The following is a 115,070-nucleotide window of genomic DNA, read 5'->3' as shown; positions in this document are numbered from 1 at the left end:
ATACCAGCCGCGAACGGTCGCGCCATAAAAACAATATGGCTCCAATCTTGTATCTATGAATTTTATGGATCTTAAAATTAGACTTTTTGTCGACAAAACAGGCTGAATGGTGCTTCCATGTCGGCAGCAAGGATGATGCACCGCTGAAAGCCGGCTGGTTGGTCTGTCGCCCGCCGCGCAAGGGCCCCGCCAAGCCGATCGGCCGACCGGAAGAGGATGAGATGCACATATGGGATACCGCCAGCCGCAACCGCGATGCCCGCCTGGCGCGGGCAGCACCGCTGGTCCGCGGCAAGGGCGTGGAAGCCGCCGATGCCGCGGCGCTGCTGGAGGCGGTGCTGGAGCCGGGTGATCGCGTCTGCCTGGAGGGCAACAACCAGAAACAGGCGGATTTCCTGGCCCGGGTGCTGGCCGGCCTTGACCCAGCCAGGGTCCACGATCTGCATATGGTTCAGTCGGTGCTGGCCCTGCCGCAGCATCTGGACGTGTTCGAACGTGGTGTTGCGTCCAGGCTCGACTTTTCCTTCTCCGGTCCGCAGGCCGGGCGGCTGGCGGCATTGCTGGCCGGCGGGCGTTTATCGATCGGTGCCATCCACACCTATCTGGAACTGTTCGGCCGCTATTTCACGGACCTGACGCCGCGCGTCTGCCTGGTGGCTGCGCAGGCGGCTGATGGTGACGGCAACCTCTATACCGGCCCCAATACGGAGGACACGCCCGTCATCGTTGAGGCGACCGCCTTCAAGCGCGGCATTGTCATCGCCCAGGTGAACGAACGGGTGGACAAGGTGGCCCGTGTCGACATTCCGGGCGATTGGGTCGATTTCGTCATCCAAAGCCCGACCCCGCATTATATCGAGCCGCTTTTCACCCGTGATCCCGCCCAGATATCGGAAATCCAGGTGCTGATGGCCATGATGGTCATCAAAGGCATCTATGCGGAATATGAGGTGAACAGCCTGAACCACGGCATCGGTTTCGACACCGCCGCCATCGAGCTGCTGCTGCCGACCTATGCAGAGCGTCTGGGCCTGAAAGGGAAGATTTGCCGGCACTGGGCCTTGAACCCCCATCCGGCCCTGATCCCGGCCATCGAGGCGGGCTTTGTCCGGTCGGTCCACAGTTTCGGGTCGGAACTGGGGATGGAGGAATATATCCGTGCCCGGCCGGATGTGTTCTTCACAGGCCCCGACGGGTCGATGCGGTCCAACCGCGCACTGTGCCAGGCGGCGGGCCATTATGCCTGCGACCTGTTCATCGGCTCCACCTTGCAGATCGATCTGGCCGGCAACAGTTCGACGGCCACGCTGGGCCGCATCGCGGGCTTCGGCGGTGCCCCCAACATGGGGGCCGACGCGCGCGGCCGTCGCCATGCCAGCCCGGCCTGGCTGAAGGCCGGGCGCCAGGCGCGCGCGGGTTCCGGCCGGATGCCGCGCGGCCAGAAGCTGGTCGTGCAGATGGTGGAGACCTTCCGCGAACATATGCAGCCGGCCTTCGTGGATACGCTGGACGCCTGGGAACTGGCCGAAACCGCCGGCATGGACCTGCCGCCGGTGATGATCTATGGCGAGGATGTCAGCCATATCGTGACGGAGGAAGGCATCGCGAACCTGCTGCTCTGCCGGGGGGAGGAGGAGCGGGAGCAGGCGATCCGCGGCGTGGCTGGCTATACCCCCGTGGGGCTGGCGCGGGACCGCCGCGCGGTGGAGAATTTGCGCGACCGCGGCATCATCCGCCGGCCGGAGGATATTGGCATCGACAAGCGCGAGGCGACGCGCGACCTGCTGGCGGCGCGCACCGTCAAGGATCTGGTCCGCGCGTCCGGTGGGCTCTACGACCCGCCCAAGCGTTTCCGCAACTGGTAAGGGGGAGCCGTATCATGGAAACCCTGGTTTTCGACTATCGCGACGGCGGGCCCGTCCCTGCCGGCAACCGCCCGCCGGCCCTCGTCGGCGTTGTCGGCTCCGGCAATCTGGAAATCCTGGTTGAAGCCGCAGACCTGTCCGGTGGTGCCCGGATCGAGGTGGTCACGGCCGCCGTCGGCTTCCGCCCCATCTGGCAGGCGGTGATGGATGATTTCTTCGCCCGCCATAAACCGGCCGATCTGCACATCTCGATCAATGATGTCGGTGCCACGCCGGCGGTGGTCAGCCTGCGGCTGGACCAGGCGATGGACGCCTTCAAGGCGGGGGAAACGCCATGAGCAGTTATTACGAGGCCAGCGCGCGGGAGCGGTTGCGGGGTGTCCTAGATGCCGGAAGCTTCCGTGAAATCCTGCCACCCTCGTCCCGCGTATCCAGCCCGCATCTGCATGCGCTGGACACGCCGGCCGCCTTCGATGACGGCGTCATCGTGGGCAAGGGCCTGCTGGACGGCCGGCCGGTGCTGGCCGCGGCACAGGAGGGCGGCTTCATGGGCGGTGCCGTGGGCGAGGTGCATGGCGCCAAGCTGACCGGCTTGCTGGAACGCGCGCTGGACGAAAGGCCGGCCACCGTGCTGCTGCTGGTGGAAAGCGGCGGGGTGCGGCTGCATGAGGCGAATGCCGGCCTGATCGCCATGTCGGAGATCATGCGCGCCATCCTGGCCGTGCGTGCCGCGGGCATTCCGGTGTTCGTGCTGGATGGCGGCCAGTTCGGCTGTTTCGGCGGCATGGGCATCGCCAGCCGCCTGTGTGATGCCATCGTGATGAGCGAGGAGGGGCGGCTGGGCCTTTCCGGCCCGGAAGTGATCGAAACCACCATGGGGGTGGAGGAGTTCGACAGCCGCGACCGCGCGCTGGTCTGGCGCACGGTCGGCGGCAAGCACCGTTATCTGCTGGGAGAGGCGGCGGCGATCGTGCCCGACGTCATCGCCGCCTTCCGCGATGCCGCCATCGCCCTGATCCGCGATGCCGCGGTGCCCGACCTGTCGCTGGCGGCGATGCAGGCGGAGCAGGAGAGGCTGGGCCGCCGGCTTGAACGGTTCGGGGCGTGCCGCGACGCCACCGACATCTGGGCGGCCCTTCGTATCGAGAACCCGGCCGGGCTTCCGCTGCTGGAAATCCCCGCCTTCCTGGCGGTCACGAAGGATCGGAGGGCGTGACGATGGAACCCGGACAATTGATCCGATCCCTGTTTCCCGACGGGGACGATATCATCTTCGATGGCGATTTCTTCGCCGGTGTCGGCCGCAACGGCGGACAGGACGTCGCCGTTCTGGGCACGCGGGGCGGGGTCTATATCGGTGTGGAACTGGCGCTGCGCATGGCGGGGATGGTGCTGGACGTGGTGCGCGACCATCCCGGCCGGCCGATCCTGCTGCTGGTCGATACCAAGGGCCAGCGGCCCAGCCGGCGGGATGAACTGCTGGGCATCAACGGCTATATGGCACACCTGGCAAAGTGCCTGGATCTGGCCCGCCGCAAGGGGCACCGAACCATCGGTCTGGTCTGGTCCGAAGCGGTCAGCGGCGGCTTCCTGGCCTCCTCCCTCCTGGCCGAGGCATGCTATGCGCTGCCGGGCGCGCAGGTGCGGGTGATGAACCTGCCCGCGATGTCCCGGGTCACCAAGATCCCGCTGGAGAGGCTGGAGGTCCTGTCGGCATCCAATCCCGTCTTCGCCCCTGGGGTGGAGAATTATCGGCGCATGGGCGCCATCCGTTCCTTCTGGCAGGGTGACCTTGCCAGATGCCTGGCGGATGCCCTGGCGGAACCGGCGGGACCCGATCGCCGCCGTGCCGACGGGCTGTTGCGGGAAGGCCGGCTGCTGGCGGCCGGGGTGGCGGATCGGGTGCGCCATGACCCCGTCTGACCCGCTTCCCGTCCGGCATGATTTCGTGCGGCTGGCGGCGGACTGGCCGGACGGGCTTCTGTCGGCCCTGGCGGGGCCGGAACAGACGCTTGTCGCCGGATGGGTGGCCGCCGGCCGGCCGCTGGTGGTGGCCCGCCGCCCGCCTGATGACGCCCCCGGCACGCTGCGGCTGGGTCTTGCCCTGCCGGACAAGCGACGGATCGGGCTGCACGTGCGCCGTGATGTCGTCACCGGCCGCAGGCCGCCCCCCCTGCTGACCGAGGTGCCGGTGCCACCATCCTGGCGGCCCCTGGTGGCAACCCTGTCGGCGGCCGCTGCCGGGGCCGGGTTGCCGGTGCGGGTCTATGGCTCCCTGGCCTGGCAGGCCCTGACCGGTCTGGACTATGTCCGCCCGGACCGGTCCGATATCGACCTGCTGTTCGCCCCGGCCGATGCGCGGGCCCTGGCGCGGCTGCCGGCCCTGTTGCGGCCGTTGGCCGGTCACCTTCATCCGCGGCTGGACGGGGAGATCGTGCTGCAAGGCGGGCTGGCCGTTTCCTGGCGGGAATGGCTGGGCGGCGGCCGCGTGCTGGTGAAGGCGCCCGACACCCTTTTTCTAGCCGATGTTTCGACCCTGACGGCGCAAATGCCGGGGAGGGTGGCGTGAGCCGTCCCTTCCGCACGCCCTGCCTGCCCGCCGGCGATGGCGGCGCCGGGCAGATCGGCCGTGCCGCCGTCAGGGCGTTGCATGCGGAGCTGGTGCTGGCGCCCAAGCCCGGACTGGTCAGTCCGCTGGACAATGGCAGTCATGCCGACATGGATATGGCCACATTCCTGCGCAGCCTGTCGGCGTTGCGCCCCTATTTCCGTGCCATCGCCGCGGCCGGGGGGGATGATGCGCCATTCGGGGATCTGGCGGCGCTGGGCCGCGACGCGGAACGCGACATGCTGGCCGCGACCGGCGGCGTCAACACCCATCGCGGCGCCATCTTCTGCATCGGCCTGCTGGCGGCGGCGTCCGGCCTGCGCCGGGCCCGGGGGTTGCGTCGATCGTTGGGGGATATCGTCCGCGAGCGCTGGGGCCGCGCCATCCTGGCGGCGGGGGAGGGCGCGCCCCCGTCCCATGGCAGCAGGGTTGCCGCCCGCCATGGCGCGCGCGGCGCGCGCGGGCAGGCGGCTGCCGGCTTTCCCATCCTTTATCGACAGGTCCTGCCGGCGCTGACGGACGGGCTGGCGGCGACCGGATCGGCGGATGCTGCCGGGGTCCAGGCGCTGTTCACCGCCATGACCTATCTGGAGGACACCAACCTGCTGCATCGGGGCGGGCCGGCGGGCCTGTCCTTCGTGCAGGGGGAGGCGGGCCGCTTCCTGGACCGGGGAGGCGTGCTTCGGGAGGACTGGCGCGATCAGGCGCTGGCCTTGCACCGGCGATGCGTGGCACGCTGGCTGTCGCCGGGCGGCAGTGCCGACATGCTGGCCGCCGTGTGGTTCCTCTGGTCGCAAGGGGACCGGCCCGATGGCATTATGGCGCGGTAGGTGATGGCATGGGTCTGGGTATCCTTTGTTCCGGGCAGGGGGGGCAGCATGCCGGCATGTTGGATGTGCTGGCCGGGGAGCCCGCCACCCAGCGGATATTCGACCGGGCGGCGGCGGCCGGCTGGGACGATCCGCGCCGGCTGGTGGCCGGCGACCCGGCGCGCCTGACCCGCAATCGGGTGGCCCAGCCGCTGCTCTGCCTTGTTCAGGCTGCGGCCTGGGCCGCTCTGGCGCCGCTGCTGCCCCCGCCGCTGGCCGTGGCCGGTTACAGCATCGGTGAACTGACGGCATATCACGTGGCCGGGGCCCTGGCGCTGGACCCGCTGCTGGCCTTGGCGTCGGCACGGGCTGGCGCGATGGATGCCGCAATGGCACGGACGGGGGAAGCCGGGGCGATGCTGGCCGTGCGCGGATTGGACCGGCCCACCCTGCTTTCGTTCGGGGGGGAGATCGCCATCGCCAACGGACCCGACCGCTATGTCATCGGCGGTACGGCCGGCCATGTCGCCCTGCTGCGCGACCGGCTGGAGGCGGCGGGCGCCGCGGTGACAGCCATCGCGGTCGATATCGCTTCCCATACCAGCATGATGGCGCCGGCCGTAGCACCTTTCCACGCCGCGCTGGCGGCTGCCCCTTTCACCGCGCCGCTTTGTCCGGTGCTGGCGGGCATCGACGGGGCGCCGGTTTTCCACCCCGATCGGGCGCGGGCCAGCCTGGCGTCGCAACTGGTGCGGACGGTGGAATGGGCGGCCTGTCTGGACGGGCTGCGGGAACGCGGCTGCACCCTGTTGCTGGAACTGGGACCGGGGGACGCGCTGTCGCGCATGGCGCAATCCCATCTTCCCGGCATGCCGGTGCGCGCGCTGGCCGATTTCCGCTCCCTGCGGGGGGCCGCCGCCTGGGTGGAACGGCAATCGACCTGAGGCGACCTGTGTGCCCCCATGGCGTTTTTCTGTTCGGTCGTGTCCCGAACCCGCTATTCTGGCCAACCATGCGTCCAGGGACAGACACCCATCATGACAGCCATCGAAGCCGATCCCGACCTTGCCGCCGACGCCCCGATGGAGGAGCGCGCCCTGCTGTCGGACATGATCCGCCAGACCTTGTCGGACGAGATCGCGACGGGCCGGCTGCGGCCGGGCACGGCGCTGGACGAACAGCAACTGGCCGACCGTTTCGGAACGTCCCGCACCCCCGTACGCGAGGCGCTGCGCCAGCTTTCCGTGACGGGCATGGTTGAGATACGCCCCCGGCGCGGCGTCTTCGTCACCGCCGTGACGTCGGAACAGATCATGGACATGTTCGAGACGATGGCGGAACTGGAGGCCATGTGCGTCCGTCTGGCCACCTATCGGATGACCCCGGCGGAGCGCAGCAAGCTGTACGACATGCACCATGCCTCCACAATCCTGATGCGTGATGGCGATGTCGCCGCCTATGATGCCTTCAACCGCAATTTCCACGAAACGATCTACGCCGCCACCCGCAACCAGTTCATGGCGTCCCAGACGGCCGCGGTGCGTTCCCGGCTGGCTGCCTTCCGCCGCACCCAGTTGCGGCGGGGCGACCGGCTGGTGCAGTCCCACGCCGAACATGGCGAGATCCTGCACGCCATGGCGCGCGGGGACGGGGAGGAGAGCGCGCGGTGCATGCGCGCCCATATGCTGAACGCCAGCCATGCGCTGATGGCCTATATCGCCGAATTGCGCCTGGGGTGACAGCGCAAGGCGGCCGGCCGGCGGCTTTCGGGTGAGGAGGCAAGGGGGGGGCTGAAGCCATGGGCGGGGCGTCTTTCCATCCGTGTTCGATCTGCTGGCCCTTGAACCGGAAGCCGATCCGACGCAAAACCCCTGAACTGTCTGCTGTGCCGTTCAGCCGGAGGAGAGATGTATCGTACCCGCCTGCCCGCCCTGCGTCGGCGCCTGTTGCCCTTTGCGATCGTGTCGGCCCTGCTGGTGCCGCCCGTGTCCCTGGTCGGGCCGGTGGCGGCGGACATTGCCGTCAGCCGGGAGGTCGGCCTGCCGCTGCAGGCGGCGCGCGCGGCCCTGGACGGGAAGCGGTACGACACGGCGCTGAGGGAGGTGGACAAGGCGCGTGCCGTCAAGACCATCACGGCGCAGGAAAAATGGGCCGTGGAGCAGATGCGGGCCGCCATTTACAAGGCCCAGGGCCGTTTCGACCTGGCCGCCAACGCCTTCGAGGCGGCAACCACGCTGGTTCCCCTGTCGGCCGCCGATCAGGCCGGCGCGCTGGAGACGCTGTCCCAGCTCTGGTATCGCGCCGGTAATTACGGAAAATCGGCCGGCTTCGGGGAAAAGGCGATGGCGGCGGGACGGCGCAGCGAGGCCTTCCGCCTGATGGTCGCCGAGGCCTATTACCGCGGCAAGGAGCCGGCGAAGGCGGCGGCCCTGGCACGATCCCTGGCCGAGGAACAGCGCAAGGCGGGACGCCGCCCGTCGCCGGAGGTTCTCCAACTCCTGGCCGCGTCGGAATTCGGCTCCGGCGACAATGAGGGCTATATCCGGACCCTGCGCCAGCAATTGCAAACCGATGACAGCAAGGAGAACTGGCTGCGCCTGTTCGACGCCATGGCCCGTGCCAAGCCGGTCCCGGAACGGCTGGAACTGGACTGGGCGCGCTTGAGGCTGGCGGCTGGCGCCTACGAACACCCGGATTCCTATACCGAGATGGCGCAGCGCGCCATGGTGGACGAACTGCCGGCCGAGGCGCTGGCCGTGCTGGACCAGGGGTGGAAGATGGGTATCCTGGGCCATGGCCCCAAGCTGGAGCGTCAGCAGCGCTTGCGTGATTACGCCACCCGGCAGGTGACGGCGCAGAAGGAGGGGCTGGCGGAACGGCAGCGCCAGGTGTTGGCCGGCAAGGATGCAAATGCCATGGCCAGGCTGGCCATGGCCCAGGCATCGCTGGGGCAATCGGATCAGGCCATCGCGCTGATGCAACAGGCGCTGAAGGGCAAGCTGCTGTCGCCCGCGCAGGTCCGGCTGCGGCTTGGCATGCTGCAATACCGGGCCGGGCAGACCCAGGCTGCCGCCCAGACCATGGCGTCCCTGCCCGCAGGCAGTGACGAGGCACGGCTTGGCAGCGTATGGGCGCTTTTGTACCAGCGGAATCGGAATTTCCAGTGATGGGCCAGACGGCGCTTCCATCCCGGCCGTAATCCTCTCCAAGCACATGTCCTGTCGGCTCATCCCTGTGGGTGCAGGGGCAAGGCTGACATCGGCGTGCCGTTGAACGGCGTCACCCTGCTGCCCGGCATGATCCTGTCCGACGAGCCCGGCTATGACCTGGCCGGCGCCTGTGGCATCCGGGTGGAAAATCTGGAACTGGGGGTGCGCGCCGCCATTCCGGGGGCCAGCCCATGCTGGGCTTCGAGACGCTGACCCTGTGCCCCATCGATCACCGCATGGTCGATCGCAACATCCTGCCGGGGGACGAGTGAGACTGGCTCAACACCTGCCATGCCCGCGTCCGGACCGAACTCTCCCCGCGGGTCGCCGGGGCTGATCTGGACTGGCTGCATCAGGCAACGGCGGCGATTTGATCGAAGGCGGCAAGGGCAAGGGTGGTGGCTTAAATCCGAAGGGTGGGGCGGCCCGTCACGGGTTGCGATGCAGTCCTTACCCTGGTGTGATCGGGTATCACACCATAAGAGACGGGGGGCCGCGACCATGCCCATTGATATTCACCTGCTGACCCCCATCACGACGCGGGGCTTGCGGGATACCGCCCCCTTCCAGGCCCTGCTGGGCGACGATATCCATCTGAGCCACAGCCTGCTCGATCGGGGGCCGGCATCGATCGAGTCCGAATTCGATGCTGCGATGGCCGTCCCCGACATCGTCGCCAAGGCGATATCGGCGGAGCGGGCGGGGGCCGCCGCCATCGTCATCGACTGCATGTCCGATCCCGGCCTGCGTGCCGCACGCGAGATGGTGGGCATCCCCGTATTGGGTCCGGCGGAAACGGCCATGCATGTCGCTGCCATGCTGGGTCACCGGTTCAGCCTGCTGACCGTGATGGACCGAGGACGGCCGGGCAAGGAGAACATGGCCCGGCTGAACGGGCTGGACCACCGGCTGGCGGGGGTGGAAGCCATCAATATTCCCGTCCTGTCCATCGAGGGGGCCAGGGATGAGGTCACGGCAGCGCTTGTGGCGGCGGCCCGCCGCACCGTGGAACGGGATCGTGCCGATACGATCATCCTGTGCTGCACAGGCTTCAGCGGCCTGGGTGTGGCCGTGGAAGCGGGGCTGCGCGATGCCGGCTATCCCGTCCCGGTGATTGAACCGGTGCCGACCACCCTGCTGATGGCTGCGGCCCTGGTCAGGGCCGGCCTGGCGCACAGCAAGCGGGCCTATCCGACCCCGCCCTTGAAGCCTATGATCGGATATGACTTCCTGGATGCTTCCGGCCGGTTGCCGGCGTGACGCCAGGGGCCGCCCTTTGCCGATGACAGGGCCGATGGAGAATGCGCGGGACATGACGGGCGAGGCGGAAGGGCGGTGGTGCCCGCCGCCGCATGCGATGCAGATGGTGCCGCGCCGGGGCCTGCTGTCCCGGCTGGATGCGGTGTCCGGCATGCGCATTCTGGATCTGTGCGCCCCGGCCGGATATGGCAAGACCCTGTTCGCGGCGCAACTGCATGACCGCTGGCAGTCCCGTGGCCTGCCTGTGGCCTGGCTGACGATCGACCCGGCGGATGCAGAGGCGGGGGCGCTGGAACAGGCGTTGGCCACGGCCCAGGAGAAGATAGGGGTGGTTCCGCCAGGCGGATCGGCGCTGCTGGTGCTGGACGGGCTGCATCTGCTGGAACCGGCGCGGCTGTCGCCCGTGCTGGAGGGGTTGGTGCGGCGGCTGCCGGCGCCGGTGCGGCTGGTCCTGACCGGGCGCGTCCCCGTTAAGGCAGGGCTGGCATCCCTGCGGGCCCGCGGGCTGGTGCTGGACCTGCGCCCTGCCGACCTGGGTTTCGACCGGGAGGAGATGCAATATCTGTTCAACCATGCCCTGGGGCCGGTGGAACAGCAGGAATTGGAGCAATTGACGGGCGGCTGGCCGGTGGCGGTGCAGTTCGCGCGCCGTTGGTGGCAAAGGCGCGGCGACCGCGCCCGCCTGTCGCATCTGGCCGATGCCCTGGCTGATGACACCGCCGATTACCTGGAAGAGGAGGTGTTCGCGCCGGTGGATGCCGCCCTGATGGCGGATGCCGTGCGTCTTTCGGTGATGGAAAGGCTGGGGCCCGAGCCCGTCCATCACCTGCTGGGACAGGATGAGAGCTGGTACAGGCTGCTGGATCACCCCGTGCTGGGGCCGTTCCTGCGGCCGCTGGCCGACGAGCAGCAGCATTTTGCGCTGCATCCGACCCTGGCCCTGGTGCTGCGCCGCTGTTTCCAGCGGCTGCCGCATGGTGAGCGGCTGGCGCTGCGCCGGCGGGCGGCTGCCTGGTGCCAGCGCCATGGGGATCTGATTGGTGCCGTCCGTCATGCCATGAAGGCCGGCGACGCCGATCTTGCGGCACAAGTGGTGGCCGCGGCGGGCGGCGCGCAAGAGATATGGATGCGTTTCGGCTATGGCGTCATCAAGGCGCTGGATGACATGCTGGACGCCGCGATCCTGGCCGCCTATCCGCGCATGAAGCTGCTGCACGCGCTGACCCTGCTGAAGACGGGCCGCCTGACGGAAGCCCGCAGCGCCTTCGAGGAGGCGCGCCGTGACACCCGCGACTTCACCGAGGAGCCGCGCGGCGGGGATTCCGGGTTGCTGCGCATCGATGCGCTGATCGTGGAATCGACCCTGCTGGTCAATGAATGCGAGGCCGTCGGCGATGGCCGGCTGGCCCTTTACGTCGATGCGGTCAACCGCACGGCGCGGCTGGGTCCCGGCGGGGGACGGCTGGTCATGGCCAGCGCCAAGACCGCCATCTGCATTTCCCGCGCCCAGCAGGGCCAGTTCGATGACGCGCTGGCCGCGTCGGCCGAGGCGATGGACCTGTATCGCCGCCTGGATTGCGTGCATGGCCAGTTCTACCATCACCTGCATCTGGCCGGCATCCACGGCGCCCGTGGACAGCCCCTGGCGGTGGAGGAGTCCATCGCTGCTGCCCAGGGTATCGCCAAGCGCCATCTGACCGACGATCCGGGCAAGGAAAAGCTGATCGCTGCCCTGTCGGCCGATATCGCCTATGAACGCGACCAGATCGCACTGGCGCACCGCCGGCTGCGACAGGTGGGCGACACGTTCAACGAGGAGGCCTGGTTCGACATCCTGGCCGCCATGCACGGCACATCCGCCATGGTGGCCCTGGCATCGGGCGGGGCTGATGCGGCGCTTGGCCGACTGGAAGCCGCGGCGGCGGAAGTGGCGCGGCGGCAATTGCCGTCCCTGCAGCGTTTCCTGGATGCGCTGCGTATCTCCTGCCTGGTGCTGGCCGGGCGGGGGGAGGACGCGCTGTCGCTTTACGGTCGTGTGGGCATGGCGCCGGACATGCTGGACAGCCTGGAACTCTGGCGGGAGCGGGAGGCGGTGCTGCTGGCCTATGGAAGGCTGGCAATGCTGCGGCGGGAACCGGAACGGGTGCTGGAGATGACGGCGGCGGTCATGCCCGGCCTGCGGCTGGCCGATAACAAGCGCTCCCTGATCCGGCTGGGCGCGCTGGCGGCCCTGGCGGCCGACGCGGCCGCGCAGCCGGATCAGGCGGCCGCCCACCTGCGGGAAACCCTGCTCCTGTCCGCCGATACCGGCTTCCGGCGCATCTTCCGGGAGGAGGGGGATGCCATGCTGGCGCTGCTGGAGCGGTTCGCCGCCACGGGCGGGGAGGGTGAGGGGCCCGCCGGCCGCCATGCCCGTGCCCTGCTGACCGACCTGACGGCACGGCCGGACGGGGACGGGGCGCTGGCGCTGTTGACCGGCGCCGAGCGAAAGGTGCTGGCGGAATTGCAGGCGGGACACCCGGACAAGGTGATCGCCCGCAATCTGAGCCTCACGCTCAATACCGTGAAGTTCCACGTCAAGAACATCTATGCCAAGCTGGGCGTGACCGGACGTGCCGGTCTGGCCGGCTTGCCGGGTACGGCCGGTTCCGTGCCGGTGGAACATGCCGGCGGGGTGTGACGCCCTACCCTTCATCTGTGTTCCATCCCACCCGCCCGGCCACTCCCGTTCCTACTCTCCGGTTGCTGCCATCCCACTCCCCCCCGGCTTTGCCTGCCGGCCGCTGCCTGGCTCATGCTGAACCCGTCGAACAATTCGGGGAACGCGCCCGGGGCGCGGATGCAGGGGAAACATGCGGATCGGCATCGATGTCGGCGGAACCAATACCGACGCCGTTCTTCTGGACGGAAGAACGATCCTGGCCTGGCACAAGGCGGGGACCACGGCGGATGTGAGCGGCGGCATCATCGATGCCATCACCGCCGTGATGGGTCAGGCGAAGGTTCCCGCCGACGCCATCGAGGCGGTGATGATTGGCACCACCCATTTCACCAATGCCGTGGTGGAGCGGGCGCATCTGCTGCCGGTTGGCATCATCCGCATCGCCCTGCCCGCGACGACGGGCCTGCCGCCGCTGGTCGGCTGGCCGGCCGATATCCGCGAGAAGATGCATGGCGCCACCGTGCTGGTCGGCGGGCTGGTGCAGTATGATGGTCGCGTCGACACGCCGCTGGACGAGGCGGCCATCCGTGCGGCTGCGCGGGATTTCCAGCGGCGTGGCCTGCGCAGCGTGGCCGTGTCCGCCGTCTTCTCCCCCGTGGCCGGCGCCATGGAGGAGCGGGCGGAGGCCATCCTGCGTGAGGAGATGCCCGGCGTGCGCGTGACCCTGTCCAGCCGCATCGGCCGGCTGGGCCTGCTGGAACGCGAGAATGCCGGCATCATGAATGCCAGCCTGGCCGATCTGGCGACGCAGGTCGTCAGTTCCTTCCGCGACGCGCTGGCCAGGCTGGACATCCAGGCGCCCTTCTTCGTCAGCCAGAATGACGGCACGCTGATGAGTGCCGACACCGTCGAGCAATATCCCGTCCTGACTTTTGCGTCGGGCCCCACCAACAGCATGCGGGGTGCCGCTTATCTCTGCGGCATCAAGGATGCGCTGGTGGTCGATATCGGTGGCACCACGTCGGATATCGGCATGCTGGTCAATGGTTTCCCGCGCGAGGCGGCGGTGACCGCCGATGTTGGCGGCGTGCGCACCAATTTCCGCATGCCCGACATCCTGGCCATCGGTCTGGGCGGCGGCAGTCTGGTGGCGGCGGACGGGGACGGGCTGGCCATCGGCCCGCGTTCCGTCGGGTTCCGCATCCGGGAACGGGCCCTGGTCTTCGGTGGCGACACGCTGACGGCCACCGACATCGCCGTTGCCGCCGGTTGTGCCGATATCGGCGATCGGGAGAAGGTGGCGCATCTGCCGGCCACGCTGGTGGCGGCCGGTGTCGATCATATCCACCGCCTGATCGAGGAAGGCGTGGACCGGGTCAAGACCAGCGCTGCCGCCCTGCCCTTGATCTTGGTGGGGGGCGGTGCCGTGCTGGTCTCCCGGCCAATTTCCGGCGTGTCGGAGGTGGTGGTCCCACCGCATGCCGGTGTGGCCAACGCCATCGGTGCCGCCGTGGCCCAGGTCGGCGGCGAGGTTGACCGTGTCTACCATTATGGCCGCATCGGCCGGGACGCGGCGCTGGAGCAGGCGCGGGCGGAAGCCATCGCCGCCGCCGCGTCGGCCGGCGCTGATCCAGCCACCATTGAGATCTTCGACCTGGAGGAACGGCCGCTCGCCTATGTGCCGGGCGGTGCGGTGCGCATCCGGGCCAAGGCCGTCGGGGCGCTGCGAACAGGCCGGCAATCATTGGCCTGAGACAGATCGCTCCTTTCATACAACAATAAGTGAACACGGGAGTTCATCATGGGAAAGCGTAAAGGGAAACATTCCATCCTGGCGTCGCTGCTGCTGACGACAGTCCTGCTGCCGCCGGTGCCGGCTGTGACGGCATCGGAAATACAGCTTGAGGAGATCGTCGTGACCGCCCGCAAGCGGGAGGAGCGCCTGCAGGAGGTGCCGGAATCGGTTACCGTCTTCTCCGCCGCGCAGATCGAGCAGGCCGGCATCGAGAGCGTGCGCGACTTCGTCGACATGACGCCCAACCTGATCATCCGGGAGACGTTCCGCAGCAACGAGACCTTCCTGACCATGCGGGGCCTTGCCGGTGCCCAGGGCGCCCTGCCGCCGGTCAGCATCATTGTCGATGGCGTGCAGTTAGGGTCGAACGACTTCCTGACCCAGGACCTGATTGATGTGGCCCAGATCGAGGTGCTGAAGGGGCCGCAGGGGGCGTTGTACGGCCAGGGTGCCATCGCGGGCGCCATCAATATCACCACGAAGAGGCCCACCAACGAGACGGAGGGCCAGGTGAAGGCAAGCTATGGCCGGGGCAACACCTACCGCCTGTCGGGTGTCGTATCGGGTCCCATCGTGGAAGACAGGCTTTTCGTGCGGGCCAGCGCCTACCATCGCAGTACGGACGGCCTGATCCATAATGCGCGCGGCGACCGGATCGACTTCAGCGATCAAACGTCGGGCCGCCTGCAATTCGTTTATCAGGGGGAGAAGCTGCGCGCACAGATGCGCGGCGCCTGGACGGAGGGTGATGGCAGTTGCTGCATCCAGGACATCGCACCGCGCGACGCAGCGGGCAATTTTGCAGGTATCGACGATATCGTGGACGGCCTGGCAACCAGCAATATCATCGGACGCGACAGTACCCGGTTCCGGGATGCGTCACTACGGCTCGACTATGACATGGGGGCTGTCAGCCTGATCTCTGTCAGCGGTTTCGCGGACGTGGAGCAATGGATCTTCGCCGACGCCGATTATTCCGCTGCCCCGCTGCGGGTTCAGGATATCACCTTCGCCACCAAGGTGATGAACCAGGAACTGCGCCTGGCATCGAATGGCAAGGGAGTGTTCAACTGGATCGTCGGCGGTTTCTACCAGGACAAGCAGGAGAACCAGGCGATCCAGGTGGGGGCGGAGATCCCCGGCGGCATCAATCCCAACCTGCTGAACCAGTTGAACCGCATCAACAGTGAAAGCTGGGCCCTGTTCGGACAGGGGGAATATGAGGTGACGGAGGAACTGACGCTGCTGGCGGCCCTGCGCTATGACCGCGACAAGCAGGATTCGCGCGACCGCCGCGCCCCGGCGGCCAGCTTCAAACAGGCGACCTTCAAGAAATTGCAGCCCAAATTGCAGGTCTCCTACAAATGGTCGCCCGATGTGATGACCTATGTCACCTATTCGGAGGGTTTCCGCACCGGCGGCTTCACCCAGAACACCAAGTTCGACAACGAGACCACGCGCAATTACGAGGTGGGGTTCAAGACCACGCTGATGGACGGGCTGATGACGCTGAACGGGTCGGTCTTCCATATCGACTATTCCAACCAGCTCCTGTCCTTTGTGATCTTCTCCGCCACGGAATCCCGCCGCGGTGTCCTGAACATCAAGAGTACGGATATCGACGGGTTCGAGTTGGAACTGAACGCAAGGTTGACCGATGCGCTGTCGGTCAATGCCGGTATCGGTGTCACCGACAGCACGGTTGCCGCCATCGACACCACGGAACTGGGGGCCGCCACCGCCGTGGGCAAGAAATCGCCCACCGTGCCGCCCTTCACCTTCAACGCATCAGCCACCTACACACAACCCCTGACGGCGGATATGGACCTGATCGCTTTCGGTTCCTACCAGCGGCGCGGCGCCTTCTATTTCGACCTCAACAACACAATGCGCACCGGTACGAAAAGCTTCATCGACGCCCGGCTGTCGGTGGATGCGTCCGACTGGGCCGTGGCGCTGGTCGGCAAGAACCTGACCGACAGCCGGCATGCGACCAACCTGTCCATCACCGGATCCGATCTGCGCTTTCCCAACCAGCCGCGCAGCTATGGCGTGGAGGCGACGTTCCGGTTCTAGTTCCATAAAGACAAGCGGGTGAAGGGAGTACTCCATGGCCGGCATCGGCTCACGCCAGGAATATGCAAACGGTCCTGTGCCGGAAAGCGTCGCCATTGTCCACGGTTGGCGCATTGCCCTGATCAAGATCGGCGTCATCATCGCCCTGCCGGCTTTTGTGATGGGGGCAGAGATTGGAACGGCGCAGGGGCTGGGGCGGTCCGCCCTGGTCTTTGCCGCCGGGGCCGCCATCCTGACCGTGCTGGGCATGGCCACGGGCAGCATGGCGGCCCGGACCCGCCTGTCGACGGCGCAGATCATCCGGCTGGCCTTCGGGCGCGATGGAGGGCGGGTGGTCAGCTTCGTTCTGGCGCTGACGCTGCTGGGCTGGTTCGGGGTGACGGCGCAGATTTTTGGGGAAAGCCTGGCCGGCATCGGCCGGCAGATGGGGATCGGCCTGGGTCCCACGCCCTATATCCTGATCGGCGGGTCGCTGATGATCACCACGACGCTGTTCGGCTTCGCGGGGCTTCAGCGCCTGTCCAATCTGGTCATGCCGCTGGTTGGGCTGGTGTTGCTGGCCATGGCCTTCCTGGGCTGGCGCATGGCGGAGCCGGGTGTGCTTCTGGCCACGCCTGCCGACCCGCCGACGCTGGGTATTGGCATCTCCGCCGTCGTGGGGGCGATGGTGGTGGGTGCGACGATCTTTCCCGACATCACGCGGTTTGCCCGCGATGCGGGACAGGCGCGGATTGCCGCCCTGCTGAGCTATGGCATGATGCCCCTGGTGCTGGTCCTGGCGGCCGTTCCCGCCATCGCCACGGGACATCGTGATCTGGTGGCGCTGATGGTGGCGTTGGGTCTGGGTGTGCCGGCGTTGCTGTTCCTGGTCGTCAAGGCCTGGATGACCAATGCCGGCAATCTCTATTCCTCCTCCCTGGGCCTGTCGGCGGCGCTGGGTCGGGTCCGCCACCATTGGGTCGTCGGGGCGGCCGGTGCCATCGGCGTCACGCTGGCGGCCCTGGGCGTCAGTTCGCACCTGATCCCGCTGATGCTGGCGGTCGGCATCGCCATCCCGCCAGTGGCCGCCATCTATCTGACCGACTATTTCACTGTCAGCGGCCGGCGGTATGTGCCGGAAATGATGGCGGCGCGGCCGCGCCTGTCGGTCGCCGCCTTCCTGTCCTGGGGCCTTGCCGTGGCCGTGGGGGCCGGTGCGTCGGCGGGCTGGTACCGGTTGACGGGCATTCCGGCCATCGACGCCATGCTGGCCGCTGGCCTTTTCCACCTGTTGCTGTCCCGGCTGTGGTTCGCCCGCCGGGCGCCGATTGCGATCCCGGAGCAGACATCATGACCCACCATGTCCGGCTGATCACGCCGCACATCACCCCGCGCCCGCACAAACGCCAGGAATTCGGCGACCTGCTGGCACCCCTGCGTTTCAGCCATGTGAACATCGCGGACGGCCCGCCCTCGATCGAAAGCCTGCATGACGAGGTGATGTGTTCACCCGGCGTCGTCGCCAGCGCCCGCCAGGCAGAGGCGGACGGTGTGGACGCGATCATCATCGATTGCGTCGGCGATCCCGGTCTGCATGGCGCGCGTGAGGCCGTGTCCATCCCCGTCATCGGGCCGGGAGAGGCGGGCATGCACCTGGCCGCCACCCTGGGTCACCGGTTCGGCGTGGTCACCATATCCGACCGCGTTCGCCCCCTGCTGGAACGCAACGCCCTTCTTTATGGATTGCGTGCCAAGCTGGCCAGCGTCCAGGCCGTGGAGATCGGCGTGCTCGATATCGATCATAGCGGCGATACGCTGCTGCCCCGCCTGCTGGACGGGGCCGTGCAGGCCATCGAGCGGGACCGGGCCGATGCCATCCTGCTGGGCTGCACCGGCTTCCTGGGCCTGTCGGACAAGCTGTCCGCCGCCCTGGCCGCGCGCGGCACGCCTGTTCCCGTCATCAGCCCGCTGCAGGCGGCCTTGATGGCGGCCGTGACCTGCCTGTCGCTGGGCCTGTCTCACAGCCGCCGGGCCTTTCCGCCGCCGCCGCGCCGCTGATCTTTCAGACATTCCCTCACAAGGCCGACATCATGTCCCTCGACCTGTCCATCGACGATCTTGAAGACCTTGCCCGTGGAGCCGCCTTCCTGGGCACCGGCGGCGGCGGTGATCCGCATATCGGCCGGCTGGTGGCCGGGGAAGCCTTCGCCCGCCACGGGGCGCCGCGCATCCTGGCCCCGGCGGACCTGCCCGACGATGCGCTGGTCTGTTCCATCGCCGGTTTCGGCGCCCCTACCGTGCAGGTTGAAAAACTGATCCGCGGGGATGAGGTGATGGCCGCCCTGGACCGGCTGGAAGCGCATCTGGGCCGGCGGATCGACGCCCTGCTGCCGGCGGAGATCGGCGGCGGCAATTCGCTGTTGCCACTGGCGGCGGGCGCCATGCGGGGCCTGCCCGTGATCGACGGTGACGGCATGGGCCGCGCCTTCCCCGAATTGCAGATGAACAGCTTCAGCCTGCACGGCATCCGCGCCACGCCGCTGGTGGTGATCGATGAATACCATAACAGCGCCGTCATCAACGCCGTAACCGACAAGGTGGCGGAGGACATGACGCGGGCGCTGGCCATCCAGATGGGGTTGCGTGTCTTCATCGCCTGTTTCCCCATGGATGGCGCGCGCATGAAGGCGGCGGTCGTGCCGGGTACCCTGTCGGCGGCGCTGGCCGTGGGCCGGGCCATCCGCCAGGGTCGGCGCGGCGGTGATCCCGTCGGATCGCTGGTGGACTGCCTGCGTACCCTCCCGCCTTATGGCGGTGGGGCCATCCTGTTCGACGGCAAGATCACCGATCTGGAGCGTCGGACGGCGGATGGCTTCGCCTCAGGCCTGGCGCGGGTGGCGGCCCTGGATGGGGCGGGTGAAGCCGAAGTGCTGTTCCAGAACGAAAACCTTGTGGCGCGCATTGGCGACCGCGTCCTGGCCATCGTGCCCGACCTGATCTGCATCGTCGATCGTGACACGGGCGAACCGATACCGACCCAAAGCCTGCGTTACGGCCAGCGGATCAGGATCGTGGCTGTCCCGGCCCCCCCCCAGCTTCGTTCCGACGCCGCGCTGCGGGTGATGGGGCCGGTGGCCTTCGGGTTGGACCACCCCTATCTGCCCATGCGGGGGTGAATGCTTCCGTGCAGGGGCGGCGCTGCCCCGCTGTCGCTCAAAGCCCGGCGCAGGCGGCATCGGCCCATCGCATGAAGCTGTCGGTGTAGCTGCGGTAGACCGCGACCTCGTAGCAGTGCCCGTCCGTTATGTTGCGGATGATCACATCCACATGCCCGATCATGGTGACGCCAACCGCACCGGCCGGAAAGGCCACGCCGTCCAGATCGATATAGGCGCCACGCTGGAGCAGGGTCCGTGCATCCGGCCCCTCCACCCGGAACAGGCGGTAGGCGCCGGTCTGGTCAGACACGCTGGCCAGTCCGGTGAGCCGGTCCCCCAGGTCGCCGCATCCGTCGGAGCCGTCATCATGTCCGACTGCCAGCCAGCTTCCCGGTCCGGTTCCCATCATGATGAAGCGTTCCGCCGCCACCCAGGTCGGCCCGAGGGGCATGTCGATGCCAATCGCTCCGCCAATGGCGGCCGTGGTTGCGCCGCGGCGCGCCAGGATGGAGGCCACGGACAGGTCCGGCCGTTCCGTAATCCGAACAGTATCAACCACGGACGCGCGCTCCTTCGGGATCGTAGAAAACCGGATCACAGATTTCCGCCTCCACGGCGGTTCCGCGCAACAGGTCATGGGCAACGATAAGCTCACCATGGCGGCCCCGCCCGCCGGACAGCAGGGCCAGAGCGATGGGATGGCCCAGCGTCGGTGAATAGGCGACGGAGGTGACATAGCCCTCGTCATGCGCCGCGACCGGCGCCTGGCCCGGCCGGACCAGATGCGCGCCCGCCGTGAACAACTGGCGCCGGTCACGTGGCTTCAGCCCGACCAGCACCGGGCGGTTTGGATCGACAAGGGCGGGGCGTCCGGCAAGGGTGCGGCCGATGAAATCCTTCTTGCTCGATACCATCCGGCCCATGCCCAGATCGGCGGCGGTGGTCTGGCCGTTCAGTTCCGGTCCCGCCACATGGCCCTTCTCGATCCGCATGACGCCCAGCGCCTCGGTGCCATAGGGCGTGATGCCAAGGCTGGCGCCAAGATCGAACAGGCGGCGGATCAGCCGGTCGCCCGCACGGGCCGGCACGCAGAGTTCGTAGGCAAGCTCACCGGAGAAGGACAGACGGAACAGCCGTGCCGGCCCTCCCTCCCACGTCAGTTCCATGGCGGCCATGGGCGGGAAGGCGGCGTTGGACAGGTCGATCCCCGGCAATGCCGCCGCGACCAGCGTGCGCGAGGCGGGACCGGCGATGGAGAAGGCGGCCCAGCGTTCGGTCACCGATACCGCCTGCACGTCCAGTTCCGGCCACAGGACCTGACGGGCGTGGTCGATATGCTGCATGACCCGGCCGGCATTGACCGTCGTCGTCGTCAGATAGTAGCGATCGGCCGCAAAGCGGGTGGTCGTGCCATCGTCGAAGACGAACCCATCCTCGCGCAACATGATGCCATAGCGGGCGCGCCCCACCGCCAGGGTGGAGAATGTGCCGGTATATAGCCGGTCCAGCAGGGTGCCCGCGTCCGGCCCATGGATGTCGATCTTGCCGAGCGTCGAGACATCGCAGACGCCGACCCCGGACCGGGTCAGCCGTACCTCCCGGTCGACCGCATCGCGCCAGGGTTCGTCCTGATGATGCGGGAACCATTGCGCGCGCTTCCACAGGGCGGCGTCGGTGAACACGGCACCGCGCGCAGCCGCCCAGCCGTGACTGGGGGTGAGGCGTTCTGGCCGGAAGTCGCGGCCGCGGTGATGGCCCGCCAGCGCGCCGATGGCCACCGGCTGCCAGGGGGGCCGTGACAGGATCGTGCCGGTCTGCGTCAGCGTCCTGCCGGTCGCCCTGGCCAGAAGCACGTGGCCGTTGACGCCGCTGGTCTTGCCCTGGTCCGTCGCCATGCCCAGCGTGGTGTAGCGCTTCAGATGCTCGACGGAGGTGAAGCCTTCCTGAACGGCCAGATCGATATCCCGGTCGGTGACATCGTTCTGGAAATCGACGAAGGCCTTGCCGCGCCTCTCTGCGACATGCCACAGCGCGCGGCCGCTGGCCGGATCGTCGCTGGTCGTCAGGTCCGGTTCGGCAATGCCGGGACGGCCCAGCGCCTGGGCGATCTGTGCGCCGCGTGACCAGCCGTCGCGGATGGCGTCGCCCAGTGGGAACTTGCCGTTGGCGGCACCGGCGATATGAAGGCCCGGCGGGGTCTGCGTCAGCAGGAATGTCTCCTGCACGTCCGACCAGACCGGGCGTGTGCCCAGGTTGGACCCAAGCCCGATGGCCGGGTTCCATCCACCCGCCATGGCCAGAAGGTCGGCACGGAGTTGATGGCGCTTTCCATCGGCATAAAGATCGACGGAATGCAGCGGCGCACCATGGGTGTCGGCCACCCGTGCCCCGATATGGACGGGAACCCCGCGGGGCAGGAGTGCCCGGACCGCCGCTGGCACATCGTCGCGGGCATCGGCCAGGGCGGCCACCTCTGCCCCGGCGGCGATCAGGTCGGCGGCCGTGCGCCAGCCGCTGTCGCCCGTGGTGAACACCACCGCGCGCTTGCCCGGAACGGCTGCGAAGCGGTTGATATAGGTGGAGACGGCTGAGGCCAGCATGACCCCCGGCCGGTCATTGCCACCGAAGACCAGGGGCCGTTCGATGGCGCCCGATGCCAGCACGGCCTCCCGCGCGACGATCTTCCACAGCCGCTGACGCGGGCGGGCCGGTGTCGTTGGCGGCAGATGGTCGGTCAGCCGCTCCACCGCCACATATTCGCGTCCGTCACAGGCGGCGACGATGGTCGTGCGGACCAGCCGCCGCACATTGGGCATCGATGCCAGTTCGTCGGCCACCTGCGTCGCCCAGGCATCGCCGGGCAGGCCGGCGACGACATGCCGCTCTGACAGAAGGCGGCCGCCGAACCGGAAATCCTCCCCGGCCAGGATCACGCGCAGGCCTGCCCGTCCGGCGGCCAGGGCAGCGGCCAGCCCGGCCGGCCCGCCCCCGATGACCAGCAGGTCGCAGAACCCATGCGCCCGGTCATAATGGTCCGGGTCGGGATGGGGGGAAAGGTGGCCGAGGCCCGCCGCCCGGCGGATCAGCGGCTCATATACCTTCTCCCAGAAGGAAGCCGGCCACATGAAGGTCTTGTAGTAGAAGCCGGCCACCAGCATCGGCGCGATGGCCTGGTTCACCGCCAGCAGATCGAACCGCAGGTTCGGCCAGCGGTTCTGGCTGATGGCCGTCAGCCCGTCGAACAGCTCGACAAGCGTGGCGCGGGTATTGGGTTCGGCATGGGCCCCCTCCCGCAGGGTCACCAGCGCGTTGGGTTCCTCCGACCCTGCCGACAGAATCCCCCGCGGCCGGTGATATTTGAAGGATCGTCCCACCAGCCTGACGCCATTGGCGATCAGGGCGGAGGCCAGGGTATCCCCGGCCAGCCCCTGATAGGTGCGGCCATCGAAGCGGAAGGTGAGGGGATTGGACCGGTCGATCTGCCCCCCTGTTGCCAGCCGGCTCATCGCGCACCCTCCGTCGCAAGGGTGACGGACATGATCTCGTGCGAGACGGTGTCGCGCCGGACGGTCAGCCATTGGCGGCAGCCATGCAGGTGGTACCAATGCTCATCGATCGGCCCCGCGATATTCTCCCGCAGATAGACATAATCGACGAAGGCGCCGGCATCGGGTGTGGCCGGCCGTGTTGGTGCAGCGTCGCCCCGATAGATGAATTCGCCAATGTCACGCGAGCCGCAATAAGGGCAATGGATACGCATTTTTCAGCAGCGCCTCAGTGGAGATTGGGTTGGGCGCCTTCGCCCTTTTCGTTGATCAGCGCCCCGGTGGCGAACCGGTCCAGGCGGTAGGCCGACGCCAGGTCATGCGCCGCGCCGGTCGCCAGCAGATGGGCGAAGCACCAGCCGCTGGCGGGCGTGGCCTTGAACCCGCCATAGCACCAGCCGGCATTCAGGAACAGACCGTCCACGGGCGTTGCGTCGATGATGGGCGAGCCATCCATGGACATGTCCATGATGCCGCCCCAACTGCGCAGCACGCGCGCCCGGCCCAGCATCGGCATCATCGCCATGCCGCTTTCGCAGACATCCTCCACGGTCGGCATCTGACCGCGCTGGGCATAGCTGTTATAGCCGTCCAGATTGCCGCCGAACACCAGGCCGCCCTTGTCGGACTGGCTGACATAGAAATGGCCGGCGCCATAGGTGATGACGCCGGGAATGGCCGGCTTCAGTCCTTCGGAAACGAATGCCTGCAGGACGTGGCTCTCGATGGGCAGCTTCAGGCCGGCCAGGGCCGCGACGCGCGAGGTGCTGCCCGCCACGGCCAGGCCGATCCGCCCGGCACCGATCCGCCCGCGCGTGGTTTCCAGGGCAATGGCGGCGCCCGCCGCATCACGCTCGATCCCCACCACCTCGCATCCCTGGATGATGTCGACCCCCAGCGCGGAGGCGGCCCTGGCATAGCCCCAGGCGACGGCATCATGCCGCACCGTTCCGCCGCGCGGTTGCAGCAGACCGCCCATGATCGGAAAACGCGCATTGTCGAAATCCAGGAACGGTGCCATCCGGCGGACCCGGTCGCGATCCAGCAATTCTGCATCGACGCCATGGAAGCGCATCGCATTGCCGCGACGCACGGCGGCGTCGCGCTGCGCATCATTATGGTAGAGGTTCAGGATGCCGCGCTGGCTGACCATCGCGTTATAGTTCAGGTCCTGTTCCAGCCCTTCCCAGAGCTTCATCGACCATTCATAGAACGGGATATTGCCGTCCATGAGGTAGTTGGAACGGATGATGGTCGTATTGCGGCCGACATTGCCGCCGCCGATCCAGCCTTTTTCCAGCACCGCCACACGGGCGACGCCGTGGTTCCTTGCCAGATAATAGGCCGTCGCCAGACCATGCCCGCCGCCGCCGACCACAACGATGTCATAATGGGGTTGAGGGGGCCGGTCCGCCCAGGCCGGCTTCCAGCCGCGATGTCCGCGAAGCGATTGCGCAATCAAAGTCGCCCAGGAATAGCGCATATCCTTCCTCTCCCGGTCCGTATGCTTTAGACCCATCTTGATGGTATTTGAGCGGCGATGATGCACAGCGGCGACAAAATCGGGTCCAGAAGCGACACCCCCGGCATGGGCGTTCGACCGGTCCGCGTGGGATTCCTTCTTATCGAGGGGTTCGCCCTCATGTCCTATGCGGCGGTGATCGAGCCGTTCCGCGCGGCGAACCGCCTGTCCGGGCGTGAACTTTACGAATGGCGGCACTATTCGGTGGATGGCGAGCCGGCCCGGCCATCAACCGGGGTGACCATGCAGGTTGATGGCATGATCGACGGCAATGCCGATGTCGACATGATGTTCGTGTTCGCCGGCGGTAATCCCGCTTTGTTCGACAATCGCACGACCTTCGCCGCCCTTCGGCGGCTGAGCACACGCGGCATCGTCATTGGCGGTGTGTCCGGCGGGGCCTTCCTGCTGGCGCGGGCGGAACTGCTGGAGGGTTATCGCTGCACGATCCATTGGGAACACGAGCCGGCTTTCATCGAAACCTTCCCCGACCTTGAGGTCGAACGCGGTCTTTTTGTCATCGACCGGCGGCGGATCACCTGTGCCGGCGGCACCGCCGGGCTCGATCTCGTGGCGGAACTGATCGCCAGCACCCACGGCCCCGACCTCGCCCAGCTTGTCAGCGACTGGTATCTGCGGACCCACAAGCGGCCGGCAGAAGGCGCACAAAGGGCGGCTGTCAGCCAGCGCTACCGGGTATCGCATCCGGGCCTTGTCGCGACGCTGGAAGCCATGGAGGCCAATAAGGAGACGCCGCTGGAGCGTGAGGCCCTGGCATTTACCGCCGGTGTTTCGGTCCGCCAGCTGGAACGGCTGTTCAGGACGCAGATGCGCACCACGATCCGTGAACATTACCTGAGGATCAGGCTCGATGAATCGATGCGGCTGCTGCGGGAGACGGACCTGTCGACCGTCATGGTCGCGGTCACCTGTGGTTTTTCAAGCTCAAGCCATTTTTCGCGCAGCTTTCGCCAGCGCTTCGCCATGTCCCCGGGGCAGGCGCGGGCATCCTCCCACTCCCCATAGGTGCGGCTTTTTCAGGAGGCGTGGCGGGCCGGTGCTATCCACCATGTCGCCTGTGGACCCATTTTTGTCGCAATGAGACATTTCCCCGCCTCGCTTGGCCTTATCCTCACATCACCGGCTCATGCTGATCATTACGCGCGGATCTCAACCGCGGCGGCAGGCGAGCCAAAAATCTCAGGGATGGTCATGGGAGACTTGGATATGGCGCGAAGCGGCAAATGTTCATACTGGTCGCGTGGTCACCTGCTTGCCGGAGCGGCCATGGTTCTTGCCCTGCCGGCCGGGGTTCAGGCTCAGGCCACTACTGCCGCCGTGGGCGCAGAGCCGGTGATCCTGGAGGAAATCATCGTCACGGCGCAAAAGCGCATGGAGCGGCTGATCGAGGTTCCCCTGGCGATCACGGCCGTCACTGGTGCGGAAATCGAACGACGTGGCGTGGCGAGCCTGCGGGAGCTGCAATATGCCGTGCCCGGCCTGTCGCTGGTGGAGACGGCGCCGGGCCAGGAACGCCTGCAGATCCGTGGTGTGTCGGCCACCAACGGCCTGCCCACCGTCGGCCAGTATCTGGATGAGATGCCGACCAGCATCGATGACAATACCCAGAGCGTCGGCCTGCGCCTGATCGACATGGAACGTGTCGAGGTGCTGCGCGGACCGCAAGGAACGCTCTATGGTGAAGGGTCCATGGGCGGCACCATCCGCTATCTGACGGCCAATCCCGACCTGCGGGATTTCGGCGGGCGCCTGGAAGGCCAGTTGGGCCGGGTGACCGATGGCGGCACCGCCGGGCGCGTGAGCGGTGTCGTCAATCTGCCTTTGGTGAAAGATCGCGTGGGCCTGCGCGTGGTGGCCGGGTATGAGGATACGGGCGGCTGGATCGACAGCACGGTGACGGGCAAGAAGGACGTCAATGCCGCCAGAATCTTCACGATCCGCGGCAAGCTGCTGGCCGAGGTGACGGAGAACCTGCAGGCATCCATCATGGTCCTGCATCAGGACCAGAAGCAGGATTACCAGAATTACGGGACCGGCCGGCAGACATCCGCTCCCTTGGCGGCATACAACAATCCGAACTACGATCTGGTCAACGCCGTCCTGCGATGGGACCTGGGCTGGGGCTCTCTGCTGAACAGCTTCGGTTACCAGAAGGCGGAGAACAGCACGATGACGGATCTTTCGTCCGTTTATGTGCCGTTGCTGCCGGTGTTCGGATATCCGGCGGGGACCATCACCAGCGTAGGGCTGGGCTCGGATTCAAGCACGGAGATTTTCTCCAATGAGATCCGGCTGGCATCGGCCCCCGGCATCGTGGAATGGACGGTTGGGCTCTATGGCCGTCGCCTTGACCGCGAAGGTGTCTCCAGGACGGTCACCGCACCCGGCACCATGGCCTTCGACCTGATCTCTGCCGTGGCGACCAGCAAGTCAGAGGCGGGGGCGGTGTTCGGCGAACTGGCATGGAATGTTTCCGACCAGCTCACCGTGACCGGCGGGCTCCGCTATTTCTATGAAAAGCGCACGCTCACGGCGGTGTCGGCCAGCTTCGGTAACCCGGCCATCAACGAGAACAGCGGCGATTTCTCCTCCGTCAATCCGCGGGTGAATGTCAGCTACAAGTTTTCGCCGGACGGGCTGGTCTATGCCAGCGTTGCGAAGGGCTTCCGCAGCGGTGGTTTCAACTCCGCGGCGACGGGCGGTCCGGCCGACTATGATCCTGAGAAGCTGTGGACCTATGAGGTCGGCACCCGGCATCAGTTGCTGGACAACCGCCTGATCGTCGATGCCGCGGCCTATTACAATGACTGGCAGGGCGTGCAGAGCTCGTTCTTCCCCGTCGGTGCCGCCATCGGATACATCACGAATGGCGGCAAGGTGCAGGGCTATGGCATCGACGCATCCCTCACCGCCCGCCCCGTCAGCGGCCTGACGGTCAGCGCCACCTATGGCTGGAACGATCTTTCCTATAAGACCGCTTCCGCCGAACATGCGGTTGGCGATCCGGTGGATTATGCCGTGCAGGAAAGCTGGTCGGGCTATATCGACTACCGCTGGCCCCTGTCGGAGAGCCTGGACGGCTTTGCGCGCCTGGATTATCAGCATGCCGGGCGTTCCGCGATCATCAACCGCGGGTCCAATGTGAATGTCCGGATTGGTGCCCGCGACCTGTTGAACGCGCGGATCGGCGTGGATTTCGGCAATTTCGAACTGTCCCTGTTCGCCGACAACCTGACCGATGTCAGCAGGCCGGTCATTCCCGGTCCCTATGGTGTGATCCTGCAGGACGTGGAGCAGACGCCCCGTATCATCGGCGTGAATTTCAAGACCGGGTTCTAAGGGGCGTCGCACGGCCAGGATAGCGGATGAAACCGGATGGGCAATCGGGTTGGCTGCGGATCATGGTATGTGCGCGCTCAAACCTGCGGGATAGACGGGTTCAGGAACAAGCCAATGCATCGAACTATGCCCCCGGCAGTCACGGACATCCGTGCATCGCTTTGTCTGGCGGTGATGGTCGCCGTGATGCTGTATGCCACGATCGATCGCCAGGTATTCGGGCTGGTCGCCGCCGAGATGAGTGTCTCACTCGATCTCAGCAACACCCAGCTCGGCCTTATCCAGGGCATCGGCTTCGCCCTGTTCACGTTTCTGGGCGCCTATCCCATCGCCTGGTTTGCCGACCGGTTCGACAAACGATGGGTGCTGGCGCTCTGTGTTGTCAGTTGGGCGCTGGGCACGGCCGCATGCGGCTTTGCGTCGGGGTTTGTCTCCCTGTTCGCCGCCTCTGCGGCCGTGGCGGCGGCGGAGGCCGGTATTGCGCCCATCTTCATGTCGCTTCTGCCGGAACTGTTCCGTGGACAGGCGCGCGTCACGGCGACGATGATCTATTACATCGCTGTATCGTTGAGCATGGCGTCCGGTCTCTTCCTGGTCGGTGCCATGATCTCCGGCCTCAATGCGATGGGCCCGGCCCTGTCGGCCTTTGCGGAGCTTGAGAACTGGCGCTGGGCCTTCATTGCTGCCGCCATTCCGTTTCCCCTCTTCATGGCGATGCTTTTCGTCCTTCCGAAGGGGCGGGTGGAAAGCAGGGCGGGGGGGCAGCCGGCAGCACCGGTGGCACCCATCATTCCGTTCCTGAAAAGCAATATGCGGTCGGTGCTTTTCGTCTTTATCGGCATGACCTTCTTCGCCCTGGGTGTCACCGGCATCCTGGCCTGGACGCCGGTCTCGCTGACCCGCATTTTCGGGTTGGGTCCGGCGGAAGTGGGCATGGTGCTGGGGGCGGTCATCGCGGCAGCCAGCGTGGTTGGCGTCGTGGCCGGCAATTTCGTTCTGCGGTATCTGCAGAAGCGGCTTGGCTATCGCGCGGCACCGCGCATCATCTGGGTCACGCTGGCCATCTCGGTTCCGTTCATTTGCTTCATCCCGTTTGTGACCGCACCCTGGCAGGTCTATGTCATCGTCAGCATACAGATCATCGCATCGACGATTGCCGGTGCGTCCAGCGTCAGCCTGTTGCAGGAACTGGCCCCGGCCCCGGTCCGGGCGCGCATCATGGCGATCCGGGCGATGACCAACGGGCCGGCGGTCGGCCTGGGCGTCGCCGGTGCTGCATTCTTCGGCGACTTGATCGATGCGGGGCCGCATAGTCTGTTCTGGGGTGGCCTGGCCATCAGCCTGCCAGCCTGGGTGATCTGCATCATCATGCTCCGCCTTGCGGAAAAGCCGTTCCAGGCGACGGCACGGGCGAACAGCGGCTTGCAACACCCCCTTGACCGCACGCCGGAGACCGCCGGCGCGACCACGGCGCGATGATCGGACCCGGTACGATAGGGGAGGGAAAAAACGATGAGCGAAGATGCGAAGAAGGCGCCGGTGCATGACTGGGCGCGGCCCGGGGCCCGCTGCGCCATGTCCATCGAGCCGGCCATCGCCATGCCGGCCGCCGCCTTCGGCTGGGATTATGAAGTCCAGGTGGCATTGCCGGCCAGCTATCACGCCATGCCGGACAAGCATTATCCCGTCCTGTGGGTGACGGACGGGCCGTTCCTGCTTCACCTGACCGTGGGCCTGCTCAATACCCTGGTGATCGGTGGGCTGGCGCCAGAGATGATCGTCGTGGGCATCGGGTGTTCCGCCGATGCCGGGGTGGCGGAATTCGGCCGCCGCCGCGCCATCGATTTTGCACCGCCCGGGCGGAACATCCTGTTCGACGGGCCGGGCGGGGATTATTTTCGCAAGCTCGGCGTGCCGGAGGACGGGCAGCAGCAGAAGGCCGACGATCTTCTTGCCTTCCTGGTCGACGAGGTACGGCCGGACCTGGCGCGCACCTATCGCATGAGCGCGGATCATGGCCTGCTGGGCCATTCCGGCGGCGGCATGTTCGCAAACTATGCCCTGTTCGCCAGGCCCGGCGCCTTCGGCCGCTATATCATCGGCAGCCCGTCCAGCAACGCGGTGGACCGTTCGGCCTTCCGGCTGGAAACCGACTATGCCGCGGCCCATGCGGACCTGAAGGCCCATGTGTTTTTCGGCGCCGGGGAGCGGGAGATCGGCCAGATCAGTCTGGCTGCCTGGGGCATCGTCAGCGCACCGGTCCTGATGGCTGAGACGCTGCTGCTGCGCCAATATCCGTCGCTCAAGCTCACCACACGGATTTTCCCTGGCAAGGATCACAGCTCCGTCATCGCGGACATCATCGGCGAAGGCATCCGCGCGGTGTGGGCCGATGCGCTGGATGGCGGGAAGGGCGGGGGTGCCTGATATGGCCGGCATGGATGCCAGGGCTTCGCTGACGGCCGAAGCGCGCCCCGAACAGGTGGTCTTCGGCGGCGGTACGGTCCGCCATGTCGATCCGTTCCGCTGGCTGGAAAGTGATAAGGACGGCGATGTCATGGGCTGGCAGACGGCGCAGGACCAGATGGCCCGCGCCCATCTTTCCGGTCTGCCGACCTATCAACGATTCCTGGCCCGGCTTCTTTCGATGGGTGATGCGGATGACATGATGCTGCCGACCTTTGCCGGCGGCCACTATATCCGCCGCTTCGTGCCCGCTGACCAGGACCTGATGGTCGTCGAACTGTCGGATACGCCGACGGGACCGGGCCGGCGTGTCGTCGATCTGAACCTGCTGCGTGCCGGTGAGCCGTTGCAGATGGCGGGATACGCGCTGTCGCACAGCGGCCGGATGGCGATCGTCGCCTATACCGCTGGGGGCCGGGAGAAGCCTGTCGTCCAACTGGTGGAGGTGGAAACGGGCAGGATCCTGTCTCAGGGCCTGCCCAGCGAGCGGATGAGCAATTTCGTCTGGTTGCCCGACGATAGCGGGTTTTTCTATGTCAGCATGGACCCGGCCGACATCGCGGCCAACAGGACGCTGTTCCGGGTCATGATCGGCCGACCGGCCGAAGCCGTCCACGAGAGGGTCGAGCCCAGCCATTTCTATGTGCGGCCGGTGGTTGCGGCCGATGGGCGCCATGTGCTGCTGTTCGCCAACCATCTGGCCCCCCGCCCGGAATTCATCCTGGATACGCAAGGGGACGGGGTCTGGAAGCCGTTCCTGAGGGATGTTGAAGGCATCTTCCGGGGCGATATCGTTGGCGACCGGTTCTTCACCATCATCGATGACGGTGCATCCGGCGGCCGGCTGGTGTCGATCCCGCTGGCATGCCCGGCCCAGACAGAGACCTGGCAGGAAATCATCCCGCCATCGGATGCCGTGCTGGCCAATGTGTTGGCGGTGGGCGACCGGGCCGTCGTCCTTGATTTCGTCGACACCTATTCACGGCTGCGCGTCTACCACCGGTCGGGGGTGCTGGAAGGGGAGATTGAATTGCCCGGCCGGGGTCTGGTGAACCGCACGGGCAGCTTCTTCTCCTTCTTCAACGTCACCAATACCATTGCACGCGGCCGGGGTGACCAGATCGACTTCCTGTTTTCCACGCCCGCGACCTCGCCCGCCTATTGCACGGCCGATGTGAAGACCCGTGCCTTGACCCGCGTCACGGAACCGGAATGGACGCTGGATGCGCAGGTGCTGGACTGCACGGCCGTGAGCGCCGATGGCGCGGAGATCGTCTATCATATCGTGGCGCGTCGCGACCTTGACCTGTCGCGGCCGCAGCCGACCATCATTACCGGCTATGGCGGCTATAATGTCGCCGTGCTTCCCGGCTGGTTCGGAAGCCGCTGGGCGGCGTGGGTGGAGGCGGGCGGCGTGCTGGTCCTGGGGCATCTGCGCGGCGGGGGGGAGTTCGGCAGTCGCTGGTGGCACCAGGGACGCCTGGCGTCCAAACAGAACACGTTCAACGACCTGTATGCCATTGCCGAAGACCTGATTGCGCGGGGCATCACCACGTCCCGGCACCTTGGGGTGACCGGCGGATCGAATGGCGGCGTGATGGCGGCCGTGGCGGCCGTGCAGCGGCCCGACCTGTTCCGTGCCATCTCGCCGGAGGCGCCCGTCACCGACCTGCTGGGCCGGGTGCGGGACCCGTTCACCATGGCGGCGACGCTGGATTATGGCGATCCGTCCGACCCCGCGATGGCAGACATTCTCATGCGCTGGTCACCCTATCAGAATGTCCGGGACGGCACTGCCTATCCGGCCATGCTGATCGATTGCGGGGCCAACGATCCGCGCTGCCCGCCCTGGCACGGTCGCAAGCTGGCGGCCCGCCTGCAGCAGGCGGGGGGCGGCACGCTGCCCATCCTGCTGCGGGTGCATGCCGATGCGGGGCACGGCACCGTGGGCAAGGACAGCCAGACGCGCCAGTCGGCGGAAGTCCTGGCTTTCTTCGCCGAATATCTGGGGCTCACCCCTTAAACGCATACCGGCATGCGGCTCGGCCGGAAGATATCCCAAGGAGAGGCAAGTGATGTTCGATCATGACGAAATCGCACAGCTTACGCAGGCGGCCGTGTTCGGGCGCAAGCAGAAGGCGTCGGGACGCGACGGGGTCGTGGTCACCTCGCACCCCATCGTCTCGCGCGTGGCGCTGAATGTCCTGCGTGACGGCGGCAATGCCGTTGATGCCGCCCTTGCCGCCTCGCTGGCGCAGACGGTTGTCGAACCGCACATGACCACGGCCTTCGGCGTGCTCAGCATGATGCATTACGACAAGGCGACCGGCGCCACTCAATATATAAACGGGTCGATGAACGCACCGCTGGCCGGCCTGCCGGGCTTCTCCGCGGCGGATGTGCCGACAGGGCGCAGCGTGGCGGTTCCCGGCTTCTGGGCGGCGTGGGAGGCATCGCGCCTGCGCTATGGCAGCAAGTCGCGCGAAGCCCTGGCCGCACCCGCCATCGAACTGGCCCATAAGGGCTTTCCGATCTACCCGTTCCTCTACGGCATGATGTTCGAAAAGATGGACAAGATCGGCCTGTCGGAGGAAGGCCGCAGCATCTATTTCCGCGACAACAGCCTGCGCGGCCCTGGCGAGCCGCTGGTCAACCACGCGCTGGGCGAGACGCTGGAGCGGATGGCGACGGACGGCGTCGATTATTTCTACCGTTCCGCCTTCACCCAGAAGGTGGTCGACACCGTCAAGCGTGCCGGCGGCGTGCTGACCATGGAGGATTTCGACCGTTACGAGGTTCGCTGGATGGACCCGGCCTGGGGCCGTTATCGCGATTATAAGATCGCCGGTTCTCCCCCGCCTGACAATGGCGGGACCCACATCATCGAAATCCTTAATCTTGTCGAGCGCATCCCGCTGAAGGAGTGGGGCCTGCCGAACGAGAGCGCCGATACCATGTATTGGCTGGCCCGCTTCTGTCTGGAAGTGTTCGCCGATGGCGCCGCCCAGGGCGATCCCAACAGCTGGCCGCTGCCGCTGGAAACCATCCTGTCCAAGGATTACGCGGCCATGCGCTTCGAGCTGATGCGGATGCGCGAGCCCAAGCGGGTGGACCCCGCCCGCGTACCCTATCCGGGGTCGAACCACCTGACCGTTGTGGATCGTGACGGCAATATTGCCACGGTCCTCCATTCCGTCATGTCCAGCGCCTGGTCGAACGGGCTGATCGTGGACGGTATGAACCTGTGGGCCGGCGGTGTGCATTTCTTCCGCACCATGCCGAAGCCGGGGGATCGCGGCACCTGCTATGTCGCCCCGCACATCATCTTTGACGCGGATGGAAAGCCGGTGCTGGCCGCCGGGTCGCCCAGTGTCGGCCTGATCCCGAATTGCGTGACCAACGCGCTCAACATTCTGGATTTCGGGATGGATATCGAGAGTTCGGTCCACCGGCCGCGCATCGGCGGCCCGACCTATGGTCCGGACAGCCTTTCACCCGATGCCTTCACGCTGGAGGTGGATTGCGGCACGCCGGAAATCCATGCCGGCGTGCGGGCACGCGGGCTTCGGATGGAACTGGTCAATCCCTGGAACTACCATAATGGCAGCTATGAGGGCGTGCATATCGCTGCCGACGGGACGGCCAGCGCCTGCGCCGACCCGCGCCGAACCGGTGTTGCCGACGCGGTCTGACCACCACCTCCTTCCCGACCATCGCCCGCTCGCACGAAGCCGGCCGCTACCCAAGGAAACCGCGATGAGCGCTTCCACCACCCTGGCCGATCTGGCCGCACGCTTCTGGACCTTCCAGTGCCAGGAGTTCCCGATCACCGCCATCGCCGCCGGTGTCGCCACCGGCGCGAACCAGCTGCTGCACGAGGCGCCTGCCGATTTTGAGCGGCGGGCCGCCTGGGCCCGGGCGGCGCTGGCCGAGCTTGCCAGCATCGATCCGGCGCCGCTGAGCGTTCAGGACCGGGCCACGCACCGGCTGCTCGACCATGAGTTCCGGTCCCTGGTGGAGATGGTGGATGCTGGTGCCCATCTGCGGCCCACGCTGTATCCGCTGGGGCCGGAATTCACGCTGATCTATTGGGCCAACTCCACCGCGCTGGCGACGGCCGATGATGCACGGCGCTACCTTCAGCGTCTGGCGACGACCGCGGCCTCCTTCGCGACGGTGCAGGAAAGCCTGTCGAGGGGCGTTGCCGCCGGTATGGCCCATCCCCGTCTCGTCGTTGAACGGGCCATCGCACAGATCCGTGGCCAGATGTCGATGCCCGTGCAGGAGAATGCCTTTTACGGTCCGCTGGCACGGGCCGCGGGCCGGGGGCGGGCGATGGCGGCCCTGGCCGAGGAAGGACGCAAGCTGGTCGAGACGGTGGTGGTGCCCGCCTTCCTGGCCTATGCCCGTTATCTTGAACGCACGATATTGCCGCCCGCCCGCGACAGCCTTGCCTGTAGTGATGATGTCGATGGCCAGCGTCACTACACCTATCATATCGGCCAGTATACGACGCTCGACCTGCCGCCCGCCGACATCCATGCCATCGGCCTGAAGGAGGTCGGGCGCATCAAGGGGGAAATGCTGGCTGTTGCCGGGGCCGCCGGCTTCCCCGATGACCTTGAAGGCTTCCGCCAGCATCTGCAAACCGACAAGCAGCAGTTCGCCGCCAGTGCCGAGGCATTGCGTGAGCAGATCGAAATCCTGTCCAAGCGCATCGACGCTCGCATACCCGAGTATTTCGGCCGTATCCCGCGCATCACCTATGGCATCAACTCTATTCCGGTGGCCGTGGCCGACAAGATGCCGCCGGCCTATGCGCAGCCCAATCCCGCCGATGGCAGTGCGGCCGGCATCCACTGGATCACCTCGCTGCCGGGCAAATGCCCGCGCTATATGCATCTGCCACTGGCCTTGCATGAGGCCTGGCCAGGGCATCTGATGCATCTGGCTCTGATCCAGGAAATGGACCAGCTTCCCGACTTCCGCCGGTTCGGTGCCCTGAAATATGCCGCCTGCCTGGAAGGCTGGGCGCTCTATTGCGAGGCGCTGGGCGAGGATATGGGCTTCTACGACACGCCGGAGAAGCGGTATGGACGCCTGGAAATGGAGATGTGGCGCGCCCTGCGCCTGGTGCTGGATACCGGCATCCACGCCCAGGGCTGGGGCCGGGATCAGGCGATCGCCTATTTCCGTCAGAACATGGCCATGCCGCTGGAAACGCTGACTGCGGAGGTCGACCGCTATATCGGCATGCCGGGGCAGGCGCTGGCCTATCAGCTTGGCAATCTGAAGTTCCGCGAACTGCGCGCCCGTGCCGAGGCGGCCTTGGGAGAGGGGTTCCGCATCCGCGATTTCCACGACACACTGATGGCGGCCGGGGCGGTGACGCTGCCCGTGCTTGAAATGTTGATTGACGACTGGATCGCCGGCAGCACAATGGCCGCCGCATCCTGACGGGAGATGAAGTGCGATGACGACCGACAGCCCCATCGGAGAGGCCGGGCGCCCGTGGGGGGAGCGGGAGCGCGACCAGTGGCGGTCCCGGCAATCCCGGCGCCGCTTCTATGACAAGGACATCGTCACGCGGATCGATGCCCTGGGGGACCGTTTCGAGCGGACCGTCTATGGGCAGGTACGATATGCCGGCGACGCCTATACGCTCTACGCACTGCGCAGCCGTGTGATGCGTCCGGGGCTGCCGGCGGTCCTGGTGACCGGGGGGGTGCATGGTTATGAAACCAGCGGCGTCCTCGGCGCGCTGGCCTTCCTCGATCAGGCTGCCGGGGCCTATGCCGGCAGGGTCAATCTGCTGGTCGCCCCCTGTGTCAGCCCCTGGGCCTATGAGCGGATCCACCGCTGGAATCATGATGCCGTGGATCCAAACCGCAATTTCCGGCCGGGCGGGCCGGTTGAGGCGACGGCGCTGATGGATCTCACGCAATCCTTTGCCAATGATTACCTCCTGCATATCGACCTGCATGAGACCACGGACACCGACCGGACCGAGTTCGGCCCCGCCTTGAGCGCCCGTGACGGTAAGGTCTTCGTGGAGGAGGAGACGCCGGACGGTTTCTATCTGGTGGCTGACAGCGAGGATCGGCAGCTTGATTTCCAGAAAGCCATCATTGCCGAGGTCGAGAAGGTAACCCATATCGCGCCGCCGGATGCGCAGGGTGAAATCATCGGATCGCCCGTCATCGCCCATGGCATCATCGAATATCCGGTTGCGCAACTGGGGCTTTGCCCCTCCATCACGAATGCGCGTTTCAAGACGACGACGGAGGTTTATCCCGACAGCTCGCGCACGACCCCGGACATCTGCATCCGGGCGCAGGTGGCGGCCGTGCGGGCGGCGCTTGATTTCGCCTTGGCCCATTCAGGGGGAAAGGCCGGCTGATTGCCGATCCCTTTCCCCTCGTCCCCGTGCCCCCAGTCTGACACTGTCCCGCAGCGCCGGCCCCTCGGGAGGAGCCCTTGCAGACGCCCCGCCGTTTCCTGCCGTCCCTGCCGCTCCTGTCCGCCTTCGAGGCGGCGGCGCGGACAGGCAGCATCACGGCCGCCGCCCGTGAACTCTGCCTGACGCAGAGTGCCGTCAGCCGCCAGATCAAGGCGCTGGAGGAACAGCTTGAGGTCGAACTGTTCCATCGCGAACGCCAGACCATTCACCTGACCGTGGCGGGCGACGGCTATGCGCGGGAAATAAGAGAGGCGTTGCGCCGGATCAGCACCGCCTCGCTCAATCTCCGTGCCAACCCGTCGGGCGGGACGTTGAACCTGGCGGTCCTGCCCACCTTCGGCACGCGCTGGCTGGCCCCACGGCTTCCTTCCTTCATGGCAGCCCATCCGGGCATCACCATCAATCTGGTGACCCGGCCCGGCCGGTTTGAATTCCGACTGGAAGCCATCGATGCCGCCATCCATTTCGGCCCGGCGGAATGGCCCGGTGCCGAACTGGCCATGCTGATGCCGGAGACGGTGATTCCCGCCTGTTCCCCTTCCCTGAAGGAACGGTTTGCGTTCGATCTGGTCGCCGACATCCGCAAGGCACCGCTGCTCCATCTGACCAGCCGGCCCGATGCCTGGGAGCAATGGCTGCGGGCCAACGGTGTCGATGCCCATGGCGTCCATGGCATGCTGATCGACCAGTTCGCCACGGCCGCCCAGGCCGCGGTGGCGGGATTGGGCGTGGCCCTGCTGCCCGACCTGCTGATCGGTGAGGAACTGCGATCGGGCCAACTGGTCCCCGCGTTGGACCGGCCGATGCGCAGCACGGAATGTTATCACCTCGTCTGGCCCACTGACCGTGCGAGCCATCCCCGGCTGGCGGCGTTCCGGGAGTGGATACTGGCGGAGACATCGGCGGCGCGGGCGGGGGCCTGACCGCCCTTTTCACCAGCGCATGGATGCGGCATGCACGATCTGGGCTCCGGCCTCGAAGAAGGCTTCCCGTGCCCGGCCCAGGCGCGGCCGGGTGACCGGCGACACGGGCAGCGGCAATTCCCCATCCTGCAGGGTGCCCTGCATCAGGGCCGCCGCCAGCCTGCCGAAAACAGTTCCGGGCGCGATGCCCCGGCCATTATAGCCGCTGAAGCTGATCACATTGTCGGCGAAGCGGTGGAAACGTGGCAGATTGTCGCCCGTCATGCCGATCTGGCCATACCATTCCGCCGCGAACGTGACCGGGCCGATCTGGGGGAACAGCCGGCGCAGGGCACGGTGCGCCCAGGCCCGGTGGATGGCGGTGCCGGTGCCGCGCAGCGCGCCGACGCTGCCGAACACCATCCGCCCGGCCCGGTCCATGCGGAAGGAACTCAACACATCGCGCGTGTCCCAGGCCCCTTCGCGGCCGGGCAGGATGGTCTCGCGGATGTCCGGGGGCAGGGGCGGGGTCGCGACATTGAAATAGGGCAGGTGGACCTGTTCGGTCCGCACCTGCGACCAGGGGCCGCTGGCATAGGCGTCCGTTGCCACGATCACCCGGTCCGCCGTCAAGGTCCCGTGACCGGTGGACAGACGCCATTTTCCGCCCTGCGCCTGTGCATCCCTGACCGCGCTGCCGGTGAATATCCGGGCGCCGGCGGCCAGGGCGGCGCGGGTCAGGCCACGGGCATAGGCCAGCGGCTGGATCGTGCCGGCGCGGGCATCCAGCAGGGCGCCGGCATAGGCGGATGATCCCGTCCGCGCCCGCGTCTCCGCCGCGTCCAGCAGCCGGACGGGGGCACCGCGCAGCACCCATTGCGCCTGACGCCGCGCGATCTCCGCCAGACCGCCGCGCCCGACCGCGCAATGCAGCGTGCCGCTTCGTTCAGCCTCGCACTCGATGCCCAGCCGATCCACCAGGGCGAACACCTCCCGCGGGCCGTCGCCCAGCAGGTTCAGCAGCCGCTCCCCCCGCACCGGCCCCAGGACGTCGCACAGATGGTCGGGCATGACCCACATGCCGGCATTGACCAGCCCGACATTGCGGCCCGCCCCGCCGAACCCGGGTTCCACCGCTTCCAGAACGGTGACCGCAACCCCGGCTTCGGCCAGATGCAGCGCCGCCGACAGGCCGGTATAGCCGCCGCCGATGACGGCCACATCGGTCCGTGCATCCCCGTGCAAGGGTGTGCAGGCGACGGGCGCCGGCGCAGTCTTTTCCCAAAGGCCATGGGAGCGGTCATTTCCCAACATCTGTTGTTCCACGTCCGGAAATCGGTGAGTCCCGGATAAGCGATGGCGGATGGGTATGATCCTGCATAGCGATGATTGCTCCAAACATCATTCCCCCATGGAATGAAATGCGGGGGGGAGGGGCCGTCGCGCTGTGTGCAGGTCATTCTGGCGTGGAATGAGGTCTTGATAATCCCTGATTTGATTGCCGGCACTCGTCCGACGAAGCTCCCCGCCGTTTATTGCACCAGCCTGGGAGCCGCAGATGACGAGGACGGATTGTGTCCCGCCGGATGAAATCCGCGCCCTGTTTTCCATCGCCCTGTCGGACATGTACCGGACCGAGGTGCCGCAATATGGCGCGTTGCTGGAACTGGTGGCATCGGTGAACGCCGATGCGCTGGCATCCGCACCGGACTTGATGGCCCGTCTGGAATGCCGTGGCGAACTGGCCCGGCTGGATGTCGAACGCCATGGCGCCATCCGGGTGGGCACGGCCGCCGAACTGTTCGACATGCGCCGGCTGTTCGCGGTCATGGGCATGGTTCCCGTCGGTTACTATGATCTGTCGGTGGCCGGTGTGCCGGTGCATTCCACGGCTTTCCGGCCCGTGGGCGCGGCTGACCTGCGCCGCAATCCGTTTCGCGTCTTCACCTCGCTGTTGCGCCTGGACCTGATCGGGGATGAAGCGTTGCGGGCAGAGGCGGCGGCCATCCTGTCGGCCCGGCGGATATTCACGCCGCGCGCCATGGAACTGGTAGCGGTGTCGGAGACACAGGGCGGCCTGGACCATGACCAGGCGGCCGGGTTCGTGCGCGAGGCGCTGGAGACCTTCCGCTGGCATGCGCAGGCGAATGTCGGTTTGTCGACCTACAAGGCGCTGGTGGCCGCACACCGGCTGGTTGCCGATATCGTCAGTTTCAAGGGGCCGCATATCAACCACCTGACCCCGCGCACCCTGGATATCGATGCGGCACAGGCCCGCATGGTTGCGCAGGGCATGGCGGCGAAGGCGCAGATCGAAGGGCCGCCGCGGCGCGACTGCCCCATCCTATTGCGCCAGACCAGCTTCAAGGCCCTGTCGGAACCGGTTGGTTTCGCCACCGGCCAAGGGGATGTGCTGGGCACCCATACGGCCCGTTTCGGGGAGATTGAACAGCGCGGTGCCGCCCTGACGCCCAAGGGCCGGCTGCTGTATGACCAGTTGCTGGCGGCGGCGCGGCGCGACGCGCAGGCGGGATCGGGCGATGATGGGCAGGCCCTGGCGATGCGCTTTCGTGCCTTTCCCGACGATTGGCGGATGCTGCGCGATCAGGGGCTGGCCTTCTTCCGCTATTTCCCCACGCCGGCCGGGCTGGCGGCGCCTGAAGACCGGATGTCGGTCCTGTCGGTGGATGACCTCGTGGACCGGGGTTATCTGGGATATGAGCCGATCACCTATGAGGATTTCCTGCCCGTCAGTGCAGCCGGGATATTCCAGTCCAATCTTGGCGCAGGGGAGCGGCGGCAATATGACGAGCGCTCCAGCCGTGCATCGTTCGAACAGGCGCTGGGCGCGCCTGTCCGCGATGAAATGGTTCTCTATGCGGACGAGCAGTCCCTGTCGATCCGCACAGCCCTGGCGCGGCTGGGGCTGGACCCGGACCTGCCCTTGAAGGCGGAAGCGTGAAGGTGGAACCGGTCCCCCGGTTTCTGGCGGCGCTGCGGGACAGTTCCTATCGCGGCGACATCGCCGATGATGCGGCAACCCGCACGGTCTTCGCCACGGACAACAGCATCTATCAGCGTCCGCCCGCCGCCATCCTGTTCCCGCGCGATGGCCATGATATCGCAACCATCGTCAGGCTTGCGGCATCCGCCGATCATGGTCCCATTCCCCTGGCGCCCAGGGGCGGGGGGACCGGCACGAACGGACAGTCGCTGACCGCCGGTGTGGTGATCGACACCTCGCGCCATATGAACCGGATCGAGGGGCTGGACCCGGAACGGCTGACCGTCACCGTCCAGCCGGGGGTGGTGCTGAACCAGCTCAACGCCTTCCTGCGGCCCCACGGCCTGTTCTTTGCGCCCACCGTCTCCACCGCCTCGCGGGCCACGCTGGGCGGCATGGTGGCCACCGATGCCTCGGGCAAGGGGTCCCGGATCTATGGCAAGACGTCGGACTATATCGACGGGATGGAGGTCGTGCTGGCCGATGGCTCCAGCCACGCCGTCGCGGCCCTGGACCGGGACGCGCTGCGGCGGGTCATGCGGCAGGACGATCTGGCGGGGCGGCTGCACCGCGAGGTGCATCGTGTCGTCACCCGACACCATGACCTGATCGCTGAAATCTTTCCCCGCATGAACCGGGGCCTGACCGGTTATAATCTGCGCAATGTCCTGGGCGGGGACGGACTGTTCCGGCTGCACTATCTTCTGGCGGGATCGGAGGGGACGCTGGCTGTAACCACGCGCCTGACCCTGCGCGTGCGGCCCATTCCCGCCTGTCGTGCGCTTGTGGGCATCCGTTACGGGTCCTTCAACGGTGCCCTGGCCGATATCGGGCGGCTGCTGGCGGCGGACCCGGCGGCCATCGAGATCCTGGACGACAAGATCCTCCGCCTCGCACGCCAGGACCCCGTCTGGGCCGATATAGACGGCGTGCTGGGTGGTCCTGCGACAATGCCCGTCGGCGGGCTGAACATCGTGGAGTTCGTGGCCGACCGGCCGGCGGTGCTGGAACAGGCGCTGCATCGCCTGTCGGCCATGCTGACCGGCGATGCCGGGGCGGTGCTGGATTGGGCCATCGTGCGCGACCCCGCCACCATCGCGCAGCTCTGGTCCCTGCGGGAAAGGGCGGTGGGCCTGCTGGGCCGGCTGGACGGGCGGCACCAGGGAACCCCCTTTGTCGAGGATGCGGCGGTCCCGCCCGAGCGCCTGGTGGACTTCATCACCGGGTTCCGCGCCATTCTGGATGGCCACGGCCTGGATTTCGGCATGTTCGGTCATGCGGATGTCGGCTGCCTGCATGTCCGCCCGGCGCTGGATATGCGCGACCCCGCCCACGCCGCCCTGATCCGCCCCATCTCCGACGCGGTGGCGGCGCTGGCCAGGCGCCATGGCGGCCTGTTGTGGGGCGAACATGGGCGGGGGTTCCGGGGCGAATATTCGCCCATCTTCTTCGGGCCGGTGCTGTACGATGAGCTTTGCCGCATCAAGCGGGCGGCCGATCCATTGAACCTGCTGAACCCTGGCAAGCTGGCATCGCCCGACGGGGGGCGGCCGGTTGACCGGATCGATGGCGTGCCGTTCAGGGGGGGCTTCGACCGGGAAATCGGCCCGGCTCTGGCCCGGCCTTTTGAAAAGGCCGTCGCCTGCAATGGCAATGGCGCCTGCTTCAACTGGGATGCCGACGATGCGATGTGTCCCTCCTACAAGGCGACGCGCGACCGGCGGCAATCCCCCAAGGGCCGCGCCGCCCTGCTGCGGGAATGGGCGCGGCTGAAAAGCCTGCCCACAGCACCCGCCACCCTGGAGGCATTTGAAGGCGAGGTGCATGCAGCATTGGCAAGCTGCCTGTCCTGCAAGGCCTGCGCGGGGCAATGCCCTGTCAAGGTCGATATCCCCGCCATGCGGGCCCGTTTTCTTCATGCCTTCCACCAGCACCGCCCTCGGCCGCTGCGCGATCCCCTGGTGGCGCGCATGGAAACACTGCTGCCGATGGCCCGCCGGGTGCCGCGATTGGCCAATCTGCTGCTGGGATGGGCGTCCGGCCTTTTGCGCGACCGCTTCGGCCTGATCGACCTGCCCCGCATTGATCCGGCGCGCGGTGGCCGCCACCCGTCTTCCGCCGATCTTGCCATCTGGTCCGGGCTTGCTCCGGCTGACAGGGTGCGCACGGTCCTGCTGCTGGAGGATAGTTTCACCGGCAGCTTCGACGGGGCCACGGTGCACGCGGTGCGTGACCTGCTGATCACCCTGGGGTACCGGGTTCATCAGATCGCCGCCCGGCCCAATGGCAAGGCCCTGCATGTGCAGGGCATGCTGGACCGGTTCGCCCTTGTGGCGCGGGCGGCCTGCGATTTCCAGGGGCGGCTGCTGGATGCCGGCGTGCCGGTCATCGGCATCGAACCGGCGGCCCTGCTCATGCAGGACCAGGAATACCGGGGGCATGCGCCACCCCGCGACGATGGCCGCCGCATCCTGTCGGTGGAGGATTTCCTGGCCGGGGAGATCGCCGCCGGGCGGCTCCCGGTGCCGGATGGGTCACGGCAGGGGACAACCTTCCGGCTGTTTGCGCATTGCACTGAACGGACAGCCACGCCCCGCGCGCCCAGGCTCTGGAAGGACATCTTCGCCGCCTTCGGCCTTACGCTCGAAATCCAGGCGACGGGCTGCTGCGGCATGGCCGGCCTGTTCGGGCATGAACGCGAACAGGCCGGCCTGTCGGCAAGACTGTTCGAGATGAGCTGGCGGCCGAAGCTGACGGGCATCCCGGCCGGGCAGGTGCTTGCCACGGGCTTTTCCTGTCGTTGCCAGATCCACCGCATGGCCGGCTTCCGGCCCCGTCACCCCGCAGAGGCGCTGCTGGCCCATCTGCGGCATTCCCATCATTCATAAGGAACCCTGTCATGCCCGCCACCCCGACTTCCCTGATTGCCGAGACCCTGTCCCTGCTGGACCGGTTCGGCGTGGACAAGGATCGCCACCTGGCGGGGACCCTTACCTCCCGCTCGCCGGTTACCGGCGAGACACTGGCCGCCCGCTCGCCGGTTACCGGCGAGACACTGACCCAAGTGCGGGAGGCCGGTGCGGTGGAGGCGGCACAGGTCATTGATCAGGCCCATCAGGCGTTCCTGCAATGGCGCCTGGTGCCGGCCCCCCGCCGGGGCGAACTGCTGCGCCTGTTCGGCGAGGTTTTGCGCAGCCACAAGGCAGCACTGGGCCGCCTTGTCTCCATCGAGGCGGGCAAGATCATCTCCGAAGGGCTGGGCGAGGTGCAGGAGATGATCGATATCTGCGACTTCGCCGTGGGCCTGTCGCGCCAGCTTCACGGTCTGACCATCGCGACGGAGCGGGCGGAACACCGGATGATGGAGACCTGGCACCCGCTGGGTGTCACCGGCATCATCTCCGCCTTCAATTTCCCCGTGGCCGTCTGGGCATGGAACGCCGCCCTGGCGCTGGTGGCCGGCAATGCCGTGGTATGGAAGCCGTCGGAAAAGACGCCGCTGACGGCGCTGGCCGTGGATGCGCTGTTCGCCCGCGCCATGGAGCGGTTCCGCGCCGATGGCGGCACGGCGCCGGAGGGTCTGTCCGGCCTGTTGATCGGCGGACGCGCGGTGGGCGAGATGCTGGTCGACCATCGCCATGTGCCGCTGGTGTCGGCCACGGGGTCGACGGCGATGGGCCGGGCCGTCGGCCCGCGTCTGGCGTCCCGCTTTGCCCGCGCCATTTTGGAACTGGGCGGCAATAACGCCGCCATCGTGGCGCCCACGGCCGATCTCGACCTCGCCTTGCGCGGCATTGCCTTCGCGGCGATGGGGACGGCCGGCCAGCGCTGCACCAGCCTGCGCCGTCTGTTCATCCATGACAGCCTTTATGACAGCTTCGTGCCGCGCCTGAAGCAGGCCTATGCCACGGTGCCGGTGGGCAACCCGCTGGTGGAGAGCAGCCTCGTCGGGCCACTGATCGACCGGCAGGCCTTCGAAGCCCAGCAGGCGGCCCTGGCCGACGCCGTGGCCGCAGGCGGCGTTCTATCCGGCGGCGGGCGGGTGGAATCCGGCTTCGGTCCCGACGCCTATTATGTCCGCCCGGCCCTGGTCGAAATCGCCGGCCAGCACGGACCGGTGGAGAAGGAGACCTTCGCACCGATCCTCTATGTGATGCGCTACAGCGATTTCGACGCCGCCTTGACACAGCACAATGCCGTTCCCCAGGGCCTTTCCTCCTCGATCTTCACCAACGACATCCGGGAGGCGGAGACCTTCCTGTCTGTCCGTGGGTCAGATTGCGGCATCGCCAATGTCAATATCGGCCCCTCGGGTGCGGAGATCGGCGGGGCTTTCGGGGGTGAGAAGGAGACGGGCGGCGGGCGGGAATCCGGGTCGGACGCCTGGAAGGCCTATATGCGGCGGGCGACCAACACCGTGAATTACGGGCGCACCCTGCCGCTCGCCCAAGGGGTGAGGTTCGATATCTGAAACTGCTTTCAGGGACCTTTGGTCAGAAAATCCGCGGCACGTTCGCCGATCATGATGCTGGGGGCGTTCGTGTGGCCGCCGATCAATGTGGGCATGATGGAGGCGTCGGCGACGCGCAGCGCTTCCACGCCATGCACCTGCAGGGCGGCATTGACCACACTCTCGTCATCCGTGCCCATCCGGCAGGTGCAGGCCGGATGCTGGGCCGTGACGGCGACGGACCGGATATAGCGGTCCATCGCCTGCCGGTCGGCCATTTTGGGGCCGGGAAACACCTCCTCGCCCACGAAATCACGGATCGGGTCCGTCGCCATCAGGTCGCGCGTCCATTCGATCGAATGGCGCAGCAGATCGACATCCCCGGGGTCGGACAAGAGGTTGAAGCGGATTTCCGGGGCCATCAGGGGATCGGCCGACCGCAGGCGGACGGTTCCCCGGCTGCCCGGCCGCAGCACGCAGTTCAGCGAGGTCAGCATGTCCTCATGCGGTGGCCGGATGCCGGGAAACCAGACATGGGCGCTCAGGCTGGTCGGCATCAGGATATTCTCCAGATCCGGCCGTTCCAGCCCTGCGTGCGAGCGGTAATAGGCGATGGCGGTCAGGGGCTGGGTCCCCATCATGCCCTTGCCGGTCAGCGCCCAGCGCAATGCGGACAGCGCCACCCGGTCGGCCCGCAATTTCGCGCGCAGCGGGAAGGGGCGCGTGCCCCGGAACCCCATGGGCACCAGCGGGTGGTCCTGCAGGTTGCTGCCCACACCGGTCAGGTCCGCCACCACATCGATTCCCTGCGCATGCAGATGGTCGGCGGGGCCGATGCCCGACAGCATCAGCAGGTGCGGTGAAGCATAGGCGCCGCCGCACAGCACGATTTCACCCGTGCAATGGGCGGTGAGGGTCCGGCCCGCCTGCCGGTATTCCACCCCCACGGCGCGGGTTCCCTGAAATAGGATGCGGGTCGCCTGCGCCCCGGTCCTGATCGTCAGGTTGGGCCGGCCGCGCGCCGGCGCCAGGAAGGCGCTGGCGGTGCTGGCCCGGCGTCCCCGTCCGACCGTCAGGTCCGGCAGGCCGAAACCTTCCGAGGTGCCCGCCTCGAAATCGTCGGTGACGGGATGGCCCAGGGCGCGGGCCGTCGCCTGCATGGCCCGGACCAGCGGATCGTCATGCGACATGCGCGACACGCTCATCGGGCCGTCGCTGCCATGCCAATGGCTGGTCCCCCGTTCGCTACGCTCCGATTTGCGGAAATAGGGCAGGACATCATCGAAGGACCAGCCTTTGGCCCCCATCTGCGCCCATTGATCATAGTCGCCGGGATGGCCGCGCGAATACATCATGCCATTCACGGCCGATGATCCGCCCAGTACCTTGCCGCGTGCCGCCGGGATGGACCTTTCCGCCGCGTGCGGCTCCGGCTCCGATTTGTAGCCCCAGTCGAACAGCATGTGCTGACGCAGCAGGCGGAAGGCGACCGGCATGTGGATCAGCAGGCTGCGGTCGCGGGGACCGGCTTCCAGCAGCAGGACGCCAATATCGGGATCCTCGCTCAGCCTTGCCGCGACCACGGCTCCGGCCGACCCGCCGCCGATGATGATGAAGTCGTGCCGGCTTCCGTCATTCCCGTTCTTCATGCGCCGGCAACCTGTTCCTGGGTGATCATCATCGGGTCCAGGCTATTGGAACCGGCATCGCCGATGCGTTTGTGCTGATCTTCCAGCATGGGTTTATCCTTCCGCCCGGCGGTGGGGTGCAGCATCGTCCGCCGCCGCGCCGAATAATCAACAGGGTTCATGCGGGCGCGCCGCATGCCGCTGGCACAGCAATGCATACTCCCCGCCATCGCCGGTGTCATGCCGCGGCCGGACCCATGCTGGTACCAGCCGTCTTGCAGGAAATTTCCCATGCTGGCCTCGCCCCCCCCCGATATTGTTGTTTTGCCGCGCACCCGCCGGTGGCCCGGTTTCCGGCCAATGTCGGCGGGGGCTCGATCATGCGTCAAATGACTTGTGGTCAATTGGTATTCTCCGGAAGAATAATGGGGGGATATTCCACTAAGGAATGCGAATACCCAGCAAAGCATTAGACGGGAATGCCGGTCGTTGGCAGGTTTCACCGGTTCGGTTTTGCAATGGAGAGGGGCGATCCGGTGCCTGGTGGAATGACAAGCAGCTGTGCGTCACGGTCTGGAACGGAACGCGCGGGGCCGGCCCTATGAGCGTGATGCCTTCCGCGACCAGCCGTCTGCCGCTGGGCCTCGTCCTCGCCTACCACGCCGCCATCGATCCCGACCGGCCGGCGCTGACCCAGGATGGCGTGACCTTGAGCCGGGCCGAACTGGATGCCCGCGCCAACCGCCGTGCCCGCCTGCTGGCCCGTCACGGGGTGAGGCAGGGGGATTTCGTCATCTTCGCCCTGCCCAATTCCATCGCCTTTTTCGAGACCAGCTTCGCCCTGTGGAAGCTGGGGGCCGTGCCCTGTCCGATCTCGCCCAAGATGCCGGCGGCCGAATGCGCCGCCATTGTGGCGGCGGTGTCGCCGCGTCTGGTAATCGGGCCGCCCGGCCTGTGCTTCGCCCGGTGCCCGACCCTGGCGCCGGATATGGAACCGGGGCCAGAGGATGGCGACCAGCCCCTGCCGGCGTGCGTGTCCCCTTCCTGGAAGGCGATCACCAGCGGTGGTTCGACCGGGCGGCCCAAGGTCATCGTCACCAATGTCGACGGGCGGGCCGATCCGGTGGGGGCCGGCTATGCCTTGCAACAGGCGGGTGACACCATCCTCAATCCAGGGCCGCTTTATCATAATGCCGCCTTCAGTGCCGCGCATCAGTGCCTGTTCGGCGGCGGCCATGTGGTCAATATGGAACGGTTCGATGCGGAGGCCTGTCTGGCCCTGATCGAGCGCCACCGCGTCAGCTATGTGATGATGGTTCCCACCATGATGGGCCGTATCTGGCGCCTGCCGGAAGCGGTGCGGGGCCGGTACGACCTGTCCGGCCTGCGCACCCTGGTGCATCTGGGCGGCCCCTGTTCGCCGTGGCTGAAGGAAAGCTGGATCGGCTGGATCGGGCCGGATCGGCTGTTCGAGATTTATGCGGGAACGGAGGGGATCGGGGCTACAATCATCAGCGGGACCGACTGGCTGGCCCATCGCGGATCGGTCGGCCGCCCGGCGCCGGGCACCGAAATGGCGATCCTGCGTCCCGATGGCTCGCCCTGTGCGCCCGGAGAGGTGGGGGAGATTTTCTTCCGTCAGGCGTCCGGGGCGGGTCCCAATTTCCACTATATCGGATCGGAGATGAAGGTCACCGATGGCTGGACGTCGCTGGGCGACCTGGGCCATGTCGATGAAGAGGGGTTCCTCTATATCTCCGACCGCCGCACCGACCTGATCATCTCCGGTGCCGTCAATATCTATCCGGCGGAGGTGGAGGCGGCGATCGAGCGCCATCCGGATGTGCGCGGCAGCGTGGTGATCGGCCTGCCCGACGATGATCTGGGCAACCGGGTGCATGCCATCGTGCAGGTCTCACCCGGTCAGGCCCCACCCTTGGACGCGGAGACTTTGGCGGCCTACCTCGCCACGCAACTGGCCCGCTACAAGGTCCCGCGAAGCTTCGAATTCGTCACCACCGACCTGCGCGACGAGGTGGGCAAGGCCCGCCGCAGCCAGTTCCGCCAGGAACGCCTTTCCCAGGAAAACATGGGTAGAAAATGAACCAGCATGAATTTTCGCCGGACAATGGTCCATTGGCTGAACCGGATGCGGACGGCAATGTCATCAATGTGACGCGGGCCGAGAGCCATGTCGCCATCGTCCGCTTTGCCCGGCCACCCAGCAATTATTTCAGCATTCCCCTGCTCTCGGCGCTGGCAGGCGCGCTGGAGCAGGTGGACGCCGATCCCGATATCCACGCCATCGTTCTGGCGGCCGAGGGCCGGAATTTCTGCGCCGGGGCCGAACTGACCCAGGCGCATGAGAAGCCGGAGCAGATCTATGCAGCAGCATACCGTCTGTTTGCCATCCGCAAGCCCATCGTGGCGGCGGTGCAGGGAGCGGCCATCGGCGGCGGGCTGGGCCTGACCCTGATCGCCGATTTCCGTGTGGTCGCCCCCAGCACGCGCATGGCGGTGAATTTCGTGAAGATCGGCATCCATCCGGGCTTTGCCATCACCCTGCTGCTGCCGCGTGTGGTGGGACAGCAGAAGGCCGCCGAGTTGCTCTATACCGGCCGGCGCATCAATGGGGAGGAGGCGCTGCGTATCGGTCTTGCCGACCGGCTGGTCGAGGAAGGGGACTTGTTCGACACCGCCCTGACGCTGGCCCGGCAGATCGCGGAGAATGCTCCCCTGGCCGTGGAAGCCACGCGGGCCACCCTGCGCGACGGCCTGCTGGACGACATCCGCCGGCAGACCGATATTGAGGCGCGCAAGCAGAATGAGCTGAGCATCACCGACGATTTCGCCGAGGGCATCCTGGCCGTGCAGGAACGGCGGGCCGGGAACTGGAAGCGGCGGTAGGCGGGCAGTCTCGCCGCTCTGTGCAAAGACAGCACCGCCCTTGGACGGTGCTGTCTTTGTTTGCATATTCCGCTATTTTCCCTGTAGCGCCTCCCGCCGGATCAGCCAGGCGGTGATCGCCTGGCACAGGAAGGCCAGGATGATGAAGGGTGTCAGCCATTGCAGGGCCATGGCCAGACCGGCCGTGCCGTAAACCGGCGTCAGCCGGTCGCTGACCATGCCCACGAACAGCGGGCCGCAGCCCAGGCCCAGCAGGTTCAGCAGGAACAGCAGCGTGGCGCTGACCGTCGCCCGGTACTGGGGCGGCGTGCGGTTCTGCAGCAAGGCCAGCGCCGGCACCAGATAGATGGATGTCAGCATGGTGGGCGGCACCAGCAGCAGCAGCGACAGCGACCAGTCATCCACCATGGTGAAGCCGAACAGAAACGGCACCACCAGCAGCATGCCGAGGCCGGGCAGCAGGGCGTACCAGATGGGATTGCGCGCCCCCGCCTTGTCCGCGACCATTGCGCCGATCCAGGCGGCGACAACCATCGAACCCGCGACCAGAACCCCGAAATAGCCGCTGATCTGGCCCAACGACATGCCCTGCACCCGGCTGAGGAAGGCCGGCGTCCAGTTCAGCAGCCCGTAGGAGCAGAAGGAGGTCAGACCGCAGGCAAGGCCCGTGAAGATGAAGATCGGTGACCGCCAGAAATAGCTCAGCGCCTCCATCAGGCGGGGCGGGCCGGCGTCGGACGGGGCCGCCGCGTCGAAACGCCCGCGAACGGGCTCCCGCACGATCAGCAGCAGCAGCGGCGCGAAAAGCACGCCGACCAGACCGATCACGACGAAAGCCGTGCGCCAGCCATAGGCGTCGGCAATCGCCGCACCGGCCACGGCGCCGACGAAGCTGCCGGCGGGCACGCCCAGCAGATAGAGCGCCAGGGCCCGCCCGCGTTTATGGGCCGGAAAATAATCGGCGATGATCGAGTATGACGGGGGCGAACAGCCCGCCTCCCCGATGCCGACGCCGATGCGGGCCAGCGCCAGGCTGACAAAGCCGGTGGCCAGACCCGACAGGGCGGTGAAGATGCTCCAGATGCCGCAGGCCGCCGCGATCAGGCGGGTGCGATTGCCCCGGTCGGCGATCATCGCCACCGGAATGCCGAAGAACGTATAGAACAGCGCGAACATCAGCCCCGTCAGCATGCCGATCTGGGTATCGCTGAGGCCGAGATCCTGCTTCACCGGCTCTACCAGGATCGACAGCAATTGCCGGTCCACGAAGTTCAGCATGTAGGCGAAGCCCAGCACCGCCACGACAACATAGCGGTAGCGCGCGTCCGGTTCGGATGGGGAGGTGCTCAAGGCCGGGTCCTGTCTGTTCATGGTTGGACGTGTTGGGGGAATGCCTTATACCAAGTCCCGGTGATCGCAACCGATCACCGGCCTCAATCGCCGGCGCCCACATCCGTGAGCTTGGCTACGCCGCATGTGCGGCGCGGCGGCGGTCGCCGCCGTACCAGATCCCGGTGAGTGCAACTCACCGGGATCTGGTATTACAGCAGCCCGACGATGGAGATGGAGCAGATGCCGTGGAACGGCGCGCCGCCCAGATTATGGGCCAGCGCGTTCACCACCGGCTGCTGTCGCTGGCGGGCACCGGCCCGGCCCAGAAGCTGGAGATAATTCTCATAGACCATGCGGATACCGGTGGCGCCGATGGGATGGCCGAAACATTTCAGGCCGCCATCGATCTGGCAGGGCAGGGCGCCATCGGCATCGAACCGCCCGTCCAGCACATCGCGCCAGGCATTGCCATCATCGCTGAGGCCCAGATCCTCCATGGTCACCAGTTCGGTGATGGAGAAGCAATCATGCACTTCCGTCAGGCTCAGTTCCGCGCGCGGATCATTGATGCCGGCTTCCTTGTAGGCGCGGGCGGCGGCGGCGCGGGTGGTGGGCACATAACTGCTGTCCCAGCCGCTGCCCTGCGCCTCCCAACCACCGGTGGCGGCCAGTTGCAGCGACTTGATGGTGACGATGTCCGTCTTGCCCAGCGCGCGCGCGATCTCCGGCCTTGTGACGATGGCGCAGGCCGCGCCGTCGGACACGCCGCAGCAATCGAACAGGCCCAGGGGGGCGGCCACGATGGGGGCCTTGATCACCTGTTCGGCCGTGATGGACTTGCGCAGATGGGCCTTGGGGTTCTTCGTGGCGTTGGCGTGGCTCTTGACCGAGATATGGGCCATGGCGCGCTTCAGATCGTCCGCCGCCACCTTGTGGCGCGCGGCGTAGCCAGAGGCCAGTTGCGCAAAGGCGCCGGGTGCCGTCAGGTTGGCGTTGGTGGCGTCATAGAACGGCCCGCGCGACGCGGCGGGAAGCCCGCTATAGCCGGCATCCTTCAGCTTTTCCATGCCCAGCGCGAAGGCGATGTCGCAGGCACCGCTGGCCACGGCATAGGCGGCCCCGCGCAGTGCCTCCGTGCCCGTTGCGCAGGCATTTTCCACCCGTGTCATGGGGATGTTGTGCAGGCGCAGCGCCAGGGCCAGCGGAATGGCGCCCGGCCCCACGGCATTGCCGGCATGGCCGAACCAGCCAGCCTCCAGTTGCGACGGGTCGATGCCCGCATCGGCGATGGCTTCCTCGAACGCCTCCACCATCAGGCTCGGGCCGTCAGTGTCCCACCGTTCCCCGAATTTCGCGCATCCCATGCCCAGGATGGCGACCTTGTCCTTGATCCCGCTGGCCATTTAAGTTCCTCCAACCAGGATTTTCCTGATCATGAATGAAGTCTTTACCGTCATCCCGGCGAACCTGAGAGCCCCGCAAGTCAGGCAACCTCGGGAGCCCCTGCATCCGGGGCGGCTTTCCAGAAATATTGTGTGAAGCCACGGGCATCGATGCGCTTGATCCGGAACATCATGCGCATGCGCGCACCCGGCTGCGGCACCATATCGCCCACATCGACGATGTCGGCGATCATCCGGCCGCCGCCGTCGAAATCGATCATGCCGTAATGGCTGGGCGGGTCGGGGGAGAAGGCCAGATGGTCGGCGGTGACAGTGACCAGCCGCGCCGGCCGGTCGGCCAGCGGATGATCATCCTGCGTGTCCACCATCCGGGCATTGCGGGCGACGGAGACGGCGCTTTTCGGATATTGCACCGTCCCGGTCACCCGGCATTTCCCGCCAACCAATCCCAGGACGGTTTTCCGGTCGCGGTAAAGGGCGGCATGCGAGGTCTTGAGGTCCAGTTCGGCGCGCATGCCGGCCTCAAGCGTAACCTCGCCCCGGAAATGCAGGTGCTTCAGATAATTTTCCTCCGGCCGCCGCCGGGCCAGCCAGCCATCGACGCCCAGACCGGTCGCACCGTGACCCGCAAGGCCGGTGGTGCGGAACAGCAGCAGATCGACGCCCTGTCCGAAGGCAGCCAGGGCAATGCACTTGCCGGGCTTAACAGTGGCCAGCAGCCGGGCCAGCAGCAGAAGCGGGTGGGCCGCACCGGTATAGCCCAGATCGCCATGCATCCCGTCCACTACCCGTTCAGCCGGAATACCGACAGCCTTGGCGACCTGAGCATCGACCCCCGGTGCGGGCAGGGCCAGGATCAGGTGATCGATATCCGTGGCACTGACGCCGTTGCGGTCCAGCCCATCGCGGATGGCCCCCGTCAGCAGGCGCAGATAGCCCTCGTCCCGGACCCAGCGCCCTTCCCAGGCGTAATCATGGTCACGGTCGCTGGCGCGATAATGATCGACGAAATCGACGGTCACACTGTAATGGCCGATCAGTTCCGCGATCAGGTCCCGCGTCCCGGCCAGCAGGGCGGCCGCCCCGTCGCCATTGAGGAATTCATCCGTGGATGCCGGCCGCGCCGGTCTTTTGTCGGCGGCAAGGCAGAGCACGGAGGCGTCGGCCGCGCGTGCCGCGTCCAGTGCCGACAGCAGGGCGGTCGTGCCCGCCCGCTGCGACCCGCCGACATCCATCGACCCGACCGCATCGGGCAGGGTCAGTGCCTCCTTCACGATCCCGGCATTCTGCCGGTCGGCGAAGGGCAGGGTGGTGGCAGCCAGGAACAGGCGCCCTATTTCCTGCCGGTCGCGCCCGGTCAGGCAGTCGCGTGCCGCCTCCACCGCCATGGTGACCGCATCCTCATCCCAATTGGCCATGGACCGTTCACCCTTGCCCAGGCTGGCCAGGGCGGGATTGTACCAGGCGGTGGCGGCGGCGATGGTCCGGCGTTGCAGGCGCAGCATTGGTACATAGGCGCCGGCGGCGCTGATGCCGACCTTGGTCATGCCGGCTCCCATCACAGCGGGTCCCAATTGATGATCTCGGAGGCGCTGCGCAGCGGCTGTATGCTGGACCGCAGGGCCGGCATCAACGTGTCGGCGCAGCTTTGCGGGGTCCAGCCGGTGGCATTATGCATGGTGCGCAGGATGGTCGGCCGGGAATAGAGGAAAACCTCATCCCCGCGCACGCCGAAAATCTGGCCGGTAATGTCGGCCGCATCATCGGCGCATAGATAGGCCGCCAGCGGTGCGATCTTCTCCGGCGTCAGGGATTTCAGCTTTTCCGCCTTGTCGCGGTTGACGCTGTCCAGCGGCACACTGTCGACCAGCCGTGTCCAGGCCGTCGGCGCCACACAGTTGGAGCGCACGCCGAAACGCTGCATATCCAGCGCGATGGCGGTGGACAGGCCGACAATGCCCGCCTTGGCCGCCCCGTAATTCGCCTGCCCCACATTGCCGATCAGGCCGGTGGTGGAGGTGAAATGCACGAAGGCGCCCGAGCCTTGTTCCCGGAAGTGCGGCGCCGCCGCGCGGGAGACCAGGAAGCAGCCGGTCAGATGCACGTTCAGCACATCGTTCCAGTCGGCCAGGCTCATCTTGTGAAAGATGCTGTCGCGCAGGAAGCCGGCATTGTTGATGACGGCGTCGATACGCCCGAAATGCCCGACCGCGTCCGAAATAATTGAGGCTGCCCCATCCGGATCGGCGACGCTGGCATGGTTGGCCATGGCAGTGCCTCCGGCGGCCCGGATCTGCGCCACCACCTGGTCGGCGGGGCGCGCATCGGTGCCATCCCCATCGGGCGAAACACCCAGATCATTGACCAGCACCCTGGCCCCTTCCTGGGCGCAAAGCCGGGCAATGGCGGCACCGATCCCCCGGCCGGCGCCGGTGACCACGATGGTCTTTCCCGTCAGCATGCTCATCGCGTTCATGGCGAGCTTCCTTCCCATTTTCTGCTTGCAGCCTGGATCGAACCGACATAAGCGTCAAATTCATTTGTAGTCATCAACATGCCTTGATGGAATGACCCGCCATGGATCTCCGGCTGAACTACGTCGTCGCCGTCGCCCGCACCGGTTCCATCACGGCCGCCGCCGAAGCGGTGGGGGTCACCCAGTCCGCGATCACCAAAAGTGTGGCCAGCCTGGAAAAACAGATCGGCTATTCGATCTTCCACCGCACGCCGCGCGGATCGTTCCTGACGGCGGAAGGGCGCGACTTCATCGATCGTGCGGCCCGGCTGGTGGATGACACGCGCGAATTGCTGCGCCGGCCTGCCGAACAGGACCGGGACTATGCCGGCACGCTGCGCATCGGGGTGGGACCTGCCTCGCTGGAATGGCGTCTGCTGGCGCCGCTCGCCCTGCTGCTGAAACGCCATCCCGGCATCAAGGTCGATGTCAGCGGATCGACCTTCGAGCGGACGGTGCAATTGCTGCGCGCCGGCACCGTCGATGTCGCGCTGGGCTTCGATGCTGCCTATGCCGACTGGCCGGATATTCATCGCGAAACCATCCGGGCCGTCCGTTCCATCAATTTTGTGCGCAAGGGGCACCCATTGCTGGAACGGCCGTCGATCACGGCCACCGACCTGGCGGAATTCGACTTTGTCAGCCCGTCCGACGGCCGCCCTTATGGCGTGGCTGTCCGCAAGATTTACGAGGATGCCAATATCGAATGGCACAAGCGGGTGCATGTCGTGGATTATTTCCCTCTGGTCCGGCAGATCGTGGCCCAGACGAACGCCATCGGCGTCACCACGGAGTTCTTTGCCGGCACCCCCGCTTTCCGGGCGGATTTTGTGGCGCTGGAAGATATGAACCTGCTGCCGCCTTCCACCATGTGCTGTGCGGTCCGCAAGCGCTGGGACCCAAAGCCCATCGTGCGCGCCTTCATCCGCGCGGTGAAGGAAACACAGGGGTAAGTGCTTTATGCGCTTAACGCGGATACGGGGTAAAAGCGCCGCCCGCTGGCCGCCATCTCCCGCAACTGCGCCGTCGGCGTGAAACGGTTGCCGTGCAGGCTGGCCAGCCGGTCCAGCTTTCGCACCACCGTCCCGATCCCCAGATTGTCCATATGGCTGAACGGTCCGCCCGTGTGGGCGGCGAAGCCCCAGCCGAAAATGGCACCGATATCACCATCCTCCGGCGCCGACAGCACCCCTTCCTCCAGGCAGCGCGCGCATTCGATCAGTTGCCGGTACAGCAGCCGCTCGCGCACATCCTCTGCCGATGGCTGGTCGGCGGCGGGATGGAAATGCTGCGTCAGACCGGGCCACAGGCGCTTGGAACCGCCATCGGCCGGATAGTCGTAATAGCCCCGGCCATTCTTGCGGCCGCGCCGGTCCAGTTGGATGACCATCTTTTCCAGCACATGGTCGGCCGCACTGGGCCGATAGGCCGGGCCCAGGGCGTCACGGGTCGCCTGCATGACCTTCAGGCCCAGCTCGATGGACACCTCGTCCGACACGGCCAGCGGCCCCACGGGCATGCCAAGCTGCCGGCCCATATTCTCGATCAGGGCCGGATTGATGCCCTCTGCCAGCATCGCCGTGCCTTCGCCGACATATGTCGCAAAGCAGCGCGATGTGTAGAAGCCCCGGCTGTCATTGACGACGATGGGCGTCTTGCGGATCTGGGCGATGAAGTCCAGCGCCTTGGCCAGCGCCCGGTCGCCGGTCTTCGGTCCCAGGATTACCTCCACCAGGGGCATGCGCTCCACGGGTGAGAAGAAATGGATGCCGATAAAATTCTCCGGCTTCGACCAGGCGCCGGCCAGCGTGCCGATGGGCAGGGTGGAGGTGTTGGAGCCGAAGATCGTATCGGGGCCCAGTACCGCCTCCACCTTGCGCGTCACCTCGGCCTTGATGCCGGGATCTTCGAACACCGCCTCGATCACGAAATCCGATCCGGCCAGGGCGGCAAAATCCGTGGCGGGAATGATGCGGGCCAGGATCTGTGCCGCCTTTTCCTCATTCAGGCTGCCCTTGGCGACACGTGCAGCCAGTTCGGCCTGCGCATGCGCCTTGCCTTTCTCTGCCGCCGCCATGTCGCGGTCCAGCAGCACGACCTCCATCCCCGCCTGGGCCGCCACACTGGCGATGCCCACCCCCATCATGCCGGCACCCAGCATGGCCAGCCTGGCCGTGGGGGCGGGTGCGACTGTGGCCGGCCGCCGGGCGCCGCGTTCGGCCGCCTGCTTGTTCACGAACAGGGTGCGCACCATGGACCGGGCCTGGGGATCGGCCAGAACTTTGGCGAAATATTTGGATTCCACCCGGATGGCCCGGTCCATGGGCAGTTGCAGCCCTTCATAGACGGCGGACAGCAGGGCGGCGGGCCCGTGGATATTATGCTGGGTCTGTTTCACCATCATCGGTACCGCGCCGATGAAATTCTGCACGAAGGCGGGGTTCATGGCACCCGCGCCGCCCGGCACCTTGAAGCCCTTGCGGTCCCAGGGCTGACGATGCGCGTCGGGATTGGCCGCGACCCAGGCCCGTGCGGCAGCCAGCGCCGTGCCCGCCGGCACCACCGCATCCAGCAGCTTCAGCACCAGCCCGTCCGCCAGGCGGAACAGCTTGCCCTGCAGCATATGGGTCAGGGCCGTCTGCACGCCGGTCAGGCGCGGCATGCGCTGTGTTCCGCCGCCGCCGGGGATCAGGCCCAGCAGACATTCCGGCAGGCCCAGTTGTGTCCTGGGATCATCGCCGGCAACACGGTAATGGCAGGCCAGCGCCAGTTCGAACCCGCCGCCCAGGCACGCCCCTTCGATGGCGCAGGCAACAGGCTTTCCGCAGGTTTCCAGCCGGCGCAGCAGGCGGTTCAGGTCGAACACCCGCTCGAACAGGCCGCCCATATCGTCGCCACCGGCCAACAACGCCTCCATGGCTTTCAGGTCCATGCCCGCCATGAAGCCGCTTTGCTTGCCCGATGCGATGACGATGCCCTTCACGCTGTCGTCATCGCTGATCCGGTCAAGCAGTGAGGCAAAGTCGCTGAGGAACGCCGCGCCAATGACATTCATCGACTGGCCCGGCACATCGATGGTCAGGGTGGCGATGCCGTCGGCGTCGATGTCGTAACGGATGGATGGGGTCATTCTCAAAGCTCCGTGACGGAATATCAGACGCGCTCGATGATGGCGCCGGTGCCCATGCCGGCAGCGACGCACAGGCAGACCAGGGCGGTCTGCCGGCCGCTGCGTTCCAACTCATCCAGGGCGGTGCCCAGGATCATGGCGCCGGTCGCGCCCAGCGGATGGCCCATGGCAATGGCGCCGCCATTGACATTCACCCGGTCGGGATCAAGGTCCAGCGCCTGGATGGTGCGCAGCACGACGCTGGCAAACGCCTCGTTGATCTCCCACAGGTCGATATCGGCGACGGACAGGCCGGTCCGGTCCAGCAGTTTTCGGGCGATGCGTTCCGGCCCGGTCAGCATGATGGTCGGTTCCGACCCGATGGACCCCATGGCCCGGATACGGGCGCGCGGCCGCAGGCCCAGCCGCTGTCCCGCCTCTGGCGATCCGACCAGCACGGCGGCCGCCCCATCGACGATGCCGGAACTGTTGCCGGCATGATGGACATGCTCGATCCGTTCCACCGTGGGATAGCGCAGCAGGGCCGTGGCGTCGAAGCCGGGCATTTTCCGGCCCATATCCTCGAAGGCCGGCTTCAAGGTGCCCAGTGCCTGCAGGTCGGCATCGGGCCGCATATGTTCGTCACGGTCCAGCAGGACCTGCCCGATGACATCGCGGATCGGCAGGATCGACCGGTCGAACCGCCCTTCGTCCCAGGCGCGTTTGGCGCGGCGCTGGCTTTCCACGGCAAAGGCATCGCAGGCGGTTCGCGTAAAACCGTGCAGCGTGGCCAGAAGGTCGGCGCCGATCCCCTGCGGCACGAAATAGGTCTGGTAGGCGACGGCCGGATCGCTGGCCAGGGCGCCGCCATCGGACATCATGGGCACGCGGCTCATGCTTTCCACGCCACCGCCGATGGCCAACGCCACCTCACCGGACATGACCTTGGCCGCCGCGATATTCACCGCTTCCAGGCCGGACCCGCAAAACCGGTTCACCTGCACGCCCGGCACATCCTGATGGTAACCGGCCATCAGTGCCGCGACGCGGGCGATGTCAGCACCTTGTTCACCCACCGGCGTGACACAGCCCAGAATCACATCCCCGATCTGTGCGCTGTCGATGCCGTTGCGGTCGGGAATGGCGGCCAGCACCTGGGCGGCCAGCGCCACCGGCGTCACCTCATGCAGGGCGCCGTCGGGCTTGCCGCGTCCGCGGGGGCTGCGGATCGCGTCGTAGATATAGGCTTCCATGCCGCCTCCAAGCAGGCCGGAGGGTTGACGCCCCCCGGCACGGTTTCTGTCAATATTTGACGCTGAGCTGGATGCCGTAGGTGCGTGGCATGCCCGTGTAACGGCGCACCACGTCGGACAGACGGGCGACGTTATTCCAGTAATATTCATCGAACACATTATGGACGAACAGGCTCGCCGCCCACTGGTCGTCATTGGCGGCGATGCCGAACCGCGCATCCACCAGCGTGTAGGCGTCGATCTGCAGACGCTGGTCGCCGCCGAAACCGGCATTGGTGGCGCTGCGATAGGTGGCGTTCAGACCCAGGATGCCATCCAGCCTGTCGCTCACCGGCGTGCGATACTCGGCATCCCCGACAAGCTGATATTTGGGCGTATAAGGGAAGGCATCACCCTTGAAGTCCGCCGTGGCGCCCAGGATGGTGGAGTTGATGAAGCTGCCCGTCACCTTGCTGTCCAGCCAGGTGCCGCCCAGGCTGATCCGAATGTCTTCGGCCGGATAGGCATTGACCTGGATTTCGGCCCCCTGGATCCGCGATTTCGGCACATTCACCAGGCCCGGCAGGTTGCCCAGCACCGTGGGCCGGCGGGCCAGCAACTGCTTGTCATCGTAATCGTAATGGAACAGGGCGCCATTGGCGTCCAGGGCGCCGCGAATGACGGTCGCCTTGAAGCCGACCTCATAGGCCATGACGGACTCTTGCGTGACGGGCGACAGGGTCGAGGCCTCGATGGCCGGCAGGGTGGGGGCGCTGCCCGACTTGTAACCCTTGCTGGCATTCACATAGAACAGGGTCCGCGGCAGCGGCTTCCAGTCCAGGCCCAGGCGCCAGGAGACATTATCCTCGTTCAGCGACTGGACGACCTCGCCCGGTGTGGCCGTGGCGTCCAGCGTGACGCACTGGTTGGCCTGCAAGGGTGCGATGGGTGCCAGGCCGACGCGGCCGCGCACGACATTGACCAGCGTGCTGTATGTGGCGGCCGATGTCGCATCACCGCTGACAGCACAGGACCGGTAATCCAGATCGACCTTGGTATAACGCACGCCGCCATGGGCCGTGATCTCATCGGTCAGATCGATGTCGACATTGCCGAACAAGGCCCTGTTGTCGAAATCCTGTTTGCCCCGCAACCCGGAACTCAGCGTGCGCATGCCGGGGATGGTGGTAAAGGAACTGGTTGTATACGGGAACTGGTACAGGCTGTTCTCGTTCGACCTTTCCCTGGCATAGCTGGCACCGGCCACGATGACCGCCGGTCCCACCACCCCCGTCAGGCGCAGTTCTTGCGAAAAGGCCGACAGGCTGCCGCGGACATTGGTCAGGGACGCGCGCTGGTCCGTACCGTCCTGATCGACCAACTGGTCCACTTCCATGTCGGAATAGGCGGTGATGGAGGTGAGCTGCAAATTATCGGTGATATCCAGGTCACCGCGCAACGATGCCTGATAGAAGCCGTTATCCCGCTTCAGCGACTGGTCCGGGTCCCAGTCGGCGGCGCGGTTATTGTCCGGCGCGACGGGGTAGCCGACAACATTGGGGATGTTGCCGGTGGCGGCCGGGGCGGAATAGACCCGCGCGATCAACTGTGCGGCCTGAGTGTCCGACTTGTCCTTGAAGCCGTTGATATTGATCGTGAATTTCAGATCGTCGGACGGCGTCACATCCAGCAGCAGGCGACCCTGATAGAAGCGCTTGGCGCCCAGGCTGTCGTCACGGGTATAGCTTTCCTGCCAGTCGCCGCTGCGCACCGCACGGGCCGACAGGCGGGCGGCCACGACATCGCCCACCAGCGGGCCGCTGACATAGCCCGACGTTTCAAAGCTGTTGAAGCGGGCGATGCTGGCGGTCATCCCGGCGGCGAAATCGCGTGTCGGCTTGGCCGCGACATAGTTCAGGGCGCCACCCGTGGCGTTCTGGCCGAACAATGTGCCCTGCGGCCCCTTCAGCACTTCCACGCGCGCCAGATCCAACGCGGCGCCTTGCGCCATGATGGAGAAGGGCAGGGGCACTTCGTCGGTATAGACGGCGACGCTGGGCTTGGCGCCCAGGGTGGTGTCGAAGAAGCCGACGCCGCGCAGCGTGAAGACCGGGGTGCCGGAGCCGCTTTCGGTAAAGCTGAGGCCCGGTGTCACCTTGGCCAGGTCTTCCACATCGGTTATGCCGCGGGCGATCAGGTCGTCGCCGGTGATGGCGGTGATCGACATGGGCACGTCATTCAATGACTGCTCGCGCTTCTGCGCGGTGACGATGATCTCTTCCAGCACGATGGCGCTGTTCTGTCCGTCGGCGGCGGCCGGTGCGGGCGCAGCCTGGGCCAGGGCGATGGACGGCCACAGGACGGTGTTCAACGCCGTCGCCATCAACAGCACGGACCGGCCTGCATGGTTACGCTTCATTTTCTTCCTCCCTTCAGGCATCGCGGTCTGCTGTCCGCGATGCCACCGCCCTTCGGCTGATGCCGGCGGGCTGCTTGTTCATCCATTTGTTCCTGAGAGGAAAGAGGGCGGCCGGGTGATTGTAAAATTCAATTTGCTGGCCCTTTATTCCTTTGGGGAATGTTGCGCGCCTGCCGGTCGGCGCCATGCTTCGCTGGAATATCGCCGTCCAAGAAGGAATTGCGGATTGCGCCTCCGCTTCCCTTAGAAAATCCGTATGCCAGCCGCACCGCCGGTGGCCTGTCATACCAATTATTCTTGGAAATGTTCGAGGGAGAAGGCCGGATGATGACGGACATTGCCGATGCGACACGTGTCTCGCTTGGCCGCCCGTTCCGGATGCTGATCGGGGAGACGTGGCGCGAGGCATCCGGTGGCGCGCGGATGGAGGCCATCAACCCTGCCGATGAACAGCCTTTTGCCACCATCCCCGCAGGCACGGCGGCTGATGTGGATATGGCTGTGGCCGCCGCCCGCCGCGCGTTCGATACCGGTGCCTGGACGGGACTGACGGCCGGCCGGCGTGCCCAGGTTCTTTGGCGGGTTGCCGACCTGCTGGAAGCACGCGCCCAGGAATTTGCCGAGCTTGAAACGCTGGACAATGGCAAGCCTGTCAGTGCGGCGCGTGCGGCGGATCTTCAACTGGCTATCGGCGCGTTCCGCTACTGGTCGGGCTGGTGTACCAAGATCACGGGCGAAACGCCGACCGTCGACCTGCCCGGCACCTTCATGGCCATGACGCTGCGTGAGCCCGTCGGCGTGGTGGCCATCATCACGCCCTGGAACTTCCCCCTGGTTCAGGCGGTGGTGAAGATTGCACCGGCCCTGGCCGCCGGATGTACGATGGTGGTGAAACCGGCGGAGCAGACATCGCTGACCCTGCTGCGGCTGGGGGAAGTGCTGTTGGAGGCGGGCGTGCCGCCGGGCGTGGTGAATATCGTGTCCGGCCTGGGGAGTGTCGCGGGCGCCGCCCTCGCGGCCCATGACGATGTCGACAAAATCTCCTTCACCGGTTCCACGCCTGTGGGGAAGACCCTGCTGACCGCAGCGCAGGGCAATCTGAAGCGCCTGACACTGGAACTGGGGGGCAAGTCGCCGACCATCCTGATGGAGGATGCCGATCTGGACCGCGCCATCCCCAGTGTTGCCGGCGGCATTTTCCGCAATGCCGGACAGATGTGCGCGGCGGGTTCCCGCCTGCTGGTGGCCCGCACGGTGGTGGATCGGGTGATGGATGGGCTGGTACAGCAGGCCCTTGCCTTGCGGATCGGCCCCGGCATGCATCCGGCGACCACGCTGGGGCCGCTCGTGTCTGCGGCGCAGCAACACCGCGTGCTGTCCTATATCGAGGGTGCCCGACGGGAGGGGGTGGGTGTCATCACCGGCGGGCATGCCGCCGGCGACCGGGGCTATTTCGTCGCGCCGACCATCCTGCTCGACCCGGATGCCAGGGCGACGGTTTCGCGGGAGGAGATTTTCGGGCCGGTGCTGGTGGTCACGCCCTATGACGATCCGGCTGATCTGGCCCGGCTGGCCAACGAAACGGTGTACGGCCTGTCAGCCAATATCTGGAGCCGGGATGTCGCCGCCGCCTACCGGCTGGCCCGGCAGGTCAAGGCGGGCACGATCACCGTCAATAGCGGCATGATCGTCGCCCCGGCCCTGCCGTTCGGTGGCTTCAAGCAATCGGGCTGGGGCCGCGAAGGCGGTGCCGAGGGGCTGTCCGCCTTCATGGAAACGAAAAGCATCATCACTGCGCTTTGATGCTTGCATCATCTTCAGACCCCTTATTTCCGTTGACCGGAGATACGGGGTCTTCCTTTCGGTTCCTGGAACGCTGGCGCCGCATCTGCGGCCTGGGCTGCACGCGGCCGTCGCCGCCGAACCAATTCCCGATGAGTCCAGCTCATCGGGAATTGGTATTATCCATCCGCCTGACTGGCCGACCGGGGCCGCGGCCCGCCGGGGAGGGTCAGCGCGATCATGGCCGAGATCAGCAGTGAGACGATCAGAAGCAGGAAGGTCATGTTGAAATCCCCACCCATCGCTTCAACCAGAAACCCGAGCATCAGCGGAGAAATGAAGGCCGCAATCTGACCTGCCATGTTGATGAAGCCGCTCGTCACCCCCATCAGCTTCTTCGGGACGGTGTTCATGGGCAACGCCCAGAAGGCCGTGAAGAAGGAAGCCAGGAAAAATCCGGCAAGCGTCTGCGATATGATCAGCATCTGCGGCGAACTCGCCGTGAAGGTCATGTAAAGGAAGAAAGCGGATGGTATCTGGGTTGCCACAATGGCCAGCCGCCGCCGGTTGCTGAAATATCTGTCAGAGATCCAGCCGCCGAGGACGCTGCCCACCGTTCCGGCAAAGAACGGCAGCGATACCACGATACCCATCTGCATCATCGAAAACCCCCGGCTTTGTACCAGATAGGTCGGCATCCAGGTGGTGAACCCCCAGAATGTGATGTTGAAGCTGAACAGGATAAGGAAGTACCGGATAATATTCGGCTCTTTTACCGCCTCCAGGATGCCGGCCTTTCTTTCGCCCGGACCGGGCAACTCTTCCTGGCCGATCTCCGTCAATTCCGCCGCCGTGATGTTCCTGGCTTCCGATGGCCTGTCGGCGACCAGCTTCCAGAAGACCGCGGCGAACAGCACGCCGGGAATGAAAAGCAGAAAGAAGACGGCCTTCCAGCCCCATACCGACATGATGGCCACGACGATCAGCGGGCTGATGGCCACACCAAGGGGGTTGGACGCCAGCATGATCGCGTTCGCCGTGGCCCGTTCCTGCCGGGGAAACCAGGTGGCGATGGTCTTGAAGGCGCAAGCCGGATAAACCCCTTCGCCAAGACCGAACAGGAACCGCACGACCAGCATCTGCATGAAATTGGCGGCGACGCCGGTAATGGCGGTGAAGGCGGACCACCACAGCATGGCCAGCGTGGCGACCTTGCGCACGCCGAACCTGTCCGCCAGCATGCCGCCGGGGATTTGCGAAAGGGAATATCCGGCAAAGAAGGCGCTCATCAGAATGCCGCTTTGCATCGGGGTGAGCTGGTAATCCGCGGCGATATAGGGGATCGCGACGGAGATGGCCATCCGGTCGATCCCGGAGATGATCCAGGTGACGAACAGGATCGAGAGAACCTTGTGGCGCGCCTTCATGGAATATTTCCGTCCCAACGGCTTGAGTTTTCTGCGTAAACCCACCCCCTGCCCCTGGGGATCAGGGTGGGGGCGGGCGATCCAGCAAAGCCAGTTCGCCAAGGGTCACGGGCTTCAAGGGGGGACGGACGTGAAGGAAGCCGACCTCCCCTGGCGGGCGCCCCTGTGCGGCCGCCAGCAGCCGGGTCAGCGTATAGCCGCATTGACGGCCCTGGCAGGGTCCCATACCGGTGCGGGTGGCGGCCTTGATCTGGTTGGGTCCGGGCATGCCCATGCCGCACAGCGCCCTGACCTCCCCCGCGGTGACTTCCTCGCACCGGCATATGATGGTGTCATCAGATGGCGCAAAGATTTCAGGGCGCGGCCGGAAAAGACTGTCGAGAAGCGGGCGCACGGCGCGTTCGCGATCAAGCTGCCGGCGCGGGCGATGTGCCGCCGCTGCCGCATCGGCCGTTGCCAGCCGGCCGGCCTTGACGGCGACCCGCAGGGCGGCCAGTTCGCCGCGCAGACAGGCGGCCTTTGCCCCCGCGATGCCGGCCCCGTCACCGGCGATGAAAAGCCCGGCCTGCGAACTCTCCCCCCACTCATCCAGCACGGGGGCAAAGCAATCCTGCGCCTCGTTCCACGCCATCAGGCAGTCCAGTGACAGTGGCAGATGGATGTTCGGAACGACCCCTTCATGGACCAGTATCGTGTCTGCCGGTGCGGTCACGATGGTGCCGCCCCTTGTCCGGTAACGCACCGCCTCCACCCGGGTGCGGCCTATGGCTTCGATCCCGGTGGCACCCCTGACGACGGGCACGCCGGCCCGGCGCAGCGCCGCCATCCAGCTAAGACCCTTGATCAGGGCGGCGGGCGTGTGCAGGGCACCCGGCAGGTGTCGAAGGGCTGCGCGCCACCGGCCGGGCGGGGTGGTGTCCAGATAGGAGGCGATCCGGCCGCCGGCCTGCAGAAGCTGCACCGCATAGAGCAGGGGCAAGGGGCCGCTGCCGGCAATCCGGAGCGGGCCTGCCGGGACCTGGCCCGCATTCTTCAGCAATATCTGGGCGGCACCGACGGTCAGCACGCCGGGAAGCGTCCAGCCGGGAAAGGGGACGGGTCTTTCCTGGGCACCTGTGGCCAGGATGACGGTATCGGCCTCGATCACTTCCGCCTGTCCGGCATGGCTGACAAAGGCGCGATAGCCCCGTTCGATCTGCCAAAGCTGGGTCGCCGCCCGATAGGTGGCTCCGCTGGCCCGGAACTGCGCGGCAATGGGCCGTCCTTCGGTGAAGGTCGGGCCCAGGATGGCATCCCGCCGGGCGGTCTGTTCGACCGAACGCCATATCTGTCCGCCGGGGGCGGGCTGATCGTCGATGACCGTCACGCTCAATCCGTGCCGGCGGGCGACGATGGCCGCGACCATGCCGGCCGGGCCGGCACCCACGATGAGAAGGTCCTGGCGGCTCATCCACAAATCCTCGGTCGGCCGATCTGGCGCATGACGCGCATTCCGTCCTGAACCGGCTTCATGCAGGTCTGGACCGAACGGGTCCCGTCGACCTCCGCCAGGCATTCAAAACAGACGCCCATCATGCAGTAGGGGGCGCGCGGGCTTTGGGAAACGGGTGTCTGGCGCGACCAGGGTTGATCCTGTCGCAGCAGCACGGCGGCAATCGTCTCACCCGGTTCGACGGTGACGGCGACACCGTCGATGTCGATCACCGGCCCGCCGGGGTCCGGCTCATGCAACTTCCTGAACATCGAAGCGCCTCTGGTGGAAAACGTCAAAGGAGGATGACAGACGGCCTGCGGCGATGGCGGCGGCGACCTGCACCGCATGCACTGCCGCAAGGGTCACGCCGGAATGGCAAAGGGCCACGAAAGCCCCGGGATGTGTCCCGGACTCCGCATAGATGGGATAGCTGTCGGGGGTCAGGATACGCAGCCCCGCCCATTGCCGGACCAGCCGCACATTGCCCAGGGCGGGAACGGTGCGAACGGCCTCCGCGCTGAGGGCGGCGGCGGCGGTGCTTGTGGCGGCGGTGTCGAGGCCGGCCTCCTCATGGGTGGCGCCGATCATGACCGTGCCATCCCGCGTCTGGCGCAGGCCGATGGTTGGCAATGGCAGGAAGGGGGCCAACCGTTCGGTGACCAGTATCTGCCCGCGCTGCGGCCGGATCGGAATGTCCATCCCGACCTGTGCGGCCAGCGCCTTGCTGGCAAGGCCGGCGGCGATCACGATACGGGCGGCCGACGCTGTCCCGCCCGTGAACGCGACCTGGAAGCAACCGCTGCGATCGGTTCCGATGGTCTGCACGGCGCTGCGCCCCAGCAGACGCCCCCCCTTGCGCAGGATACCGGCATGCAGCGCCGTCAGCAGGCGGAGCGGGTTCGCCTGCCCGTCCAGCCGTCCGAAACTGGCGCCGATCACATCCGGACCCAGCCCGGCATCCGGCATCAGTGCCGTCAGGGCCCTGCGGTCCAGCATCTCCCAATCGGCAGGGCCGGCATATTGGTTGTGCAGACGCAACAGCTCCGTCCGCCGCTGCTCATAGGCCGCTTCGCCCAGGCAGAGGGCCAGGCCGCCCTTGCGTTCATATTGCAGGTCGATGGCCGTCAGCGCGCCGAGCTCGCCGCTGAAGTCAGACCATAGACCCACGGAATCACGGGTCAATTGCTGATAGGCGGGCATGTCCATGCCCTTGCCATGCGACCAGACGAGCCCGAAATTCGCGCTGGAGGCCCGGATATCCCGGTCCCCTCCGTCCAGCACCAGGGGTTTCAACCCGTGATTTGCCAGCCCGTAGGCAATGGCCGAGCCGACAAGGCCAGCCCCGATGACAATGATGTCGGCGTTCATGGAAGTCCCTCTCGCATGAAGCGACCCTAGGCACCGCACGCCATGTCTGTCCAACTCGATAAATCACATATGCTATTCCTCTGGGTTATGGGGTATGCGGCGACCATCGGGACCGGCGATATCGCGTTCGCCGGTCGATCCGCCGGGTTGGCGCGTTCGCCAGGATGCGGCCGGACTGACCGACATACCCATGCCTCTGGCGGCCCGGCTGTTGAAGAAAATCCATAACCTGTAAGAATAACCTACATGGTTTTTCGACTTTGACAGAAATAGGCATGGCTTCACACGATAAGGCACCGCATACATAAAAATGGGAGGCTCATGTGGCCAAAGCCAAAAGGGGAAACCGTCGGTTCAATTCCCGTGCCGGACTGCTTTGCAGTGCGGGCACGGCGGGGCTTGTCGCCTTGTGGTCATGCGGGGGGGCCGTTGCGCAGGGCGCGTCCTCCCCGCCGGACGGCGCGGCGCGCGGCGAGGCCGTGCTTGAGGAGATCATGGTAACCGCCACCCGTATCCAGCGCGACGGATACGAGGCACCGACGCCGACATCGGTGATCGGCATCGAGGAGATCGCGGCGAAGGCGCCGGCCAACCTTGCCGATTTCGTGAACGAATTGCCGTCGATGGCGCCCAACAACACGCCGCGCGCCAATGTCGGCTTCGTCAGTGCGGGGCTGGTTGGCATCAATGCGCTCAATCTGCGCAGCCTGGGTGCCAGCCGCACCCTGGTCCTGCTGGACGGGCAGCGGGTGGGGCCGTCGACACTGACCGGTCTGGTGGATGTGAACCAGTTTCCCCAGGCGCTGGTCAAGCGGGTGGACGTGGTCACCGGCGGGGCCTCGGCCGGCTGGGGTTCCGATGCCGTGGCCGGGGTCGTCAATTTCCTGCTCGACAAGGATTTCACCGGGTTGAAGGGCCAGGTACAGGGCGGCACCACCACCTATGGCGATGGCCGCAACTACAACCTGTCCCTGGCCGGGGGCACGGGTTTCGCCGATGGCCGTGGCCATATCCTGGTCAGCGCGGAACATGCCTATAACAAGGGTATCTCTGGCGTGCCGCGCGATTGGTACGACGGCAGCAAGCTGATGTTCAATCCGGCCTATACGCCGACCAATGGCCAGCCGCAGTTGCTGGTCAGCCCCAATACCGGCTTCGCGACGGCGACGCCCGGCGGCATCATCACGTCGGGGCCGCTGCGTGGCACCTATTTCGGACCTGGCGGCGTTCCTGCCCAGTTCAATTATGGACCGGTCATCAGCGCACCCTTCATGCAGGGTGGCGATTGGGAATATGCCGATTTTGCCAGGTCCGGCGATCTCGATCCCCGGCTGTCGCGACAGAACCTGTTCATCCGGTCCAGCTATGACGTGACGGACAATGTGCAGGTTTTCGTGCAGGGGTCCTATAGCAGGGCCAAATCGTTCCAGCGGACGCTGAACCAGTTCAATTTCGCGAACATCACCATTCAGCCCGACAATGCCTTCATCCCGGCCAGCATCGCCGATCAGGTCACGGCCCCCTTCACGTTGGGCACCTTCAACCAGGACATGGGACCCATCCCCGCCCTGTCCCGGCGGTCTTCCTGGCGGGGTGTCGCCGGGGCCAGCGGCAATTTCGAGGCTTTCGGATCCGACTGGGATTGGGATGTCTATGGCCAGAAAAGCGTGAACCACGCCTACACGGCGGCCGATATCAGCATCACCGCGAATTACCGGGCCGCCATCGACGCGGTGCGCAATGCGAATGGGGCCATCGTCTGCCGCTCCACCCTGAGCAATCCCGGCAATGGCTGTGTGCCCTACAACATCTTCGGCACCGGCGTGGTCAGCGAGGCCGCGCTGGATTATGTGCTGGGCACCTCCTGGGGCCGCACCAAGCTGAAAGAGGATGTGTTTGCCGGCACGTTGCGGGGCCGGCCCTTCTCTAGCTGGGCCGGGCCGGTGTCGGTGGCGGGCGGCCTGGAACACCGGCGCGAAGCCGTATCGGGCAGCAATGACCCCCTGTCATCGACCCGCTCGTTCTTCGCCGGCAATTATTCCGCCAGCTTCGGTTCCTACAATGTGACCGAAGGGTTCCTGGAAACCGTGGTGCCGCTGGCCGCGGACCAGCCCTGGGCCCGCAGCCTGGATTTCAACGGGGCGGTACGGGCAACCCACTACAGCACGTCCGGCTATGTCACGACCTGGAAACTGGGGCTCACCTATTCGCCGGTCGACGATATCTCCTTCCGCACGACGCGGTCGCGTGATATCCGGGCGGCCAACCTGGCGGAACTGTTCCAGGCCAGTCAGACCTCCACGACCTCTTTCAACGATCCGTTCCGCAACAACGCATCGACCACGGCCTTCCAGGTGACGCGGGGCAATCTTTCCCTGGATCCGGAGGTGGCGGACAGCCTGGGTGTCGGCGTGATCCTGCGGCCGCGTTTCCTTCCCGGCTTCACGGCATCGGCGGATTATTACGACATCGACATCAAGGACGCGATTTCCACCGTCAATGCCGCGACGGTCGTGAACCAGTGTTTCCAGGGCAATGGTGCGTTCTGTTCCCAGATCGACCGGGATGTGGCCGGCGTGATCTCCTCCGTCCTGGTGCAGCCCGTGAACCTCGCCAAGCAGATCGCCCGCGGCATCGATTTCGAGGCCGGCTACCGCCAGCCCTTCCTGGATGGCGACCTGGCCATCAGGCTGATGGCCACCCGCTATCTGAAGAACTATTCCGATGACGGGATCACGCCGCCGACGGACACGGTCGGGACCAATGGCACCAACGGCACCTTGAAGAATTCGTTGCCCCGCTGGCGGTATCAGGCCTCCCTGGGGTGGAGCCGTGATCCCGTGTCGGTCCTGTTCACGGCCCGCGGCTTCAGTTCCGGTGTCTACAACACGTCCTATATCCAGTGTACCTCGGGCTGTCCTGCCTCCACGACGGCCAATATGACGATCAACGACAATCATCTGCCCGGTGCCATCTATTTCGACACCAGCATCACGATCAGCCTTTCCGATCAGGTGGATGGCTTCCTGTCGGTGGACAATGTGCTGAACAAGGACCCGGCGCAGATGGCCTATGGCCCCGGCGTCGGCACGGCACCGCTCAGCGTCAATCCGGTGCTTTATGATGTGCTGGGTCGGTCCTTCCGCATGGGCTTCCGCTTCAAGATGTAATCCAGTTCCGCTGCGCGCCACGTGGTGCGCAGCGGAACCTGCGGATGGCATCGCACAGGTCCCGGCGGCGGCTGGCCGCCGGGATTGTCGCGTTTCAGTTGCCGTTCACCGGTGCTACTGACGCCGTCACGATGAATTCCACGAGGACATCGGGTGCGCCCATGTCGCATTGTGCGGTGGCCCGTGCCGGCGCCGCGCCGGGCACGGTCCAGGCATCCCAGACCTCGTTCATGCCGGCGAAGTCCCGGCCGATATCCTTCAGCCATATCTGGACCGCCAACACGCGGCTTCTGTCTGTGCCGGCCGCGGCCAGCAGCCTGTCGACCTTCGCCAGGGCCTGCTTGGTCTGCCCCCTTATATCAAGCTGGCGGTCGTCCGCCGTCTGTCCGCACAGGAAGACCATATTGTTGCAGATCACGACGCGACTGACACGGGCGCTGGTTTCAAAGCGTTGAATATCGGACATTCTTTCTCCTTGCAGCCTTTCATGGCGGCTGCGGTGGTCGGGTGTGTGGAAGAGGCGCGGTGCCGTGGCACCCGGCGGGTCGGCTGGCCGCCAGCCTGCCCGCACGGGGCCAAATCCCCTTGCGCCTGATCAGGCTAGCCAGCCATTCTCCATCCGTCCAAATCGGATATCGGCCCATCCCATTCCCCGGGGTTATGGCATGTCGCGACATATCAATCTTCGCCAGATCGAAGCCTTCAAATCCGTGATCGAAAACGGGACGATCAGCCGTGCCGCCACGATGATCAACATCTCGCAGCCGGCGATGAGCAAGCTGATCGCCCATCTGGAGGCCGATACCGGCCTGAAGCTGTTCGACCGGGTGAAGGGCCGTCTGGCGCCGACCGAACACGCCATGCGTCTCTATGAAAAGATCGACCGCATCTTTGCGGGCGTCCGGCAGGTTGAGAATGCCGTTGACGCCATCCGCCGCGAGGAGCAGGGGCGCCTGTCCATCGGTGTGATGCCCGCACTGGCCGGTTCCTTCATCCAGCGCGCGACCATGGGGTTCCTGAAGGATCGACGGAACCTCTTCTGTTCCGTCCAGGCGCTCACCTCGCAATGGATCGTGGATTGGCTGGTGACGCGCAAGCTCGATGTCGGGCTGGTGGAACCCGGTCTCGACAATCCCTATGCGATGTTTGAACCGCTGATGGAACATCCGCTGGTCTGCATCATGCCGCGCGACCATCCCCTTTCGGCCAAAACCCTGATCGAGCCGCCGGATCTGCACGGGGTTCCCTTCGTGTCCGTCAATCCGGACAGTTCCTTCGGGCACAGGGTCAACACCATGTTCGAGACCTACAAGGTCCGGCCGCAGGTCGCCATGATCGCCAATGTGGCCTCGACCTTATGCGAATTCGTGGCGGCCGGCCTGGGCGTGTCGCTGGCTCATCCGCTGGTGGCAAGCGGGCTGGAGGACCGGTTGGCGGTGCGCCGGTTCGAACCCGAAATCCCCTTCCATTTCCAGCTTTGCCGCAGCATCGACAGCAGGAACGCCCATCTGGTGAATGCCTTCGTGCAGGAAGTGCGGATGACGGCCGAGTTCATCTCGGCATCCGTGCTTCGCCAGCCCTGAACGCATCGCCGGACATAACCTCCGGGAATACACTGCGCCGATAATCGACTTGGACGAATATTGGTGGGCGATATACCACTGGGTTGAATTGCCAGGGAATAACGGGACCCGGACCGTGACGGCCGGCGGCCCCGTGCCTGCCGCCCCCACATATTCTTTCAGGAGAGACAGATGATCCGGGAAACAGCCTGCACAGCCGCGATGGCGCGCATCGTGGCGGCCGAACTGTTCGAGATCGAGGTCGCCTTCAGCAGGCCCTACAACCTGTCCAAATCATACGGAACACTGGCCGGCACACGGGCGGTTCTGCTCAAGCTGACCGACGCCGATGGTCTGGTGGGCTGGGGGGAGGCAAACCCGATGCAGCCCTTCACGGCGGAATCGCCGCGGGAAGCCGGTAACGTCCTGCATGATCTGCTGTTGCCCGCCATTCTGCGTGAAGCCCGGCCGGAACCGGGGCGTATCGAAGCCATTCTGGACAATCTGCAGGCCGGGCACCTCTGCGCGAAGGGGGCCGTCAGCATGGCGCTGCTCGACCTTCTGGGCAGAAGGCTGCGGGTGCCGGTGGCAACCCTGCTGGGGGGTGCGGTCCATGCCTGCCTGCCCGTGCTGTGGCCTCTGGGTGCCGGCACCGCCGACGATGACATGGCCATCATCGATGACAAGCTTGCCCAGGGCTTCCATACCTTCATGCTGAAGATGGGCGTCGCACCCGTGCGGGAGGAGATCCATCGGGTCGCCACGCTGGAGGCGCGGTACGGCCATCGGGTGAAGCTGATTGCCGATGCCAACCAGGGCTGGACGCGCGACGAGGCGCTGGAATTCCTGACGGGGGTTGCAGGATCGAGCCTGACCTTTGTGGAACAGCCGGTTGCCAAGGACGATCTGGAGGGGCTGGCCATGGTGGCACGGGCCAGCACCCTGCCGATCTCGGCGGATGAGGCGCTGACCGGCCTGACCGAGGCGGCACGCCTGGCCGCCCTGGGCGCCGCCAACGTCTTCAGCATCAAGAGCAGCAAGAATGGCGGGCCGCTCCGGGCGCAGCGGATTGCCACGATCGCAGAGGCGTTCGGCATCCGCTGCTATATGAACTCCATGCTTGAATTCGGGATCACTCAGGCCGCATCGCTGCATCATGCCGTCACCATGACCAATCTGGTGGATGCCGGACACGCTTTCATGTCGACCCTGCGGCTGGCCGAGGACCCGACCGACTTCGCTGCCTTCGTGCGCAACGGCGTGGTGCATTTGCCCGACAGGCCCGGATTGGGCGTGGAAGTTGACGAAGCCCATGTGCGCCATCTGGCCCTTTCCATCCGTCAGGTGCGCTGAGGCGGGAGGGGAAGGGGCCGCCGGCCCCCCACCAGGCCGCAGGCGGACAGAGGCGTCGCGCTCTCAACACTGCCGCCAACAAAACGGTCAGGCCTTCGCTCCAACCCGCCCGGACGCTGCGCCATTGGCCGGGGTGGCCGGGTCCGGCGCCCGGATGGAAAGGTTCCCCCCGATGGCCAATGTGGCCAGATCGGTCGAGGCGTCGACAGGCCTGCCGGCTTGTCGCCGCTCCGAATAACGATCCACCAGCGGGTCGGCAAGGGGGCGTATCAGCACGGTGAAACGGACCAGTTCCTCCATGACATCGACGATCCGGTCGTAATAGGCTGAAGGCTTCATCCGCCCGGCCGCGTCAAATTCCTGGAAGGCTTTGGCGACGCTGGACTGGTTGGGGATGGTGACCATCCGCATCCAGCGGCCCAGGATGCGCAAGCTGTTCACGGCGTTGAAACTTTGCGAGCCGCCGGACACCTGCATCACGGCCAGGGTGCGGCCCTGTGTGGGCCGGATGCCGCCCATGGCCAGGGGCAGATGGTCGATCTGCGCCTTCATGATGCCGCTGATCTGGCCATGGCGTTCGGGGCTGCACCAGACCTGGCCTTCCGACCAGATGGAATGCTCGCGCAAAGCATGTACGGCCGGATGATCGTCGCCCTTCACCTGGTCGGGCAAAGGCAGGTCGGATGGATCGAAGATCCGCGTCTCCGCCCCGAAATACTCCAGCAGGCGGGCCGCTTCCTCCACCGCCAGACGGGAGAAGGAACGTTCGCGCAGGGAGCCATAGAGCAGCAGAATGCGCGGCTTGTGATCCAGAGGCCCCATGCCAAGCCCCGGCCGCTGGTTGGCATAGGCAGGATCGAGCGCCGGCAGATGGGTGGGGTCGGATAGCGGGCGTAGACGGTTCATATGGTTCACTCCTTGGCCGGTGCGGTGGCGGGATACCAGTGTCGGCCCAGCCATAGGGCCAACTGGACCATCAGGATCAGCACCGGCACCTCCACCAGCGGGCCGATGACGGCAGCGAAGGCGACGGGGGAGGCCAGTCCGAAAGCGGCGATGGCGACCGCGATGGCCAACTCGAAATTATTGCCCGCCGCCGTGAAGGCGACGGCGGTGGCGCGGGGATAATCCGCCGCGATCATCCGGCCCATGAAGAAGCTGACCAGGAACATGATAAGGAAATAGAGGGTCAGCGGCAGGGCGATGGACAGCGCGTCCAGCGGCAGCCGGATCACGTCGCCACCCTTCAGGCTGAACATCGCGACGATGGTGAAGAGCAGGGCTGCCAGCGTGAGGGGGGAGATGCGCGGCAGAAACCGGTTCTCGTACCAGTTCTCTCCCTTGGCGCGAACCAGGACCTTGCGGGTCAGGAAGCCGGCCAGGAAGGGGATGCCCAGATAGATCAGCACGGCCTCTGCAATGGTTCTGAAAGAGACATCGATGACGCTGCCTTCCAGACCCAGCAGGGGCGGCATAAAGCCCAGGAAGAACCAGGCATAGACACTGAAGAACAGGACCTGGAAGATGGAGTTGAAGGCGACCAGCCCCGCCACATACTGGTTGGAACCGCAGGCCAACTGGTTCCAGACCAGCACCATGGCGATGCAGCGCGCCAGCCCGATCAGGATCAGGCCTGTCATGTAATCCGGCTGGTCGGCCAGGAAAATGACGGCCAGGGCAAACATCAATACCGGCCCGATGATCCAGTTCTGGACCAGCGACAGGGCCAGGATGCGCTTGTCGGCGAAGACCTGAGGCAACTCCTCATACCTGACCTTGGCCAGTGGGGGATACATCATCAGGATCAGGCCGATGGCGATGGGAATATTTGTCGAGCCCACCGACAACCGGTCCAGTGCCGCCGGCAATCCCTCCAGCAGGCTGCCCGCCACCACGCCCAGGACCATGGCGGCGAAAATCCACAAGGTCAGGTAACGGTCGAGAAAGGAGAGGCGGCGGGCGGGTGCGGCTTGGCTCACGATGGTGGACCTTTATACCTGACGGAAGGGGATCAACGCAGCCGATTGCCGTCGGCATCCACGACAGCTTCGCCATCTTCCTTGGCAAAGGCCGATTTCTGCCCGTCGGGCAGGATATCCAGCACCTTCTCCGATGGCCTGCACAGGCGCACGCCCAGCGGCGTGACGACGATCGGCCGGTTGATCAGGATCGGGTGCGCCATCATGGCATCCAGCAGGGTGTCGTCGGACAAGGATGGGTCGCCCAGCCCCAGGTCGGCATAGGGCGTGCCTTTCTCGCGCAGCACCGCGCGTACCGGCACATTCATGCGGGCGATCAGATCGGCCAGGGCCTGACGCGGGGGCGGGGTTTTCAGATACTCGATCACCGTCGGTTCCACGCCGCTGTTGCGGATCATGGCCAGCGTGTTGCGCGACGTGCCGCAGTCGGGATTGTGATAGATGGTGATACCGGTCACGGCTTGCACTCCGCCATGATGCTGCGGGCAGAGTTGCGGGTGCGGAAAAGGAATATGGTGAAGGCGCGCACGGACATGATGTCTCCTTCCATGGGGCGTCGGCGGGTCATTCCCCGCAATCGCCCGTACAGGCCGGCATCTGGATGCCGCCACAGATTTCCGGCCGGCCCTGGCAGCAATCCTCCATCATGAAGGCGACCAGCTTGCGCGTCCCCGCATAGTCGGCAGCATAGAAAATCTGCCGCTGTACCCGCCAGGATCGCAGCAGACCCGCCCGTTCCAGGATGCCCAGATGGTGGGAAAGCGTGGAGGCGGGAACGCCGACCCGGTTGGCGATCTCGCTGGCATGCAGACCGTCGGGCCCCATTCGCACCAGCAGGCGGAAGATGGAGAGCCGGGTATCCTGGGCGAGGGCCGCAAAGGCTTCGATGGCATTTTTTGATTCCATAATTCTATAATCATAGAATTATGGGAATGTGTCAAGCGTTGCCATTGAGCGGCAATGTGGCTGGTTATGAGAGGGTGGGGGCGTCGGGTTCGGGCCAGGCGCGAAGGGCCTGATCGGCGACGGCTTCCAGCATTCGACGGCTGTATCCGGCCTTGGCCTGAACGGCCATGCCGTGCAGGATGGCAGTCAGGAACGCGGCAAGGGTTTCGGGATCGGCGGTATCCGGCAGGTCCCCTTCGGCCTTCGCCTGTTCAAACCGCTCTTGAATCCGGGCCTGGCCGGCGGCGCGGGCATCGATCAGGGCCTGGCGCACGGGCTCGGCCTCATCCGATCCGGCCAGCACGCCGTTGATGCCGAGGCAGCCGGTATTCTCCGCATAGCGGGTCGTGAGTTCGGCTGCCTGATAAAGGATATGCCGGGCCACTTCCCGCGCCGTGGGGAGCGCCAGCGCTTCGGGTATATAGTCCAGATAGCGCTGGTAATAGCGGTCCAGGGCACGGCGGAACATCGCTTCCTTGTTGCCGAACGCGGCATAAAGCGCGGGCCGTTCCACCCCGGCGGCCTTGGTCAGGTCGGCATAGGACGCGCCTTCATAGCCCATGCGCCAGAAAACGCACAGCACGGCGTCCAGCGCCTTTTCCACATCGAATTCCCGATGGCGTCCCATCAGCTTCGCTTGGTTCGTAATTTCATAATGATCATTAGTAAACCGCTTGACCTCATCCTGTCAAATATCATACAGATCGTTACCATAATGATCGTTATGAAATCGGGCTGCCGGCATGAGGCCGTGCGGGTCCGTCGATCGAAGGAGGTTTTCCATGCAGAAGACACTGACTGGCAAGGTCGCGCTCGTTACCGGCGGGTCGCGGGGGCTGGGTGCGGCCATTGCCGAGACGCTGGCCGACAACGGGGCCGATGTCGCATTCAGCTATGTGGCATCCGACGAGAAGGCGGCCCAGGTCGCCGACAAGCTGCGGGCAAAGGGTGTGCGTGCCCTGGCAGTCAAAAGCGATCAGGCGGACCTGGCATCGGCACAGACGCTGGTCGATGCCGTCATTGCCCGGTTCGGCAAGCTCGATATCCTGGTGAACAATGCGGCCATTGCGGTCCAGGGGCAGCGGGTGGATGATCCCGCTCTGGATATGGCGGGACTGGACCGGCAATGGCAGGTCAATGTGCTGGGCGCCGTGGCCACAACGCGGGCCGCGGCCCGGGCGCTTTCCGATGATGGGCGGATCATCTTCATCGGGTCCGGGCTGGGCGGCCGTGTGGCGTTTCCCGGGGTGGCGGATTATGCGGGCACCAAGGCGGCCATCGTCGGATATGCCCGGGGTGTGGCGCGGGACCTTGGCCCCCGGAACATCACTGTGAATGTCGTGCAGCCCGGTATCATGCCCACCGACATGGCAGCGGCCGTCGCCGACAATCTGCCCGACGCGATGATGGACCTCCATGCCATCCGCCGGATCGCCAATGTGCAGGAGGTGGCGGCGGCCGTCTGCTTCCTGGCCGGCCCGGACGCCGGTTATATCAGCGGCGGCATCCTGGACGTGTCCGGCGGATACCAGATCTGATCCCGACCCTTCATGCTGCGGGGGGTATCCCCTGCAGCATGAAGGGTCGGTGCTCTAGCTGTGGGCCAGGATCACATCCAGGAAATAGGCACCGTACCGTTCCAGCTTGCGCGCGCCGACGCCCTGCAGGCTGCCCATCTCGTCCAGTTCGGTCGGCCGCTCCCGGATCATCTCCATCAGCGTGGCGTCATGGAAGATCACATAAGGGGGCACACCCTGTTCACGTGCCAGTTCCAGGCGCAGGGCCTTCAGCGCGTGCCACAGCGTGTCGTCGGCGGGTGACAGGTCGGCGGTGGAGGTCCTGGGCCGGGGGCTGCCGCCGCGTGTGGCGGACCGGCCGCGCCCTTCCGATGCCGGGTCGCGGCGCAGGCGGACGGCTTCCTGCCCCTTCAGCACGGACGTGGCCGTTTCCGCCAGGATCAGCCCGCCATGTCCTTCCGGGTCGGCGCAGAGATAGCCGTTGGCCACCAATTGCCGGAAGGCCGAATGCCATTCCTGTTTGGACAGGTCCGATCCGCAGCCGAAGGTCTTCAGCTTGTCATGGCCGCGTTCGACCACCTTGTCGGTGCTTGTACCGCGCAGCACATCGACCAGATGCCCCACGCCGAACCGCTGTCCCGTGCGATAGACGGCTGACAGCGCCTTTTGCGCCACCACGGTGCCGTCATAGGTTTCCACGGGCTGGAAACAGGTGTCACACTTGCCGCAAGGCTTGGGATATTCCTCCCCGAAATAGGTGAGCAGCGTCTGGCGGCGGCAGCGGGCCGTCTCGCAGAAGCCCAGCAAGGCCTCCAGCTTCTGCCGCTCTGTCCGTTTGAAGGCCGGTGGGCTGTCGGAGCTTTCCACCATCATGCGCATCTGCACCACGTCGGCGAAGCCGTAGAGCATCAGCGCTTCGGCCGGCAGCCCGTCGCGGCCGGCGCGGCCGGTCTCCTGGTAATAGGCTTCCAGCGAGCGCGGCGGGTCCATATGCACGACGAAACGGACATTGGGCTTGTCGATGCCCATGCCGAAGGCCACGGTGGCGACCATCACCACGCCCTCGCCCTTGATGAACCGGTCCTGGTTGGCCTGTCGCGTGGCCGGGTCCAGCCCCGCATGGTAGGGCAGGGCATCGATCCCCTGATCGGCCAGATATTGCGCGATGGCATCCACCTTGCCGCGCGACAGGCAATAGACGATGCCCGCATCTTCCGGCCGGCGGCGCAGGAAATCCAGCAATTGCCGGCGCTCCTGGTCCTTGGGCACGATGCGGTAGGCGATGTTGGGGCGGTCGAAGCTGGCCAGGAACAGGCGGGCATCGGTCAGGCCAAGCCGGTTGGCGATATCCGTGCGGGTCTGGGCGTCCGCCGTGGCCGTCAGGGCCACGCGCGGCACATCGGGGAATTTCTCGTGCAGGATGGAAAGCTGAAGATATTCCGGCCGGAAATCATGGCCCCACTGGCTGACGCAATGCGCCTCGTCCAGCGCGAACAGCGCGATGCGCGACCGTTCCAGCAATTCCAGGAAGCGCGGCGTCACCAGCCGTTCGGGCGCGACATAGAGCAGGTCCATCTCGCCCCGCTCGCAGGCCCGCTCCACCTCCATGGCCTCGCGCCAGTCCAGCGTGGAATTGAGATAGGCGGCGCGGACGCCCAGCTGGCGCAGCGCATCCACCTGATCGCGCATCAGCGCGATGAGGGGGGAGACCACGATTCCCACGCCCGGCCGCACCAGCGACGGGATCTGGTAGCAGAGCGATTTGCCCCCGCCTGTCGGCATCAGCACCAGCGCATCGCCGCCCGACGCCACATGCTCCACGATGTCCGCCTGCATGCCGCGGAACAACGGGTAGCCCCAGACGCGCCGCAGCACGTCCTGTGCCGCCGCAAGCGGCGTCAGGGGGGAGGGCTGTGAGAGGGCGTCGGGCATGGGCTGATGCTTGGGGCGTTGCTACGGCTTGGGGTCATGATGGCATGACGACCACCATATGAGGGAACGGCATCAGGTGTACGGCAGGTGCCGCGGCAGGTCCAGCCCTTTGGGGACCTGCCTGCCGCACCCGCCGGCCGCATCAAAGCTCCAGCAACTGTTCGCGCGTGATCCAGAACACCTCGCCGAAGGACAGTTCCGTTTCCAGCCACAGGAAATCGGCATCGGGATAGGCCTCCTCCAGGGCCGCGCGGCCGGTGCCGATCTCAACCAGCAGGCCGCCGCCGGGATTCAGGTGCTTGGGCGCGTCCTTCAGGATGCGGTGGACGATATCCATCCCGTCCTCGCCCCCGCCGGCCAGGGCCATGGCCGGTTCCGCCCGGTATTCCGGCGGCAGGTGTTTCATGGCATCGGCATCGACATAGGGCGGGTTGGTCAGGATCAGGTCGTATTTCCTGTTCTTCAGCGGCTTGAACAGGTCGCCCTGGTGAAGCTTCACCCGGTCTTCCAGACCATGGTCGGTGACATTGATCCGGGCCACCTCCAGCGCATCGGGCGACAGGTCCACGGCATCGACCTGGGCCAGCGGGAAGATGCCGGCGGCCAGGATGGCCAGGCAGCCGGATCCGGTACACAGGTCCAGCACCTTTTCCACCTCGGTCACGTCATCGACCAGCGTGAAATCCTGTTCCCCGCCGAACAAATCCCCGAACAGCAATTCTCCGATGAAGGAACGCGGTACGATGACCCGGTCGTCCACATAAAAGGGCACGCCCTGGATATAGGTGCGCTTGGTCAGATAGGCGGCCGGCTTGCGGGTGATGACACGCTGGTGGATGATTTCCGCCAGGGCCAGGCGCTCGGCCGGGATCAGCCTGGCATCCAGATAGGGTTCGAGCTGGTCCACGGGCAGCTTCAGCGTTTCCAGCACGATGAAGGCCGCCTCGTCATAGGCAGTGACGGCGCCATGGCCATGCACGAGCCCGGCCCGGTTGAAGCGGCTGACGGCATAGCGCAGGAAATCGCGCACCGTGGACAGTTCCGCCGCCACGGTGCTGGTGGCGGGCAGGGACGGGTCGGTCATCTGGGCATTCACTCCGGCTGGAACGAAACGGGCTGGCAGGATGGCAGCGGCGGATTATCCGCGCAACCAGGACGAGATCAGTTGCCGGGAGATGCTGTCACGGGGCGGCAGGCGGAATTCGTCGCCCGGCGGCGGGTTCAGGATGTAATCCCGGCTGAACCACCGCACATCCTCCAGTTCCTCCTGGTCGGGACGCACGTCGAAGCCCGTCGCCCGTGCGTGGAACCCCAGCATCAGGGAGGCGGGGAAGGGCCAGGGCTGGCTGGAATGATAGCGGATGTCGGTGACGGGAACGCCCGCCTCCTCCATGCATTCACGTGCAACCGTCTCCTCCAGGCTTTCGCCCGGTTCCACGAATCCGGCCAGGGTTGAATACATGCCGGGCGGGAATCGGGACTGGCGTCCCAGCAGGCAGCGGTCGCCGCCATCATGCACCAGCATGATCACGGCCGGGTCGTGGCGCGGGAAATGCGATATGCCGCAGGCGGGGCTGGTGCAGCGGCGGCTGTGCCCTGCGTCCGCCGCCTCGGTCGGCGACCCGCAGGCGCCGCAGAATCGGTGGCGGCCATGCCACAGCAGCAGGGCGCGGATATAGGCATAGATCCCGCCCAGGTGCCGGTCGATGCGCATGCCCAGCGATCGCAATTCCACCAGCCGGCCCAGCCGCGCTATTTCTCCATGGCTGCCGGCATCCTCCAGCGGCGACAGATCGACGGCGAAATAGCTGAAACCATTGATATCGCCCAGGTAAAGCGGCGGCATGTCCAGATGCGCGGTCCACCATGTGGCATCGGCCGGCAGGAAGGCCGGCTGCGGCGCTTCGTCCGGCCCTGTCACCAGATGCTGGCCGCGCCACCATGGGATGATGCGGCTGGCCGGGGCCTGACGCAGGCGGTCGGCCAGCCACTGCGCGTCTTTGCGCCGGTGCGCGGAGCGGTCCAGGCCGCTGCCGGTGTAGAAGTTCGGTGTCATCATGGTTTTGGACCGTGACATGGCCGGCGCAGGCCCGCCAATGCGTTGGCGTCAGACCGGCCCCGGCGGAATCCCCCTTGTCTTTGGCGCCCGTCTCGCCGATATAGGCGTCGGGAGGTTGGCAACGGGCGAGTCCCTCGCCAACCCGGTCAGGTCCGGAAGGAAGCAGCCGTAACGAGTTTCGGCTCGGGTCGTTCGTCCAGCCTCCCACCTTCAAATTCCTTTGAATTCATGATGTTGGCCCCGGTTTTGCCGGATCGGGCGCTAAATCATTGGCGTCGGCCGCGACCGGGCACTAAAGTGCGGCCATTCCTCCGCGCCTTGGGATCAAGCCCCGTGACCGACGAGACGACAGCGACCAGCCATTCCGCCGCCGGCGCCGCCTACCGTGTGCTGGCGCGCAAGTACCGGCCGCAGAATTTCGATGAGCTGGTGGGGCAGGATGCGCTGGTCCGCACGCTGCGCAACGCCATCCAGTCGGGCCGCATCCATCAGGCCTATATGCTGACGGGCGTGCGCGGGGTGGGCAAGACCACGACGGCCCGCATCATCGCCCGTGCCCTGAACTGCATCGGGCCGGACGGGCAGGGTGGCCCGACCATCAGCCCCTGCGGGGTGTGCGAGATGTGCGTGTCCATTGCCGCCGACCGCAATGTCGACGTGATCGAGATGGACGCCGCCAGCAATACCGGCGTCGACAATGTGCGGGAGATTATCGAGGGCGTGCGTTATGCTCCGTCCTCGGCGCGCTACAAGCTCTACATCATCGACGAAGTCCACATGCTGTCGAAAAGCGCCTTCAACGCCTTGCTGAAGACGCTGGAGGAGCCGCCGCCGCATGTGAAGTTCGTCTTCGCCACGACCGAGATCCGCAAGGTGCCGGTGACGGTCCTGTCGCGCTGCCAGCGATTCGACCTGCGGCGGGTGGACCATCAGACACTGTCGGGTCATTTCACCCGCGTGGCCGACAGGGAAGGCGTGCCGGTGGAAGCCGACGCCATTGCCCAGATCGCGCGGGCGGCCGATGGGTCGGTGCGTGACGGGCTGTCGCTGCTGGACCAGGCCATCGCGCTGGGCGGGGGCACGGTCACCCTGGCTCAGGTACGTGACATGCTGGGCCTGGCCGACCGCACCCGTGTCATCGACCTGTTCGAAGCGACGCTGACAGGCAGGCCGGCGGATGCGCTGGATATCCTGACCGACCTGCATCGTTGCGGGGCCGATCCGATCGTCGTCGCCCAGGATCTGCTGGATTTCACGCATTTCCTGACGCGCGCGCGTGTCGTGCCCGGTACGGCCGACGATGTGTCGATACCGGAGGATGAGCGCACGCGCGGCGTGGCCCTGGCGCAGAGGCTTGGCATGCCGTCCCTGGCCCGGGCCTGGCAGATCCTGCTGAAGGGGCTGGGGGAGATCCAGCACGCACCCGTGCCCATGCAGGCGCTGGAAATGGTTCTGATCCGGCTTTCCTATGCGTCGGACCTGCCCAGCCCGTCCGATCTGATCCGCAAGATCAATGAGGCCGGCGGGGTGGAAGCCGCGGCCCGTGCCCTGCACGCGGCCGCTGCGTCGCCAGCCGGTGGCGGTGGTGGCGCTGGCGGTGGATTCTCGGCCGGTCCCGGCCCCGCTGTTCATGCGGGGCCGACCCACGGGGCGCCGATGGCCATGGTGGCCGGCGGCCGTGCCTATGCCGGTGGTCCGGCAGCGCTGCCGGCACCCGTACCGGCGGAAAAAATTGAAACGGTGCCGGAACCAACCAGTTTCCAGGCCGTTGCCGACCTGTTCCTGGACAAGCGGGAAGGGGTGCTGGCCGGCCTGTTGCGGGCATCGGTCCATCTGGTCCGTTTTGAAAGCGGAATGATCGAGCTGCGGTTGCAGCCCGCCTGTCCCCAGAATCTGCCGGGCAAGGTCGGGCAATTGCTGACCGAATGGACGGGCCGGCGCTGGGTGGTTACCGTTTCCGGTGCCCAGGGCGCGCCCACCATCGCGGAGCAGGAAAGGCAGGCCGAGCAGCGCCAGCGGGCGGAAGCGGCCGAGCATCCGCTGGTCAAGGCCGTGCTGGCGGCTTTTCCCGGCGCCCGGATTGACAGGATCATCGACCAGTCGCAGGTGGCCTTGCCCCCGCCGCCGCAGGCCGAACCGGAGATTCCCGAGGCGCTGGACGCTTTTGGGGGTGACGAGATGCCCGACAACCCTTATTTCGATGCCCCGCCGCCCCTGGATGAGGGCGATTATGAAGGAGACTTCTGAGCCATGAAGAATATCGGCCAGATGATGAAGCAGGCCCAGCAGATGCAGGCCAAGATGCAGGAAATGCAGGCCAAGCTGGCCGAGCATGAGGCCACGGGCGTGTCCGGAGCCGGCATGGTGCAGGTCCGGCTGAACGGCAAGGGCGAACTGCGCGGGATCAAGATCGACAAGGCCGCCGTCGATCCGGAGGATGTGGAGGTTCTGGAGGACCTGATCACGGCCGCCTTCAACGATGCCAAGGCGAAGGTGGAAGCCTATATGGCCGAGCAGACCAACTCGCTGATGGGCGGGCTGAAGCTGCCGCCCGGCTTCAAGATGCCGTTCTGATCCGTTCCGGAGGGGCAACGGCCTTTCCATGTTGGCGCCGCCCCAGGTTCTGCGGGGCGGCCTTTTGACCCTGAGTGCGCCCGTGTGGAGGGTTAAGATGCTGGAAATGCGGCCGGGATGCGAATGCTGTGACCGGGACCTGCCGGCCGACAGTCCGGATGCCCTGATCTGTTCCTTCGAATGCACGTTCTGCCGGACGTGTGTGGAGGATGTGCTGAAGGGCCGCTGCCCCAATTGTGGGGGTGGATTCGCCGCGCGCCCCCCGCGATCGCGGGAGAAATGGGCAAAGTATCCGCCCGGCGTGGACCGCGTCGTGAAGCCGGGCGGCTGCGCCGTGGGGTTCTGATCCCCCGTGCCCGCCGCCCGCGGCATGCCCCGTCCGGCGGGTCCCGTTTTGCGCTGGAACATTCGGCGAACATCTTGTAGCGTCGCCGCATGATCGGACCTGAAATCGACCGCCTGATCCAGTTGCTTGCCAAGCTGCCCGGTCTTGGGCCGCGGTCGGCACGCCGTGTCGCGCTGCACCTGATCAAGCGCCGGGACAGCCTGATGCTGCCATTGGGGGAGGCGGTGACGGCCGCAGCGGCGGGTATCCGCACCTGTTCGGTCTGCGGCAACCTGGACAGCCGCGATCCCTGCCATATCTGCGCCGACGGCACGCGCGACGGCGCGCTGCTGTGCGTGGTGGAGGATGTGGGCGACCTGTGGGCCCTGGAACGGACCGGCGCCTATCGCGGCCGCTATCACGTGCTGGGTGGTACCTTGTCGGCGCTGGACGGGGTCGGGCCGGACGATCTGTCCATCCCCGCCCTGCTGGACCGTGCGGCACGGCCGGAGGTGGGGGAGGTCATCCTGGCGCTCAACGCCACCGTTGGTGGCCAGACCACGGCGCATTACCTGTCCGACCGGCTGGCCGGCTGTGGTGTCCGCCTGTCGCGGCTGGCGCATGGCGTGCCGGTCGGGGGCGAACTGGATTATCTGGACGATGGCACGCTGACCGCGGCCCTGCGATCCCGGCGCAGCCTGTGACATCCACCGGCGGGCCCGCGGGTGGCCCGGCACCGGGCGTCGCCAACCGTCCGGCAGGGCGGAATCCATTCGCATGTTTGAACCGGGATTCCAGCGGAATGCTTACACCGCGCGCGGTATCCGGGTATGTCTGCATTAATATTGCCCAATCAATGGGCAGGTGAGACCGGTGTCACACCGGCTTGCGACTTCCCGTCTCCTTCGGGAAGGTCTTAACTGTTTCGTTATTTATCTGTTGCAACATCTGTTTGAACGGATAGGCTATGCCGCGTGGCTGAGCCTCGTGAAAAAGGCTTAACGCGATTGGTTGGGTTGGGGACCCATCCGGATGGGTGGGCCGGGGTCGAAAGGGAATTGTCAGTGCTCTATCACCTGTACGATCTGCATCATGCCGCCTTGACGCCCCTGCGCCTGATGGCGGAAGCCACGCAGCAGACTTTCCAGAATCCGTTTCTGCCGGCCTCCTATACCCAGGTGGGGCGCGCCGTGGCGGCTGGTGCCGAACTGATTGAGCGCACGACCCGCCGCTGGGGCAAACCTGATTTCGGCCTGCCCACGACGCGCATCAATGGCCGTGACGTGGCGGTGACGGAACGTGTCGTGGTGGAACGGCCGTTCGGCAATCTGGTGCGGTTCGAGCGGGCGGCGCCGACCGATGATCCCAAGCTGCTGCTGGTGGCGCCCATGTCGGGCCATTACGCCACGCTGTTGCGCGGCACGGTCCAGGCGCTGATGCCCAATCACGATGTCTATATCACCGATTGGCACGATGCCAAGCTGATCCCGCTGTCGCGCGGCCGCTTCGATCTGGAAGATTACATCGACTATGTGATGGACTTCATCCGCCATCTGGGGCCGAACACGCATGTCATGGCTGTGTGTCAGCCGGCCGTGCCGACGCTGGCCGCCGTGGCGCTGATGGCCCAGTTGGACGATCCGTGCCAGCCATCTTCCATGACCCTGATGGGCGGCCCGCTGGATACGGCGGCGGCCCCCACCGTGGTGACCAAGCTGGCCGAGGACAAGGATATCGGCTGGTTCGAGCGCAATGTCATCACGACGGTGCCGTTCTACTATCCCGGCGCGCTGCGCCAGGTCTATCCGGGCTTCGTGCAGTTGACGGGCTTCATGTCCATGAACCTGGACCGCCATGTGGGCGAGCATCTGAAGCTGTTCCGCCATCTGGTGCAGGGCGACGGCGACAGTGCGGAGGCGCATCGGAAATTCTATGACGAATATCTGTCTGTCATGGACCTGACGGCGGAATTCTATCTGCAGACCGTCAATCAGGTGTTCCAGGAGCGCGCGCTGCCCACGGGCCGGATGAAGTGGCGCGGCATGACGGTCGATCCGTCAGCCATCGAGAAGACGGCCCTGATGACGGTCGAAGGCGAGTTGGACGACATCTCGGCCCCCGGCCAGACCATCGCGGCCCATACCATGTGTTCCAGCATTCCCGCGGCGAAGAAGCACAACCATCTTCAGAAGTCCGTCGGCCATTATGGTATTTTCAACGGCCGCAAATGGCGCGAAGATATCGAGCCGCGTGTGCGCCGTTTCATCCTGGAGAATGACGCGGTGCGCGCCGGGCGGAAAACCACCGCCGCGGCCTGAGGGCAGGGGGAAACCACGATAAAGGCAGGGGGCGCCGTTCCGTTGGGCCGGCGCCCCTTTTCATTGGTGCGCCCCTTTTCATTGACCCGGGGGCCCTTGAATTTCACGGTCCCGGCTTTCCGGCCGGGCTGTCACGTCCCGCGCCGCTTGGCCCGGGCCGTCGGTTCGGCGATCAGCGGATCGTCGGGCCAGTAATGCCGTGGATAGCGCCCGGCCAGTTCCTTCTTCACCTCACGGTAGGAGCCGGACCAGAATCCGGCCAGGTCGCGCGTCACCTGCACGGGCCGGTGGGCCGGCGACAGCAGATGCAGCAGCACGGGAATGCGGCCGCCGCCCAGGCGTGGGGTTTCCGCCAGCCCGAACAGTTCCTGCAGGCGCACGGCCAGCACCGGCTCCTGCCCGCTGTAATCGATGGGGATGCGGTTGCCGGTGGGCACGGTCAGGTGGGTGGGGATTTCCGCATCCATGGCCTGGCGCTGGTTCCAGTCCAGGAGGCCTGTCACGGCGGAATGCAGGTCGATCCGGTCCAGGTGGGACCGGCGCGTGACGCCGGACAGATAGGGTCCCAGCCAGGTCTCCAGCCCGTCCAGCAGCGCTTCATCGCCGATATCGGGCCACCGTTCCGGCGCGGCACGGTGCAGGAAGGCGACGCGGCGGCGCCAGCCCTCCAGTTCCTTCGTCCAGGGCAGGCAGCCCAGCCCCATGGACCGGATACCTTCCAGCATGGCCGGCAGCACGAGGTCGGCCGGCGGGGTGGCCAGTGCCTCGTCCTTCAGCGACAGTTCGAACAGCCGCCGCCGGCGACGGGCCTGCACCATCTGTTCCCGATGATCCCAGGCGACCTCCGTCCGGATGCGGATATCGTCGGCGAAGGCTTCTTCCAGTGCCGGCTGGCTGACGGGGGCGGCCAGGAAGATGCGGGCGTCGCGCCCCTGGCCGTCCAGATCGGCCACGGCCAGCAGGTCGCAGGCGGCCAGCGCGTCGGTGGGGTCCAGCATGGCACCCCGCCCGCCTGACAGACGGAATTGCCCGGCCGCTCCCGGCCGGCGCTGGCCGATACGGTCCGGATAGGCCAGGGCCAGCAGCAGCCCGGCATCGTCGTGATCGACGGAGCCGGGCGGGCCGCCGGCCTGCCGCTCCAACTGCCGCGCCTGATCCAAAACCTGGTGCAGCGCGGAGCGCTCCACCTCGCCCCACCGCCCGCGTTCGTCCAGATGTTCCAGCCTGGTGCGCAGGTCGGCATCGCGCCGCCCGCCGCCGCGCAGGATGTCGCGTTCCCCGATCAGGGCGGCCACGCGGCAGGCCAGGCGTGTGCGGCCCAGCGCGCGGCCCCGCAGCACCAGATGCGCCAGCCGGGGATGCACGCCCAGCCCGGCCATGGCCTTGCCGTGCGCCGTGATGCGCAACCCGTCATCCAGCGCGCCCAGTTGCTGGAGCAGGCGCCGCGCCTGGGCCAGGGCCGGGGCCGGCGGGGCATCCAGCCACGCCAGCTCGTCCGCATCCACGATGCCCCATTGCGCCAGTTCCAGGGCCAGCGGCGCCAGATCGGCGCGGGTGATCTCTGCCGTGGTGAAGGGCAGCAGCGCGCGGTCCGACGCTTCCGACCACAGGCGGTAGCAGATGCCGGCCGACAGGCGCCCGGCGCGGCCCCGCCGCTGGTCCGCCGATGCGCGGGAAGCGCGCAACGTCTCCAGCCGGCCCATGCCGCTGCGCGGGTCGAAGCGCTGAAGGCGCGACAGGCCGCTATCCACGACGATGCGGATGCCTTCGATGGTCAGACTGGTCTCCGCGATCGATGTGGCCAGCACCAGCTTGCGCTGGCCGGCCGGCGCGGGGCGGATGGCCCTGTCCTGCGCTTCCAGCGTCATGTCGCCGTAAAGCGGGGTGACCAGGGTACCAGCGGGCAGCGGCCCGCCGGCCAGCAGCCGTTCCACCCGCCGGATCTCGCCGCTGCCCGGCAGGAAGGCCAGCAGGCTGCCTTCCTCTTCCACCAGGGCGCGGCGGATGGTGCGGGCCATATGTTCGTCCGGCCGGTCGGTCGGACCGGGCTCGGCCCAGCGCGTTTCCACCGGATAGGCGCGGCCCTGCGAGCTGATCAGCGGCGCGTCGCCCAGCAGGGCCGCCACGGGACCGCCATCCAGCGTGGCCGACATCACGACCAGCCGCAGGTCGTCACGCAGCAGGGCCCGCGATTGCAGACAGAAGGCCAGCGCCAGATCGGCATCCAGGCTGCGTTCGTGGAATTCGTCGAACAGCACGGCGGCCACCCCGTCCAGCGACGGATCGGATTGCAGACGGCGCAGGAAGAGGCCTTCCGTCACCACCTCGATCCGGGTTGCCGCCGACACGCGGCTGTCCAGCCGCACGCGGTAACCGACGGTCTGCCCGACCTCCTCCCCCAGCATCGCGGCCATGCGCCGGGCGGCCCCCCTTGCCGCCAGCCGGCGGGGTTCCAGCATGATGATGCTGCCACCCCCCCGCCAGGGCTGGTCCAGCAGGGCCAGCGGCACGCGCGTCGTCTTGCCGGCGCCGGGCGGGGCCTGCAGGACGGCGGTCGTGCCGGTGTCGAGCGCCGACAGCAGCGCCGGCAGGGCATCATCGATGGGAAGGGCGGGCAGATCGTGCATGCCGATGCTATAGCCGCTGCCGGGCGGGGAGGCCAGTGGCATGGCGCGGGCGGATGCCGCATCCTGCGGGTCGCCGGGCATGGCCGGCCGGCCGCGGGATGGCTATCGGCCTGTGGAGCCCTTTGCCCGCATGGCGGCAGGGCAGGCTGTGGTCTGATTGGCATCAATTCCCGCTGAGCGGGAGTTGATGGGGTTCTGAAATTTGCCCGCCGCCGCTCTGCCGCCTATCGTCCGGCGTGGCGGAACGGCGTTCCCGCCTGAGGCAGCGAGGGAGGATGGCGTGGGCAAGGTGAAGGCCGCGATCATCGGGTCGGGGAATATCGGCACCGACCTGATGATCAAGATGGTGAAATATCCCCGGAACATGGAACTGGCGGCCGTGGTGGGCATCGATGCCGCTTCCGAAGGGCTGGCCCTGGCGCGCGAGCGCGGCGTGGCAACGACGCATGAGGGGCTGGACGGGCTGCGGGCCATGCCCTGCTATCCCGACATCGACATCGTGTTCGACGCCACGTCGGCCTATGCGCACAAGCTGCATGACGCGGCCCTGCGCGCCGACGGCAAGAAGGTCATCGACCTGACGCCGGCCGCCATCGGCCCGTTCGTGGTGCCGCCGGTGAACCTGGATGCGCACCTGAACCAGGGCAACATGAACATGGTGACCTGCGGCGGCCAGGCGACCATCCCCATGGTCGCGGCCGTTTCCAGCGTGGCCAAGGTTCATTATGCCGAGATCATCGCGTCGGTCGCCTCCCGCTCTGCCGGTCCGGGCACGCGCGCCAATATCGATGAATTCACGCGCACGACCGCAAGCGCCATCGAGAAGGTGGGCGGTGCCACCCGCGGCAAGGCCATCATCATCCTGAATCCGGCCGAGCCGCCGATGATCATGCGCGACACCGTCTTCACCCTGTCCGAGGGTGCCGACGAGGATGCCATTCGCGCCGCCGTGCATGCCATGGTGGCCAAGGTGCAGGCCTATGTTCCGGGCTACCGCCTGAAGCAGGAGGTGCAGTTCGAGCGGTTCGGCGACAATAACCGCCTGAAGATCCCCGGCCAGGGTGAATTTACCGGCATCAAGACTTCCATCTTCCTGGAGGTGGAAGGGGCCGGCGATTATCTGGCGACATATTCCGGCAATCTCGACATCATGACGGCGGCGGCCAAGGCCACGGGCGATATGCTGGCCCAGCGCATCGCCGCCGGGAGGAACGCGGCATGACCGGCTTCAACCCCGCCAGCGACAAGCTTTATATCCAGGATGTGACGTTGCGTGACGGCATGCACGCCATCCGCCACATGTACGGGCTGGACCATGTGAAGGCCATCGCCAGCGCGCTGGACCGTGCCGGCGTGGACGCGATCGAGGTGGCGCACGGCGACGGCCTGTCCGGCGCCAGCTTCAACTATGGCTTCGGCGCCCATACGGACTGGGAATGGCTGGAGGCCGTGGCATCCGTCCTGTCCCGCGCCGTCCTGACCACGCTGATCCTGCCGGGCGTCGGCACCGCCGATGAACTGCGCCGTGCCTATGAACTGGGCGTGCGGTCGGTGCGGGTGGCCACGCATTGCACCGAAGCCGACGTCTCCAAGCAGCATATCGGCATTGCCCGCGATCTGGGCATGGACGTGTCCGGCTTCCTGATGATGAGCCACATGATCGAGCCGGAACGGCTGGCGGAGCAGGCCAGGCTGATGGAAAGCTATGGCGCGCAGTGCGTCTATGTCACCGACAGCGGCGGGGCGCTGGACATGGATGGCGTGCGCGACCGGCTGCGGGCCTATGATCGGGTGCTGAAGCCGGAGACGCAGCGCGGCATCCACGCCCATCACAACCTGTCGCTGGGCGTGGCCAATTCCATCGTGGCGGCCCAGGAAGGGGCCGTGCGCATCGATGCCAGCCTGACGGGCATGGGCGCAGGTGCCGGCAACGCCCCGCTGGAGGTGTTCATCGCGGCGGCCGACCGCAAGGGCTGGAACCATGGCTGCGACGTGAACGCCCTGATGGACGCGGCAGAGGATCTGGTGCGCCCCTTGCAGGATCGTCCCGTGCGCGTGGACCGGGAAACGCTGGCGCTGGGCTATGCCGGCGTCTATTCCAGCTTCCTGCGCCATGCGGAAAAGGCATCGCAGGAATATGGCATCGACACCCGTGCCATCCTGGTGGAACTGGGCCGCCGCAAGATGGTCGGCGGGCAGGAGGACATGATCGTCGATGTGGCGCTGGACCTGCTGAAGGCCGGCGCCGGCAAGGCCGCGTGATTGGGGAAGGAAACAGGGAATGTCTGAACGGGACGATCGGAAGGAAGTGGTGCTGGCCGACATGGCCGCCCGCCTGCGCAACGCCTATCGCCAGGGCCCCGTGGCGCCGCTGCGCCATGAATTGCCGGAAGCGGACCTGGATACGGCCTATCGCATCCAGTCGCTGAACACGGCGCATTGGCTGGAACAGGGTCGGCGGCTGGTCGGCCGCAAGATCGGCCTGACCTCCGTTGCGGTGCAGAAGCAGCTTGGCGTCGACCAGCCCGATTACGGCATGCTGTTCGATGACATGGCCATCCTGGACGGTGGCAGCGTGCCGGCCGGCACGCTGCTGCAGCCCCGGATCGAGGCGGAGGTGGCCTTCGTCCTGAAACAGCCGCTGGACCGTGAAAAGCTGCTGCTGCCCGATGTCGTGAAGGCCATCGACTTCGCCCTGCCGGCGCTGGAAATCGTCGACAGCCGTATCGCCGGCTGGGATATCGGCATCGTCGACACCATCGCCGACAACGCTTCTTCCGGTCTGTTCGTGCTGGGTACCACGCCCGTGCCGATCGACCGGTTCGACCTGCGCCTGTGCGGCATGGTCATGGAACGCAATGGCGACCCGGTTTCGCTGGGCGTTGGTGCGGCCTGCCTGGGCAACCCGCTGAACGCGCTGATCTGGCTGGCCGAGCGGATGGCCGCCGTCGGCTATCCGCTGGGACCGGGCGACGTGGTCCTGTCCGGTGCGCTGGGTGCCATGGTTCCGGCCAAGCCTGGCGAGCGGTACGAGGCGTCGATCGGTGGCCTGGGATCGGTCCGCGTCAGCTTTGCCGCGGATTGATGTGGATGTTGCATAACCGGTCACGTATCTGCGGGACCGGTTTTCCTGGTCGATCAGGGCAGGTGCAGCCGGATATCGTCCGCCGCGATATGCTGGAAGGGTGACCGGTAAAGGTCCGGTTCGGCCCGGACCATGGCTTCAAGCTGGTCGCGGGCGGCCAGCAGGGCCGCCGGCAGGGCCAGTTCCCCGGGGCGCAGCACGGGCCCGTTGGCCGTGATCGCGGCCAGCGCGATACCGTCGCCCGCCCGGATGGGCAATGCGGCCGCCTGGAAGCCGGGGGCCAGCGCGATGGGCTGTGCCACGAAGCCATCCGCCACGGCGGCGGCCAGCCGGCTTTCCAGCGCGTCCCAGCCATCCGCTGGAACCCGGTCCGGATAATGCGCCGTGACGAACCGCCGGTAACCCGCCCTTTCCTCTGCCGGCAGGCCGGCCAGGATGGCGGGTGCTGCCAGCCCGTCATGCAGCAGGACCGCCTCGCCCAGCCGGTCGCGGTGATAGATGTCGTTGCTGCCATAGGCCCCGCCGATGCGCAGTCCGAACCATCCCAGCCGCACGGACAGCGACACGGTTTCCCCGATCGCATGGGCCAGCGTGCGCAGCACGGGCCGGCTGGCCTTGTGCAGGTGGAACCGGTTGAACAGCGCCCGGTTCAGCAATTGCGGCATCTGGCCGACTTCATATCGCGGCGTGTTCTGGTAGCGGCTGAGATAGCCCGCTTCCTCCAGCGTCACCAGCGCGCGATAGACGGTGGAGGCGGGCAGCGCCATCAGACGGCTGATCTCTGTCACGCCCATCGGCTCCTCGGCCTCCGCCACGAAACGCAGCACCTCGAACACGTGGGAGGCCGATGAATTGATGACGGCACGGCTGGACGGGGCGGGCATCAATTGATCTCCACATGCGCCGCGTCTGCGGCATAGAGCCGGGTGCGGCTGCACAACTCGTCGATCAGGCGTCGCAGTTCGGGCAGCAGCCTTTGCAGTTCGCCTTCCATCCGCTCCACGGGGCCGCCGACCGACAGGACGCCGTGCAGCCGGTTTTCCGCATCCACGATGGGAAAGCCCATGGCCAGCATGGGCAGCGGCCCTTCCCGCCGGACCATGGCATAGCCCTGACGGCGGATGGCCCGGATATCGGCCCAAAGCTGTTCGGCCGTCATGGCCCGGTTGGACGGGGGGATGGTCAGCGGGCTGTGGCGGGCGATATATTCCTCTATCTCCCGGTCAGTGCAGGATGCCAGCATCACCCGGCCCGATGCGGGCACGTGCAGGGGGCGCAGGCCCCCGATCTCCATTCGCCATGTGCCGGGCCGCTTGGTTTCAATGCCGTCGATGAAGACGGCATAATCCAGGCCCCGCACCATCAGGCTGACCGTTTCCCCGGTCAGGGCGTGGATTTTCTGCACATAGGGGGCGCACAGGCTGCGGAAATCCGGTTCCAGCGCCGTGCGGCTTTGCAGTTCCAGCACGCGGAAGCCAAGCTGATAGCGCGCGCCAGAGGCGTCGCGCACCAGATAGCCCTGATCCACCAGCGTGGTCAGCGCCCGGTAGATCATGTTCTTGGTCATGCCGAGCAGTTGTGACAGTTCCGTCACGCCATAGCCGGGCGCATCGGCCGCAAAGCAGGAAAGGACCTGCAGGGTGCGGGCCGTGGCCTTGTTCTGGCCCCGGTCGGAAGGATCGGCATGTTGCGTCAATGAGGTTTCCTGTTGCCTGGCACCGGTAAGGCCCGACGGCATGGCCGGGCCTGTTTCGCGGCAGAGCCTATCCTACCGTGGTCCCGGCGCCAATATCCGCCCCGCCCGCTGCTGCCCCGCCCGCTGCTGCCCCGCCCGTTGCCGCGCGCGCGAAAAGCTGGAACACATTGCCTTCGGGGTCGGCACAGGTGACGGTGCGGCCATGGCCGCCCATGTTACGCCGGTCCAGGATGCGCCCGCCGGCCTGCTCCACCGCGGCGGCCACGGCGTCGGGGTCATCTGCCTCGAAGGTCACGGTGGCGCCCTTGTCGCCGGCCCCGGCCTCTGCCGGGCTGGCCAGCGCGAAATTGCCCCCGCCCAGGCCGAACTGCGTCCAGGCGTCCCCGTCGCGGAACTTCAGCACGGCCCCCAGCGCCTGGCCATAGAAGCCGGCCATCCGCTCCATATCATGGGCCACCACATAGATGTTCTGAATCCTGCGGATCGGCATGTCCACCCTGTCCTTCCTGCTTGGTCTATATCATGGAATGTGATCTGATATCCATAACATGAAGCGACAATGGGGAAAGGCGCGGGGTGCATGAGTTTTCCGGCGCCGCCATTCCACGAAATCGCCTGAATGGCCGGCCCCGGTCACGTACCATCGGGGTTCAGGTCGTGAGAAACGGGCACAGACCCGGAGCCGGGGGGACGTTGGACATGTTGGCATTGCGCAAGACGGAAGCGGGGCAGGGACTGGCCCTGGTCGATCTGCCGCCGCCGCCGGAACCGGGGCCGGGACAGGTGCGCATCCGTGTCGCCGCCACCGGCATCTGCGGCACGGACCTGGCCATCGATCGCTGGACGCCATCCTATGCCGGCTTCATGGCATCGGTGCTGCCCGTGACGCTGGGGCATGAGACGGTGGGCCACATCGTTTCGGTGGGGGATGGCGTCGACGCGGGACGGGTCGGCCGGACCGTCGTGGTCAATCCGGCCGTGGCCTGTGGTGCCTGCGGCCCCTGCCGGGCCGGCGACCCCGTCGGCTGTGCGGCGCGCCAGCCTGTCGGGTTGGTCCGCGACGGGGCCTTTGCGCCCTTCCTGCTGGCGCCGGCCGATTATTGCTATGACCTGCCCGATAATGTGCCCGTGGAACTGGGCGCGCTGGCCGAGCCGCTGTCGGTCGGGGCGCATGCGCTGTCGGTCGGCGGCTTCCGGCCGGGCATGCGCGTCGTCGTGCTGGGGCCCGGTCCCATCGGGCAGGGCGTGGCGGCACTGGCCCGTCATCTGGGCGCGGCACAGGTGGCCATCGTCGGCCAGGATGACGGGCCGCGCCTGGAGGTGCTGCGCGGGATGGGGTTCCAGCATTGCGTCGACCGGGCATGCGACGGCGCCGATGCGGAACTGGCCCGGCTGGCCGGTGACGGTTTCGATCTGGCCGTGGAGGCGGCGGGCGTGGGGGCGGCCATCGATCAGGGTCTGGCGCTTTTGCGGTCGCGCGGGGTGCTGGTGGCGGCCGGCATGCCGGAACGGCCGGCGACGGTCGACATCATGCGGCTGGTGAAATACCGGCTGGAAATCCGGGGTGCCTCCCGCATCCCGCCATCGGCCTGGGGGGTGGTGCTGTCGGCGCTGGCCGCGGCGCCGTCGGCCTTGGCCCCGCTGATCACCCACCGTTTTCCCCTGGCCCAGGCCGATGCGGCGCTGCGCCTGTGTCATGGCCGCACACCGTCGAAGGTGCTGCTGCTGCCCTGACGGGGCCTCGCCGGACCCGGCCTCCTCCCTTCCGCTGGATGAATGGACAGAAGATGCAGACCGACGGAACCGCCGCCGCGCGGGTGTCGCGCTATTCCTGGTATGTGCTGGGGATGCTCTATGCGGTCTATGTGATGAACATGGCCGACCGCCAGATCCTGGGCATCCTGGCGGAGGATGTGAAGCGCGACCTGGGGCTCAGCGACGGGCAGATGGGCCTGCTGGCCGGTCCGGCCATCGCCTTCTTCTATGCGGTGCTGGGCATTCCCATGGCCTATGTGGCCGACCGGATCAACCGTGTGCGCTTCCTGGGCGTCTGCCTGACGGTGTGGAGCGTGATGACGGCGCTGGGCGGCCGGGCGGGCAACCTGCTGGAACTGGCCATGACCCGCATCGGTGTTTCGGTGGCGGAGGCGGGGTCGACTCCGGCCTCCATCTCCCTGATCGGCGATTATTTTCCACCGGCCCGCCGGGCGACGGCCATGGCGATCCTGTCATCGGGTTCCACCCTGGGCATCCTGATCAGCTTCGCGCTGGGCGGCTGGCTGAACGAATGGCTGGGCTGGCGCGCCACCTTCCTGGCGGCCGGGGTGCCGGGCGTGCTGCTGGCCGTGATGCTTGTCCTGACGGTGCGGGAACCGGTGCGCGGCGCGCGGGACGCAGCCGGCGCCGCCCCACCGCCCTCGCTGTCCATGCTGCGCACCATGGGGCATCTCTGGCGCATTCCCCTGTTCCGGCAGACGGTGGTGGCCGCCATCTTCTGCAATTTCTGCGTCTTCGCGGTGCTGGCCTGGGCGCCGGCCTATGCGGTGCGCAGCTTCGGGCTGGGCAGCGCGGAGGTCGGCCGCGTCATCGGGCTGGGCATCGCCGGGCTGAGCGGGGCCAGCATGATCCTGTCCGGCCTGGGTACCGACCATTTCGGCCGCCGGGGCATCTGGGTGCCGCTGAAGGCCGTGGCCCTGCTGCTGGCGCTGTCGGGCGTCTGCTTCGGGCTGTCGCTGCTGGCCGATGATTTTGTCACCTTCGCCGCCCTGTTCATCCTGGGCTATGCGCTGCTGGTGACCAATGCGCCGCTGGTGCTGGCCGTTCTGCAGATGAAGGCGCCGGCCAATATGCGGGCCATGGCGACGGCGCTGATGCTGCTGGCGGTGGCGCTGGGGGCCAGCGTGCCGGCCCCCATGCTGGTGGGCTATGGCAGCGACCTGCTGCGTCCCCTGGTGGGGGCCGGCAGCCTGCGCCTGGCGCTGCTGCTGGTGCCGCTGGCGGCACTGGCCGGCGCCTGGCAGTTGCGCCGTGTGGCCCGGACGGCCCAGGCCGAGGCGGCGGCGATTGCCGGGGCCGGTCAGCCGGCCTTGGGGCGATAGCCGGTATCGATGGTGGCCCGCCCGCCCGCGATGCGGGAGACACAGGCGCACATCCTGTCGCCCCGCTGTTTTTCCGCGTCCGACAGGAAGACGTCGCGATGGTCGATATCGCCATCATGGTCCAGCACGTCGACCACGCACAGGCCGCATTCGCCCCGCCGGCAATCGGACAGGGCATGGATGCCGGCATCGGCCAGCGCATCCAGCATCGACCGGTCCGACGCCACCGTCACCGTCCGGTCATAGCCGGCGACGCGCACGCTGAACGGCACCTCCCCGAACCGCCCGGTATCGCCGAACACTTCATAGCGCAGCCGGCCGGGCGCCCGCCCGGCCGCCGCCCAGGCCTGGCGGGCCGCGTCCAGCATGGGCAGCGGGCCGCAGATGTAAAGCTCCCCTGCCGGCGGCAGGGCCGCGATCTCCCGTCCCAGATCGATCATCTGTCCCTGGTCCTGCGGGTAAAGCGACAGGCGGTCACCCAGGGCCGCGCGCAGCGGGGCCTGGAAAGGCATGGCATCCAGGCCCGGCCCGCCATAGGCCAGCCGCAGGTGCGCACCGCGGGCCGCCAGGGCCAGCGCCATGCCATAGATCGGCGTGATGCCGATGCCGCCGGCCAGCAGCAGATAATCCGGCGTCCGCCAGGACAGTTCGAACCGGTTCTCCGGCGTTGTGATGCGCACCGCGTCGCCGGTGGACAGGGTGAACATGAAGCGCGATCCGCCGCGGCTGTGGGGATGCAGCTTGACGGCCACGGCGACATGGCCCGGCGCGGCATCCGGCAGGCAGCTATAGGTTCGGATGGCGTGCCCGCCGGCAATCGCCACGCGGATGGCAATATGCGATCCGGGATCGAAGGCGGGCAGCGGGGTAGCGGCGGCGAATTCGATCCGCCGCACGCCCGTGGCGATATCCTCGGCGCGCGTGACGGTGGCGTCCAGCCAGACGGCTTCGTTCTTCATCCTGTTCCTCCAGAAGGGATTTGTCAGCCGCCGACCAGGGCCAGCGCCGGAAAGCGGTGGCGCGCTTCGCTGCCGCGTTCCATGACCTGTTCCAGGTTACGCCGGGCCAGCCGCGCATGTTCGCGGGCCACGGCTTCGGCCCGGGCGCCCTCGCGCAGGCCGATGGCCTCCACTATGGCGCGGTGCTGGGCCTGGGCCAGGGCCAGCGAATGGGGCACCACGGCCGCGCCCGGTTTCTCCAGAAAGGCGCTGGGCGAGGCGAATGGCAGGCGGGTGATGCGCTCGATCTCGCGTTCGATCGTCTCGCTGCCCGAAAGGCCGGACAGCAGGTCGTGGAACTGGGCGTTCAGCGCGACATAATCCTCCAGCGGCGGGTTGGCCGGGTCGGGCTGCATCAGCGCGTCGATGCCGTCCAGCACGCGGTTGATGGCCAGCATGCGCCGGGGCTCCACGCCGCGTTCGGCCGCCAGCCGTGCGGCCGTGCCTTCCAGCACGCCGCGCAGCTCGATGGCGTCGATGGCCTCGGCCAGGGTGAAGCGCCGGGGCATATGGCCGCCGGCCGGCACCCGTTCCAGCAGCCCTTCCTGTTCCAGCCGGGCCAGCGCGGCGCGGATGGGGGTGCGGGAGATGCCAAGCCGTTCGGCCAGCACCGGCTCCGACAGCCTTTCCCCCGGCGCCACGGCACCACACAGGATCAGGTCGCGGATACCGGCCAGGGCACGCACGGTCTGCGCGGCGTCCTTGTTGTAGCTCATGGCGCTGCCTTTCTCCGACCCTGGTCCCCGATGCTCCTATTCCGCCGCCAGGGCGGGGCGCTGCTCGCGTTCCATCATGCGATCGATCAGGCGGCGGGCCCACATCGATCCGGCATCGATATTCAGATTGTAGAAGACATGGCCGGGATTGGCATCGATGGCCTTCTGCTGGGCTTCCAGGATCTGCTCATCCTCGCGAAAGATGCGGGCAACCCCTTCGCGGATCTGGTGGGTGCGGGCCTGGTTGTGGATGTCGAAATTGCGGGAAAAGGCCCAGAAGTAATGGCAGGTGCCATTGCTTTCCGGTGTCAGGCAGTTGATGACGCGGCCATCCACCCCCTGGCTGCGGTCACCTTCCGGCGCGCCCGTGCCCGTGGGGGCGATGCCCACCTCGATGATGATGGTGGAAGGGGCCGTGAAATTGATGATCTGCCAGCGGTCCACATGGTCTTTGCGGCCAAGCTGGGCGGCCCAGAAGGGCGGCGCCTCGATATCGATCATCCAGCGGGTGATGGTGGCCGTATCGTCGGAATGCGTCGCGGTGAACGGTGCCTCCGCGACGGCCCGGTTGCCGATGGACCCGTTATGCACGAAGGTTTCATGCGTCAGGTCCATCAGGTTGTCCAGGACCAGCCGATAGTCGCACCGGACATGGATGACCTTGCCGTCGGCGGCCCAGGCCGGATCGTTGTTCCAATGGATATCGGGGATCAACGCCGGATCGGCCAGGGCTGGGTCGCCAGGCCATATCCACAGGAAGCGGTGACGTTCCACCAGCGGATAGGATTTCACGCAGGCGGACGGGTTGATGGTGTGTTGCGACGGCATGTATACACATCGGCCCGTATCATCATAGGTCAGGCCGTGATAGCCGCAGACCACTTGGTCGCCCTCCAGGCTGCCCAGCGACAGGGGTAGCAGGCGATGCCAGCACGAATCGGCCAGCGCCACGGGTGTTCCGTCCAGTTTTCGGTACAAAACGACGTGTTTCTCGCAGATGGTCCGGGCCATAAGGCTGCGCCCGACTTCCACGTCATAAGCGGCGACATACCAGGCGTTCAGGGGGAAGGTCCCACCCATCGTCACTCTCCCTATCGCTTTGTTTCTTGTCTTGGAAAGCTGTATACAGCTTGTCGGAGCGCGAGTCCACAGGCGTCATGCCGCCCCGGGGGGTGATCTGGTGATTGTTCGCAGTGCCGCCTGGGCGGCGCGTCTCAACCCGTATCGCCGTCGCTGTCGCCGGTGAAATGGAAACCGTCCAGCAGGGCCAGCAGCGCCACGCGGCCCGCCGGGCCCAGCGAGGATGTCAGTTCCTGCTCATAGGCGTCGTGGCGTGTCTGGATGGCGCGCATCTGTTCCTGCCCGTGGTCGGTCAGGTGCAGGCAATAGGACCGCCGGTCGGCGGGGGAGGGGGAGCGGACCAGCAGCCCGCGCCCTTCCAGCCCGTCCAGCAGCGGCACGAGGTTGGCACGCTTCAGCCCCAGCGCATCGCTGACCTGGGACTGGCTGAGGCCGGGATTGTCGCGGATCACGGTCATGATGGCGAACTGCGTCGGCCTGATGTCAAATTCCGACATGAACTGCGTGAACAGCGTGAAGGCTGCGATCTGCACCCGCCGCAACCGATAGCCGACTGATGATTGCAAGGCGGAAAGATCGATCCCGCCCCGTTCCTGTTCGTCCATGCCGCGCGCTCCGCCTGTTTTTCATCCGCAGGCGCAAACTATCGCCTTGTTCCCCGGACTTCGAGTATTTCGTTATGTCGCATTTCGTTATGTGAAGGATACCGTCAATCTGACGCGGCCTGTTGGCGCAGCAGGTGTTTTTGCACCTTGCCCGATCCGGTGCGCGGCAGACCGTCGGTGATCACCACGCGCTGCGGCCGTTTGTAGCGGGCGATACGGCCATCCAGATGGGCCATGATCTGCTGTTCCGTGACGACCTGACCCGCAGCCGGCACGATATAGGCCCAGCCCACCTCGCCCCAGCGCGGATCGGGCATGCCGATGACGGCCGCTTCCGCGATGGCGGGCAGTTCCAGGATGGCCGCCTCCACCTCCGCGGGATAGACGTTTTCCCCGCCGGAAATGAACATGTCCTTCTTGCGATCCACCAGATAGTAGAAACCGTCGCCGTCGCGCCGCGCGGCATCGCCGGTGCGCAGCCAGCCACCCTGCTCGGCCAGCGTCGGCAGTTCCGGCCGGTTCCAATAGCCGGGGGACAGGTTGGGGCCGCTGATCCACAACTCGCCGACCGCGCCGTCCGGTACATCCTGCCCGTCATCATCGACCAGCCGCAGCCGTAGGGTCGGGCCGGGCAGGCCGGCCGAGCCGGCCTTGGCCAGGATGCGCGCCCGGTCACCGACCGGCATGCCCAGCACGGTTCCCGCCTCGCTCATCCCATAGCCGTCGGCGATGGTGATCTGCTCCTCGCTGAAACGCCCGATCAGGGCGGCGGGCATGGGGGCGCCGCCTGTACACAGGGCCGTCATCCGGCGCAGCGGCGCGGGATCGTAACCGGGGTGCTGGCGCAGCGTCTGCGCCATTTGCGGCACGCACATGTAGTGGGTGATGCCCAGGGCCGGATCGGCCAGCCTCGCCATGGTCAGCGCGGGATCGAACCCGCGCGACAGCAGCAGCGTGCCCCCCTGGGTCAGCGGCGTGCGCACCATGGTGACCAGCCCGACGACATGGAACAGCGGCATGTCGCACAACAGCACGGATGCCGCCGTCACATGGTTCATCAGGCTGAAATTCACGGTCGTGAAGAACAGGTTGCTTTCCGTCAGCAAGGCGCCCTTCGGCCGCCCCGATGTGCCGGAAGTGTAAAGCAGCGTGCTGGGCCGGTCGGCAGGCTGGGCGGGCGGGCGGGTGTCTTGCATCGTCAGCCATGCCGCCTCCGCCGCTGCCAGCGGCAGCACCGCCGTGCGCTCCCGGCCGTCGGCGGCGGCCTTTGCCGTGTCCAGGAACTCTTCTTGTGCCAGCAGAAGCGCGGGGTCCGCATCGGCCACCTGGAAGGCCAGTTCCGGCACCGTCAGGCGCCAGTTCAGGGGAACGAAGATGGCGCCCGACCGTGCCGCCGCCAGATGCAGGATCGGCATGGCCGCGTCATTGCGGCCCAGTACGGCGATGCGCTGGCCCACAATGGCATTGCCCAGACGTCCGGCCAGCCAGGTGGCGCAGCGGTTCACCGCGCGGTCCAGCTCTGCATAGCTGTAGCGTCTGCCGCTGGTGAGGTCGGCCAGGGCGATCTTGTCCGGCTGTGCCCCGGCCTGGAAGGCCAGCGGGTCCGGGGCCGGCAGGAAGGGGAAGGGCGCGTTCATTCGCGTCGGGCTTTCCTCAAAAGACGGCGGATGGCGGCAGACTGTCCGGGAAGGGCAAGGGCGCAGCCGCCGCCCCGCCTGTCCTTCCCGGTGGTTCTGCGTGGGGGCGCCGGGGACCGCTCACCCCCTGTTATAGGCGCCCAGGCCGGGCTTGTACGTCTTGTCGTCGATGAATTGCCGGATGCCTTCCTTGCGCCCGTCATTGTCGTAGGAATTGGCCGCCTCCTGCGCGCGGACCAGATAATCCTCGGCATTGTCGTAGGTCATTTCCTTCACGCGGCGCACGGCATCCTTGGCAGCCTTCAGGGCCACCGGGTTCTTTTCCAGCAGCACCCTGGCGATCTCTGTCACGCGGGCTTGCAACCGGTCCAGGGGCACGGCCTCGTTCACCAGGCGCCATTCGGCAGCCTTGCGGCCATCGATCATCTCGCCCGTCAGCGCATGGTACATGGCATCGCGCAGGGGCAGCAGGTCGACGACCACCTTGGTGGCCCCGCCGCCCGGCAGGATGCCCCAGTTGATCTCCGACAGGCCGAACTTCGCCTCTTCCGCCGCGATGGCCAGATCACAGGAATAAAGCGGGCCGTAACCGCCGCCGAAGCACCAGCCATTGACCATGGCGATGGTCGGCTTCTGGTACCAGCGCAGGCGGCGCCACCAGCCATAGGCCTCGCGCTGGGCCTGGCGTGTGGCGCCCAGGCCCTTCTCCTCGGTTTCGCGGAAATATTCCTTCAGGTCCATGCCCGCGGACCAGGCGGACCCTTCCCCCGACAGGACCAGGACACCGACATCGTCGCGGAATTCCAGCTCGTCCAGAACCTCCATCATGCGGCGGTTCAGGGTCGGGCTCATGCAATTGCGCTTGTCCGGCCGGTTGAAGCGGACCCAGGCGATGCCATCGGCGACATCGAATGCAACGGTATCGGTCGTCATGTTCTTGTTCCTGAAAGAAAGGGTCAAATCGGGAAATGGCCGGGCTTTGTTTCCAGCGTGATCCAGCGCAGTTCGGTGAAGGCGTCGATGCCGGCCCTGCCGCCGAACCGGCCATAGCCGCTGTCCTTGACGCCGCCGAACGGCATCTGCGCCTCGTCATGCACGGTGGCACCGTTGACATGGCAGATGCCGGACTGGATGCGCCGGGCCAGGCGCAGGCCGCGGGCGGCATCGCGGGTGAAGATGGCCGATGACAGGCCGTATTCGGTGTCGTTGGCCGTGCGTATGGCCGCGTCCTCGCCATCGACGCGGACAATGGTGGTGACGGGGCCGAAGCTCTCCTCGCCATAGATCCGCATGTCGGGGGTGACATGGTCAAGGATGGCGGCGGACATCAACGTGCCGCGGGTGGGGGTGGGCTGGTACAATCTGGCGCCCTTGGCGACGGCATCATCGATCAGGGCCTGCACGCTGGTCACGGCCTGCGGATCGACGACCGATCCCAGCGGCGTCTTGCCTTCCCGCGGGTCGCCGGCCACCAGCGTGGCGGCCTTGGCCGCGAATTTCGCCACGAAATCGTCGGCAACCGTGCTGTCCACCACGATGCGCTCGGTGGACATGCATATCTGGCCGGAATTGAAGAAGGCGCCGAAGGATGCCGCCTTCACCGCCTCGTCCAGGTCGGCGTCGTCCAGCACGATGAAGGGCGCCTTGCCGCCCAGTTCCAGCAGCACGGGCTTCAGGTTGCGGCCGGCCCGCTCGGCGATGATGCGGCCGACGCGGGTGGAGCCGGTGAAATTGATGCGGCGCACGGCGGGATGGTCGATCAGGGCGCCGACGATGTTTCCTGCATCTTCCGGCGCGTTCGTCACGACATTGACCACCCCGGCCGGGAAGCCGGCATCGGCCAGCGCCGATCCGATCAGCGCGTGTGTGCGCGGGCACAGTTCCGATGCCTTCAGGATGACGGCATTGCCGCAGGCCAGCGCCGTGGCCACGGCCCGCACGCCCAGGATGACGGGCGCATTCCAGGGCGCGATGCCCAGAATGACGCCGACGGGCTGGCGGACCGCCATGGCGATGCAGCCCGGCTTGTCCGACGGGATCACCTCCCCGTTGATCTGTGTGGTCAGCGACGCGGCCTCGCGCAGCATGGAGGCGGCCAGTGTCACATTGAACCCGGCCCAGCCGGATGTGGCCCCCGTTTCCGCCGCCATGGCGGCGATGAAGTCCGGCATGCGCGCCACCAGCGCATCCGCCGCCTTCAGCAGCAGGGCGCGGCGGGCGTTGGGGCCGGTTTCCGACCATGACGGGAAGGCGGCTGCCGCGGCATCGGCGGCGTCGTTTGCATCGGCCACGCCGCCGGCTGCGGCGCGGCTGGCAACTTCACCCGTCAGCGGGTTGCGCCGTTCAAAGGTGCGGCCATCACCGGCCGCCCGTTCCGTTCCGCCGATGAACAGGGGGGCATCCAGATCAATGCTCATGCGCCATTTCCTCCCGGTTTGCTGCCTGTGACCGTTTATTAGTTATGAGATATAACATATTCCCGAACTCTGCAAGCGCTTCGATGCGCGGATGGCAGGTGTTGCGGGCAGATCGGCCCCGGCGCACCCGCGCGGGATTGTGCAGTTCTATGTTTCGCTTATGCGAAAGCATCGTGCCGACAGCCTGTTAGATCACCTCCGTAAACCGATGTCCAATTTAATGATTATGTTTTATAACAAGAATGTCTATCGTGCCATGAATTGCGTAAGCCCCGATGAACGGGGCGCAAGACGGGAGGTTATTCAATGGGCGCATCGGCCCGGCAAGTGCCGCGGGGCGGCATCACCTTGCTGCTTTGCTTTTTCATCGCCCTTCTGGAAGGGTTCGACATCCAGGCCATCGGCGTGGCAGCTCCTTATCTGCTGCCCCAATTGGGATTGACGCCCGGACAGGCCGGCGTGGTGTTCGGTGCCGGCATGGCCGGGCTGGTCTGCGGCGCGGTGACGGGTGGCTGGCTGGCCGACCGCATGGGCCGCAAGGGGCTGCTGATGGCCTGCGTCGCCATCTTCGGCCTCTTCACGCTGGCCACGGTGGTGGCGACCGGCCCGGTGACGCTTGGCTTCTACCGGTTCCTGGCGGGTGCAGGCATGGGGGCGGCGATGCCCAGCCTGGTGGCCGTCGCCCTGGAAATCGCCGCGCCCGAGCGCCGGACCCGCACCATCACCTTAATGTTCTCCGGGATGCCGGCGGGGGGTGCCCTGGCTGCCCTGTTCGCCGCCGGCCTATTGGAAAGTCATGGCTGGCAATCGATCTTCGTGGTCGGGGGCGTACTGCCGCTGCTGCTGCTGCCGGCCATGGCGCGCCTGATGCCCGACAGCCGGGCCCCCGCCGCTGCGGTGGGGGAGCGGCCGGGCGCCGCACAGGCCTTGTTCGGCGGTGGCCGGGCGTTGATCACGCTGCTGGGCTGGTTCACCTTCGGCTTGACGCTGCTGGTGCTCTATCTGCTGCTGAACTGGCTTCCCTCGCTGGTGGCGGCCAAGGGGCTGGGCGGCACGGGCGGGGCGGGTGCCGCCTTTGCCTTCAATGCCGGTTCGGTCGTCGGGGCCTGGGGCATCGGCATCCTGGTCGACCGGCTGGGGCCGCGCATTCCCATCATCGCCGCCTATCCCTGCCTGGCCCTGGCCATGTTCGGCCTGGCTGGTGCCGAAAGCCTGGGGCCGGTGCTGCTGCTGGCCGGATTGGCGGGTTTCTTCCTGCTGGGCGCGCAATATTCACTCTATGGCGTGATGCCGCTTTATTATCCCGTGTCGGTACGGGGTCTGGCCACGGGGGCGGCCATCGCCGTCGGCCGGCTGGGCTCGATCGGCGGGCCGCTGGTGGCCGGTCACCTGCTGGGGCAGGGCTGGGGGCCGGCCGGTGTGGCCATGGCGATGGTGCCCGTCGCCCTGTCGGCCGGGGTCGCGGCGGCCATCATGACCATCCGGGGGCGTTACACTGACGCACCGAACTGAGGCGCGCCGGGGCGGGCGGGGGAACAGGGGGGCGGCATTACCCCGCCGCCCCCTGCCGGAACCGGCCTGGGGAGCAGCCAACGCGGCTTGTGAAGAAGCGGTTGAAATAAGCGGGATCGCCAAAGCCCAGTGCAAAGGCCACCTCCGCCACGCCCAGGTCACTGTAGAGCAGGGTACGCTTTGCCTCCGCCAGCAGCCGGTCATGCAGAAGATCGATGGGCGGATGCCCCGTCACGGCCATGCAGGCCGCGCGCAGCCGGCCCGGTGTCACCCCCAGTTCGTCGGCAAAGCGGGCCACGCCCCAGCCTTCGCGATAATGCGCCTCGATCAGGTCACGATAGCGGGTGACCAGGGCGGTCCGTGGTCCCCGCGCGGCACCGCCGCCGCCGGCCGTCAGCCTGGCGATGCGCCAGGCATGGACCAGCAGCGCCGTCAGGGCGGCTTCCACCAGCAGCGACCGGCCGACGCCACCGCCGCCCATCTCCGCTTCCAGCAAAGCGGCCAGTCGCAGGCAATCGGCCCCGTCGCGCCCCAGTGGCACGCAGGATGGCCGCGTGAACAACGCCCCCAGACCCGGTTCCCGGCGCGCCAGCCCGCGCAGCATCGGCTCCACGAAGGTGACCACATGGCCCTGGCTGTCGGCATGCCAGATGAAGCCATGCACCTCCCCGGCGGGGATCAGCAGCAGGCAGGGGGCCGTGAACGCCTCCCGCTCCCCGCCGGCCAGCAACTCCCCCCCGCCCGTGGCGATGACGAACATGTGGTTCAGGTCGGCATGGGCATGCGGCCGGATCTGCCAGCCGCTGGGCTGGCTGCGGCGTTCCAGTGTTTCGGCATGGATGAAATGTTCATCCGTCTTCGCCTCCGCCTCTCCGTATAGGAAGAAGCGAGGCACGGGATTGCTGGCTTTCCGGCTCATGTCACGCAGGATGACAAGGGGGCGATGAAAAATCCAATTTTTTCACGGATGCGTCTCCTGTGCCAATGGTTCGCCCAGGCTATCATCATCCCAACAGCGAGAGTGTGCCCGGTTCAGAGGGACAGATCTGAACCACGCAGCACACGGGGAAACCAATATATTCCATGGGAGGAGTTTGGTGATGCGCACACAGGTCGCCATCATCGGTGCCGGACCCGCCGGATTGCTTCTGGCCCATCTTTTGTACAAGTCGGGCGTGGAATGCGTGATCCTGGAGCGGCGTGACCGTGCCTATGTCGAAAGCCGCATCCGTGCCGGCATCCTGGAACAGGTGACGGTCGATCTCCTGCGTCAGGTCGGCGTGGATGACCGCATGGACCGGGAAGGGCTGCCGCATGAAGGGTTCGCGCTGTCCACCGACGGCGACAATACCCGCATCGACATGAAGGCGCTGACCGGCAAATCCGTCATGGTCTATGGCCAGACGGAGGTGACCCGCGACCTGATCGATGCCGCCATCCGCCGCGACATCCCGCTTCTGTTCGAAGCGGAGAATGTCGCCCTCCACGACATCGCCAGCGCGCGGCCCCGCGTGACATTCCGGCATCAGGGCATGGACAAGGCCTTGGAATGCGACTTCATCGCCGGCTGCGACGGGTTCCACGGCGTGGCACGGGCCAGTATCCCGGCCGATGTCCTGCGCACCTTCGAACGGGTCTATCCGTTCGGCTGGCTGGGCGTTCTGGCCGATGTGCCGCCCTGCGATCATGAACTGATCTATGCCAGCCATGAACGCGGTTTCGCGCTGGCCTCCATGCGCTCGCCCAGCCGCTCACGCTATTATGTGCAGGTGGCGAATACCGAGAGGGTGGAAGATTGGTCGGATGACCGGTTCTGGGACGAGCTGTGCCTGCGCCTGGGCGGCGAGGTGGCCCCGCGCGTTACGCGCGGTCCGTCGATTGAAAAGTCCATCGCCCCCCTGCGCAGCTTCGTGGCCGAACCGATGCGCCATGGCAACCTGTTCCTGGCCGGCGACGCCGCCCATATCGTGCCGCCCACCGGGGCCAAGGGGCTTAACCTCGCCGCCACGGACGTTGCCTATCTGGCCGAGGGGCTGGCCGATCATTACCGGGGCAACAGCGCCGGGATCGTTGCCTATTCGGCCCGCGCCCTGGCCCGGGTCTGGAAAGCCGAACGCTTCTCCTGGTGGTTCACCAGCCTGATGCATCGTTTCCCGGAAACGGATGCCTTTGGCCGCCGCATGCAGATTGCCGAGCTTGGTTATCTCCGCGGCTCCCACGCGGCGCAGCAATCGCTGGCGGAAAATTATGTGGGCCTGCCGCTGCACTGATTGGCCCCGGCACCTCATCCGAAACAGGAACCTATAGAAATGGCTGGCAAGATTTATTCCGACGCCAGGTCGGCGCTGGACGGTCTGCTGTTTGACGGCATGACCATCATGTCGGGCGGCTTCGGCCTGTCCGGCAACCCGGAAAACCTGATCCCCGCCATCAAAGAGGCCGGCGTCAAGGGACTGACCATCATTTCCAATAATTGCGGTGCTGATGGTTTCGGCCTCTGGCAATTGCTGAATAATGGCCAGATCAAGAAGATGATCAGTTCTTATGTGGGAGAGAACAAGCTGTTCGAACAGCTTTACATCTCCGGCCAACTGGAACTGGAACTGAACCCGCAGGGCACGCTGGCCGAACGCATCCGCGCTGGTGGTGCCGGCATCCCCGCCTTCTACACCGCCACCGGTGTCGGCACTGTCGTGTCGGAAGGAAAGCCGGTGGAGGAGTTCGAGGGCAAGCGCTATGTGCGTGAGACCTGGCTGCGGTCCGACCTGTCCATCGTCAAGGCCTGGAAGGCTGATACGGAAGGCAACCTGCTCTATCGGAAGACGGCGCGCAACTTCAACCCGGTGATGGCGACCGCCGGCAAAGTGACTGTGGCGGAAGTGGAGGAGATCGTGCCCGTCGGCAGCTTCGATCCCGATCATGTCCATACGCCCGGCATCTATGTTGATCGCGTCATCCAGGGCGCGGCCTATGCCAAGCTGATCGAGAAGCGCACCACGCGGCCGCGTCCGGCCGCCAGCAATGAGGTCTGACCCATGCCCTGGACCCGCGATGAAATGGCCGCCCGCGCGGCGCGTGAGCTGCGCGACGGCTTCTATGTGAATTTGGGCATCGGCATCCCGACGCTGGTCGCCAACTATATCCCCGACGGCATGCAGGTGATCTTGCAATCGGAAAACGGCATGCTGGGCATCGGGCCTTTCCCGTTTGAGGGGGAAGAGGATGCCGACCTGATCAATGCCGGCAAGCAGACCATCACCGAACTGCCCACCTCTTCCTATTTCAGCAGCGCCGACAGTTTCGCCATGATCCGCGGCGGCCATATCGACCTGACGGTGCTGGGCGCCATGCAGGTGGCCGGCAATGGCGATCTGGCCAACTGGACCATTCCCGGCAAGATGGTGAAGGGCATGGGTGGCGCCATGGACCTTGTGGCTGGCGTCCGGAAGGTCGTCGTGGTCATGGAACATCAGGACAAGAATGGCGGCTCCAAGCTGCTGCCCGCATGCACCCTGCCGCTGACCGGTGCGGGTGTCGTGGACATGGTCATCACGGATCTCGGCGTCTTCACCATCGACAAGGATGGGGATGGCGGTATGGCCCTGATCGAACTGGCCCCCGGCATTACGGTGGAACAGATCACGGCGGCCACGGGTGCTGCCTTCCGGGTGGAGGTGGCAGCATGAGCCACGCCTATATCTGCGACGGCATCCGCAGCCCCATCGGCCGCTTCGGCGGCGCGCTTTCCCGCTTGCGGCCCGACGATATGGCGGCCCAGGTGATCTCCGCCCTTCTGGCCCGTCATCCCGGCCTGGACCCGGCTGTGATTGAGGAAGTGTTCCTCGGTTGTGCCAATCAGGCCGGCGAGGATAACCGCAATGTGGCCCGTATGGCGGCGTTGCTGTCGGGGTTACCCGTGTCGGTCCCCGGCACTACCATCAACCGTCTGTGCGCATCCGGCGCCGATGCCGTGGGCACGGCAGCGCGCGCCATCAATGCCGGCGCGCTTGATCTTGTCATCGCCGGCGGCGTGGAAAGCATGACCCGCGCCCCCCTGGTGATGGGCAAGGCCGAAAGCGCCTTCCAGCGCAGCGCCCAGATCGAGGATACGACCATCGGCTGGCGCTTCATCAACAAGGCGATGAAGGAACGTTACGGTACCGATAGCATGCCGGAAACGGCAGAGAATGTGGCCGTCGAACATGGGGTCAGCCGCACCGATCAGGACGCCTTCGCCCTGTCCAGCCAGCAACGGACCGCCAAGGCCCAGGCCGAGGGTTATTTCGAAGACGAAATCACCCCGGTGACCGTTCTGGACGCCAAGGGCAAGCCGACCATCGTCAGTGTGGATGAACATCCCCGCGCCGATACGACGGCGGAAGCGCTCGCTAAGTTGAAACCCGTGGTCCGGCCCGGCGGCAGCGTCACCGCCGGCAATGCCAGCGGCGTTAATGACGGGGCGGTGGCTTTGCTGATCGCCTCGGAAACCGCCGTCAAAACCCATGGCCTGACCCCGCGTGGCCGCATCCTGGGGATGGCGACGGCCGGCGTGGAACCGCGTGTCATGGGCGTCGGCCCGGTGCCGGCCTCACAGAAGCTGATGGACAAGCTGGGCCTGACCATCGGTGATTTCGACCTGATCGAGTTGAACGAGGCCTTTGCCGCGCAGGTGATCGCATCCTTGCGCACGCTGGGCGTCGACCCGATGGCCCCTCATGTCAACCCGCATGGCGGCGCCATCGCGCTGGGTCATCCGTTGGGGGCAAGCGGCGCGCGGCTGGCTCTGACGGCGCTGCGGGGGCTGGAAAAGACGGGCGGCAAGCGCGCCCTGGTCACCATGTGCATCGGCGTCGGCCAGGGGCTGGCGCTGGCGATTGAAAAAATCTGAGGGAGGAACGAGAAATGACACTGATCCTGCCCTATCAAAGGGAGGAGGAGGGCGCGCATCCGGCCCTGCTGTCCCCCGATTACAAATCCACGGTGAAGCGGTCGCCGCACCAGCCCTTGATCCGCATTCCGCAGACCCTGACGGAAGTGACGGGTCCTGCCGGCCGCTGGGACCGGCTGATGGGTCCCGCCCTGGCCGACCTGACCAAGGTTGGCAAGGGGGAGGCCATCGGCCAGCGCATCGTCGTATCCGGTCGCGTGCTGGACGAGGATGGACGGCCCGTACCCAACACGATTGTCGAGGTCTGGCAGGCCAATGCCGCCGGCCGCTACATCCACAAAAAAGACCAGTGGAACGCGCCGCTGGACCCGAATTTCACCGGGTCGGGCCGGGTCATTACCGATGATCAGGGGCGCTACCGTTTCCTGACCGTCAGCCCTGGTGCCTACCCCTGGGGCAATCATTACAATGCCTGGCGCCCGGCTCATATCCACTTCTCGCTGATGGGGCCTGCCTTCGCCACACGGCTGGTGACGCAGATGTATTTCCCCGGTGATCCGCTGATCCCGCTGGACCCCATCGCCAATGCCGTGCCCGCCCATGCCCTGTCGCGCATGATCAGCCGGTTCGATATCGAAACGACGCACGAAGCCTTCGCGCTGTCCTTCATTTTCGATATCGTGCTGCGCGGCCGCGATGCCACGCCGATGGAGGATTGATCCATGAGCGGACAAACACCCTGGCAGACCGTCGGCCCCTTCTTCCACTATGCCCTGCCCTGGAAGGGTGGCGCCGATCTGGTGGAAGGCAAGGGCGATGCCGGCGCGCGGATGGATTTGCTGCCCGACGGCCATTACACGCTGAACCCGAACGACCAGCCGCGCGGGGCCGCGAAGGGCGCGGTGGTGACCATCACCGGCACCCTGTTTGATGGTGACGGCGTGCCCATCCCCGACGGGTTTGTGGAACTGTGGCAGGCCAACGCCGCCGGCCGCTATGACAGCCCTGATGATACCCGCGCGGAGGTGGCGCTGGACCCGGATTTCATTGGTTTCGGCCGCGCCGCGACCGATGCGGATGGCATCTTCACCATCCGCACGGTGAAACCCGGCCGCGTCCCCGGTCCCGGTAACAGCCTTCAGGCGCCGCATATCGCCATTTCCGTCATGGCACGCGGCATCATCAAGCGCATGGTCAGCCGCATCTATTTCGCGGATGAGCCCAGCAACGCTGAAGACCCGATCCTGGACCTCGTTCCGCCTGCCCGTCGCGCCACCTTGCTGGCTGTCCCGGCGGGGGAGGGGCATTACCGGTTCGATATCCGCCTGCAGGGCGACGGGGAGACGGTGTTCTTCGACATTTGATGTTTCCTCCCCCCTCATCCCGGCGATAGCCGGGATCCAGGAGCCACCCGGCGAAACCCGGAATCCAGGAGCCACAGGCCCGACCTTTCGGCTGCTTTGTTCAGATGATGTTGCGGTCTGATCCTGGGGCCCCTGGCTCCCGGCTTTCGCCGGGATGACGGAAGGGAGTAAGCTGCGGCTCTTCCATCATATGGTTATCGCATGATCTCCACCCTGTTCACGCCTTTGTTCCAGACGCCCGCCATGGCTTCCCTGTTCGATGACCGGGCGGTGCTGGGCGCCATGTTGCGGGTGGAAGCGGCTTTGGCGTCGGCCCAATCCAGTATTGGCATGGTGCCGGCATCCGCCTTGGCCCCGATCCATGCCGCCTGCAATCCCGATCTCTATGATATCGCGGAACTGGGCCGGGCCACGGCGCTGGCAGGTAATCCGGCCATTCCGCTGGTCAAGGCGCTGACCGCCAAGGTGGCGGCGACCGATCCAGCCGCTGCGCGTCATGTGCATCGCGGCGCCACCAGCCAGGATATTATTGATACCGGCTTCGTCCTGCGCGCCCGCGACGCCGTGGCGCTGCTGCTGACCGATCTGGACCGCGCCATCCACGCCCTGGCCGACCTGTCCCGGCGCCATGCCACGACCCCCATGGCCGGTCGTACCCTGTGGCAGCAGGCTTTGCCCATCACGTTCGGGCTGAAGGCTGCCGGATGGCTGTCCATGCTGCTGCGTGTGCGTACCCGCCTGAGTGATGCCGGCACGGCGGTGTCAGTCCTGCAATTTGGTGGGGCGGCCGGCACGCTGGCCAGCCAGGGCGGGCAGGGGCTGGCTGTCGCCAGAGCACTGGCCATTGAACTGTCACTGCCCCTGCCTGACACGCCCTGGCACAGCCAGCGCGACCGGATCGCCGATCTGGGTGCAGCCCTGGGCCTGCTCACCGGCAGCCTTGGCAAGATCGCGCGCGACATCGCCCATCTGATGTCGTCGGAGGTGGCGGAGGTGTTCGAGCCGGCCGCCGCCGGCAAGGGCGGGTCCTCCGCCATGCCGCACAAGCGCAACCCCGTCGGCACCACCATTGCCTTATCGGCAGCCAACCGTGCCCCCGGCCTGGTCGCTACCCTGTTGACAGCCATGGTGCAGGAACAGGAGCGCGGCGTCGGCGGCTGGCATGCCGAATGGCCAGTACTGGCAGAGCTGTTCGCCCTGACATCCGGTGCCATGGCCCATATGGCGGAGACCCTGTCCGGCCTTGAACTGGACCCGGATGCCATGCGCGCCAATCTGAACCTGACCGACGGGTTGATGATGGCGGAAGCCGTGACCCAGGCCCTGGCCGAGGCATCGGGCCGCCATGATGCGGGGAAGATTGTGGAGGCGGCGTGCAAGCGCGCCGTCGTCGCCGGCCATGGCTTGCTGGAAGAACTGGTTGCCGATGCCGCTATCACCCCCCACCTGCCGCCTGAACGGCTGGCGGCGTTGATGCAGCCGGAAAGTTATCTCGGATCGGCTGGGGAATTCGTGTCCCGCGTGCTGAAAACCTATGAGCGGGAGATGATGTAATGGCCCAGTTCGTGACCCTGGCCGATGGTACCCGCCTGCATTGGCGCCTGGATGGGCCGGAGGGCGCGCCCATCCTGCTGCTGTCCAACTCGCTGGGAACCAATATGGAGATGTGGGCGCCGCAGATGCCCGCCTTGACCCAGCATTTCCGCGTCCTGCGCTATGATAGTCGTGGTCACGGTCTGTCCGATGCGCCCGCCGGTCCTTACAGCATCGATCTGCTGGGCCGCGATGCTGTCGGCCTGCTGGATGCGCTGGGGATTGAGAAGGTCCGCTTCGTCGGCCTGTCCAAGGGGGGCATGGTGGGGCAATGGCTGGGAGCCAACGCACCCG

At 66.4% G+C, this 115,070-nt stretch carries 95 protein-coding genes, 1 other RNA gene and 1 pseudogene (1 of these 97 only partly in view); 58 read left to right on the top strand and 39 right to left on the bottom strand.

The window, feature by feature from the left end:
* Positions 1-221: 221 nt before the first annotated feature.
* The 18 genes and pseudogenes from mdcA (at position 222) to ACM9LZ_RS09640 (ending at position 19,439) form a co-directional block, all read left to right on the top strand.
* On the top strand, positions 222-1,865 hold the full coding sequence (gene mdcA / locus ACM9LZ_RS09725; RefSeq protein ID WP_416619195.1) for a malonate decarboxylase subunit alpha: 1,644 nt from the start codon (positions 222-224) through the stop codon (positions 1,863-1,865).
* Between the two features lie 14 nt (positions 1,866-1,879).
* On the top strand, positions 1,880-2,203 hold the full coding sequence (gene mdcC, locus ACM9LZ_RS09720; RefSeq protein WP_416619194.1) for a malonate decarboxylase acyl carrier protein: 324 nt from the start codon (positions 1,880-1,882) through the stop codon (positions 2,201-2,203).
* Positions 2,200-3,081, top strand: coding sequence for a biotin-independent malonate decarboxylase subunit beta (locus ACM9LZ_RS09715; RefSeq protein WP_416619193.1), 882 nt, complete (start codon positions 2,200-2,202; stop codon positions 3,079-3,081). The genes mdcC and ACM9LZ_RS09715 overlap by 4 nt, the downstream gene beginning before the upstream one ends.
* Before the next feature lie 2 nt (positions 3,082-3,083).
* Positions 3,084-3,788 (top strand): biotin-independent malonate decarboxylase subunit gamma, encoded by a 705-nt coding sequence (locus ACM9LZ_RS09710; RefSeq protein ID WP_416619275.1) that lies wholly within the window; start codon positions 3,084-3,086, stop codon positions 3,786-3,788.
* Positions 3,775-4,434 carry a malonate decarboxylase holo-[acyl-carrier-protein] synthase gene (mdcG, locus tag ACM9LZ_RS09705; protein ID WP_416619192.1) on the top strand — a complete coding sequence of 220 codons (660 nt, stop codon included), beginning with the start codon at positions 3,775-3,777 and terminating at the stop codon, positions 4,432-4,434. Before ACM9LZ_RS09710 ends, mdcG begins: the two co-directional genes overlap by 14 nt.
* Positions 4,431-5,303: a triphosphoribosyl-dephospho-CoA synthase MdcB gene (mdcB, locus tag ACM9LZ_RS09700; RefSeq protein WP_416619191.1), complete on the top strand. Its 873-nt coding sequence runs from the start codon at positions 4,431-4,433 to the stop codon at positions 5,301-5,303. Before mdcG ends, mdcB begins: the two co-directional genes overlap by 4 nt.
* 8 nt (positions 5,304-5,311) lie before the next feature.
* Positions 5,312-6,226 carry an ACP S-malonyltransferase gene (locus ACM9LZ_RS09695; protein ID WP_416619190.1) on the top strand — a complete coding sequence of 305 codons (915 nt, stop codon included), beginning with the start codon at positions 5,312-5,314 and terminating at the stop codon, positions 6,224-6,226.
* Between the two features lie 93 nt (positions 6,227-6,319).
* Positions 6,320-7,021 (top strand): GntR family transcriptional regulator, encoded by a 702-nt coding sequence (locus tag ACM9LZ_RS09690; protein WP_416619189.1) that lies wholly within the window; start codon positions 6,320-6,322, stop codon positions 7,019-7,021.
* A gap of 168 nt (positions 7,022-7,189) precedes the next feature.
* Positions 7,190-8,449 (top strand): tetratricopeptide repeat protein, encoded by a 1,260-nt coding sequence (locus ACM9LZ_RS09685; protein WP_416619188.1) that lies wholly within the window; start codon positions 7,190-7,192, stop codon positions 8,447-8,449.
* Positions 8,450-8,545: 96 nt separating this feature from the next.
* Entirely contained in the window at positions 8,546-8,704 is a 159-nt protein-coding gene (locus ACM9LZ_RS09680) for a M24 family metallopeptidase (protein WP_416619187.1), read from the top strand.
* Positions 8,683-8,865 (top strand): annotated as a pseudogene (locus ACM9LZ_RS09675) (M24 family metallopeptidase C-terminal domain-containing protein). Before ACM9LZ_RS09680 ends, ACM9LZ_RS09675 begins: the two are co-directional and overlap by 22 nt.
* A gap of 127 nt (positions 8,866-8,992) precedes the next feature.
* Positions 8,993-9,751 carry an aspartate/glutamate racemase family protein gene (locus ACM9LZ_RS09670; RefSeq protein WP_416619186.1) on the top strand — a complete coding sequence of 253 codons (759 nt, stop codon included), beginning with the start codon at positions 8,993-8,995 and terminating at the stop codon, positions 9,749-9,751.
* Between the two features lie 22 nt (positions 9,752-9,773).
* Positions 9,774-12,431, top strand: coding sequence for a LuxR C-terminal-related transcriptional regulator (locus ACM9LZ_RS09665; protein WP_416619185.1), 2,658 nt, complete (start codon positions 9,774-9,776; stop codon positions 12,429-12,431).
* A gap of 172 nt (positions 12,432-12,603) precedes the next feature.
* Positions 12,604-14,166, top strand: coding sequence for a hydantoinase/oxoprolinase N-terminal domain-containing protein (locus ACM9LZ_RS09660; RefSeq protein WP_416619184.1), 1,563 nt, complete (start codon positions 12,604-12,606; stop codon positions 14,164-14,166).
* Positions 14,167-14,214: 48 nt separating this feature from the next.
* Positions 14,215-16,284: a TonB-dependent receptor gene (locus ACM9LZ_RS09655; RefSeq protein ID WP_416619183.1), complete on the top strand. Its 2,070-nt coding sequence runs from the start codon at positions 14,215-14,217 to the stop codon at positions 16,282-16,284.
* Between the two features lie 34 nt (positions 16,285-16,318).
* Entirely contained in the window at positions 16,319-17,617 is a 1,299-nt protein-coding gene (locus tag ACM9LZ_RS09650) for a cytosine permease (protein ID WP_416619182.1), read from the top strand.
* Complete coding sequence (locus tag ACM9LZ_RS09645; protein WP_416619181.1) at positions 17,614-18,321, top strand: aspartate/glutamate racemase family protein; 708 nt, start codon at positions 17,614-17,616, stop codon at positions 18,319-18,321. The genes ACM9LZ_RS09650 and ACM9LZ_RS09645 overlap by 4 nt, the downstream gene beginning before the upstream one ends.
* A gap of 32 nt (positions 18,322-18,353) precedes the next feature.
* Complete coding sequence (locus ACM9LZ_RS09640; protein ID WP_416619180.1) at positions 18,354-19,439, top strand: DUF917 domain-containing protein; 1,086 nt, start codon at positions 18,354-18,356, stop codon at positions 19,437-19,439.
* Positions 19,440-19,476: 37 nt separating this feature from the next.
* On the opposite strand, the gene ACM9LZ_RS09635 is transcribed toward ACM9LZ_RS09640, so the two are convergent.
* From ACM9LZ_RS09635 to ACM9LZ_RS09620, 4 genes are read right to left on the bottom strand one after another with little or no spacing between them, the layout of a single operon-like run.
* Entirely contained in the window at positions 19,477-19,980 is a 504-nt protein-coding gene (locus ACM9LZ_RS09635) for a sarcosine oxidase subunit gamma (protein ID WP_416619179.1), read from the bottom strand.
* Complete coding sequence (locus ACM9LZ_RS09630) at positions 19,973-22,927, bottom strand: sarcosine oxidase subunit alpha family protein (protein WP_416619178.1); 2,955 nt, start codon at positions 22,925-22,927, stop codon at positions 19,973-19,975. Before ACM9LZ_RS09630 ends, ACM9LZ_RS09635 begins: the two co-directional genes overlap by 8 nt.
* Positions 22,924-23,181, bottom strand: a complete 258-nt coding sequence (locus ACM9LZ_RS09625; protein WP_416619177.1) for a sarcosine oxidase subunit delta — start codon at positions 23,179-23,181, stop codon at positions 22,924-22,926. The genes ACM9LZ_RS09630 and ACM9LZ_RS09625 overlap by 4 nt, the downstream gene beginning before the upstream one ends.
* A gap of 14 nt (positions 23,182-23,195) precedes the next feature.
* Positions 23,196-24,449, bottom strand: coding sequence for a sarcosine oxidase subunit beta family protein (locus ACM9LZ_RS09620; protein ID WP_416619176.1), 1,254 nt, complete (start codon positions 24,447-24,449; stop codon positions 23,196-23,198).
* A gap of 57 nt (positions 24,450-24,506) precedes the next feature.
* On the opposite strand from ACM9LZ_RS09620, the gene ACM9LZ_RS09615 reads away from it, so the two are divergent.
* The 9 genes from ACM9LZ_RS09615 to ACM9LZ_RS09575 all read left to right on the top strand — a co-directional run bounded on the left by ACM9LZ_RS09615 (position 24,507) and on the right by ACM9LZ_RS09575 (position 37,697).
* Positions 24,507-25,514: a GlxA family transcriptional regulator gene (locus ACM9LZ_RS09615; protein WP_465123014.1), complete on the top strand. Its 1,008-nt coding sequence runs from the start codon at positions 24,507-24,509 to the stop codon at positions 25,512-25,514.
* A gap of 261 nt (positions 25,515-25,775) precedes the next feature.
* Positions 25,776-27,848: a TonB-dependent receptor gene (locus ACM9LZ_RS09610; protein WP_416619174.1), complete on the top strand. Its 2,073-nt coding sequence runs from the start codon at positions 25,776-25,778 to the stop codon at positions 27,846-27,848.
* 114 nt (positions 27,849-27,962) lie between these two features.
* Positions 27,963-29,327 carry an MFS transporter gene (locus ACM9LZ_RS09605; RefSeq protein ID WP_416619173.1) on the top strand — a complete coding sequence of 455 codons (1,365 nt, stop codon included), beginning with the start codon at positions 27,963-27,965 and terminating at the stop codon, positions 29,325-29,327.
* Between the two features lie 33 nt (positions 29,328-29,360).
* On the top strand, positions 29,361-30,275 hold the full coding sequence (locus ACM9LZ_RS09600) for an alpha/beta hydrolase (RefSeq protein WP_416619172.1): 915 nt from the start codon (positions 29,361-29,363) through the stop codon (positions 30,273-30,275).
* A gap of 1 nt (position 30,276) precedes the next feature.
* The gene (locus ACM9LZ_RS09595; RefSeq protein WP_416619274.1) at positions 30,277-32,337 is read left to right on the top strand and encodes a prolyl oligopeptidase family serine peptidase; all 2,061 of its coding nucleotides are present in this window, start codon (positions 30,277-30,279) and stop codon (positions 32,335-32,337) included.
* Between the two features lie 52 nt (positions 32,338-32,389).
* Positions 32,390-34,006 carry a gamma-glutamyltransferase family protein gene (locus ACM9LZ_RS09590; RefSeq protein WP_416619171.1) on the top strand — a complete coding sequence of 539 codons (1,617 nt, stop codon included), beginning with the start codon at positions 32,390-32,392 and terminating at the stop codon, positions 34,004-34,006.
* A 64-nt stretch (positions 34,007-34,070) separates the two neighbouring features.
* Complete coding sequence (locus ACM9LZ_RS09585) at positions 34,071-35,771, top strand: DUF885 domain-containing protein (RefSeq protein WP_416619170.1); 1,701 nt, start codon at positions 34,071-34,073, stop codon at positions 35,769-35,771.
* Positions 35,772-35,787: 16 nt separating this feature from the next.
* A complete protein-coding gene (locus tag ACM9LZ_RS09580) occupies positions 35,788-36,714 on the top strand; it encodes a M14 family metallopeptidase (RefSeq protein WP_416619169.1) in 927 nt (308 codons plus the stop codon).
* A 77-nt stretch (positions 36,715-36,791) separates the two neighbouring features.
* On the top strand, positions 36,792-37,697 hold the full coding sequence (locus ACM9LZ_RS09575; protein WP_416619168.1) for a LysR substrate-binding domain-containing protein: 906 nt from the start codon (positions 36,792-36,794) through the stop codon (positions 37,695-37,697).
* Between the two features lie 9 nt (positions 37,698-37,706).
* Here ACM9LZ_RS09575 and ACM9LZ_RS09570 read toward each other — a convergent pair whose 3' ends face one another.
* Complete coding sequence (locus ACM9LZ_RS09570; protein ID WP_416619167.1) at positions 37,707-38,990, bottom strand: NAD(P)/FAD-dependent oxidoreductase; 1,284 nt, start codon at positions 38,988-38,990, stop codon at positions 37,707-37,709.
* A 244-nt stretch (positions 38,991-39,234) separates the two neighbouring features.
* Here ACM9LZ_RS09570 and hglS point away from each other — a divergent pair, with 244 nt between their 5' ends.
* From hglS to amaB, 3 genes are read left to right on the top strand one after another with little or no spacing between them, the layout of a single operon-like run.
* Positions 39,235-40,638 (top strand): 2-oxoadipate dioxygenase/decarboxylase HglS, encoded by a 1,404-nt coding sequence (gene hglS, locus ACM9LZ_RS09565; RefSeq protein ID WP_416619166.1) that lies wholly within the window; start codon positions 39,235-39,237, stop codon positions 40,636-40,638.
* 2 nt (positions 40,639-40,640) lie between these two features.
* Positions 40,641-43,568 carry an FAD-binding and (Fe-S)-binding domain-containing protein gene (locus ACM9LZ_RS09560; protein ID WP_416619165.1) on the top strand — a complete coding sequence of 976 codons (2,928 nt, stop codon included), beginning with the start codon at positions 40,641-40,643 and terminating at the stop codon, positions 43,566-43,568.
* An 11-nt stretch (positions 43,569-43,579) separates the two neighbouring features.
* A complete protein-coding gene (gene amaB / locus ACM9LZ_RS09555) occupies positions 43,580-45,151 on the top strand; it encodes an L-piperidine-6-carboxylate dehydrogenase (protein WP_416619164.1) in 1,572 nt (523 codons plus the stop codon).
* An 8-nt stretch (positions 45,152-45,159) separates the two neighbouring features.
* On the opposite strand, the gene ACM9LZ_RS09550 is transcribed toward amaB, so the two are convergent.
* Complete coding sequence (locus ACM9LZ_RS09550) at positions 45,160-46,779, bottom strand: GMC family oxidoreductase (protein ID WP_416619163.1); 1,620 nt, start codon at positions 46,777-46,779, stop codon at positions 45,160-45,162.
* Positions 46,776-47,051, bottom strand: a complete 276-nt coding sequence (locus ACM9LZ_RS09545) for a hypothetical protein (RefSeq protein ID WP_416619162.1) — start codon at positions 47,049-47,051, stop codon at positions 46,776-46,778. The genes ACM9LZ_RS09550 and ACM9LZ_RS09545 overlap by 4 nt, the downstream gene beginning before the upstream one ends.
* 308 nt (positions 47,052-47,359) lie before the next feature.
* Here ACM9LZ_RS09545 and ACM9LZ_RS09540 point away from each other — a divergent pair, with 308 nt between their 5' ends.
* Entirely contained in the window at positions 47,360-48,862 is a 1,503-nt protein-coding gene (locus tag ACM9LZ_RS09540) for an AMP-binding protein (protein ID WP_416619161.1), read from the top strand.
* A 32-nt stretch (positions 48,863-48,894) separates the two neighbouring features.
* Positions 48,895-49,665 (top strand): enoyl-CoA hydratase/isomerase family protein, encoded by a 771-nt coding sequence (locus ACM9LZ_RS09535; protein ID WP_416619160.1) that lies wholly within the window; start codon positions 48,895-48,897, stop codon positions 49,663-49,665.
* Between the two features lie 72 nt (positions 49,666-49,737).
* On the opposite strand, the gene ACM9LZ_RS09530 is transcribed toward ACM9LZ_RS09535, so the two are convergent.
* The 4 genes from ACM9LZ_RS09530 to ACM9LZ_RS09515 all read right to left on the bottom strand — a co-directional run bounded on the left by ACM9LZ_RS09530 (position 49,738) and on the right by ACM9LZ_RS09515 (position 54,876).
* On the bottom strand, positions 49,738-51,015 hold the full coding sequence (locus ACM9LZ_RS09530; RefSeq protein ID WP_416619159.1) for a spinster family MFS transporter: 1,278 nt from the start codon (positions 51,013-51,015) through the stop codon (positions 49,738-49,740).
* 191 nt (positions 51,016-51,206) lie between these two features.
* Positions 51,207-52,400, bottom strand: a complete 1,194-nt coding sequence (locus tag ACM9LZ_RS09525; protein WP_416619158.1) for an acetyl-CoA acetyltransferase — start codon at positions 52,398-52,400, stop codon at positions 51,207-51,209.
* An 80-nt stretch (positions 52,401-52,480) separates the two neighbouring features.
* Positions 52,481-53,947, bottom strand: coding sequence for a 3-oxoacyl-[acyl-carrier-protein] synthase III C-terminal domain-containing protein (locus ACM9LZ_RS09520; RefSeq protein ID WP_416619157.1), 1,467 nt, complete (start codon positions 53,945-53,947; stop codon positions 52,481-52,483).
* A gap of 11 nt (positions 53,948-53,958) precedes the next feature.
* Positions 53,959-54,876, bottom strand: coding sequence for an SDR family NAD(P)-dependent oxidoreductase (locus ACM9LZ_RS09515; protein WP_416619156.1), 918 nt, complete (start codon positions 54,874-54,876; stop codon positions 53,959-53,961).
* A gap of 101 nt (positions 54,877-54,977) precedes the next feature.
* On the opposite strand from ACM9LZ_RS09515, the gene ACM9LZ_RS09510 reads away from it, so the two are divergent.
* Entirely contained in the window at positions 54,978-55,868 is an 891-nt protein-coding gene (locus ACM9LZ_RS09510) for a LysR family transcriptional regulator (RefSeq protein ID WP_416619155.1), read from the top strand.
* A gap of 5 nt (positions 55,869-55,873) precedes the next feature.
* Here ACM9LZ_RS09510 and ACM9LZ_RS09505 read toward each other — a convergent pair whose 3' ends face one another.
* From ACM9LZ_RS09505 to ACM9LZ_RS09495, 3 genes are read right to left on the bottom strand one after another with little or no spacing between them, the layout of a single operon-like run.
* Positions 55,874-58,045, bottom strand: a complete 2,172-nt coding sequence (locus ACM9LZ_RS09505) for a 3-hydroxyacyl-CoA dehydrogenase NAD-binding domain-containing protein (protein ID WP_416619154.1) — start codon at positions 58,043-58,045, stop codon at positions 55,874-55,876.
* A 23-nt stretch (positions 58,046-58,068) separates the two neighbouring features.
* Entirely contained in the window at positions 58,069-59,277 is a 1,209-nt protein-coding gene (locus tag ACM9LZ_RS09500; protein ID WP_416619153.1) for an acetyl-CoA C-acetyltransferase, read from the bottom strand.
* A gap of 49 nt (positions 59,278-59,326) precedes the next feature.
* Complete coding sequence (locus ACM9LZ_RS09495) at positions 59,327-61,675, bottom strand: TonB-dependent receptor (protein WP_416619152.1); 2,349 nt, start codon at positions 61,673-61,675, stop codon at positions 59,327-59,329.
* Between the two features lie 324 nt (positions 61,676-61,999).
* Here ACM9LZ_RS09495 and ACM9LZ_RS09490 point away from each other — a divergent pair, with 324 nt between their 5' ends.
* Complete coding sequence (locus ACM9LZ_RS09490) at positions 62,000-63,478, top strand: aldehyde dehydrogenase family protein (RefSeq protein ID WP_416619151.1); 1,479 nt, start codon at positions 62,000-62,002, stop codon at positions 63,476-63,478.
* Between the two features lie 158 nt (positions 63,479-63,636).
* Here the strand turns inward: ACM9LZ_RS09490 and ACM9LZ_RS09485 are convergent, their stop codons facing one another.
* From ACM9LZ_RS09485 to ACM9LZ_RS09470, 4 genes are all read right to left on the bottom strand, one after another.
* Complete coding sequence (locus ACM9LZ_RS09485; RefSeq protein WP_416619150.1) at positions 63,637-64,884, bottom strand: MFS transporter; 1,248 nt, start codon at positions 64,882-64,884, stop codon at positions 63,637-63,639.
* Between the two features lie 61 nt (positions 64,885-64,945).
* Complete coding sequence (locus tag ACM9LZ_RS09480; RefSeq protein ID WP_416619149.1) at positions 64,946-66,334, bottom strand: FAD-dependent oxidoreductase; 1,389 nt, start codon at positions 66,332-66,334, stop codon at positions 64,946-64,948.
* Positions 66,331-66,588, bottom strand: coding sequence for a (2Fe-2S)-binding protein (locus tag ACM9LZ_RS09475; RefSeq protein WP_416619148.1), 258 nt, complete (start codon positions 66,586-66,588; stop codon positions 66,331-66,333). Before ACM9LZ_RS09475 ends, ACM9LZ_RS09480 begins: the two co-directional genes overlap by 4 nt.
* 19 nt (positions 66,589-66,607) lie before the next feature.
* On the bottom strand, positions 66,608-67,726 hold the full coding sequence (locus tag ACM9LZ_RS09470; RefSeq protein WP_416619147.1) for an NAD(P)/FAD-dependent oxidoreductase: 1,119 nt from the start codon (positions 67,724-67,726) through the stop codon (positions 66,608-66,610).
* 494 nt (positions 67,727-68,220) lie between these two features.
* Here ACM9LZ_RS09470 and ACM9LZ_RS09465 point away from each other — a divergent pair, with 494 nt between their 5' ends.
* Positions 68,221-70,896 (top strand): TonB-dependent receptor plug domain-containing protein, encoded by a 2,676-nt coding sequence (locus tag ACM9LZ_RS09465; RefSeq protein WP_416619146.1) that lies wholly within the window; start codon positions 68,221-68,223, stop codon positions 70,894-70,896.
* A 94-nt stretch (positions 70,897-70,990) separates the two neighbouring features.
* Here ACM9LZ_RS09465 and ACM9LZ_RS09460 read toward each other — a convergent pair whose 3' ends face one another.
* A complete protein-coding gene (locus ACM9LZ_RS09460; RefSeq protein ID WP_416619145.1) occupies positions 70,991-71,362 on the bottom strand; it encodes a RidA family protein in 372 nt (123 codons plus the stop codon).
* 199 nt (positions 71,363-71,561) lie between these two features.
* On the opposite strand from ACM9LZ_RS09460, the gene ACM9LZ_RS09455 reads away from it, so the two are divergent.
* Positions 71,562-72,479 carry a LysR substrate-binding domain-containing protein gene (locus ACM9LZ_RS09455; protein ID WP_416619144.1) on the top strand — a complete coding sequence of 306 codons (918 nt, stop codon included), beginning with the start codon at positions 71,562-71,564 and terminating at the stop codon, positions 72,477-72,479.
* A gap of 171 nt (positions 72,480-72,650) precedes the next feature.
* The gene (locus ACM9LZ_RS09450; RefSeq protein WP_416619143.1) at positions 72,651-73,811 is read left to right on the top strand and encodes an enolase C-terminal domain-like protein; all 1,161 of its coding nucleotides are present in this window, start codon (positions 72,651-72,653) and stop codon (positions 73,809-73,811) included.
* A gap of 87 nt (positions 73,812-73,898) precedes the next feature.
* Here the strand turns inward: ACM9LZ_RS09450 and arsH are convergent, their stop codons facing one another.
* The 5 genes from arsH to ACM9LZ_RS09425 form a co-directional block, all read right to left on the bottom strand.
* The gene (arsH, locus tag ACM9LZ_RS09445; RefSeq protein WP_416619142.1) at positions 73,899-74,717 is read right to left on the bottom strand and encodes an arsenical resistance protein ArsH; all 819 of its coding nucleotides are present in this window, start codon (positions 74,715-74,717) and stop codon (positions 73,899-73,901) included.
* A 5-nt stretch (positions 74,718-74,722) separates the two neighbouring features.
* A complete protein-coding gene (gene arsB, locus ACM9LZ_RS09440) occupies positions 74,723-75,790 on the bottom strand; it encodes an ACR3 family arsenite efflux transporter (protein WP_416619141.1) in 1,068 nt (355 codons plus the stop codon).
* Between the two features lie 32 nt (positions 75,791-75,822).
* On the bottom strand, positions 75,823-76,248 hold the full coding sequence (arsC, locus tag ACM9LZ_RS09435; RefSeq protein WP_416619140.1) for an arsenate reductase (glutaredoxin): 426 nt from the start codon (positions 76,246-76,248) through the stop codon (positions 75,823-75,825).
* 106 nt (positions 76,249-76,354) lie between these two features.
* Entirely contained in the window at positions 76,355-76,696 is a 342-nt protein-coding gene (locus ACM9LZ_RS09430) for an ArsR/SmtB family transcription factor (RefSeq protein WP_416619139.1), read from the bottom strand.
* A 64-nt stretch (positions 76,697-76,760) separates the two neighbouring features.
* Complete coding sequence (locus tag ACM9LZ_RS09425) at positions 76,761-77,363, bottom strand: TetR/AcrR family transcriptional regulator (protein ID WP_416619138.1); 603 nt, start codon at positions 77,361-77,363, stop codon at positions 76,761-76,763.
* A gap of 154 nt (positions 77,364-77,517) precedes the next feature.
* Here ACM9LZ_RS09425 and ACM9LZ_RS09420 point away from each other — a divergent pair, with 154 nt between their 5' ends.
* On the top strand, positions 77,518-78,273 hold the full coding sequence (locus ACM9LZ_RS09420; protein ID WP_416619137.1) for an SDR family NAD(P)-dependent oxidoreductase: 756 nt from the start codon (positions 77,518-77,520) through the stop codon (positions 78,271-78,273).
* A gap of 54 nt (positions 78,274-78,327) precedes the next feature.
* On the opposite strand, the gene recQ is transcribed toward ACM9LZ_RS09420, so the two are convergent.
* The 3 genes from recQ to nudC form a co-directional block, all read right to left on the bottom strand.
* Complete coding sequence (gene recQ / locus ACM9LZ_RS09415) at positions 78,328-80,184, bottom strand: DNA helicase RecQ (RefSeq protein WP_416619136.1); 1,857 nt, start codon at positions 80,182-80,184, stop codon at positions 78,328-78,330.
* A gap of 142 nt (positions 80,185-80,326) precedes the next feature.
* Positions 80,327-81,268 carry a 50S ribosomal protein L3 N(5)-glutamine methyltransferase gene (prmB, locus tag ACM9LZ_RS09410; protein WP_416619135.1) on the bottom strand — a complete coding sequence of 314 codons (942 nt, stop codon included), beginning with the start codon at positions 81,266-81,268 and terminating at the stop codon, positions 80,327-80,329.
* 54 nt (positions 81,269-81,322) lie between these two features.
* Entirely contained in the window at positions 81,323-82,243 is a 921-nt protein-coding gene (gene nudC, locus ACM9LZ_RS09405) for an NAD(+) diphosphatase (protein WP_416619134.1), read from the bottom strand.
* 110 nt (positions 82,244-82,353) lie between these two features.
* Here nudC and ffs point away from each other — a divergent pair.
* From ffs to ACM9LZ_RS09375, 6 genes are all read left to right on the top strand, one after another.
* Positions 82,354-82,451, top strand: an RNA gene (gene ffs, locus ACM9LZ_RS09400) — signal recognition particle sRNA small type.
* A gap of 125 nt (positions 82,452-82,576) precedes the next feature.
* Positions 82,577-84,490 (top strand): DNA polymerase III subunit gamma/tau, encoded by a 1,914-nt coding sequence (locus ACM9LZ_RS09395; RefSeq protein WP_416619133.1) that lies wholly within the window; start codon positions 82,577-82,579, stop codon positions 84,488-84,490.
* Between the two features lie 3 nt (positions 84,491-84,493).
* The gene (locus tag ACM9LZ_RS09390; RefSeq protein ID WP_416619132.1) at positions 84,494-84,817 is read left to right on the top strand and encodes a YbaB/EbfC family nucleoid-associated protein; all 324 of its coding nucleotides are present in this window, start codon (positions 84,494-84,496) and stop codon (positions 84,815-84,817) included.
* A gap of 97 nt (positions 84,818-84,914) precedes the next feature.
* On the top strand, positions 84,915-85,163 hold the full coding sequence (locus ACM9LZ_RS09385) for a DUF1272 domain-containing protein (protein ID WP_416619131.1): 249 nt from the start codon (positions 84,915-84,917) through the stop codon (positions 85,161-85,163).
* Positions 85,164-85,252: 89 nt separating this feature from the next.
* Positions 85,253-85,846 carry a recombination mediator RecR gene (recR, locus tag ACM9LZ_RS09380; protein ID WP_416619130.1) on the top strand — a complete coding sequence of 198 codons (594 nt, stop codon included), beginning with the start codon at positions 85,253-85,255 and terminating at the stop codon, positions 85,844-85,846.
* Between the two features lie 360 nt (positions 85,847-86,206).
* Positions 86,207-87,460, top strand: coding sequence for a polyhydroxyalkanoate depolymerase (locus tag ACM9LZ_RS09375; RefSeq protein ID WP_416619129.1), 1,254 nt, complete (start codon positions 86,207-86,209; stop codon positions 87,458-87,460).
* A 131-nt stretch (positions 87,461-87,591) separates the two neighbouring features.
* Here ACM9LZ_RS09375 and hrpB read toward each other — a convergent pair whose 3' ends face one another.
* Positions 87,592-90,087, bottom strand: a complete 2,496-nt coding sequence (hrpB, locus tag ACM9LZ_RS09370; RefSeq protein WP_416619273.1) for an ATP-dependent helicase HrpB — start codon at positions 90,085-90,087, stop codon at positions 87,592-87,594.
* Between the two features lie 280 nt (positions 90,088-90,367).
* Here hrpB and ACM9LZ_RS09365 point away from each other — a divergent pair, with 280 nt between their 5' ends.
* The 3 genes from ACM9LZ_RS09365 to ACM9LZ_RS09355 are packed head-to-tail and all read left to right on the top strand — an operon-like array spanning position 90,368 to position 93,172.
* The gene (locus ACM9LZ_RS09365) at positions 90,368-91,309 is read left to right on the top strand and encodes an acetaldehyde dehydrogenase (acetylating) (RefSeq protein ID WP_416619128.1); all 942 of its coding nucleotides are present in this window, start codon (positions 90,368-90,370) and stop codon (positions 91,307-91,309) included.
* The gene (dmpG, locus tag ACM9LZ_RS09360; protein WP_416619127.1) at positions 91,306-92,349 is read left to right on the top strand and encodes a 4-hydroxy-2-oxovalerate aldolase; all 1,044 of its coding nucleotides are present in this window, start codon (positions 91,306-91,308) and stop codon (positions 92,347-92,349) included. The genes ACM9LZ_RS09365 and dmpG overlap by 4 nt, the downstream gene beginning before the upstream one ends.
* Before the next feature lie 19 nt (positions 92,350-92,368).
* Positions 92,369-93,172, top strand: a complete 804-nt coding sequence (locus ACM9LZ_RS09355; RefSeq protein ID WP_416619126.1) for a 2-keto-4-pentenoate hydratase — start codon at positions 92,369-92,371, stop codon at positions 93,170-93,172.
* A gap of 53 nt (positions 93,173-93,225) precedes the next feature.
* Here the strand turns inward: ACM9LZ_RS09355 and ACM9LZ_RS09350 are convergent, their stop codons facing one another.
* The 3 genes from ACM9LZ_RS09350 to ACM9LZ_RS09340 form a co-directional block, all read right to left on the bottom strand.
* Positions 93,226-94,056, bottom strand: a complete 831-nt coding sequence (locus ACM9LZ_RS09350) for an IclR family transcriptional regulator (RefSeq protein ID WP_416619125.1) — start codon at positions 94,054-94,056, stop codon at positions 93,226-93,228.
* Complete coding sequence (locus ACM9LZ_RS09345; RefSeq protein WP_416619124.1) at positions 94,056-94,868, bottom strand: IclR family transcriptional regulator; 813 nt, start codon at positions 94,866-94,868, stop codon at positions 94,056-94,058. Before ACM9LZ_RS09345 ends, ACM9LZ_RS09350 begins: the two co-directional genes overlap by 1 nt.
* Before the next feature lie 67 nt (positions 94,869-94,935).
* Positions 94,936-95,358 (bottom strand): VOC family protein, encoded by a 423-nt coding sequence (locus ACM9LZ_RS09340; protein ID WP_416619123.1) that lies wholly within the window; start codon positions 95,356-95,358, stop codon positions 94,936-94,938.
* 209 nt (positions 95,359-95,567) lie between these two features.
* On the opposite strand from ACM9LZ_RS09340, the gene ACM9LZ_RS09335 reads away from it, so the two are divergent.
* Both ACM9LZ_RS09335 and ACM9LZ_RS09330 read left to right on the top strand, forming a co-directional pair.
* A complete protein-coding gene (locus ACM9LZ_RS09335) occupies positions 95,568-96,602 on the top strand; it encodes a zinc-dependent alcohol dehydrogenase (protein WP_416619122.1) in 1,035 nt (344 codons plus the stop codon).
* Between the two features lie 53 nt (positions 96,603-96,655).
* Positions 96,656-97,966, top strand: coding sequence for an MFS transporter (locus ACM9LZ_RS09330; RefSeq protein WP_416619121.1), 1,311 nt, complete (start codon positions 96,656-96,658; stop codon positions 97,964-97,966).
* Here the strand turns inward: ACM9LZ_RS09330 and ACM9LZ_RS09325 are convergent.
* The 7 genes from ACM9LZ_RS09325 to ACM9LZ_RS09295 form a co-directional block, all read right to left on the bottom strand.
* Positions 97,945-98,925: a PDR/VanB family oxidoreductase gene (locus ACM9LZ_RS09325; RefSeq protein WP_416619120.1), complete on the bottom strand. Its 981-nt coding sequence runs from the start codon at positions 98,923-98,925 to the stop codon at positions 97,945-97,947. The two genes, ACM9LZ_RS09330 and ACM9LZ_RS09325, sit on opposite strands and share 22 nt — an antisense overlap.
* 23 nt (positions 98,926-98,948) lie before the next feature.
* Entirely contained in the window at positions 98,949-99,680 is a 732-nt protein-coding gene (locus ACM9LZ_RS09320; RefSeq protein ID WP_416619119.1) for a GntR family transcriptional regulator, read from the bottom strand.
* Positions 99,681-99,716: 36 nt separating this feature from the next.
* Positions 99,717-100,760 carry an aromatic ring-hydroxylating dioxygenase subunit alpha gene (locus ACM9LZ_RS09315; protein WP_416619118.1) on the bottom strand — a complete coding sequence of 348 codons (1,044 nt, stop codon included), beginning with the start codon at positions 100,758-100,760 and terminating at the stop codon, positions 99,717-99,719.
* A gap of 134 nt (positions 100,761-100,894) precedes the next feature.
* The gene (locus tag ACM9LZ_RS09310; protein ID WP_416619117.1) at positions 100,895-101,365 is read right to left on the bottom strand and encodes a MarR family winged helix-turn-helix transcriptional regulator; all 471 of its coding nucleotides are present in this window, start codon (positions 101,363-101,365) and stop codon (positions 100,895-100,897) included.
* A 104-nt stretch (positions 101,366-101,469) separates the two neighbouring features.
* Entirely contained in the window at positions 101,470-103,002 is a 1,533-nt protein-coding gene (locus ACM9LZ_RS09305) for an AMP-binding protein (protein ID WP_416619116.1), read from the bottom strand.
* Positions 103,003-103,122: 120 nt separating this feature from the next.
* Complete coding sequence (locus ACM9LZ_RS09300) at positions 103,123-103,935, bottom strand: p-hydroxycinnamoyl CoA hydratase/lyase (RefSeq protein WP_416619115.1); 813 nt, start codon at positions 103,933-103,935, stop codon at positions 103,123-103,125.
* 23 nt (positions 103,936-103,958) lie between these two features.
* On the bottom strand, positions 103,959-105,419 hold the full coding sequence (locus ACM9LZ_RS09295; protein ID WP_416619114.1) for an aldehyde dehydrogenase: 1,461 nt from the start codon (positions 105,417-105,419) through the stop codon (positions 103,959-103,961).
* Positions 105,420-105,725: 306 nt separating this feature from the next.
* Between ACM9LZ_RS09295 and ACM9LZ_RS09290 the strand changes: the two genes are divergently transcribed.
* A complete protein-coding gene (locus tag ACM9LZ_RS09290) occupies positions 105,726-106,931 on the top strand; it encodes an MFS transporter (protein WP_416619113.1) in 1,206 nt (401 codons plus the stop codon).
* Between the two features lie 37 nt (positions 106,932-106,968).
* On the opposite strand, the gene ACM9LZ_RS09285 is transcribed toward ACM9LZ_RS09290, so the two are convergent.
* Positions 106,969-107,826, bottom strand: coding sequence for a helix-turn-helix domain-containing protein (locus tag ACM9LZ_RS09285; RefSeq protein ID WP_416619112.1), 858 nt, complete (start codon positions 107,824-107,826; stop codon positions 106,969-106,971).
* Positions 107,827-108,031: 205 nt separating this feature from the next.
* Here ACM9LZ_RS09285 and pobA point away from each other — a divergent pair, with 205 nt between their 5' ends.
* The 8 genes from pobA to pcaD form a co-directional block, all read left to right on the top strand.
* Positions 108,032-109,201, top strand: a complete 1,170-nt coding sequence (gene pobA / locus ACM9LZ_RS09280) for a 4-hydroxybenzoate 3-monooxygenase (protein WP_416619111.1) — start codon at positions 108,032-108,034, stop codon at positions 109,199-109,201.
* A gap of 39 nt (positions 109,202-109,240) precedes the next feature.
* A complete protein-coding gene (locus ACM9LZ_RS09275) occupies positions 109,241-109,963 on the top strand; it encodes a CoA transferase subunit A (protein WP_416619110.1) in 723 nt (240 codons plus the stop codon).
* A 3-nt stretch (positions 109,964-109,966) separates the two neighbouring features.
* Positions 109,967-110,617 carry a 3-oxoacid CoA-transferase subunit B gene (locus tag ACM9LZ_RS09270; protein ID WP_416619109.1) on the top strand — a complete coding sequence of 217 codons (651 nt, stop codon included), beginning with the start codon at positions 109,967-109,969 and terminating at the stop codon, positions 110,615-110,617.
* Complete coding sequence (gene pcaF, locus ACM9LZ_RS09265; protein ID WP_416619108.1) at positions 110,614-111,819, top strand: 3-oxoadipyl-CoA thiolase; 1,206 nt, start codon at positions 110,614-110,616, stop codon at positions 111,817-111,819. Before ACM9LZ_RS09270 ends, pcaF begins: the two co-directional genes overlap by 4 nt.
* Positions 111,820-111,833: 14 nt before the next feature.
* Positions 111,834-112,538: a protocatechuate 3,4-dioxygenase subunit beta gene (pcaH, locus tag ACM9LZ_RS09260; protein ID WP_416619107.1), complete on the top strand. Its 705-nt coding sequence runs from the start codon at positions 111,834-111,836 to the stop codon at positions 112,536-112,538.
* 3 nt (positions 112,539-112,541) lie between these two features.
* A complete protein-coding gene (pcaG, locus tag ACM9LZ_RS09255; RefSeq protein WP_416619106.1) occupies positions 112,542-113,183 on the top strand; it encodes a protocatechuate 3,4-dioxygenase subunit alpha in 642 nt (213 codons plus the stop codon).
* Between the two features lie 201 nt (positions 113,184-113,384).
* Positions 113,385-114,737, top strand: coding sequence for a 3-carboxy-cis,cis-muconate cycloisomerase (pcaB, locus tag ACM9LZ_RS09250; protein WP_416619105.1), 1,353 nt, complete (start codon positions 113,385-113,387; stop codon positions 114,735-114,737).
* Positions 114,737-115,070, top strand: the 5' end (the start) of a protein-coding gene (pcaD, locus tag ACM9LZ_RS09245; RefSeq protein ID WP_416619104.1) for a 3-oxoadipate enol-lactonase. Its footprint extends 452 nt past the window's final position; 334 of the gene's 786 nt are visible here — the first part of the coding sequence; its start codon is at positions 114,737-114,739; its stop codon lies off the right edge, out of view. Before pcaB ends, pcaD begins: the two co-directional genes overlap by 1 nt.

It is taken from the genome of Niveispirillum fermenti (genome assembly GCF_048066175.1).
Classification (GTDB): Bacteria; Pseudomonadota; Alphaproteobacteria; order Azospirillales; family Azospirillaceae; genus Niveispirillum; species Niveispirillum fermenti.
The sequence above is the reverse complement of the archived record's forward strand: the minus strand, read 5'-3'. Positions and strand labels throughout refer to the sequence as shown.

Bases quoted from the DNA above. Each gene is read 5' to 3' on its own strand.
- mdcA (WP_416619195.1), top strand. From the start codon at position 222: ATGCACATATGGGATACCGCCAGCCGCAACCGCGATGCCCGCCTGGCG.
- mdcC (WP_416619194.1), top strand. From the start codon at position 1,880: ATGGAAACCCTGGTTTTCGACTATCGCGACGGCGGGCCCGTCCCTGCC.
- ACM9LZ_RS09715 (WP_416619193.1), top strand. From the start codon at position 2,200: ATGAGCAGTTATTACGAGGCCAGCGCGCGGGAGCGGTTGCGGGGTGTC.
- ACM9LZ_RS09710 (WP_416619275.1), top strand. From the start codon at position 3,084: ATGGAACCCGGACAATTGATCCGATCCCTGTTTCCCGACGGGGACGAT.
- mdcG (WP_416619192.1), top strand. From the start codon at position 3,775: ATGACCCCGTCTGACCCGCTTCCCGTCCGGCATGATTTCGTGCGGCTG.
- ACM9LZ_RS09695 (WP_416619190.1), top strand. From the start codon at position 5,312: ATGGGTCTGGGTATCCTTTGTTCCGGGCAGGGGGGGCAGCATGCCGGC.
- ACM9LZ_RS09690 (WP_416619189.1), top strand. From the start codon at position 6,320: ATGACAGCCATCGAAGCCGATCCCGACCTTGCCGCCGACGCCCCGATG.
- ACM9LZ_RS09685 (WP_416619188.1), top strand. From the start codon at position 7,190: ATGTATCGTACCCGCCTGCCCGCCCTGCGTCGGCGCCTGTTGCCCTTT.
- ACM9LZ_RS09670 (WP_416619186.1), top strand. From the start codon at position 8,993: ATGCCCATTGATATTCACCTGCTGACCCCCATCACGACGCGGGGCTTG.
- ACM9LZ_RS09665 (WP_416619185.1), top strand. From the start codon at position 9,774: ATGACAGGGCCGATGGAGAATGCGCGGGACATGACGGGCGAGGCGGAA.
- ACM9LZ_RS09660 (WP_416619184.1), top strand. From the start codon at position 12,604: ATGCGGATCGGCATCGATGTCGGCGGAACCAATACCGACGCCGTTCTT.
- ACM9LZ_RS09655 (WP_416619183.1), top strand. From the start codon at position 14,215: ATGGGAAAGCGTAAAGGGAAACATTCCATCCTGGCGTCGCTGCTGCTG.
- ACM9LZ_RS09650 (WP_416619182.1), top strand. From the start codon at position 16,319: ATGGCCGGCATCGGCTCACGCCAGGAATATGCAAACGGTCCTGTGCCG.
- ACM9LZ_RS09645 (WP_416619181.1), top strand. From the start codon at position 17,614: ATGACCCACCATGTCCGGCTGATCACGCCGCACATCACCCCGCGCCCG.
- ACM9LZ_RS09640 (WP_416619180.1), top strand. From the start codon at position 18,354: ATGTCCCTCGACCTGTCCATCGACGATCTTGAAGACCTTGCCCGTGGA.
- ACM9LZ_RS09630 (WP_416619178.1), bottom strand. From the start codon at position 22,927: ATGAGCCGGCTGGCAACAGGGGGGCAGATCGACCGGTCCAATCCCCTC.
- ACM9LZ_RS09625 (WP_416619177.1), bottom strand. From the start codon at position 23,181: ATGCGTATCCATTGCCCTTATTGCGGCTCGCGTGACATTGGCGAATTC.
- ACM9LZ_RS09620 (WP_416619176.1), bottom strand. From the start codon at position 24,449: ATGCGCTATTCCTGGGCGACTTTGATTGCGCAATCGCTTCGCGGACAT.
- ACM9LZ_RS09615 (WP_465123014.1), top strand. From the start codon at position 24,507: ATGATGCACAGCGGCGACAAAATCGGGTCCAGAAGCGACACCCCCGGC.
- ACM9LZ_RS09610 (WP_416619174.1), top strand. From the start codon at position 25,776: ATGGTTCTTGCCCTGCCGGCCGGGGTTCAGGCTCAGGCCACTACTGCC.
- ACM9LZ_RS09605 (WP_416619173.1), top strand. From the start codon at position 27,963: ATGCATCGAACTATGCCCCCGGCAGTCACGGACATCCGTGCATCGCTT.
- ACM9LZ_RS09600 (WP_416619172.1), top strand. From the start codon at position 29,361: ATGAGCGAAGATGCGAAGAAGGCGCCGGTGCATGACTGGGCGCGGCCC.
- ACM9LZ_RS09595 (WP_416619274.1), top strand. From the start codon at position 30,277: ATGGCCGGCATGGATGCCAGGGCTTCGCTGACGGCCGAAGCGCGCCCC.
- ACM9LZ_RS09590 (WP_416619171.1), top strand. From the start codon at position 32,390: ATGTTCGATCATGACGAAATCGCACAGCTTACGCAGGCGGCCGTGTTC.
- ACM9LZ_RS09585 (WP_416619170.1), top strand. From the start codon at position 34,071: ATGAGCGCTTCCACCACCCTGGCCGATCTGGCCGCACGCTTCTGGACC.
- ACM9LZ_RS09580 (WP_416619169.1), top strand. From the start codon at position 35,788: ATGACGACCGACAGCCCCATCGGAGAGGCCGGGCGCCCGTGGGGGGAG.
- ACM9LZ_RS09570 (WP_416619167.1), bottom strand. From the start codon at position 38,990: ATGTTGGGAAATGACCGCTCCCATGGCCTTTGGGAAAAGACTGCGCCG.
- hglS (WP_416619166.1), top strand. From the start codon at position 39,235: ATGACGAGGACGGATTGTGTCCCGCCGGATGAAATCCGCGCCCTGTTT.
- amaB (WP_416619164.1), top strand. From the start codon at position 43,580: ATGCCCGCCACCCCGACTTCCCTGATTGCCGAGACCCTGTCCCTGCTG.
- ACM9LZ_RS09550 (WP_416619163.1), bottom strand. From the start codon at position 46,779: ATGAAGAACGGGAATGACGGAAGCCGGCACGACTTCATCATCATCGGC.
- ACM9LZ_RS09545 (WP_416619162.1), bottom strand. From the start codon at position 47,051: ATGGGAAATTTCCTGCAAGACGGCTGGTACCAGCATGGGTCCGGCCGC.
- ACM9LZ_RS09540 (WP_416619161.1), top strand. From the start codon at position 47,360: ATGAGCGTGATGCCTTCCGCGACCAGCCGTCTGCCGCTGGGCCTCGTC.
- ACM9LZ_RS09525 (WP_416619158.1), bottom strand. From the start codon at position 52,400: ATGGCCAGCGGGATCAAGGACAAGGTCGCCATCCTGGGCATGGGATGC.
- ACM9LZ_RS09520 (WP_416619157.1), bottom strand. From the start codon at position 53,947: ATGACCAAGGTCGGCATCAGCGCCGCCGGCGCCTATGTACCAATGCTG.
- ACM9LZ_RS09515 (WP_416619156.1), bottom strand. From the start codon at position 54,876: ATGAACGCGATGAGCATGCTGACGGGAAAGACCATCGTGGTCACCGGC.
- ACM9LZ_RS09510 (WP_416619155.1), top strand. From the start codon at position 54,978: ATGGATCTCCGGCTGAACTACGTCGTCGCCGTCGCCCGCACCGGTTCC.
- ACM9LZ_RS09505 (WP_416619154.1), bottom strand. From the start codon at position 58,045: ATGACCCCATCCATCCGTTACGACATCGACGCCGACGGCATCGCCACC.
- ACM9LZ_RS09500 (WP_416619153.1), bottom strand. From the start codon at position 59,277: ATGGAAGCCTATATCTACGACGCGATCCGCAGCCCCCGCGGACGCGGC.
- ACM9LZ_RS09495 (WP_416619152.1), bottom strand. From the start codon at position 61,675: ATGAAGCGTAACCATGCAGGCCGGTCCGTGCTGTTGATGGCGACGGCG.
- ACM9LZ_RS09490 (WP_416619151.1), top strand. From the start codon at position 62,000: ATGATGACGGACATTGCCGATGCGACACGTGTCTCGCTTGGCCGCCCG.
- ACM9LZ_RS09485 (WP_416619150.1), bottom strand. From the start codon at position 64,884: ATGAAGGCGCGCCACAAGGTTCTCTCGATCCTGTTCGTCACCTGGATC.
- ACM9LZ_RS09480 (WP_416619149.1), bottom strand. From the start codon at position 66,334: ATGAGCCGCCAGGACCTTCTCATCGTGGGTGCCGGCCCGGCCGGCATG.
- ACM9LZ_RS09470 (WP_416619147.1), bottom strand. From the start codon at position 67,726: ATGAACGCCGACATCATTGTCATCGGGGCTGGCCTTGTCGGCTCGGCC.
- ACM9LZ_RS09465 (WP_416619146.1), top strand. From the start codon at position 68,221: ATGGTAACCGCCACCCGTATCCAGCGCGACGGATACGAGGCACCGACG.
- ACM9LZ_RS09460 (WP_416619145.1), bottom strand. From the start codon at position 71,362: ATGTCCGATATTCAACGCTTTGAAACCAGCGCCCGTGTCAGTCGCGTC.
- ACM9LZ_RS09455 (WP_416619144.1), top strand. From the start codon at position 71,562: ATGTCGCGACATATCAATCTTCGCCAGATCGAAGCCTTCAAATCCGTG.
- ACM9LZ_RS09450 (WP_416619143.1), top strand. From the start codon at position 72,651: ATGATCCGGGAAACAGCCTGCACAGCCGCGATGGCGCGCATCGTGGCG.
- arsH (WP_416619142.1), bottom strand. From the start codon at position 74,717: ATGAACCGTCTACGCCCGCTATCCGACCCCACCCATCTGCCGGCGCTC.
- ACM9LZ_RS09430 (WP_416619139.1), bottom strand. From the start codon at position 76,696: ATGGAATCAAAAAATGCCATCGAAGCCTTTGCGGCCCTCGCCCAGGAT.
- ACM9LZ_RS09425 (WP_416619138.1), bottom strand. From the start codon at position 77,363: ATGGGACGCCATCGGGAATTCGATGTGGAAAAGGCGCTGGACGCCGTG.
- ACM9LZ_RS09420 (WP_416619137.1), top strand. From the start codon at position 77,518: ATGCAGAAGACACTGACTGGCAAGGTCGCGCTCGTTACCGGCGGGTCG.
- recQ (WP_416619136.1), bottom strand. From the start codon at position 80,184: ATGCCCGACGCCCTCTCACAGCCCTCCCCCCTGACGCCGCTTGCGGCG.
- prmB (WP_416619135.1), bottom strand. From the start codon at position 81,268: ATGACCGACCCGTCCCTGCCCGCCACCAGCACCGTGGCGGCGGAACTG.
- nudC (WP_416619134.1), bottom strand. From the start codon at position 82,243: ATGATGACACCGAACTTCTACACCGGCAGCGGCCTGGACCGCTCCGCG.
- ACM9LZ_RS09390 (WP_416619132.1), top strand. From the start codon at position 84,494: ATGAAGAATATCGGCCAGATGATGAAGCAGGCCCAGCAGATGCAGGCC.
- ACM9LZ_RS09385 (WP_416619131.1), top strand. From the start codon at position 84,915: ATGCTGGAAATGCGGCCGGGATGCGAATGCTGTGACCGGGACCTGCCG.
- recR (WP_416619130.1), top strand. From the start codon at position 85,253: ATGATCGGACCTGAAATCGACCGCCTGATCCAGTTGCTTGCCAAGCTG.
- hrpB (WP_416619273.1), bottom strand. From the start codon at position 90,087: ATGCACGATCTGCCCGCCCTTCCCATCGATGATGCCCTGCCGGCGCTG.
- dmpG (WP_416619127.1), top strand. From the start codon at position 91,306: ATGACCGGCTTCAACCCCGCCAGCGACAAGCTTTATATCCAGGATGTG.
- ACM9LZ_RS09355 (WP_416619126.1), top strand. From the start codon at position 92,369: ATGTCTGAACGGGACGATCGGAAGGAAGTGGTGCTGGCCGACATGGCC.
- ACM9LZ_RS09350 (WP_416619125.1), bottom strand. From the start codon at position 94,056: ATGCCCGCCCCGTCCAGCCGTGCCGTCATCAATTCATCGGCCTCCCAC.
- ACM9LZ_RS09340 (WP_416619123.1), bottom strand. From the start codon at position 95,358: ATGCCGATCCGCAGGATTCAGAACATCTATGTGGTGGCCCATGATATG.
- ACM9LZ_RS09335 (WP_416619122.1), top strand. From the start codon at position 95,568: ATGTTGGCATTGCGCAAGACGGAAGCGGGGCAGGGACTGGCCCTGGTC.
- ACM9LZ_RS09330 (WP_416619121.1), top strand. From the start codon at position 96,656: ATGCAGACCGACGGAACCGCCGCCGCGCGGGTGTCGCGCTATTCCTGG.
- ACM9LZ_RS09325 (WP_416619120.1), bottom strand. From the start codon at position 98,925: ATGAAGAACGAAGCCGTCTGGCTGGACGCCACCGTCACGCGCGCCGAG.
- ACM9LZ_RS09320 (WP_416619119.1), bottom strand. From the start codon at position 99,680: ATGAGCTACAACAAGGACGCCGCGCAGACCGTGCGTGCCCTGGCCGGT.
- ACM9LZ_RS09315 (WP_416619118.1), bottom strand. From the start codon at position 100,760: ATGGGTGGGACCTTCCCCCTGAACGCCTGGTATGTCGCCGCTTATGAC.
- ACM9LZ_RS09310 (WP_416619117.1), bottom strand. From the start codon at position 101,365: ATGGACGAACAGGAACGGGGCGGGATCGATCTTTCCGCCTTGCAATCA.
- ACM9LZ_RS09305 (WP_416619116.1), bottom strand. From the start codon at position 103,002: ATGAACGCGCCCTTCCCCTTCCTGCCGGCCCCGGACCCGCTGGCCTTC.
- ACM9LZ_RS09300 (WP_416619115.1), bottom strand. From the start codon at position 103,935: ATGACGACCGATACCGTTGCATTCGATGTCGCCGATGGCATCGCCTGG.
- ACM9LZ_RS09295 (WP_416619114.1), bottom strand. From the start codon at position 105,419: ATGAGCATTGATCTGGATGCCCCCCTGTTCATCGGCGGAACGGAACGG.
- ACM9LZ_RS09290 (WP_416619113.1), top strand. From the start codon at position 105,726: ATGGGCGCATCGGCCCGGCAAGTGCCGCGGGGCGGCATCACCTTGCTG.
- pobA (WP_416619111.1), top strand. From the start codon at position 108,032: ATGCGCACACAGGTCGCCATCATCGGTGCCGGACCCGCCGGATTGCTT.
- ACM9LZ_RS09275 (WP_416619110.1), top strand. From the start codon at position 109,241: ATGGCTGGCAAGATTTATTCCGACGCCAGGTCGGCGCTGGACGGTCTG.
- ACM9LZ_RS09270 (WP_416619109.1), top strand. From the start codon at position 109,967: ATGCCCTGGACCCGCGATGAAATGGCCGCCCGCGCGGCGCGTGAGCTG.
- pcaF (WP_416619108.1), top strand. From the start codon at position 110,614: ATGAGCCACGCCTATATCTGCGACGGCATCCGCAGCCCCATCGGCCGC.
- pcaH (WP_416619107.1), top strand. From the start codon at position 111,834: ATGACACTGATCCTGCCCTATCAAAGGGAGGAGGAGGGCGCGCATCCG.
- pcaG (WP_416619106.1), top strand. From the start codon at position 112,542: ATGAGCGGACAAACACCCTGGCAGACCGTCGGCCCCTTCTTCCACTAT.
- pcaB (WP_416619105.1), top strand. From the start codon at position 113,385: ATGATCTCCACCCTGTTCACGCCTTTGTTCCAGACGCCCGCCATGGCT.